This window comes from Vibrio sp. 14N.309.X.WAT.E.F5 (genome assembly GCF_030397615.1).
Taxonomy (GTDB): Bacteria; Pseudomonadota; Gammaproteobacteria; order Enterobacterales; family Vibrionaceae; genus Vibrio; species Vibrio lentus.
In genome coordinates, this window is the sequence record NZ_JAPNXR010000024.1 from 1 (window position 1) to 91,114 (window position 91,114).

99 protein-coding genes are annotated in these 91,114 nt (G+C 43.8%); 80 read left to right on the forward strand and 19 right to left on the reverse strand.

Annotated elements, in window-relative coordinates:
- Positions 1-753: 753 nt before the first annotated feature.
- The 4 genes from nirB (at position 754) to cobA (ending at position 5,644) form a co-directional block, all read left to right on the forward strand.
- Positions 754-3,312 (forward strand): nitrite reductase large subunit NirB, encoded by a 2,559-nt coding sequence (gene nirB / locus OW495_RS19995; RefSeq protein ID WP_076670776.1) that lies wholly within the window; start codon positions 754-756, stop codon positions 3,310-3,312.
- Positions 3,313-3,327: 15 nt separating this feature from the next.
- Positions 3,328-3,651, forward strand: coding sequence for a nitrite reductase small subunit NirD (gene nirD / locus OW495_RS20000; RefSeq protein WP_004731122.1), 324 nt, complete (start codon positions 3,328-3,330; stop codon positions 3,649-3,651).
- 123 nt (positions 3,652-3,774) lie between these two features.
- Complete coding sequence (locus OW495_RS20005; protein ID WP_017109568.1) at positions 3,775-4,590, forward strand: formate/nitrite transporter family protein; 816 nt, start codon at positions 3,775-3,777, stop codon at positions 4,588-4,590.
- Between the two features lie 277 nt (positions 4,591-4,867).
- Entirely contained in the window at positions 4,868-5,644 is a 777-nt protein-coding gene (gene cobA / locus OW495_RS20010; protein ID WP_004731126.1) for a uroporphyrinogen-III C-methyltransferase, read from the forward strand.
- Between the two features lie 68 nt (positions 5,645-5,712).
- On the opposite strand, the gene OW495_RS20015 is transcribed toward cobA, so the two are convergent.
- Positions 5,713-6,264: a DUF4174 domain-containing protein gene (locus OW495_RS20015; RefSeq protein ID WP_102513883.1), complete on the reverse strand. Its 552-nt coding sequence runs from the start codon at positions 6,262-6,264 to the stop codon at positions 5,713-5,715.
- 155 nt (positions 6,265-6,419) lie between these two features.
- Between OW495_RS20015 and OW495_RS20020 the strand changes: the two genes are divergently transcribed.
- From OW495_RS20020 to OW495_RS20030, 3 genes are all read left to right on the forward strand, one after another.
- Positions 6,420-6,893 carry an NYN domain-containing protein gene (locus OW495_RS20020; RefSeq protein ID WP_102513884.1) on the forward strand — a complete coding sequence of 158 codons (474 nt, stop codon included), beginning with the start codon at positions 6,420-6,422 and terminating at the stop codon, positions 6,891-6,893.
- Positions 6,894-6,973: 80 nt separating this feature from the next.
- Complete coding sequence (locus OW495_RS20025; protein WP_017104767.1) at positions 6,974-7,639, forward strand: response regulator transcription factor; 666 nt, start codon at positions 6,974-6,976, stop codon at positions 7,637-7,639.
- Complete coding sequence (locus tag OW495_RS20030) at positions 7,636-9,021, forward strand: sensor histidine kinase (RefSeq protein ID WP_102513885.1); 1,386 nt, start codon at positions 7,636-7,638, stop codon at positions 9,019-9,021. Before OW495_RS20025 ends, OW495_RS20030 begins: the two co-directional genes overlap by 4 nt.
- Positions 9,022-9,237: 216 nt before the next feature.
- Here OW495_RS20030 and OW495_RS20035 read toward each other — a convergent pair whose 3' ends face one another.
- A complete protein-coding gene (locus tag OW495_RS20035) occupies positions 9,238-10,542 on the reverse strand; it encodes a dicarboxylate/amino acid:cation symporter (protein WP_009845411.1) in 1,305 nt (434 codons plus the stop codon).
- 555 nt (positions 10,543-11,097) lie between these two features.
- Between OW495_RS20035 and OW495_RS20040 the strand changes: the two genes are divergently transcribed.
- From OW495_RS20040 to OW495_RS20070, 7 genes are all read left to right on the forward strand, one after another.
- On the forward strand, positions 11,098-13,194 hold the full coding sequence (locus tag OW495_RS20040; RefSeq protein ID WP_102513886.1) for a TonB-dependent siderophore receptor: 2,097 nt from the start codon (positions 11,098-11,100) through the stop codon (positions 13,192-13,194).
- A gap of 178 nt (positions 13,195-13,372) precedes the next feature.
- Entirely contained in the window at positions 13,373-14,140 is a 768-nt protein-coding gene (locus OW495_RS20045) for a DUF3450 domain-containing protein (RefSeq protein ID WP_102513887.1), read from the forward strand.
- Positions 14,140-15,516: a MotA/TolQ/ExbB proton channel family protein gene (locus OW495_RS20050; RefSeq protein ID WP_102513888.1), complete on the forward strand. Its 1,377-nt coding sequence runs from the start codon at positions 14,140-14,142 to the stop codon at positions 15,514-15,516. The genes OW495_RS20045 and OW495_RS20050 overlap by 1 nt, the downstream gene beginning before the upstream one ends.
- Positions 15,516-16,076 carry a MotA/TolQ/ExbB proton channel family protein gene (locus OW495_RS20055; protein WP_010429842.1) on the forward strand — a complete coding sequence of 187 codons (561 nt, stop codon included), beginning with the start codon at positions 15,516-15,518 and terminating at the stop codon, positions 16,074-16,076. Before OW495_RS20050 ends, OW495_RS20055 begins: the two co-directional genes overlap by 1 nt.
- On the forward strand, positions 16,073-16,477 hold the full coding sequence (locus OW495_RS20060; RefSeq protein WP_102513889.1) for a biopolymer transporter ExbD: 405 nt from the start codon (positions 16,073-16,075) through the stop codon (positions 16,475-16,477). Before OW495_RS20055 ends, OW495_RS20060 begins: the two co-directional genes overlap by 4 nt.
- 19 nt (positions 16,478-16,496) lie before the next feature.
- On the forward strand, positions 16,497-17,117 hold the full coding sequence (locus tag OW495_RS20065) for an energy transducer TonB (protein WP_065105808.1): 621 nt from the start codon (positions 16,497-16,499) through the stop codon (positions 17,115-17,117).
- Positions 17,114-18,292 carry a BTAD domain-containing putative transcriptional regulator gene (locus OW495_RS20070; protein ID WP_065105807.1) on the forward strand — a complete coding sequence of 393 codons (1,179 nt, stop codon included), beginning with the start codon at positions 17,114-17,116 and terminating at the stop codon, positions 18,290-18,292. The genes OW495_RS20065 and OW495_RS20070 overlap by 4 nt, the downstream gene beginning before the upstream one ends.
- Positions 18,293-18,442: 150 nt before the next feature.
- Here OW495_RS20070 and OW495_RS20075 read toward each other — a convergent pair whose 3' ends face one another.
- Positions 18,443-18,766 (reverse strand): hypothetical protein, encoded by a 324-nt coding sequence (locus tag OW495_RS20075; RefSeq protein WP_065105806.1) that lies wholly within the window; start codon positions 18,764-18,766, stop codon positions 18,443-18,445.
- Between the two features lie 416 nt (positions 18,767-19,182).
- Here OW495_RS20075 and OW495_RS20080 point away from each other — a divergent pair, with 416 nt between their 5' ends.
- From OW495_RS20080 to OW495_RS20120, 9 genes are all read left to right on the forward strand, one after another.
- Positions 19,183-19,812: a PepSY-associated TM helix domain-containing protein gene (locus OW495_RS20080; protein WP_065105805.1), complete on the forward strand. Its 630-nt coding sequence runs from the start codon at positions 19,183-19,185 to the stop codon at positions 19,810-19,812.
- Between the two features lie 84 nt (positions 19,813-19,896).
- Entirely contained in the window at positions 19,897-20,415 is a 519-nt protein-coding gene (locus tag OW495_RS20085) for a DUF2271 domain-containing protein (protein ID WP_017104776.1), read from the forward strand.
- A gap of 118 nt (positions 20,416-20,533) precedes the next feature.
- Positions 20,534-21,370, forward strand: a complete 837-nt coding sequence (locus OW495_RS20090) for a DUF4198 domain-containing protein (RefSeq protein ID WP_017104777.1) — start codon at positions 20,534-20,536, stop codon at positions 21,368-21,370.
- A 116-nt stretch (positions 21,371-21,486) separates the two neighbouring features.
- The gene (locus tag OW495_RS20095; protein WP_102513890.1) at positions 21,487-21,822 is read left to right on the forward strand and encodes a hypothetical protein; all 336 of its coding nucleotides are present in this window, start codon (positions 21,487-21,489) and stop codon (positions 21,820-21,822) included.
- Positions 21,819-22,415 carry a hypothetical protein gene (locus tag OW495_RS20100; protein ID WP_102513891.1) on the forward strand — a complete coding sequence of 199 codons (597 nt, stop codon included), beginning with the start codon at positions 21,819-21,821 and terminating at the stop codon, positions 22,413-22,415. The genes OW495_RS20095 and OW495_RS20100 overlap by 4 nt, the downstream gene beginning before the upstream one ends.
- Positions 22,416-22,460: 45 nt before the next feature.
- Complete coding sequence (locus OW495_RS20105) at positions 22,461-23,396, forward strand: zinc ABC transporter substrate-binding protein (protein ID WP_065682499.1); 936 nt, start codon at positions 22,461-22,463, stop codon at positions 23,394-23,396.
- The gene (locus OW495_RS20110; RefSeq protein WP_102513892.1) at positions 23,396-24,130 is read left to right on the forward strand and encodes a metal ABC transporter ATP-binding protein; all 735 of its coding nucleotides are present in this window, start codon (positions 23,396-23,398) and stop codon (positions 24,128-24,130) included. The genes OW495_RS20105 and OW495_RS20110 overlap by 1 nt, the downstream gene beginning before the upstream one ends.
- Positions 24,130-25,005 (forward strand): metal ABC transporter permease, encoded by an 876-nt coding sequence (locus tag OW495_RS20115; RefSeq protein WP_065206162.1) that lies wholly within the window; start codon positions 24,130-24,132, stop codon positions 25,003-25,005. The genes OW495_RS20110 and OW495_RS20115 overlap by 1 nt, the downstream gene beginning before the upstream one ends.
- Positions 25,006-25,007: 2 nt before the next feature.
- Complete coding sequence (locus OW495_RS20120) at positions 25,008-25,931, forward strand: ABC transporter substrate-binding protein (RefSeq protein ID WP_102513893.1); 924 nt, start codon at positions 25,008-25,010, stop codon at positions 25,929-25,931.
- A 127-nt stretch (positions 25,932-26,058) separates the two neighbouring features.
- Here the strand turns inward: OW495_RS20120 and OW495_RS20125 are convergent, their stop codons facing one another.
- On the reverse strand, positions 26,059-26,289 hold the full coding sequence (locus OW495_RS20125) for a DUF2986 domain-containing protein (RefSeq protein ID WP_065105800.1): 231 nt from the start codon (positions 26,287-26,289) through the stop codon (positions 26,059-26,061).
- 97 nt (positions 26,290-26,386) lie between these two features.
- Here OW495_RS20125 and OW495_RS20130 point away from each other — a divergent pair, with 97 nt between their 5' ends.
- The gene (locus OW495_RS20130) at positions 26,387-26,902 is read left to right on the forward strand and encodes a GNAT family N-acetyltransferase (RefSeq protein WP_102513894.1); all 516 of its coding nucleotides are present in this window, start codon (positions 26,387-26,389) and stop codon (positions 26,900-26,902) included.
- A 2-nt stretch (positions 26,903-26,904) separates the two neighbouring features.
- Positions 26,905-27,300 carry a nitrous oxide-stimulated promoter family protein gene (locus OW495_RS20135; RefSeq protein WP_289887961.1) on the forward strand — a complete coding sequence of 132 codons (396 nt, stop codon included), beginning with the start codon at positions 26,905-26,907 and terminating at the stop codon, positions 27,298-27,300.
- A 96-nt stretch (positions 27,301-27,396) separates the two neighbouring features.
- Here the strand turns inward: OW495_RS20135 and OW495_RS20140 are convergent, their stop codons facing one another.
- Complete coding sequence (locus OW495_RS20140; protein ID WP_102513896.1) at positions 27,397-28,794, reverse strand: MATE family efflux transporter; 1,398 nt, start codon at positions 28,792-28,794, stop codon at positions 27,397-27,399.
- 50 nt (positions 28,795-28,844) lie between these two features.
- On the opposite strand from OW495_RS20140, the gene OW495_RS20145 reads away from it, so the two are divergent.
- The 3 genes from OW495_RS20145 to OW495_RS20155 all read left to right on the forward strand — a co-directional run bounded on the left by OW495_RS20145 (position 28,845) and on the right by OW495_RS20155 (position 30,746).
- Entirely contained in the window at positions 28,845-29,738 is an 894-nt protein-coding gene (locus tag OW495_RS20145) for an AraC family transcriptional regulator (RefSeq protein WP_102513897.1), read from the forward strand.
- 172 nt (positions 29,739-29,910) lie between these two features.
- On the forward strand, positions 29,911-30,255 hold the full coding sequence (locus OW495_RS20150; protein WP_017109588.1) for a winged helix-turn-helix domain-containing protein: 345 nt from the start codon (positions 29,911-29,913) through the stop codon (positions 30,253-30,255).
- Between the two features lie 155 nt (positions 30,256-30,410).
- Complete coding sequence (locus tag OW495_RS20155; protein WP_017109589.1) at positions 30,411-30,746, forward strand: helix-turn-helix domain-containing protein; 336 nt, start codon at positions 30,411-30,413, stop codon at positions 30,744-30,746.
- Positions 30,747-30,972: 226 nt separating this feature from the next.
- On the opposite strand, the gene OW495_RS20160 is transcribed toward OW495_RS20155, so the two are convergent.
- Entirely contained in the window at positions 30,973-32,124 is a 1,152-nt protein-coding gene (locus OW495_RS20160; protein WP_102513898.1) for an MFS transporter, read from the reverse strand.
- Between the two features lie 270 nt (positions 32,125-32,394).
- Positions 32,395-33,420 carry an AraC family transcriptional regulator gene (locus OW495_RS20165; protein WP_102445850.1) on the reverse strand — a complete coding sequence of 342 codons (1,026 nt, stop codon included), beginning with the start codon at positions 33,418-33,420 and terminating at the stop codon, positions 32,395-32,397.
- A 390-nt stretch (positions 33,421-33,810) separates the two neighbouring features.
- Here OW495_RS20165 and OW495_RS20170 point away from each other — a divergent pair, with 390 nt between their 5' ends.
- Both OW495_RS20170 and OW495_RS20175 read left to right on the forward strand, forming a co-directional pair.
- Positions 33,811-35,394: a long-chain fatty acid--CoA ligase gene (locus tag OW495_RS20170; RefSeq protein ID WP_102513899.1), complete on the forward strand. Its 1,584-nt coding sequence runs from the start codon at positions 33,811-33,813 to the stop codon at positions 35,392-35,394.
- Entirely contained in the window at positions 35,387-37,048 is a 1,662-nt protein-coding gene (locus OW495_RS20175; protein ID WP_076670826.1) for a GMC family oxidoreductase N-terminal domain-containing protein, read from the forward strand. The genes OW495_RS20170 and OW495_RS20175 overlap by 8 nt, the downstream gene beginning before the upstream one ends.
- Before the next feature lie 131 nt (positions 37,049-37,179).
- Here the strand turns inward: OW495_RS20175 and trxC are convergent, their stop codons facing one another.
- Positions 37,180-37,614, reverse strand: coding sequence for a thioredoxin TrxC (gene trxC, locus OW495_RS20180; protein ID WP_102513900.1), 435 nt, complete (start codon positions 37,612-37,614; stop codon positions 37,180-37,182).
- A 122-nt stretch (positions 37,615-37,736) separates the two neighbouring features.
- Here trxC and OW495_RS20185 point away from each other — a divergent pair, with 122 nt between their 5' ends.
- From OW495_RS20185 to OW495_RS20205, 5 genes are all read left to right on the forward strand, one after another.
- The gene (locus tag OW495_RS20185; protein WP_102513901.1) at positions 37,737-38,834 is read left to right on the forward strand and encodes a ketoacyl-ACP synthase III; all 1,098 of its coding nucleotides are present in this window, start codon (positions 37,737-37,739) and stop codon (positions 38,832-38,834) included.
- A gap of 32 nt (positions 38,835-38,866) precedes the next feature.
- The gene (locus OW495_RS20190) at positions 38,867-39,331 is read left to right on the forward strand and encodes a GNAT family N-acetyltransferase (protein ID WP_102513902.1); all 465 of its coding nucleotides are present in this window, start codon (positions 38,867-38,869) and stop codon (positions 39,329-39,331) included.
- Positions 39,332-39,430: 99 nt separating this feature from the next.
- Positions 39,431-40,663: a glycosyltransferase gene (locus OW495_RS20195; RefSeq protein WP_102513903.1), complete on the forward strand. Its 1,233-nt coding sequence runs from the start codon at positions 39,431-39,433 to the stop codon at positions 40,661-40,663.
- Between the two features lie 248 nt (positions 40,664-40,911).
- Complete coding sequence (locus OW495_RS20200; protein WP_102312021.1) at positions 40,912-41,388, forward strand: YeeE/YedE family protein; 477 nt, start codon at positions 40,912-40,914, stop codon at positions 41,386-41,388.
- On the forward strand, positions 41,388-41,819 hold the full coding sequence (locus OW495_RS20205; protein ID WP_102312020.1) for a YeeE/YedE family protein: 432 nt from the start codon (positions 41,388-41,390) through the stop codon (positions 41,817-41,819). The genes OW495_RS20200 and OW495_RS20205 overlap by 1 nt, the downstream gene beginning before the upstream one ends.
- A gap of 113 nt (positions 41,820-41,932) precedes the next feature.
- Here the strand turns inward: OW495_RS20205 and OW495_RS20210 are convergent, their stop codons facing one another.
- Entirely contained in the window at positions 41,933-42,808 is an 876-nt protein-coding gene (locus OW495_RS20210; protein ID WP_289887967.1) for an endonuclease/exonuclease/phosphatase family protein, read from the reverse strand.
- Between the two features lie 303 nt (positions 42,809-43,111).
- On the opposite strand from OW495_RS20210, the gene nrdD reads away from it, so the two are divergent.
- Positions 43,112-45,232, forward strand: a complete 2,121-nt coding sequence (gene nrdD, locus OW495_RS20215) for an anaerobic ribonucleoside-triphosphate reductase (RefSeq protein ID WP_048613547.1) — start codon at positions 43,112-43,114, stop codon at positions 45,230-45,232.
- A gap of 125 nt (positions 45,233-45,357) precedes the next feature.
- Positions 45,358-45,828 (forward strand): anaerobic ribonucleoside-triphosphate reductase-activating protein, encoded by a 471-nt coding sequence (gene nrdG, locus OW495_RS20220; protein ID WP_017090409.1) that lies wholly within the window; start codon positions 45,358-45,360, stop codon positions 45,826-45,828.
- A gap of 165 nt (positions 45,829-45,993) precedes the next feature.
- On the opposite strand, the gene OW495_RS20225 is transcribed toward nrdG, so the two are convergent.
- Entirely contained in the window at positions 45,994-47,379 is a 1,386-nt protein-coding gene (locus OW495_RS20225; protein WP_102513905.1) for an MATE family efflux transporter, read from the reverse strand.
- A 132-nt stretch (positions 47,380-47,511) separates the two neighbouring features.
- On the opposite strand from OW495_RS20225, the gene OW495_RS20230 reads away from it, so the two are divergent.
- The 4 genes from OW495_RS20230 to OW495_RS20245 all read left to right on the forward strand — a co-directional run bounded on the left by OW495_RS20230 (position 47,512) and on the right by OW495_RS20245 (position 52,358).
- On the forward strand, positions 47,512-48,348 hold the full coding sequence (locus tag OW495_RS20230; RefSeq protein WP_102513906.1) for an AraC family transcriptional regulator: 837 nt from the start codon (positions 47,512-47,514) through the stop codon (positions 48,346-48,348).
- Between the two features lie 211 nt (positions 48,349-48,559).
- Positions 48,560-49,744 (forward strand): amino acid aminotransferase, encoded by a 1,185-nt coding sequence (locus tag OW495_RS20235; protein WP_102344218.1) that lies wholly within the window; start codon positions 48,560-48,562, stop codon positions 49,742-49,744.
- Between the two features lie 12 nt (positions 49,745-49,756).
- Entirely contained in the window at positions 49,757-50,431 is a 675-nt protein-coding gene (locus OW495_RS20240) for a RimK/LysX family protein (protein WP_102326678.1), read from the forward strand.
- A 319-nt stretch (positions 50,432-50,750) separates the two neighbouring features.
- Complete coding sequence (locus OW495_RS20245; protein WP_076670851.1) at positions 50,751-52,358, forward strand: ABC-F family ATPase; 1,608 nt, start codon at positions 50,751-50,753, stop codon at positions 52,356-52,358.
- 149 nt (positions 52,359-52,507) lie between these two features.
- Here the strand turns inward: OW495_RS20245 and OW495_RS20250 are convergent, their stop codons facing one another.
- Positions 52,508-53,032: a hypothetical protein gene (locus OW495_RS20250; protein WP_017109605.1), complete on the reverse strand. Its 525-nt coding sequence runs from the start codon at positions 53,030-53,032 to the stop codon at positions 52,508-52,510.
- A 111-nt stretch (positions 53,033-53,143) separates the two neighbouring features.
- Positions 53,144-53,545: a NirD/YgiW/YdeI family stress tolerance protein gene (locus OW495_RS20255; protein ID WP_102268148.1), complete on the reverse strand. Its 402-nt coding sequence runs from the start codon at positions 53,543-53,545 to the stop codon at positions 53,144-53,146.
- A gap of 285 nt (positions 53,546-53,830) precedes the next feature.
- Here OW495_RS20255 and OW495_RS20260 point away from each other — a divergent pair, with 285 nt between their 5' ends.
- From OW495_RS20260 to modC, 4 genes are read left to right on the forward strand one after another with little or no spacing between them, the layout of a single operon-like run.
- On the forward strand, positions 53,831-55,303 hold the full coding sequence (locus OW495_RS20260; RefSeq protein WP_102513907.1) for a cobyric acid synthase: 1,473 nt from the start codon (positions 53,831-53,833) through the stop codon (positions 55,301-55,303).
- Between the two features lie 50 nt (positions 55,304-55,353).
- Complete coding sequence (gene modA / locus OW495_RS20265; protein WP_289887980.1) at positions 55,354-56,112, forward strand: molybdate ABC transporter substrate-binding protein; 759 nt, start codon at positions 55,354-55,356, stop codon at positions 56,110-56,112.
- A complete protein-coding gene (gene modB / locus OW495_RS20270; protein ID WP_017109609.1) occupies positions 56,113-56,811 on the forward strand; it encodes a molybdate ABC transporter permease subunit in 699 nt (232 codons plus the stop codon).
- Positions 56,808-57,914, forward strand: a complete 1,107-nt coding sequence (modC, locus tag OW495_RS20275; protein ID WP_102326682.1) for a molybdenum ABC transporter ATP-binding protein ModC — start codon at positions 56,808-56,810, stop codon at positions 57,912-57,914. The genes modB and modC overlap by 4 nt, the downstream gene beginning before the upstream one ends.
- Before the next feature lie 440 nt (positions 57,915-58,354).
- On the opposite strand, the gene OW495_RS20280 is transcribed toward modC, so the two are convergent.
- Complete coding sequence (locus OW495_RS20280; RefSeq protein ID WP_004731036.1) at positions 58,355-58,792, reverse strand: DUF3069 domain-containing protein; 438 nt, start codon at positions 58,790-58,792, stop codon at positions 58,355-58,357.
- Between the two features lie 152 nt (positions 58,793-58,944).
- On the opposite strand from OW495_RS20280, the gene OW495_RS20285 reads away from it, so the two are divergent.
- Together OW495_RS20285 and OW495_RS20290 are read left to right on the forward strand one after the other, a co-directional pair.
- Complete coding sequence (locus tag OW495_RS20285; protein ID WP_102513908.1) at positions 58,945-59,895, forward strand: diguanylate cyclase; 951 nt, start codon at positions 58,945-58,947, stop codon at positions 59,893-59,895.
- 78 nt (positions 59,896-59,973) lie between these two features.
- Positions 59,974-60,984: a Solitary outer membrane autotransporter beta-barrel domain gene (locus tag OW495_RS20290; RefSeq protein ID WP_065113012.1), complete on the forward strand. Its 1,011-nt coding sequence runs from the start codon at positions 59,974-59,976 to the stop codon at positions 60,982-60,984.
- 171 nt (positions 60,985-61,155) lie between these two features.
- Here the strand turns inward: OW495_RS20290 and OW495_RS20295 are convergent, their stop codons facing one another.
- Complete coding sequence (locus OW495_RS20295) at positions 61,156-62,397, reverse strand: GGDEF domain-containing protein (protein ID WP_102487201.1); 1,242 nt, start codon at positions 62,395-62,397, stop codon at positions 61,156-61,158.
- A gap of 339 nt (positions 62,398-62,736) precedes the next feature.
- On the opposite strand from OW495_RS20295, the gene OW495_RS20300 reads away from it, so the two are divergent.
- From OW495_RS20300 to OW495_RS20340, 9 genes are all read left to right on the forward strand, one after another.
- The gene (locus tag OW495_RS20300) at positions 62,737-63,105 is read left to right on the forward strand and encodes a late competence development ComFB family protein (protein WP_065105775.1); all 369 of its coding nucleotides are present in this window, start codon (positions 62,737-62,739) and stop codon (positions 63,103-63,105) included.
- Positions 63,106-63,144: 39 nt separating this feature from the next.
- Complete coding sequence (locus OW495_RS20305; protein ID WP_017107026.1) at positions 63,145-63,426, forward strand: HlyU family transcriptional regulator; 282 nt, start codon at positions 63,145-63,147, stop codon at positions 63,424-63,426.
- A 299-nt stretch (positions 63,427-63,725) separates the two neighbouring features.
- Positions 63,726-65,273 (forward strand): Re/Si-specific NAD(P)(+) transhydrogenase subunit alpha, encoded by a 1,548-nt coding sequence (gene pntA / locus OW495_RS20310; RefSeq protein ID WP_102339623.1) that lies wholly within the window; start codon positions 63,726-63,728, stop codon positions 65,271-65,273.
- A gap of 10 nt (positions 65,274-65,283) precedes the next feature.
- A complete protein-coding gene (gene pntB / locus OW495_RS20315) occupies positions 65,284-66,663 on the forward strand; it encodes a Re/Si-specific NAD(P)(+) transhydrogenase subunit beta (protein WP_102513909.1) in 1,380 nt (459 codons plus the stop codon).
- 289 nt (positions 66,664-66,952) lie between these two features.
- Positions 66,953-68,404 carry a sensor histidine kinase VxrA gene (gene vxrA, locus OW495_RS20320; protein ID WP_029223373.1) on the forward strand — a complete coding sequence of 484 codons (1,452 nt, stop codon included), beginning with the start codon at positions 66,953-66,955 and terminating at the stop codon, positions 68,402-68,404.
- Entirely contained in the window at positions 68,379-69,038 is a 660-nt protein-coding gene (vxrB, locus tag OW495_RS20325; RefSeq protein WP_017107022.1) for a response regulator transcription factor VxrB, read from the forward strand. The genes vxrA and vxrB overlap by 26 nt, the downstream gene beginning before the upstream one ends.
- The gene (locus OW495_RS20330; RefSeq protein ID WP_017109617.1) at positions 69,038-69,925 is read left to right on the forward strand and encodes a DUF2861 family protein; all 888 of its coding nucleotides are present in this window, start codon (positions 69,038-69,040) and stop codon (positions 69,923-69,925) included. Before vxrB ends, OW495_RS20330 begins: the two co-directional genes overlap by 1 nt.
- Positions 69,926-69,975: 50 nt before the next feature.
- The gene (locus OW495_RS20335) at positions 69,976-71,118 is read left to right on the forward strand and encodes a conjugal transfer protein TraF (RefSeq protein ID WP_102513910.1); all 1,143 of its coding nucleotides are present in this window, start codon (positions 69,976-69,978) and stop codon (positions 71,116-71,118) included.
- A gap of 41 nt (positions 71,119-71,159) precedes the next feature.
- Positions 71,160-71,312: a YoaH family protein gene (locus OW495_RS20340; protein WP_004731009.1), complete on the forward strand. Its 153-nt coding sequence runs from the start codon at positions 71,160-71,162 to the stop codon at positions 71,310-71,312.
- Between the two features lie 797 nt (positions 71,313-72,109).
- Here the strand turns inward: OW495_RS20340 and OW495_RS20345 are convergent.
- A complete protein-coding gene (locus OW495_RS20345) occupies positions 72,110-73,417 on the reverse strand; it encodes a GGDEF domain-containing protein (RefSeq protein ID WP_289887991.1) in 1,308 nt (435 codons plus the stop codon).
- Between the two features lie 513 nt (positions 73,418-73,930).
- Between OW495_RS20345 and OW495_RS20350 the strand changes: the two genes are divergently transcribed.
- The gene (locus OW495_RS20350) at positions 73,931-74,824 is read left to right on the forward strand and encodes a hypothetical protein (RefSeq protein WP_289887993.1); all 894 of its coding nucleotides are present in this window, start codon (positions 73,931-73,933) and stop codon (positions 74,822-74,824) included.
- A 631-nt stretch (positions 74,825-75,455) separates the two neighbouring features.
- Here OW495_RS20350 and OW495_RS23895 read toward each other — a convergent pair.
- Both OW495_RS23895 and OW495_RS20355 read right to left on the reverse strand, forming a co-directional pair.
- On the reverse strand, positions 75,456-75,650 hold the full coding sequence (locus tag OW495_RS23895; RefSeq protein ID WP_102513914.1) for a superinfection immunity protein: 195 nt from the start codon (positions 75,648-75,650) through the stop codon (positions 75,456-75,458).
- A 10-nt stretch (positions 75,651-75,660) separates the two neighbouring features.
- Positions 75,661-75,951: a hypothetical protein gene (locus OW495_RS20355; protein WP_289887995.1), complete on the reverse strand. Its 291-nt coding sequence runs from the start codon at positions 75,949-75,951 to the stop codon at positions 75,661-75,663.
- Positions 75,952-76,357: 406 nt separating this feature from the next.
- Between OW495_RS20355 and OW495_RS20360 the strand changes: the two genes are divergently transcribed.
- Positions 76,358-76,657 (forward strand): hypothetical protein, encoded by a 300-nt coding sequence (locus tag OW495_RS20360; protein WP_289887996.1) that lies wholly within the window; start codon positions 76,358-76,360, stop codon positions 76,655-76,657.
- A 632-nt stretch (positions 76,658-77,289) separates the two neighbouring features.
- On the opposite strand, the gene OW495_RS20365 is transcribed toward OW495_RS20360, so the two are convergent.
- On the reverse strand, positions 77,290-77,562 hold the full coding sequence (locus tag OW495_RS20365) for a hypothetical protein (RefSeq protein WP_048613574.1): 273 nt from the start codon (positions 77,560-77,562) through the stop codon (positions 77,290-77,292).
- Between the two features lie 130 nt (positions 77,563-77,692).
- Here OW495_RS20365 and OW495_RS20370 point away from each other — a divergent pair, with 130 nt between their 5' ends.
- From OW495_RS20370 to OW495_RS20475, 22 genes are all read left to right on the forward strand, one after another.
- The gene (locus OW495_RS20370) at positions 77,693-77,854 is read left to right on the forward strand and encodes a hypothetical protein (RefSeq protein ID WP_193840767.1); all 162 of its coding nucleotides are present in this window, start codon (positions 77,693-77,695) and stop codon (positions 77,852-77,854) included.
- A 16-nt stretch (positions 77,855-77,870) separates the two neighbouring features.
- Positions 77,871-78,467: a hypothetical protein gene (locus OW495_RS20375; protein WP_289887997.1), complete on the forward strand. Its 597-nt coding sequence runs from the start codon at positions 77,871-77,873 to the stop codon at positions 78,465-78,467.
- A gap of 529 nt (positions 78,468-78,996) precedes the next feature.
- Positions 78,997-79,236, forward strand: coding sequence for a hypothetical protein (locus OW495_RS20380; RefSeq protein ID WP_048612119.1), 240 nt, complete (start codon positions 78,997-78,999; stop codon positions 79,234-79,236).
- Entirely contained in the window at positions 79,226-79,699 is a 474-nt protein-coding gene (locus OW495_RS20385) for a hypothetical protein (RefSeq protein WP_289888000.1), read from the forward strand. The genes OW495_RS20380 and OW495_RS20385 overlap by 11 nt, the downstream gene beginning before the upstream one ends.
- A complete protein-coding gene (locus OW495_RS20390) occupies positions 79,689-80,183 on the forward strand; it encodes a hypothetical protein (protein ID WP_289888002.1) in 495 nt (164 codons plus the stop codon). Before OW495_RS20385 ends, OW495_RS20390 begins: the two co-directional genes overlap by 11 nt.
- A 103-nt stretch (positions 80,184-80,286) precedes the next feature.
- The gene (locus OW495_RS20395; protein ID WP_289888004.1) at positions 80,287-80,871 is read left to right on the forward strand and encodes a hypothetical protein; all 585 of its coding nucleotides are present in this window, start codon (positions 80,287-80,289) and stop codon (positions 80,869-80,871) included.
- Between the two features lie 105 nt (positions 80,872-80,976).
- Complete coding sequence (locus tag OW495_RS20400; RefSeq protein ID WP_016787086.1) at positions 80,977-81,108, forward strand: hypothetical protein; 132 nt, start codon at positions 80,977-80,979, stop codon at positions 81,106-81,108.
- 11 nt (positions 81,109-81,119) lie between these two features.
- On the forward strand, positions 81,120-81,941 hold the full coding sequence (locus tag OW495_RS20405; protein ID WP_048613583.1) for a major capsid protein P2: 822 nt from the start codon (positions 81,120-81,122) through the stop codon (positions 81,939-81,941).
- Between the two features lie 9 nt (positions 81,942-81,950).
- Positions 81,951-82,220, forward strand: a complete 270-nt coding sequence (locus tag OW495_RS20410; protein WP_048613585.1) for a hypothetical protein — start codon at positions 81,951-81,953, stop codon at positions 82,218-82,220.
- A 10-nt stretch (positions 82,221-82,230) separates the two neighbouring features.
- The gene (locus OW495_RS20415; RefSeq protein ID WP_202910160.1) at positions 82,231-82,368 is read left to right on the forward strand and encodes a hypothetical protein; all 138 of its coding nucleotides are present in this window, start codon (positions 82,231-82,233) and stop codon (positions 82,366-82,368) included.
- On the forward strand, positions 82,368-82,574 hold the full coding sequence (locus OW495_RS20420) for a hypothetical protein (protein WP_248339104.1): 207 nt from the start codon (positions 82,368-82,370) through the stop codon (positions 82,572-82,574). Before OW495_RS20415 ends, OW495_RS20420 begins: the two co-directional genes overlap by 1 nt.
- Entirely contained in the window at positions 82,555-83,499 is a 945-nt protein-coding gene (locus OW495_RS20425) for a hypothetical protein (RefSeq protein WP_289888017.1), read from the forward strand. The genes OW495_RS20420 and OW495_RS20425 overlap by 20 nt, the downstream gene beginning before the upstream one ends.
- A complete protein-coding gene (locus tag OW495_RS20430; protein WP_289888018.1) occupies positions 83,496-84,314 on the forward strand; it encodes a hypothetical protein in 819 nt (272 codons plus the stop codon). Before OW495_RS20425 ends, OW495_RS20430 begins: the two co-directional genes overlap by 4 nt.
- The gene (locus OW495_RS20435) at positions 84,311-84,751 is read left to right on the forward strand and encodes a hypothetical protein (RefSeq protein ID WP_289888019.1); all 441 of its coding nucleotides are present in this window, start codon (positions 84,311-84,313) and stop codon (positions 84,749-84,751) included. Before OW495_RS20430 ends, OW495_RS20435 begins: the two co-directional genes overlap by 4 nt.
- Positions 84,748-85,227 (forward strand): M15 family metallopeptidase, encoded by a 480-nt coding sequence (locus OW495_RS20440; RefSeq protein ID WP_289888021.1) that lies wholly within the window; start codon positions 84,748-84,750, stop codon positions 85,225-85,227. Before OW495_RS20435 ends, OW495_RS20440 begins: the two co-directional genes overlap by 4 nt.
- A complete protein-coding gene (locus tag OW495_RS20445) occupies positions 85,224-85,634 on the forward strand; it encodes a hypothetical protein (RefSeq protein WP_289888024.1) in 411 nt (136 codons plus the stop codon). The genes OW495_RS20440 and OW495_RS20445 overlap by 4 nt, the downstream gene beginning before the upstream one ends.
- Positions 85,619-85,789, forward strand: a complete 171-nt coding sequence (locus OW495_RS20450) for a hypothetical protein (protein WP_155413483.1) — start codon at positions 85,619-85,621, stop codon at positions 85,787-85,789. The genes OW495_RS20445 and OW495_RS20450 overlap by 16 nt, the downstream gene beginning before the upstream one ends.
- A 336-nt stretch (positions 85,790-86,125) precedes the next feature.
- The gene (locus OW495_RS20455) at positions 86,126-86,671 is read left to right on the forward strand and encodes a hypothetical protein (protein WP_289888030.1); all 546 of its coding nucleotides are present in this window, start codon (positions 86,126-86,128) and stop codon (positions 86,669-86,671) included.
- A 20-nt stretch (positions 86,672-86,691) separates the two neighbouring features.
- Positions 86,692-86,970 (forward strand): hypothetical protein, encoded by a 279-nt coding sequence (locus OW495_RS20460; protein WP_017069894.1) that lies wholly within the window; start codon positions 86,692-86,694, stop codon positions 86,968-86,970.
- 80 nt (positions 86,971-87,050) lie between these two features.
- Positions 87,051-88,121, forward strand: a complete 1,071-nt coding sequence (locus tag OW495_RS20465) for a hypothetical protein (RefSeq protein WP_289888035.1) — start codon at positions 87,051-87,053, stop codon at positions 88,119-88,121.
- Between the two features lie 96 nt (positions 88,122-88,217).
- Positions 88,218-89,393 carry an AAA family ATPase gene (locus tag OW495_RS20470; RefSeq protein ID WP_289888036.1) on the forward strand — a complete coding sequence of 392 codons (1,176 nt, stop codon included), beginning with the start codon at positions 88,218-88,220 and terminating at the stop codon, positions 89,391-89,393.
- Positions 89,386-90,132, forward strand: coding sequence for an HNH endonuclease (locus OW495_RS20475; protein WP_289888037.1), 747 nt, complete (start codon positions 89,386-89,388; stop codon positions 90,130-90,132). Before OW495_RS20470 ends, OW495_RS20475 begins: the two co-directional genes overlap by 8 nt.
- A 235-nt stretch (positions 90,133-90,367) precedes the next feature.
- Here OW495_RS20475 and OW495_RS20480 read toward each other — a convergent pair whose 3' ends face one another.
- The gene (locus OW495_RS20480; RefSeq protein WP_017107010.1) at positions 90,368-90,790 is read right to left on the reverse strand and encodes a phage protein; all 423 of its coding nucleotides are present in this window, start codon (positions 90,788-90,790) and stop codon (positions 90,368-90,370) included.
- Between the last annotated feature and the right edge of the window lie 324 nt (positions 90,791-91,114).

The following is a 91,114-nucleotide window of genomic DNA, read 5'->3' on the forward strand; positions in this document are numbered from 1 at the left end:
TATGCAGCGGATTGCAAATCCGTGGACCTCGGTTCGACTCCGGGAGGCGCCTCCACTATTCAAAGTTGAAAGGCCAGCAGAAATGCTGGCCTTTTTGCTATCTGAAATTCCATATCCTCACGATTCCTCGAAACTGCTGACGTTTACTATCTGTTATTGCACTTTAAGTTCCTTAATTCCTTAATTCCTTAATTCCTTAATTCTGAATAGGTCTAGTGGCTTCGTGACTCTCTTAGCCATTTAAATACTTTAAATATGTGGCCGGAGTAGGGCTGGTTTTGAGATAAAACTTAAATCAAGCTTTTCCATTTACGTGTCTGCCAAACTAACTGTTAATCGGGTGTGGTGTTTGTGAATAAAATAGACAGTTCGACGAGTATGCCGACTGAGGTTTTAGACATTAAGTTCTTCACATTTATACATAGTTACTCATGAACCTGTAACGCTTTCATGAGTTCTTACACTTCTCACGCCTTTAAATGAAAATGATTGTCATTTACTTACGTTATTGCTAACCTATTGTGAAAGTTTACAACCTACTTCCTAATGCGTTGAAGTGTATATAAAACCCCGCTAAACCCTACCAAACCTACGGTTATTCGTTTGCTTTGACTGATAATTAAGCAGATCTACCTCTTTTGTTCTACCCCTTTTGGGTAGTTCGATTTCGTAATTGATTTACATCATATTTTCATTTTCTTTCATAATTCATTATTCGTGTAGTTAAGAAATATATAACCTTCAGGAATTCTTATGAGCAAGATGAAGCTAGTCGTAATCGGTAACGGGATGGTAGGCCATCGCTATATCGAAGATTTAGTCGAGAAGACAGATGTCGCTAACATGGACATCACGGTGTTCTGTGAAGAGCCTCGCGTAGCCTATGATCGTGTACACCTTTCTTCTTATTTTTCACACCATACTGCGGACGAGCTTTCTTTAGTTAAAGAAGGCTTCTACGAGAAACACGGCATCAACATGCTGATCGGCGAACGTGCAATTAACGTTAACCGTGAGAAAAAGACTGTTTACTCAAGCACAGGTCGTGAAATTCAATACGACAAGCTTGTTCTTGCAACCGGTTCTTTCCCATTCGTTCCGCCAATCAAAGGTCACGAAGGTAAAGACTGTTTCGTTTACCGCACAATCGAAGATTTGAAAGCGATTGAAGCAACCGCTAAGAACTCAAAATCTGGTGTTGTTGTTGGTGGTGGTCTACTTGGCCTTGAAGCGGCAGGTGCACTTAAAGCACTTGGTGTAACCACACATGTTGTTGAGTTCGCTCCTAAGCTAATGGCTGAGCAACTTGACCAAGCGGGCGGTAACCAACTTCGTCAAAAAATCGAACGTATGGGCGTAAACGTTCATACAAGCAAAAACACGCTAGAAATTGCTCCTGAAGGCACTGAAGCTCGTAACGTGATGCGTTTTGCAGACGGAACTGAGCTAGAAACTGATTTCATCGTATTCTCTGCTGGTATTCGCCCACAAGACAAACTTGCTCGTCAAATGGGCCTAGGTATTGCACCTCGTGGCGGCATTGAGATTAACGATCACTGTCAAACGACAGACAAAGATGTTTACGCAATCGGTGAGTGTGCGTCTTGGAACCAAACGTTCTACGGCCTTGTTGCTCCTGGTTACAAAATGGCGACCGTTGCTGTTGACCACGTTGTTGGTAACGAAAGCACATTTGAAGGTGCCGACATGTCAGCGAAGCTGAAGCTTCTTGGCGTGAAAGTAGGTTCTATCGGTGATGCAAACGGTCGTACACCGGGTTGTAAGAGCTACGTTTACCAAAACGAAGAGTCTGAAGTTTACAAACGCATCATCGTTTCTGAAGATAACAAGAAGTTGCTTGGCGCCGTAATGGTCGGTGACACATCTGATTATGGCGATCTTCTACAGCTAATGCTGAATGAAATCGAGCTACCAGAACACCCAGATGCATTGATTCTTCCTGCTCACGCGGGTGCAGAGAAGCCAACACTTGGCGCGGATTCTTTACCGGAAACTGCCGTTATCTGTTCTTGTTTCGATGTAACGAAAGGCAAGATCGCTCAAGCGGTTGCTGAAGGTCACCACACCATTGGTGATATCAAAGCAGTCACTGGCGCAGGCACAGGTTGTGGTGGTTGTATCCCTCTTGTGACTTCAGTGCTAAACGCTGAACTTGCTAAAGCAGGCGTGGAAGTGAAGAACGACGTTTGTGAGCACTTTGCTTACTCTCGCCAAGAGCTTTTCCACCTAATTCGCATCGAAGAAATCAAAACATTCGATGAGCTACTAGAGAAATACGGTAAAGGCTACGGCTGTGAAGTATGTAAACCTCTAGCGGGTTCTATTCTTGCTTCTTGCTGGGGTGAACACATCCTTAAGCCTGAACTAGTGAAACTGCACGATACCAACGATAACTTTCTAGGTAACATTCAAAAAGACGGTACTTACTCGGTTATTCCTCGTATGGCGGGTGGTGAAGTAACACCTCAAGCACTTAGTGTTCTTGCGGATGTGGCGGCTGAATACAACCTGTACACCAAAATCACGGGTGCACAACGTATCGGTCTGTTTGGTGCTCAGAAAGATGACCTACCAGCAATCTGGAAGAAGTTAATCGCAGCAGGTTACGAAACGGGCCAAGCTTACGCAAAAGCACTTCGTATGGCTAAGACATGTGTTGGTTCAACTTGGTGTCGTTACGGTGTTCAAGATTCAGTTGGCCTAGGCGTGATGATCGAGAACCGTTACAAAGGCATCCGTACTCCTCATAAAATGAAGTTTGGTGTGTCGGGCTGTACTCGTGAGTGTGCTGAAGCTCAAGGTAAAGATTTAGGTATTATCGCGACTGACGCGGGTTGGAACATGTACGTGTGTGGTAACGGTGGTATGAAGCCTCGTCACGCAGACCTACTGGCAAGCGATCTAGACCAAGAAACACTGTTGAAATACATCGACCGTTTCATGATGTTCTACATCCGCACGGCTGCGCCACTGCAACGTACTTCGGTATGGATGGACAACCTAGAAGGTGGTGTTGACTACCTACGTGAAGTGATTGTTGATAACAAACTTGGCATCAACGACCAGCTTGAAGCTGACGTGGCTGGTCTAGTGGGTAACTTCGCTTGTGAGTGGACTGACACTATCAACGACGAAGCTCAACTTAAGCGCTTCTCACACTTCATCAATGCTGATGACCGTGATGAAAACGTTGTGTTTGTTGACGATGGCCGTGAACAACACCGCCCAGCAACATTCACAGAGAAACACCCGGAAGCGAAGGGCGACATCCTTCACGTTGAACTGGTTTAATTGGGAGACGACATCATGGCATTTACCAAAGTTTGTAAGATCGAAGATATTATTCCAGGTACCGGTGTTTGTGCATTGGTTGGTGGTGAGCAAGTTGCTATTTTCCGCCCAACTAAAGCCGAAGAAGTGTTCGCTATTAGTAATACTGACCCGTTTTTCCAATCAAACGTTTTATCTCGCGGTTTAACGGTTGAGCACAAAGGTGAGCTTTGGGTGGCGAGCCCACTTAAGAAGCAACGCTTTAACCTAGCAACAGGTGTCTGCATGGAAGACGAGAACTTCAGCGTGAAAGCGTATAAAGCTCGTATTACTAAAGGTGCTGTTGAAATCTCAGCATAATCGAATACGTAACAAGATTTGATAGTTCAAGGGTTCTAGTTCCCGACATTGCCTTAGTTCGGCAGCTAGAGCCTTTTCCTATCCAATTTTAACTTTTAATTTTAACTTTTTAAGGACAACCTTATGTCTCCTGATTTTAAACCAGCTGAATTCGTTCAAACGATGATCGATGTGGGTGAAGCGAAAACGAAAACAAGTACTCGCGATCTTCTTATTCGAAGCACAATGGCAGGCATCATTCTTTCTCTTGCTGTTGTTGTGGCAATTACGACTATCGTGCAAACAGGCATTGGTATTGTTGGCGCGCTTGTGTTCCCTGTGGGCTTCGTCATTCTAAGTGTTATGGGCTACGACCTAGTAACGGGTGTATTTGGCCTTGCTCCTTTAGCGAAATTCGATAACCGCCCAGGTGTGACTTGGGGTCGTGTTTTACGTTGTTGGGGTATTGTTGGCCTTGGTAACCTCATCGGTTCTCTAATCGTTGCGGTATTGGTTGCTATCTCATTAACGGGTAACTTCTCTTTAGATCCAAACGCAGTAGCACAAAAGTTCATTGCGGTTTCTACAGCTCGTAGCCTAGGTTTTGAAAACATGGGTATGGACGGATGGATCACGTGTTTCGTACGCGGTATCTTCTGTAACCTAATGGTATGTCTAGGCGTGATTGGTAACATGACAGCACGTACTGTGTCTGGTCGTGTAGCAATGATGTGGTTCCCAATCTTCATCTTCTTCGCACTAGTATTCGAGCATACAGTAGTAAACATGTTCCTATTCCCACTGGGTATGATTTTAGGCGCTGATTTCGGTATCGCGACATGGTTGAACTTCAACCTTATCCCTACAATCCTTGGTAACATCGTTGGTGGTTTGTTCTTAACATGTGTTCCTTTGTTCCTAACACACGCAAGAACAGCTCCTTCTCTAGGTGCTAAGTAATTCTGAATACGGTGAAACGTAATTTAGTATGAGATTAAGAGCCCCAACAACATGTTTGGGGCTTTTTTAGTTCGAAAACCCTTATATCATTGCGCAAATTACTCGCAATAGACTGTTTTGTTATAATTACTTCTATCTTCGTTAGTATTTAGACTGAATATTTAACTCAACACCTGATAGTCTAAGGGTTAAGGATTTGGATAAGTCATCATGAATACAGTGACTTATCACATAGATTGAAGCTTGAGATAAAACAAGCAAACCTTCGGAGCACAGCATGTCAGAAGTATCGTCATCGAATGTTAAAGAAGTAACCAAAGGATTGGTTTCATTAGTAGGAGCGGGCCCTGGAGACCCAGACTTACTTACCCTAAAAGCAGCACGTGTTATTCAACAGGCTGATGTGGTCGTTTATGACCGCTTAGTATCTAAAGATATTTTGGCAATGGCTAACGCCGATGCAGAAATGCTGTATGTGGGGAAAAAGCTCGACCATCACTGTGTACCACAAGATCAGATCAACCAACTGCTCGTGACTAAAGCGCAAGAAAATAAGCATGTTGTTCGTCTTAAAGGTGGTGATTCGTTTATCTTTGGTCGTGGTGGCGAAGAGTGTGAAACTCTGGCTGAAAATGGTGTGAAGTTCGAAGTTGTACCCGGCATCACTGCAGCGGCGGGCGCGACGGCTTACGCGGGCATTCCGCTAACACATAGAGATCACGCACAAAGCGTTCAATTCATTACTGGCCACCTTAAGAAAGATGGTGAAGATATTGATTGGCGTTCGCTTGCTCAGCACAACCACACGATTGTGTTCTACATGGGTCTGAAAGAGAGCCCGAACATTCAGAAAAATTTGCTTGATAACGGTATGCGAGCAGACATGCCGGTTGCAATTATTGAAAATGGTACGCGCCAAGAACAGAAAGTGTTCCGTGGTGGTTTGAGTGACTTAGCTAACCTTGCGAGTGTCGCAAAAAGCCCCGCGCTTATCGTTGTTGGAAGTGTTGCTCAGCTCCATGAAAAACTGGCTTGGTTTAACAAGCAAGCTTAAGTGATTGATGATCAAGCTTAGCTTGTTAGCTTGGTTGATGGTTAACCAAAGGCTTAGCTGACTAAGAATCAAATACTGCAGCGGCTGCCTTGTCGCTGCATTTCTTGTTTACGCATCGGCATCTCATCAATCAGGTTAGTGATCAGGTTCCAATCGGTTTTTCCGCTCCATCTGTGCTTCTCTTGTCCGTCTTTACCTATTAAAACAGCGGTATGCGACCCTTTTTCTATCTGATAGATGCTCGTTACTGCCTCTAGATTAAACTCCTCGTCAAGCCATATCGGTACGGTGTAGCCACTTTCTGCTATTACCATCACGACCACATCACGTTCGTCCAATTGACAGTTGTTTATCAGTACTTCATTGAGAAAAGCTTTAACGACAGAGTCTTCCGTTGGCGCGAAATAGATCACACTGCGATGAGGGAGTAATTTGGAATGGGAATAAGCTGGGTAGGCGTGTAACGAGTTGACTGACAGAATCATAAACATAACCGCGCTTGTTACTAGAGATTTCAGTGATTTGGATAATGCTTTGGCTAACGCTGCACAGCAACGTGGCAACACTGAGCCGTTGCTGTCGCTGCGAAGACATGATCTGATTATTTGTCGGTACTGCATGTTCCACCTTCCTTGATAAACTCAAACAAGCTCTGAATTAAACTAATAACAACTACGTTAAGCATAGCTAATGAGTTCATTTTTATTAAAGAAAGCGGCTCGCATTTTAGAGTTGAATAGAATAGGGTATACGGAAAATCTAAAGGTATGAATTTATGGAAAACATAGCAATTTTGGTCGACGTTCAGAACGTTTACTATACAACGCGTGACAGATACCGTTCTAACTTCGACTATAACCAGTTTTGGTATGTTGCCACGGAAGGGCGTAACGTGGTTGAAGCCAATGCTTACGCGATCTCTAGCCATGATCCAAAACAGCGTCAATTCCACCACATCCTTCGTGGTGTTGGCTTTAACGTAAAGTTAAAACCGTTTATTCAGCGTCGTGATGGGAGCGCAAAGGGGGATTGGGATGTCGGTATCGCGTTAGATGCGATAGAACTTGCTGAGACAGTTGATACCATTGTTTTAGTCTCTGGTGACGGGGATTTCGAAATCCTTGTTGAGCGAATCAAAGAACGATTTGGTAAGCCAGTCGAAGTGTATGGTGTACCGGGGTTAACTGCTCAAAATCTTATCGATTCTGCCTCAAAATTTGTACCGATTGAAAAAGATTTCTTACTATAGGGTAAATCTCGCATTTTATAATTGAAATCAATAATAACGATAATTAAAATGCAAACTATTATTATTTATCGGTTTGTATGATGTCGCGCGTTTTAGTTGTTGATGATGATATTCAGTTATGTGAATTGTTGGGTGAAGTCTTAGAAAATGAAGGGTATCACGTTGATACCGTTCATTGTGGCGAGTCTGCGCTTGAGTTCATTCAGTCTCACCCTGTTGATTTAGTGTTACTCGATGTAATGCTACCTAACCTAAGCGGTATTCAAGTTGCTAGGCGAATTTGTCAGCGCTTTGCTACCCCCATTCTTATGCTAACTGCTCTTAACGACGATGCCTCGATGCTCGACGGATATCAAGCGGGAGCCGACCAATACATCGCCAAACCTTTCAATGTTCCTGAACTGCTGACCCGCATTAAGGTGATCTTGCGCCGAGTTGGCTTTGAGCGTCAGAGACAGTCTTTAGCTTCATCTAACCATGGTTTGTGTGAACAACTTTCTCGTTTACCACTAACCGGCACTGAAAAAGATCTGCTTGATTACTTGGTCAAAAATGACGGTATCGTCGTATCGAAATCTGACCTTCAAATCCATGTGCTTAAGAAAGAGCTTTGTCCTTTCGATCGTAATTTAGATATGCATATCAGTAATATACGTCGAAAATTGGTTCAGGCCGGTTTGTCAAAGCAACATATCAAAACTGTTCGGGGTAAAGGCTATAGTTACCTAGAGTCGGTAGGGGTATGAGTAAAAAATTTCTGCGTTGCCCTGATTTTATTGCCAAGCGTAAGGATGGCTTAACGTTTCAATTATTCAGCTATCTGACGGTGATCCTAGTAAGCATCTTGATCCTTCAAGGTGTGGCGGAACGAGCGCTGATGAAAGCCTTATTGAAGGTACCTGAATCGGTAAAGTCTGAGATGCTCGACCTTGCTTATCAAGCCAATGTGCTGATTGAGGAAGGGGACATGGATGAGTTAGCCGACTGGGGTAATGCTCAAGGTTACTATCTGTTTGTTATCGATGAGAATAATCGACCCATTACTCATCGACATATGCACCCGCACTTTGAATTCAAATTGAAGTACTTGCGAACCTTGGATCATCAGTTGAGCGATCGCGTCAGTAAGCCTATCTTCGGTTTGCCACTGAATAATGGCAACACGTTAGTCATTCAACTACCGCACCAGTTTCATCCGGCTAAATCCTTTGCGCCATATTCCTACATGCTGAAAGCCGTGATTGCATTGGTCGTACTGTCGCTGTTCTCCATTATTATGGCAAAAAGCCTGCAGCAACCTCTGGATCGTTTAAGGGAGGCGAGTCGAAGATTAGCGCAAGGGGATTTCTCGGTGAGTGTTGTGTCTGAGCTTGATTCAACCACGCGTGAATTCAACGAACTTGCCCATGATTTTGATCATATGACTCGTGAGATTAAGTCACTGGCAGAAAAGCAGCGCCGTTTGATTCGTGATGTGTCCCATGAGCTACGAACGCCATTGGCAAGGCAAAATCTCGCCTTACATCTTTTGCGCAGCAAGGTCGATGATAAGAGCATTAGCTTGCTTGAGCGAATGGAAAGCGAAACTGAAGAGATGAATAAGCTGGTGGGGGAAATCCTTGAATTCAGCCGCCTTGAAACGTCTCGTTATGACTCCAAGTTAAGCTTGATGCATCTTGAGCATTACTGTTCGATGCTCATCGCACAGATGCAAAACGACTTGAAGCCGAATCAAACCTTAGTGGGCGATTTAGAGACGCCGACATCAATGGTTCATGTTGATGAGAGGTTGCTTCTCAGAGTGATTGGTAATTTGGTCGGTAACGCAATTAAATACGCTGGTGAGAATGCTCATGTTGTCGTGACGACTTACGAATTGTTAACCGACAAACGTTACAGTGTCATATCTGTAGAAGATGACGGTGATGGCATTCCTGATAATAAGATTGCAGGTATATTCGACCCGTTTACTCGCATAGAGTCAGCGCGCGATAAACAGTCTGGTGGTTACGGGTTAGGCCTCGCGATTGTTAAAGAAGCGATGGGTGTGATGAATGGGCAGGTTACTGCTGAGAATAGAGACGGTGGGGGGCTTAGAGTGAACCTTATGTTCCCAATCGTCGATTAGCTTTCTGTTTTTATCTGTCGTGTGCGCTATAGATAACGATGACTGAAAGCGTGCTGAGAAACATTGCTTAGAAATATAACTAGGAAATATAGCTTAGATACATAGCCCAATAAAAAACGCCACTGCAGATACAGTGGCGTTTTTGTTTACACGCTTTTCATTATCAGCTAAGGCATAGCCATTAATTACGCCTCAGCTTGAAGATAAGAAGCTAGATTATGCCTGTTGGCGTGCTAGCTTAACTTCTTCTTCTTTCTCACCAGCTGCTGGGTCATTGAAGCGAGACTCATCAAGAGAACCTTCAGACTTAGCGACGATGATAGTTACGGCACTATCACCTGTGATGTTTACAGCGGTACGAATCATATCAAGAAGGCGGTCAACACCCATGATTAGAGCAATACCTTCAAGCGGTAGACCAACTTGGTTCAATACCATCGCTAGCATAACAAGACCAACACCAGGAACACCTGCAGTACCAACAGACGCCAATGTCGCTGTTAGGATAACCATTAGGTAATCACCCATAGTCAGGTCGATGTTGTAAGCTTGTGCGATAAACGCAGTTGCAACACCTTGCATGATAGCTGTGCCATCCATGTTCACTGTTGCACCTAGTGGTACTGTGAATGAAGCGACTTTGTTGTCTACGCCCATGCGGTTTTTGGCTGTTTCCATTGTCACTGGAATCGTTGCGTTCGAAGAGGCAGTTGAAAACGCAAACATGATTGCATCTTCCATCTTACGTAAGAACGTAATCGGGCTTAGGCCTGTGAATCCTTTGAGCATCGCACTGTAGGTAACCAAACCGTGTAGAAGTAGGGTACCTGCAAGCACTAAGAAGTATTCTGCTAGGTTCCAAATTGCGCTTAAACCAAGGCCAGAGAACAGCTTCGCCATCAAGAAGAACACACCGTAAGGTGCAAGGTTCATCAGAAGAGCGACAAGCTTCATGATCACTTCGTTCAAGTCAGAGAAAACCGCGGCGATACGCTCCCCAGGTTTACCCGCTGCACTGATTGCAATACCAAACAACACAGCAAATACGATAACTTGCAGCGTTTTACCCTCGGCCATCGCCTGAATAGGGTTGGTTGGGAACATGTCGATGATTACTTGGCCCAAAGAAGGGGCATCAGCTGATTTGAAAGAGCTCGCAGCAGTAAGATCCGCACCAGCTCCAGGTTGGAACAGGTTACCGATAGTAAGTGCTAGAGTGATAGCAACGGCTGTAGTACCGATATAAAGTGCAAGCGTTTTGCCACCCATACGGCCAAGAGTTGATAAATCTTTAAGAGAGCTTGTACCGCACACTAGTGAAACGAAGACTAGAGGTACAACAAGCATTTTTAAACTGGCGACAAAAATCTGTCCGCCTACTTCAAAGAGTCCGTTAACGATGTAGTTGTTAACAAATCCGCTGTCTGCAAAAAGGGATTGAATGGCAAATCCCGTTAATATGCCCACGACCATACCGAGGATAACTCGACCAGTTAGAGACATAGGTTTCTTGGTATTCATTTAGAACACTCCTTATTATTTATAACTTTGATACCTTTTCAAAGTGAGCAGGAGATTAGCAGTCGGTTGTTCAAATCGAAAAACAAAAAATGAGTTTGAAATTATAGATGTGATCACAATCACTGATAATTGTGTAAATTAAACAAATCAAAACAAAATAATTCACCATTCATTTACATTTATCGAGGGTTTTATACATAAAACCGTCATTTCAAAGGTAGTAAATAAGACAAGACAATTTTCTTATCGATCGTCATATCTTAAATAGACCAAGCAAATAACGGTGTTTCATAATATTCGAGGATAACTGCGAGGTTTTTTATTCAAACGAGCTGTAAATATCTGTATCGAATTGGATTTGTGGAATCTGTTAAAACCACTAGATAAGCGCCTTTACAAAGCTTTACGAATGCAAAGAATGTAAATTTAATGCAAATGGTAATAGTTATCACTTATATTCACTCCCGAAATGATTAGTGGTACCGGAAACGGTTCAACGAGTACATCGAATAAATAAAAAGTGCTCGAATAAAAGAATAAAGCGGAGTAAAGGACATGTTTTCAAAGAGCCCATTGGCTTTAGTGATCGGCGCAGTATTAGCTTCACCAGCAGTATTGGCAGAAACAGTAAAAACAGACGAGCACATGGTTGTTGAAGGTCGCGACTACGGTTATAAAGCCGACACGAACACAACAGCAATGCGCATGGAGGCGACTCAATTAGAGACTCCGGGACAAGTTTCAGTAATCGATGAGCAAATCATCGATGAACAGCGTGCTACAACGCTAGGTGACGTTCTTAAGAATGACGCGAGTATAAGTGCTGGTGGTACAAGTCGTAACCGTGAGCGTTTTTCTCTTCGTGGTTTTTCAGTACAGAGCTCTTCGGGCTTTCTTAAAAATGGCCAGCAGCATTGGTCTCACTACCGTCAACCAATCGAACTTCTAGAGCGTGTTGAAGTACTTAAAGGGCCATCAGGTCTACTTTACGGTATTTCTGCGCCAGGTGGTTTGATCAACATGGTAAGCAAGAAGCCAACTTACGATACACAAGTAAGTCTTAGCCAAGACATCGGCTCTAATGATCACACTCGTACTACTCTAGATGTGAGCGGCGCATTAAACGATGCTGAAACTTTACGCGGCCGCGCTATTCTATCTAAAGAAAGTTACGGTTCTTGGAGAACATACGGTGACGGTACTGAACCACAAACAGAACGTTTTGTGGGCGGTGTATTCGTTGATTATGATGTAACTGAAGACGTCACGGTTTCTGTTCATTACGATAAAACTAACGACGAAGGCAGTGTGGATTCTGGTGCCCTATACACTCTAGACGGTAACCGAGTTGGTAGCGACAAGCACATCTGGGATGCACAATGGTCACAGATTGAAAACGATGTTGAGAATGTAGGTTTTGATATTGCCGCTAACCTGACTGACACATGGTCTTTAAAAACAGGTTTCAACTACCAAGATTTCGAACGTATTGATATGGAAAGCTATCCGAGCTTTTCAAATATGAATCCTGATGGTTCGGGTACCGTGACTCAAGGCGGTAACTACCGTCATGACAAATGGCGTTTCAGAACGGCTTACGTAGATCTAACAACAACCGCTGATCTTGCTGGCACAGAGCACCAACTATTATTCGGCGCTAACTGGTTAGGCTACAGCTATTATCGTGGTATGGATCGCTTCAGCAGCGGTGAATACGCACCAGATGCAACGGTACCAGCACCGTCAGTGGGTCCAACATCGTTAGGTAAGATGAGCACTTACGATACATGGGGCTTCTACATTCAAGACTTGATTACTATTAATGACGAATGGCAAGTTCTTGCGGGCGCTCGTTTCGACCGTAAAGTAAGTGATGGCGTTGCAGAAGAAAACGTAGCACCTAAGCTTGGCGTGATTTACCACCCGGCATCAAACGGTAGCATTTACGCTTCTTACTCTGAAAGCTTTGAACCACAAGGTGTTGTCTCTAGCGGTAGCCGTAATTACACGAACGATGGCGAACTTCTTGATGCTGCGACAGGTGTATCTTACGAAGTCGGTACTAAGTGGGAACTGATGGACGAGCGTCTATTCGTTTCAGGTGCGGTATTTGATATTACCCAAGAAAACATCTCGATGGATGTAGAAGACACTTCATCAGGTGATTGGACGAAAACACAAGGTGGCGAACAAGTTCACCGTGGTGCTGAGTTAGCCGCGCAAGGCTTTATCTCTGAAAAATTCTCTATGTCTGGTTCTGCAATGTACTTAGATGCTGAAATCACTAACCACGAAACATACGAAGGTAACCGTCCAGTCGACGTACCTGAGTTTGCAGCAAGCGTTTGGTCTACTTACGCAGCAACCAACGAAGTTGATGTAAACCTAGGTCTTATCTACGAAGGTTCTCGTTACGGTGATAGCGCGAACACATTCAAGAAAGACGGCTACGCTCGTGTAGATATGGGTGCTGCATACACACTTAAGTACGACGACTCTCTTGATTTCGTAGCGCGTCTAACAGTTGAGAATGTACTGGATAAAGAATACCTAGCGGGTGGCGGTTCAACTTCTTCAAAACATCAATTTGCAGAAGACGTAGTCATTGGCGAAGGTCGTAACTACATGGCGACTTTGCAGGTAAAATACTAATTTGTTAGTAGGGTACTATTACTAGCATAAATACTAAGGGGAAAGTTTCGGCTTTCCCCTTTCGTGATTCTGCTATTTAGTAAAATATCCCTAGTAATGTGAGTGACTTTTAATGATAATGAGACTGCTTATCAATAAAATTCATTTGACCTTCTTCTTATAGTAAATGACTACAATTATGAATCTTTTAAAAACTAGCCTAGCACTTGCGATCAGTTTGGTTGCAACGTCTTCGATGGCAAACAGCTTGGATCAAGCTCAATCAATTCAAAACAAGACCAATAACGCGTCGGCTTCGAGCCAAAAGGTTATTGATAAAAGCTCACAAGCGACTTTAATGCTGCAAGCTGAGATTGAGCGTCTGCAAGAAGAAGTTAAAAACCTAGAAATCTATCATGACCATCTTGCCGCATTAGTAGAAAGCCAAGATAAAGAGTCTGAAAGCTACCTAGCGCAAATCGACGAAATTAAACTGACACGTCAAGGCGTTGTGCCTTTGATGTATAAAATGATCGATGGCCTTCAAGAAACCATTGAAAACGATCTTCCGTTCAAAAGGCAGAGTCGCCTGAGTCGCGTAGAAAAGTTGAGAGCGATGATGACGCGCGCTGATGTCAGTGATGCTGAAAAATATCGACGAATCCTAGAGGCGTATCAAATTGAAGTTGATTACGGTATCAAGCTCAGTTCTTACGCTAGCCGTGTCGAGATAAGTAAAGACAAAGTACTTGAAGTTGACGTTTTACATCTTGGACGTATTTCATTGGTCGCTCGTAACTTAAACGGCACTCAATATTGGTCTTGGGATCAAAATAGTTCGCAATGGCAAGAACTTGATTCTTCGATGAAATCTGAGCTTGATAAAGCCTTCGATATTGCTAATAAGCAAGCGTCACCTAGTTTGATTACTTTACCTGTTTCTTTAACTGTTGCGGAGGTTAAGTAATGAACTTAAAGCCATTATCAGCATTGCTTTGTATTACTTCAATTTCATTTTCTGCTTTCTCAGCTTCTGATACGACTGCTCAGTTAGTTAACAAGGCTAAATCAGAGAATCGCACTCAAGCTTCCCACAATGTTGTCCGTGAAGCGGATTTCAAAAAGACAGAACAAGAGCTGAAAGCGATCAAAGCACAGCTTGATGCGAAACGTACATCGGTTCAAAACGCGACAGATGTTCTTACTCAAACCTTTAGTGATAATGAAAATAAGCTGGCGCGTTTAGAAGAAAAACTGCGCTTAGAGACAGGCAGTTTAGGTGAGTTGTTTGGCGTTGTTAGACAAAATGCGAAAGAACTCGATCATGAAATATCTGACACCGTCACTAATGTCGATCGAGCTGCTTACACTGAAACTGTTTATGACATCGTTGACGCTAAATCGTTGCCATCGATGCCTCAATTAACAGGCCTTTGGCTAAGCATGATGGAGCAAATCCAAGCAAGCTCAGAGATAAGCAAATCGACCGTTTCTCTTGTTAATAATGAGGGAGTAACTGAAAGCGCGGAGGTTTATCGCCTAGGCTCTATTGGTTTGGTTGCAGAACCAGGTTACGTATGGTGGGATTCCAAGCACCAAGATGCGATTGTTTATCTAAAACAGCCATCAAATGGTCCAACACTGGAATCGCTTTCTTCACTTGCGAATGGCGAAGTATCTAATGTTATTGTCGATCCTTCTCGTGGATTCATGCTTGAACAACTAGCGCTAACCCCAAGCCTAGCTGACCGCCTTCAAGCGGGTGGTGTGGTTGGTAAAGTGATTCTTGGATTATTGGCTATTGGCCTAATCATCGCATTGGTTCGTGGTATTTCTCTTGCTATCGCTCGTCAGAAGATTCGCGCACAACTTAAGAACCCTGAACAACCGGGTAATAACCCGCTTGGTCGTGTTCTTGCAGTTTACAACAAAGAGCAAAACCAAACGGTTGAAGCACTGGAGCTGCGTCTTTTAGAAGCCGTCGTTGATGAACAGACTCATTTAGAGAAAGGTTTATCGATGCTAAAACTTCTAGCAGCACTCGCACCAATGTTGGGTCTTTTAGGTACAGTAACCGGCATGATCGAAACATTCCAAGTGATCACACAGTTTGGTAATGGTGACCCTAAAGTGATGGCTGGTGGTATTTCGATGGCGCTTGTAACAACGGTACTTGGCCTAGTTGCTGCAATGCCATTGCTATTGGCACATAACATTCTTAGCACTCAGTCAGAGAACATTCGTAATATTCTTGAGAAGCAGGGTATTGGCCTTGTTGCTGAGCAGGCAGAAAAAACAGTTGAATCAAAAGCTGTCGTTTCACCAGTTGGGACTGCTGCGTAATGGATATTTTGTCGGGTTCTCTATTACCAGCGAGTTGGTTAACGAGTGACTGGCTGCTGTCTTTATCAAGCTTTATGGAGCAGGGCGGTTTCGTCCTGTGGTGGCTAGCGGCTGTTGTCCTAGTGTATTGGGTGCTTGTGGTAGAACGCGTGCTTTATCTTGCGTTCTATTTTCCAAAGCAACGCCAAGCTTGGATTGCAAAGTGGCATGAAAGAGAAGATCACTCTTCTTGGCATGCTAAAGCCATTCGTGAAGGTTGGTTAGGCCAAGCGAGTATCTTACTTAACCAAAACTTGAATTTTATTAAGCTGTTAGTCGCTATTTGTCCGATGTTGGGCTTGTTAGGCACCGTAACCGGTATGATCTCTGTTTTTGATGTCATGGCGACTCAAGGAAGCAGCGACCCTAAATTGATGGCTTCAGGTATCTCGTTGGCAACGCTGCCAACCATGGCGGGTATGGTTGCGGCACTAGCGGGCATGTTTGTTCACGCTCGCTTAGCGAAAGTGTGTAACCGCTTAGAATTGAAATTAGAAAAATCTTTAAGGAGTCAACGATGAGACTCGGTCGACGTCATTCTAAAAACGAAGAGGCTCAAATAGACCTTACTTCGATGCTTGATATTGTATTTATCATGCTTATTTTCTTTATTGTGACCAGTTCATTTGTTCGTGAATCAGGGGTTGAAGTCAATCGCCCACAAGCTTCTAACGTAGTAAGCCAAAAGGATGCGGGCATCTTTGTGGCGATTACTTCTGCGAATGACATTTTCATTGATAAGCGTGTTGTTGATGTTGAACGTGTTCAAGCGACATTAGAACATTTATTGCTAGAACAACCTGATGCTTCTTTGGTTATTCAAGCGGATGAGCACGCTTACAACGGTACGGTTGTTAAAGTGATGGACGCCGCTAAAGGTGCCGGTGTTAAAAACATTGTGCTTGCTGCTGAAAAGCGATGATCTTGGAGGATCTTCATAAATGATTCGCCTATTTCTTGCTTTACCGCTAGCGGGGGCATTGGGTCTAGCGCTGTTTTCTTTCATGGCTTGGATGGTTGATAATGGCCACCAGCGTTCACCAGACAACAGTGAGACGTTAAGTTTCAACATGGTGATGGTTGAAGCTGAACAAGAAGTCCAGAGAAGACAACGCGCAGTTCCTGAACAGCCAGAAATGCCAGAACCACCACCAGAAGCACAAACGTCTCAGTCACAAGCTGAAGTCACGCCTCTGAATTCGATGTCTTCACTGCCGTCATTGGATTTGAATACATCGGTTGATGGCCTAGCGATTAACGCACCGACATTCTCTGATTTTGGATCAAACCAACAGGCAATGCCTCTGTATCGAGTTGAACCTCGTTACCCAGCAAAAGCGCTTAAGCGTGGCGCTGAAGGCCATGTGATTATGTCTTTTACCATCGATGAAACGGGGCGCCCGGTTGACATTCAAGTCACTGACGCAAACCCACGTCGTATGTTTGAACGTGAAGCGATGAGAGCACTTAAAAAATGGAAGTATCAACCGAAAGTCGTCGATGGAAAAGCGATAGCTCAGGTTGGTCAAACCGTGAAACTAGAGTTTAAGTTGGCAAAATGATGAAACAGATATGGATATTAGTGGGCTTGTTGTTAATGCCCCTTACAACACAAGCAAAAGAGCTAACTCAATATACTGCTATTCGTGTTCAAAAGGCGCACAAGCTTGCTCAAGATGAACAGGTTAAGCAGGCGATTGACGTACTTGCAGGCTTGGAGCTTTCTAAAGGCTACGATAAAGCGTACGTAGCTCGCATGCTTGGTGTGTTTTACTGGCAAGATGGTAAAACCGACACGGCAATTAAGCAGCTTACTTATGCGGTCGACAGTAATTTACTGGTGGATGAACAGGCTTGGGTAACGAAACGCATGCTTGCTGATCTATTACTAAACGATCAGCAGTTTAAAAAAGCGCTTCCGCACTATTACGAGTTAGTAAAAACTGCGCCAGAAAAGGAAAAGAAAGACACGCTTTGGATGCGAATTGCACAAGCTGAATATCAAATTGAAAACTGGTCAAAAGTACTGGTGGCCATTGGTAATCGCGACAAGTTCAATTCAAAACAAGAGCTATCACCTTTATCGCTAAAATTGGGTGCTCAGCTACAGTTAAAGCAGTGGAAACAGTCTATTCCGACACTGGAAAGCCTGATTGAACTTCAACCAGAGAAAGATAACTGGTGGCGTCAACTGGTTGGTATTCAGCTAAGATTAGAACGTAATCGTGATGCATTGAACACGTTAGCGCTGGCTGATCTACAAGGTGTTGAGCTGAAAAACTCAGATCGACGCTTGTTAGCACAGCTTTACGCGAAACGCGGCATTCCAGAACGCGCAGCACAAGAAATTAGCAAGCTAGATGATGCGAGCAGCGACGTTCAACTTCTAGCAGAGCAAGCAACCTACTGGCAGCTAGCGAAAGAGTGGGACAATGCGATTGAAGTGTGGACGTTAGCGTCTAAAAAAGACACTCAATATCATTGGAATGTGGCTCAACTATTGGTTCAGCAAGGTTACTACGACCGAGCGCTGGTTGTTTTAGACAAAGTGAAAGACAAAAACAAACAGGCTGACGTTGCATTAGCAAAAGTGCGCTCATGGTATAAGTTAAAGAACCTAGACAACGCGCTTGCTCAAGCTAAGCGTGCTAACAACATTGAACCCTCCTCTGAAGCGAAAGGTTGGATTAAGTATCTGACTCAGCTAAGAACTGTGAGTGATAACGGAAACGTCTAACTGCTCATAGCAAACAGAAGACAAGAAGCTGCACATAAGAAATACGAAAAGCAAAGGGTGTCATTTGATGGTTCAAATGACACCCTTTTTCAATTTGTCTCATAATTTAGTCGGCTAGAGTCCATCTAGTTTTATTGTAGTGTTGATCGATTACGGATCGCACATCGCCCCACTAGACGTTGCACTTTTAATTATTCCATTGCTGTCAGCGATCCAGTTAATAGTGCAATCACGAGAAGGGTTTTTAAAAGCGTACAGAGTGCTACCATCCTCTAATGTTTTTTGAGTCTCTTTCCATGCAAACGTTCGTGATTCCCAAAAGCTGATAGGCCGTGAGCGTTCGGTTAGGTAGCGTTCTTGTACTTCGGCTATGTCTGAACCTATGTACTTCTGGATATGTTCTTCCGTGCTGGCCACTTGGCTACTGCACGCTGTTATTAGCACAGCAAAAACCAAAACAACAATAATACGCATGTCAAAATCCCTTTAAGCTTATTTAGCTCTCTTTCGTCGGTTGTTGATTCTACTTGTTGGCAACGTACATCCACTGACGAATTTATTGTTTGTTGATCTTTAAAGTGAACCAATCGCCGAATAGTCCCAATTCTCAATCGTTAAAGCCACTATTGCTACCTTAAACTAATCTCAATCAAGCATGTTGAGATTGAGATTTTTTGAGGCTTGAGCTTGTTATCAGTTAGCTCAAATACAACTTATCGATTGCCTCTAATACAAGTTAGCAAGAATATGCAAACAGTTCGATTAATTCCCATGTAATGTTATGTAAATTTCCTTACGCTGCTCGGCAAACGTAAACAATGTAAATTGAATGCCAATACGAATGATTATCAACTAAATTGTCGCCATAAAATTTATAGGTATTGGTTTGTATGTCGTTAAAAAGTAGGGCGGTTCAATCATGGGCTCGTCGACTTCATGTTTATATTTCAATGGCGCTTCTGTTCGTTGTTCTTTTCTTCTCAGTGACAGGTATCACCCTTAATCGACCTGAGTTATTTGAATCAACACAACCCAATATCCAACGGTCTACGTTAACGCTTCCTACAAGTTTATTTTCAATCCAAGACGGGCGATTAAAAGCCGATGAAAAGGCCTTTGAAACGTTTCTGTTTGAAGAAGCCAACCTATCTGGCGTTCCTTCAGGTTTAGACATCTACGCAGAGATTGAAGGCGGTGAGTTACTCATCGGTGAAGTGTCTATGGACTTCAAAGGACCAGGCTACAACGCTTCTGTGTTCGTTGACGTGACGTCTGAAATGGTGGAAGTCGAAACCACCAATTACGGCGTTATCGCACTGTTGAACGACCTACACAAAGGGCGTAATAGCGGTGAAGTTTGGAAATGGTTTATCGATATCACTGCGCTACTGATGATCTTCTTTGTGCTTACTGGCGTGTGCTTACTGTTACCTAAGAAAAAAACGCTCAATACCTCCATTAAATGGACGGTATTTGGGTCTGCAATCTCACTTGCTATCTATTTTGTCGCCGTACCTTAACCCTCCATTAGGTTGATGAGTCTGCTTGATGAATCAGCTTGAAGAGCGAACTAAAGGTTAAACGGATTTAAAAGGTTGTTAAACATGAAAAAAATGAACTGGAGCAAGGCGCTTCTTGCTTTATCTCTTTTGCCAAGCCTAGGTATGGCACAAGCGATCCCTGATACGGCAAAACTTGATGTGAACTTTAAGCTTCCAAAGATTGATACCTCTATGTACGCGCGTCCTTATGTGGCGGTGTGGGTAGAGAACAGCGAACGAAAGTCAGTGAAAACCATTGAGCTGTGGGTCGGTAAAGATGAATGGCTTAAAGATTTACGTAGCTGGTGGAGAAAAGTGGGACGTTACGACCGTGAACTCGTTGACGCTGTGACATCCGCAACGCGCCCAGCTGGCCAGTACCGTTTCGTTTGGGATGGTAAGAGCGATGATGGTCAAACTCTAGAACAGGGCGAGTACACGGTTCATATCGAAGTGGTTCGCGAACACGGTGGCCGTAATTACCTTCGTCAAAAAGTATCACTAACGGATACAAATGCTTCCTATGAGCTAAAGGCAACGGAAGAGACGGGTGAAATCACTCTGAACTACATCGCTAAATAGTAAGTGCGAATAGTAACTAGTAAGTACGAACTAAAACCAAGCTGAACAGAATAGACAGTGGTCATCGTAGGCTCAGATAGAGCGACACGGCTAACAATTATAAATAATGGAATTGAACATGATGAAACAGACAAAAATTAAGGCACTTGCACTAGCAGGTGTTATGGCGTTCGGACTAGCAGCAACGACTACAGCGCAAGCTCACCCGCGTTGGATCCTGCCGTCTCATTTTACCGTGTCTAAAGAAGGTGGTGACTGGCTAACGTTCGACGTGACTGCGTCTCATGGTACGTTCGTTTTCGATAAGCCAGCAGGCAGTGAAAACGCTCATGTCATCATGCCAGACGGTCGCAGCGAGCGTCCTAACTTTGTTATTCGTGGTAAACGTCGTTCAATCTTTGATTTCTACTTCGAAGAAGAAGGTACGCACAAAGTTGCGATAAACAATGAGCCTTCTTACTACACGCAATACAAAGCGGGTCGTCGTGACACAGTGAAATGGGTCAAAGCAAACAAAGCGGAACGTGATTCAGTTCTTCCTGAAAAATCGCGTGACGTGGTAACACAAATCAGTTTCACCCGTGCAGAAAGCTACATCACAGTGGGTAAGCCATCGGATTCAGTATTTAAGATTGAAGGCAAGCTACTTGAAATGAAGCCAGTCACGCACCCTTCAGACATCATTGAAGGTGAACCGGTGACTTTCCAATTCTTCTACAACGGTGAAATCCAGAAAGACGTGAAAGCGGAGATCACTCGTGAAGGCACACTTTACCGTAACCACCAAGAGCAGATTGATGTTGTGAGTGACGAGAACGGTGAAATTACCTTCACTCCAGACGTAGCGGGTCGTTACGTAATGAAAGCGAACTACAAAGGTGAGTTGATTGACAACCCGCTGGCTGACAAAGCAAGCGCGAACGTTCACCTAACGTTCGAAGCACTGCTTCAATAATCTGTGATATCAGGGCTCGATCCCTGATTAAGCAACCAAAAATCTTAAGGGCTCATTTGAGCCCTTTATCGCTCAGTTTACTTCTGAGAATTTGCACTGTGGCTAGGGTACGAACCATGACAATAAAAACAAAACTAAAATCGATAATGACTCCATGCTTGGCACTGGGACTTGGTTTCGCTGCATTACCTGCGCAAGCACACTTTCCACTGATGAGTTGCTGGTTTGAAGGCAAAACCGTGGCCTGTGAAGCGGGTTATTCTGATGGCAGTAAAGCGATTGATTACGCGGTTGAGATGTACGATTACGAAGACAACTTGATTGCAAAAGAGATGACGGATAAGCGTTCTATCGTCGAATTCCCAAATCCTGACACTGAGTTTTACCTTGTATTCGATTCAGGCCACGAGTTTCCTGTTGAAGTCGACGTTGTTGAGATCAGCGAAAAATGATGATTCAAGGCGTACGTGCTGATACGGGTGGCAGAGAAGGTAAATGGGTAGGGCTGATCATTGTATTCATCCTGAGCTTTGCCACGCTCGCGATCCCATTTCATCAGGCAGAATCCCACGTGAAAGCGGTACTTGATCATCAAATTCTGGTGACCGATGTTGAACAAGAAAACTTGGCGATGCTATCAGAGCTACGTTTGGCGCATGAAGAGATTCGCGACCTGCGTATGGACTCAGACGGCGAATGGCCAAGTGTTATGTCACTTAAAGATGAATGGGTCGCGCCTTTTGTTGAAGACCAGAGTTGGAAGCGCAAAGGTTCTCATACTTGGTTATTGGACGAGCGTGGTTACTACTTTTCTACGCCAAGTGAACACGCTACATCAAGCGAATATGCTGCACAAAGCGAACATGGCTTTGCAGACTCGTTTATTTTAAACGCGAACAGTGTCTCTCCTGAAATCTGGATCTACTTCGGTGGTGTAGCAAAACAGCCTACTCGATTTGATGAAAATACACTGGAATCAGCAGGTTGGAAATTGGTGGTGAATGAGTCAGAAGTTGCTGATCAGCATGATGCTTCTTCTCATTAAACAATCCGGTTTACAAAAATGCTCACTAATAATAAGAGATTTACTATGCGAATTATGACTCTATTGATGTCGTTATTGGCGGTGTTAATGACACCCAATGCATTGGCAAAAGAATACAAGATCGATAGCGACAAGCTGACGATTGGCATAACCCTTCAGCCTTATTACAGCTACGTAAAAGCGGTGGTCGGTGACAAAGTGAACATCCTTCCATTGGTTGATGCTGGCTTTAATCCGCATAACTACTTGCCACAACCGAATGATTTAAAGCGATTGAGCCAGATGGATGCGATCGTGGTAAACGGTATTGGTCACGATGACTTCGCGCTTAAGGTGATTTCAGCCGCGCAACGTGATGACTTAGTGGTTATCGAAGCAAACAAAGAAGTGCCTTTGCTTCCTGCATTAGGCCAGTCTGTTGGTCAAGGTGCTGTGAACCCGCATACGTTTGTTGGGCTCTCGACAACGATTCAAAAGGTTTACACTATCGCGAGCGAAGTCTCTAAGCTCGACCCTGACAATGCGGCGTTTTATCGTAAGAACGCGCGTAAATACGCCAAGCAATTTCGCTTTATGAAGCGCGATGCGATGTTGTCATTAGGCGAACTCGATACATCAGGCATGAAGGTTGCTACCACCCACAATGCGTATGGTTACATCCTTCAAGAGTTTGGTGTAGATGTGGCGGCGGTAATTGAGCCGGCACACGGTGTTGAACCAAGTGCTAGCCAACTGCAAGAGACGATCGAAAAGATCCGCGCGTCGGGTATTGATGTTCTGTTCTATGAGCTCAACATGCCAAACCGTTTTGTTGACACCATTGAAGCGGAAACGGGCGTTCAGCTTTACCGTTTCTCTCATATGACGCACGGCGAATATGAAGACGACAAAGTCGCAGTTGAAATGAAGAAGAACCTAGAGACGTTAATCGAAGCAATGAAGTTTGCGGCGGCGAACCAAGCTAAAAGCGGGAACGCATAATGCTAGGTCCATCAATTTCAATCAATCAACTTGGTCTGCAATACGACAACAACGTCATTCTTGACGATATCTCATTAGAACTTAAAGCAGGTCAGTGCCATGTGATCATGGGGCCAAACGGCGGAGGTAAAACCTCTTTGCTGCGTTCTGTTCTTGGTTTGACGCCTTTCTCTGGGCAAATCAATATTCATTGGCCAGAAAAGCCGAGTATTGGTTACGTACCTCAAAAAGCGACCTTCGAATCGAGCTTACCCCTGACGGTAATGGATTTCGTACTGCTTAACCAAACTCGAATTCCGCTATTTTGGCGTCGTAAGTCTAAGCAGTTGGATCTCGCATTAGCGCAATTGGAGCGTGTGGGAATGGCGACTCGTAGCGACCGCCGTATGGGTCAGTTATCGGGTGGCGAGCAGCAACGTGTGTTGTTTGCACAAGCGCTATTGGATAACCCAAGTTTGTTGGTGTTGGATGAACCTACGACTGGCATGGATGAGCAGGGCGTTCGTTATCTTGAATCTCTGATTCGTGAATGTGTTGATGAAGGTCGTACGATTCTTGCCGTTCACCACGATGTAACCGCAGTACGTCGCCTTGAAGCGAATGTACATGTTGTGAATCGATTCTTAGTTGATAGTGGCCCACATGAACAAGTGCTGCACCCAAGCAAAATTGAGAGCCTGTTCCAGCACTACAGCAGTGGCTCTGCCATGACCAAATCGAAGGAGGTTGCGTAATGGATTGGTTACGACAACTTGCCATTAGTGGTGTGGAAGCGGGCTGGTTATCAGACAGTTTCATGTATGCCTTTATGGTGAATGCTCTTGTTGCAGCGTTATTGCTTGGTCCTCTGTTAGGTGGCCTTGGTACTTTGGTGATTGCCAAGCGTTTGGCTTTCTTCTCAGAAGCCGTTGGTCACGCAGCATTAACCGGCATCGCTATCGGTGTTTTGCTTGGCGAGCCACCAGAAAACCCAATTATTGGTCTGTTTAGCTTCTGTATGATCTTCGCGCTGTTGCTTCACTTTGTAAGAAATAGAACCAACGTACCATACGATACCTTAGTCGGTGTGTTTCTAGCGCTAGCGTTGGCAGTAGGTGCGGCGTTATTGATGTACGTTGCTCGTAAGATCAACATCCACATGCTTGAAAACGTATTGTTTGGCTCGATTCTTACCGTAACAGACCAAGACTTAGCGATTCTTGCAGGCAGCTGCGCGATCATCATCTTGCTCTTGATACCGACGTTCAACCGCATTCTCTTGACTTGTATCAGCCCTGATATTGCCAAGGTTCGTGGTTACAACACCAGTTTCTACGACTACCTGTTTGTCATGATGATCACTCTAGTGACAATTGCAGCCGTAAAGATCGTGGGCGCGGTTTTAGTGGGTGCGTTATTGCTGATTCCAGGTGCGACCGCTCGATTGCTGACTAAACGCATGGGCAGCTTTGTTTTACTGTCTGCGTTACTGGCAACCATCGCGTGTTTGGTGGGAACGGTATTACCGATGGAACTTAAACTTCCAGTGCCATCAGGCGCTTCAATCATCATCGTTTCTGCAACGTTTTTCCTAGCAGCAACGCTATACCGAATTGTAAGAAAGGCATAATCATGACCTCTTTAATGAATCGTATTTCAAGTTCAGTGAAGGCAACGACTCAAGCTGGCGCACTAAGTAGCCTATTGTTGGCTGGCTCAATGGTGTCTATCAGCGCTAATGCCGAGGATATCCTCACCAGTACGCCTGTGACTTATGCCTTGGCGACAGAGCTAACCAAAGGCACCGACATTACGACCGAATACCTACCACCAAAACGCTACGGCATTGATCGTTTGCCTAACTGGTTTGGTACTAAGGGCTCAAGTAAGGTGCTTAAGTCAGGTGAAAAGGCGACCGTTGCAGTAACACTGTCATCGATCTGGCAAGCTGACCCTACGTTTGTATACGCAAGGCAGGGCAACATCCGTTTGGTAGAGGTGGATGCGGCTCAAGCGATTACTCCACGCGCACAAGGTGTCGCTGCGCTGACGTTATCGAGTGGTGATGTGTCTAAGTTCGCGTGGTTAAACCCAACTAACTTAACGCGCATGGCGGCAATTGTGGCTGACGACTTTAAGTTATTGTGGCCAACGCAAGCAGAGACGATTGATAGCAACCTACAACGTGTGATGTTGGATGTTCGTGAACTGATCAACAAGCAGCAAGCAGTATTGCTAGATAACGACGTAGATTCAGTATTGCTGCTTTCAGAAAGCTTGGAAGATTTCGCCTCTGGTAGTCAGCTGTTTGTTGAAGAGCGTATGTTTAAAGCAGAACTGGAATGGACAGAGGAAGATAAAGCGAAGCTTAAAGCGATGTTTTCAGAGGACGACGCGCTATGGTTAGTCACAGCGAAAAAGCCTACGACTTTGATTAAGTCACTGGTGCCTAATGAGCGGATTCTTGTTGTTGACTCGGTAGACCGTTGGGGAAGAGCAGGGATTAATGCAAAAGCGCCGTTCGCACGTTGGGAAGTTAAACCATTCAAAGGTTAATTGAATAGCTAAGTCGCTAGGTTAATAAGGTAGGATCAAAAAAGCAGCCCAAATAGAGGCTGCTTTTTTCGTTCTTGTCTAATGGCTTTGTTCGGAGAGCTAGACAAGAGTACTGCGAGTTTACGATTTACTCTGCAGCTTTTGTCTCTTCAGTTTCGATACCAGCTTCTTCAGATTCAGTAGTTACTTCTACAGATCCTTCTGCTTGTTCTAGAGCGGCTTTCGCTTGCTCTTCAGCTTCCATTTTTGCGCGATCAGCTTTAGAAATATAGCGAGGCTTGTTGCTACCATGCAGTTTAGAATTCGCCTGTTTCTGTCTTTTCTTTAGAATTTGATTGATTTTTTTCTTACGGTTCATTGCTGCATAGCCTTGTATTTAGTTTATGCGGTGGAGGATAATCATTTTAGATCTAGAACTCAATATTTACATGGTATTCAGCAAGGAAAATATCACTATGCAGGCAGTCGAGACCGCTCGTTTACGATTAAGAATGATCACACCTCAAGATGCGGCGTTTATCCAGCGATTATATAGCTCAGAAGATTTCCTGCGTTACATCGGAGACAAGGAGAACACTGATACTGACAAGGCTGTTGAATACATCGAAAACAACATTCTCAAAATGCATCAAGAGAAAGGTGTGTGCTTATTGGTGGTTGAAATTAAAGATTCCTCAACGCCAATTGGAGTATGCGGATTAATCAAACGAGATAACTTAGAGTCTCATGACATCGGCTATGGTTTTGTCCCTGAAGTCTATGGCCAAGGTTTTGCATTGGAAGCGGCACAAGCGATAATGGAACAAGCTAAGCATAATGCTGATATCGATCATTTAGTTGCCATCACAACCTCTGATAACATTCGAAGTATCGCACTACTGACTAAGTTAGGTTTCGTGTTCGAACGAGTTGAAGAGACGATTAATGAAAGCGTCAATCTCAACCTGTACGGTCTCTCATTAGGTAATTAATCATGTTCCAACATAACAACATTCTACAAGGCGAACTCACAACGGAGTACAAAACCGTTATTGCGATGGTGCACATCTACTGTAAAGATCACCACGGTGCGGTTCGTCAGAATAACGCGTTATGTGAAGAGTGTGAGCAACTGTTGCGTTATGCAGAGACACGACTTGATAGATGCCCTTATGGCGAAGCAAAGCCGACCTGTAATAAGTGTCCGATTCATTGCTATAAACCTGACCCGAAAGAGCAGATGCGTTTAGTGATGCGCTATGCAGGGCCAAGAATGCTACTTAAGCATCCGATTTTAGCGATCAGGCATTTGATTCATGAGAAACGGAAAGTGCCAGAGAAGCCACTGCCGAATGTGTCTAATCGACATATCCGAATGAACAAGAAGTAACTGGCGCTTTAAATCAGTTACTGACGAAACGAAAAAAGGTCTGATTTCTCAGACCTTTTGATTTTATATCGATGTCTTAACCTAGAACGTAAGAGATTACGCCGCTTGAGGCTCTTCGTAGGTAACCGTCAGGTTATTGATCCAGCGTCGGCTCAAGTATCGGTGTGAACAGATGGCCAGTTTCACCGCTTCTTCTACCAACATCAGACCATAGATGTATTTGAAATCCCATCCAGCGACAAATGCGCCGTAAACACACACTGGAATGCCAACCATCCACATAGCGATGAAATCCATGCGTAGGCAGAATGCATTGTCACCACCAGCACGAATAATTCCGTTGATGATTACCATGTTTAGCATGCGAATTACGACAGCAAAGCACATGATCATCATTGCTGGCGCGGCGAGTGGGTATAGTTTCTCGTTTGTTAAGTTAAGCCAACTCAATACGTGCTCTTTGCCTAGGAAGAGGAGAAGGCCGACAACTGCACCAAATCCAATTACTGCCTTTATGAACGTTAGGCCCATGCTCATCGCGTCATCAAATTCATCACGGCCCAGCGAATGGCCAAGCAATACTGAACACGCTACCGAAATACCAAAAAATATTGAGTAACACAGCGATTCGAACGGCGCGAGCATCGAGAAAACCGCCAGCTCTGTTGTGCCCATGTGACCGAAGATCATTTGGTATGCCATAGTACCCATTGCCCACAACACGGCATTCATGGTTAGCGGCAATGCAATACGTCGGTAAGACAGCCACAGTGACGGACGATGTGGTGAGCTTGGAGTGGTTAACAGCCAATGTTTACGCATACGCATGTAGCTATACATCAAGCCCACTTGAATCAATCGCGCTAAGGTTGTCGCCAATGCCGCACCCGCAACGCCCATTGCTGGAATGCCGAAAACTCCTTTAATTAGAATGAAGTTAAGTGCAATGTTGAGTGCAATGGTAACACCACCTAACAATAGTGGTGTTACAGTGTCACCTGATGAGCGCATACTTGCTTCTACCACGACCACAATATGAGTCAGCAGCAGAACAGGGAAGCCATACCAAAGGTAAGTTGCACCAAGTTCAATGACAGTTTGATCGCTGGTTTGCAACATCATTAAAAACTGGGATCCAAGAGTGATGATTGCAGTGACAGGCAGCAGAATTTTTAATCCAAATACCATTGCGATAGATGACACGGTACGCGCACTTTTTCGGTCATTCTTTCCCCAGTATTGAGCGACTAATGTTCCGTTTGCTGAGGCCAACCCTGCCATAATCATAATAGCAACGAAGTGCCATTTTGATGCAATTCCCACAGCCGCCGCTGCTTCCATGCCAAAATCACTGACCATTAATACGTCAGCAAGGGCAAGAATAGCAACCAGCGCACTTTGCAAAGCAACAGGTAAACCAAGCTTAACGATACGAGGTAAGATACTCTCTGGCTTGTTATTCATAGATGAGTTAGGGTTGATGTTAGTTGTCATAAGCTCTCCGATTTATGGCAGAACTATAGTGATTTGAGCGAAGTAACAACATGTTTAAAAAACAACAAAACCTGTGCGAATCCGTCATTGAGACTATGAAGCCTAAATCAACTTGGCATGATGATGTTTTTCTCGCGGAACATTGCAAAGAACGTTTTTTGACCGTTGAAGATATCCCAGAAATGAAAAGCTGTGGTGTTTACATGGGTGGCATGGCGAAGTTATATGACGCGTATTGGGTTGAACGTGAATCCGTAAACGTTCATACGCTAATTTTTACTCAAGAAGGGGGCGGAATCCTAACCACCGCAACCTCAGTACAAGCGATTACGCCATACACGCTGGTGGTTCTTCCTGCGGAAACCCCATTTCGCTTTGAACTAGATCCTCAATACAACTATTGGAAAATGGCGTGGATGCTGACGCCCGATACCCCGCAATGGCAGCATATTGCGAGTTTAGGTCAGAACATTGTGCCTTTTGGACAGTGTGAACAGATCTGGTCGCTGATGAATTTGGTTCACTTTGAAATTGGTGGCCGTGCAAGTTACAGAAAACTGCTCATGAGCGAGATCATTCGAACCTTAACGGGCTTTGAGCCCAAATCGACTAGCACCACGGCACGTGTTCAGGCGTTATACAACGAAATCGAGAGCAGTCTGCATTTAGCGTGGACAGTATCTGGTATGGCCGAGCGTGTGTTTATTAGTGAAGAGCAGTTAAATCGAGTAACGAAGTCGCTGTTCAATGTTTCTCCGCGCAGCAAATTGATTCAGTTGAGGATGGACAAAGCGACCAGTTTGTTGAAGCAGCAAGATTGGTCGGTGTCGATGATAGCCAATCGTCTAGGCTATAAAGACCCATATAATTTCTCACATCGCTTTAAAAAGCATTTTGGTTTATCGCCAAGTCAATATCGAAAGAGTCATCGGGTCTCAGGCTAAACAGTGGGACTGTTGAAGCATCAAATCTATACATAATATAAAACAGTGTTCATTTACAACATCTAATAACGGCGCAATGCAGTAAATTTACTGTATTGTTCGCCGCTGACGTTATGTACTTTCCTCCTACTTTTATGACCATGGTTAAGGCTTACAAAATTAGAGGTTAGTGATGCCACAAGATGCGACAGAGATACTCGACTTTGAATCAGACAGAAAAATCGTAATTAATATGAGAGAATTCCATACGAAAACGAAACTTGTCCGAAAAGCTGGCTGTGGTTCGATTGTCGGGACGTTATCCGAGCCTCATCGTAAGGTACTTTTTTATCTTTACGAGAATAAAGGTGAGGTGATCAGCAAGGATATTTTGAAGCGTGTTGGCTGGGCTGGCAAGTCTGTCACTTCGGCTTCTGTGCTTGTGGCTATTTATGAAATACGCGGAATGATAGACTGTAAATTCATCTACACCATACCTAATGAAGGTTATATGTTAGAGACTGACTCCTGCTGTTGATAATCTGTTCATATTCTAATAATAAAAATTTAATCTCTTTACCGTATACGCCACTTTCATTATCTTCGATTTTAAACGTCCATTTATAAGTGACGTTATTAAACACATCTCTTAATGAAGTTGTGTCGTTGGTTGCTCTGTTAGGGAATATGAATATGGATACTTACCCAGTAATTGAAGGTAATAAAGTTGAAAGCAATGCGGTATTGGAGGTAAACGGTAAGGTTATTGAGCTAAATACGAAGCTCATACGAAACGTTGACAATGGTTATGTGCTTGGAACGATGCCATTAGCGTACAGAAAAATCATTTTATTTATGAATCGGCATCGCGGACAGTTATTCAGTGTTCGTCAGCTTAAGAATATCGGTTGGGAAAGTGAGAAAGTCACAAATTCATCGGTAATTGTCGCTATTTCTGAGATACGCTCAATTTTAGGTGATGGTTTGATCTTAACGATCACTGGTGAAGGTTACGTTTTCCAGCCTTAAATAGCATTTGCTTCAGCAGCGTTTTCGTCATTAACATAGTTTTGATAAATCGAACGATTTCAATATATTGAGCGTTAGTCCCCCCTACGTATCAAAAAGGGCGCTTCCTTCAGGCTAATAGCCTTTAGTGAAGAGCCCCAATAATATCGACTCGTTTAGAATGGTCAGAACTGTTTAACCAATTATCTACCATTTACTCCCTGCGATTTACTCATTACCTGCTATATCACTCGCCAGCAATCTGTAGAGGAGAGCGCTTTAGGCTTGCGATTAACATGTAAATCGTTGTCGCTAGCAGAGACGCAAACAGGTAAGTAAATAGTCCTGCTTGAGAGTCCATAAAGCTATCTGCAACTAATGGCCCTGCGACTGAACCGATGCTGTAACACAACAGCATAACCTGAGTCACTGACACTAGATAGCTTGGGTCTAAGTTACGACAACCTAAGTTAATCGCAATTGGGTAAAGTGCGAATGTTGCCATGCCCAGTACGAATAGGCTCATGCCTAGTACGTAGAAATCATGGTTTATCGTTAGTACACCAATGCTTGCAACCCCTAGTAGGCTGAACAGAGCCATTAATAACACTTGTCCTATGTGGTGAGATAACCATGTCACCATCGGCTGAACAGCCATACCACCCACAATTACTAAGGCCATCAAACCACCAATATCTTGGTGTGCGATGTTGCGCTGAGCCAGTTCTACAGGCATCAAGCCATAAATAGAACCAAGTGTTAGCCCCGATACAATACAACCAATTAGTGCGCTGTGGCTCAGTTTGCTGATTTGCTTCAGTGATAGAGACTTAGCATCGTGAATTTGTGGTGCTGTCGCTTGTCCGTACATCAACACAATGATCGCACCAAACAACAAGGTGAACATTGCAATGAAAGGCACGCCGCCTGTAATACCAAGGTATCCAATGCCAAGTTGACCAACGGCAGAACCGCCGTATAGCGAACACATGTAAACCCCTAAACGTTTCGCACGCTGAGATTCATCACCGCTCATTAGCCAAGATTCTACAATCACGAAGATACCAGCAACAGCCACACCAGCCACAAAGCGAGCTAATAGCCATACCGCTTGGTGTGGGATCAATGGCAATACAAGGATCGTTGCAATGAAGACACTCAATGCGATGACGAACGCGTCTTTGTGACCAACGCGAGCGATCGCACGCTCAATCAATAACGTACCCGCTAAAAGACCTGCATAAAAGGCACTCGCCAACCAACTCGATAGATTACTGTCTAAGCCATACTCAGACAGCATTAATGGTAATGAACTCATTAAGTAGCCTGAAGCGATCGCGTAAAAAGACAATGCAATAACAGGAACAGTTATGCGAGTTGTTGGTTGGATGTTGTCCAATGCAGGAGCCTCTAAATAGTGAAAGAAACGATGAATTTTCCGCGACTATGGGGGAGAAACTGGATTGGGTAAAACGAATAAAAATGGTCGTGAAGATAAAAGAAATTTATCGTGTTTGTTGGCTAAAATACCGTTGTGATATTTCATGTTTTCGCGATATTTTCTGCGGTTAAATAGCCGATAAAGCGTTGTTCAAACGACTATTTAATTTGAAAGAGGGAGAGAGATTCGTTGTATTCACCAGATTTTAATTTAGGGCGTCTAATCGTGTTAGACCACTTCTTTTCGGTATTGTCTGGGCGAGCTTCCACTCCACTTGCGAAAGGCATGTCGAAAGTTAGCGCTGTCTGAAAACCCAACGCGCTCAGATATTTCTTCAATGCTCATTTGAGTTGAAGAAAGGTAGTGTCGAGAAAGGTGAAAACGAACGTGGTCAAGTATCTTCTGGTAACTCGTATCGACGGCTTTGAGGTGCCGGCGCAGCGTTCGAGAAGACATCCCCAATTCTGATGAAATAGATTCTATCGAAGGGTAACATCCAGGTCTCTCTAGCAGCATTTGAGAGACTTTTTCTTTTAGGCTGGTGGACGCACTGACTTTTGCCAACATGTCGTCACACGATTTCAGACACATCTGCAGTGTGATGGTATTGGCGGTAGGAAGAGGCGAGTACAAACTTGTTGCATCAAACTGCCATTCAAGGCGATCACTATTGAATTCAACGGGGCAACGGAAAATCTCTGTGTAGAGGTCGCCGTATTCTGGCTTCGGGTAAGGGAAGCGGATCACTTGGGATGGGAATGGCTGTTGCAGTACTTCTTCACACAGGCTTTGAATTGCGGTGAACCAATATTCGCAACAAAATGGCAGCAGCGAGTCCAAGTCGATCAGTTGCTCGGCTCTAAAGTATCCAACGTTATCTTCTACTGACATCGTTTTTCTAAGTACAGGGCCAGCAAGCTGCAGATATTTAAATCCAATCAGCAAAGCATCTAACAGCGTTTCACTACTGAATACTGCATAACCTAGAACACCAAAGTCGCTAAACCGTGCTTGTTGGCCGACTCTTAACCCTAAACCGCCTTCATCAGTATTCGCCAATGCGTTACTGAAAACCGCCAACTTTTGCGCCAAGGTAATGTGGGTGTCTGGCGTGTTGAGCTGCAGAGCATCAATGTTACTGCCTTCCAATAATGCTTCGATATTGAGGGCGGGTGACATATAGCGATGCAGTAACTGAAGATCAAGAATGCCGAATGCTTGCATATCGGGTTCATAGACTGCGGTGTATTCCATAGGATGCCTCTTGTTGAATATTGCCATCTTAACCGAACTCTTAACATTTTCGCTTGTCGCCTGTTCTCACTTTCCCAAGCTTGTTCAAATTTTTGCTTTGTGTGTGCAAGGTTTTACAAGGCTTGATAGAGCGGTGTCCGAATATCACCGGTTTTTGTCTTTTTGAAACCTGTTCGAAATGTTATTAAAATGTTGTAATTTGATGGATTGCATATTGGAACGTCTCAAACATTTTGCTCAATAACTACTATTTTGCTCAATAAATATTCTTACCTACATGACACGCCAATGTGCAGGCTTTGATAGCAATAAAGACAACACTTATTACAACGATTAAAACGTCTACGGTGACTGTGATTAACAGGTCTAAGCCGAATAAGGAGATCATGGATGCACAATCTTGCTGTTAACTTGGAGCGCAGCGCTTCGCTTTTTCCAACTAAAGCCGCTCTGCGTATGGGATCGGATGAAGTCAGCTTTTCTCACTTAGAACAACTTTCTGGAAACGTGGCCGCGAATCTAAAAAGACTCGGGTTAAAGAAGGGAGATAAGGTCGCGTTGTCGTGTCCGAACATCACATATTTTCCAATCGCTTATTACGGGATTCTAAAAGCGGGCTGTGTGGTGGTGCCTTTGAATGTGTTATTCAAGGCCAGAGAGATCGCTTATCACCTCAATGATTCAGATGCGAAAGCTTATTTATGCTTTGAGGGCAGTGAAGAGCTGCCAATTGGACGCTATGGATTACAAGGCTTCGAGCAGGCAAATCAGTGTGAACATTTTATTGAGATGCCAATCCCAACAAGCTCAGGAACTCCTTCAGAAGCACATCAGCAACATGAATCGATTACCGACTGGATGGCACAACCTTTGGCTTCGTTTGAGTCTGTGGCGTGCAATGGTGATGATACAGCTGTAATTCTGTATACCTCAGGTACTACAGGTCAGCCAAAAGGCGCCGAGCTTTCACACACCAACATGCAAACCAATGCGATGTCGTCACAATATTTGATGAGATTGGAATACAGCGATACGACAATGGCCACGCTCCCTTTATTCCACAGTTTCGGCCAGACCGTCATGATGAACGCGAGTGTGTTAACGGGTTCAACCATGGTATTGATTCCGCGTTTTGAGCCATCGTTTGTGATTGAGCAGATTATTAGCCACAAAGTCAGTGTGTTTGCGGGCGTACCTACTATGTATATCGCGTTGTTGCGAGCAGGAGAAGAGTCGTTAGAGCGCTCTGAACAAGTCAAACACAGCTTAAGGCTTGGCGTGTCTGGCGGTGCCTCTATGCCGCTTGAGGTTATTCGTCAATTTGAATCTCGATTCGAACTTCCAGTATTGGAAGGTTATGGGCTGTCTGAAACTGCGCCAGTTGCTACCTTTAACCATATTGATGGTGATCGCTTGTCGGGCAGTGTTGGTCAACCCTTGTGTGGTCACCTTATTAAGATTACAGACATTCAAGGTAACTCAGTCGCCATGGGTGAATTGGGCGAAGTTTGCATCAAAAGTCCAAGTGTCATGAAAGGCTACTATCAAAGACCAGAAGCCACGGCGGAAGCCATTAGAGATGGTTGGTTCCTAACCGGAGATATCGGACGCACCGATGAGCACGGCAACTTGTTCATTGTTGACCGAGTCAAAGACATGATTATCCGTGGTGGTTACAACGTGTATCCGCGCGAAGTTGAAGAAGTTTTGATGTGCCATCCTGATATCGAAATGGTCGCCGTTGTGGGTGAGCATCATGATCGCCTAGGTGAAGAGATTCATGCGCATGTGGTGCTTCATGAACATACACAATGTGATAGCGAAGCACTGATAGCTTGGTGTCGTGAACAATTAGCCGACTACAAATACCCTCGCAAGGTGTTCATTCGTAAAGCGCTACCAATGACGGCGACAGGCAAAATTTTGAAACGAGAATTACACCCACTAGAAATAGCGGAGATGACCAATGGATAGTTATGATTTTATTATTGTTGGCGGTGGTTCTGCGGGTTGTGTCATGGCTTCGCGGTTGTCGGAAGATTCGAATGTCACTGTTTGCTTGTTAGAAGCGGGCGGTAAAGACACGAGCCCATTCATTCATACACCGGTCGGCGTGGTGGCAATGATGCCAACCAAACTGAATAATTGGGCTTTTGAAACCGTTGAACAACCGGGTTTGAACGGCCGCAAAGGGTACCAACCGAGAGGTAAGACACTTGGCGGCTCTAGTTCTATCAATGCCATGATGTACGCTCGTGGGCACCGTTACGACTACGACACATGGGCAAGCTTGGGTAACACCGAGTGGAATTATGAATCGTGTCTGCCTTACTTTAAGAAAGCAGAAAATAACGAAGTCCACCAAGATGAGTATCACGGCCAAGGTGGTCCATTGAATGTGGCTAACCTTCGATCGCCAAGCCCGATGTTGGAACGTTACTTAACGGCGTGTGAGTCGATAGGGGTTCCTCGTAATGAAGACATCAATGGTGCGGCACAATTTGGGGCGATGCCGACTCAGGTGACTCAAATTAATGGCGAACGATGCAGTGCTGCCAAGGCTTATTTAACGCCAAACCTTGCTAGACCAAACCTCACTGTCGTGACCAAGGCAACTTCGCATAAGGTCTTGTTTGAAGGCAAGAAGGCGGTTGGCGTTGAATATGGTTCTAACGGCAAGCGTTACCAGATCCGATGCAACAAAGAAGTGATTCTATCCGCTGGCGCCTTTGGTTCCCCCCAACTGCTGTTATTGTCGGGTGTCGGCGCTAAAGGTGAATTGGAGGCGCATGGTATTGAACAGGTTCATGAGTTGCCTGGAGTGGGTAAGAACCTTCAAGACCATATCGACTTAGTACATTCGTACAAATGTAGTGAAAAACGTGAAACTTTCGGTATCTCGTTGCAAATGGCCTCTGAAATGACCAAAGCCTTACCGCTCTGGCACAAAGAGCGTCGTGGCAAGATGACCAGTAATTTTGCAGAAGGGATAGGCTTTCTCTGTTCAGAAGATCATATCGCCGTGCCGGATTTAGAGTTTGTATTTGTCGTCGCTGTGGTTGATGACCATGCCCGAAAAATACATACCAGTCATGGGTTTACCTCCCACGTCACCTTGCTACGACCGAAAAGCATAGGCACCGTAACGCTCAATAGTAGTGATCCTTATGATCCGCCTAAGATCGACCCTGCGTTTTTCAGTCATCCAGAAGACATGGAGATTATGATTAAGGGCTGGAAGAAACAGTATCAAATGCTAGAGAGCTCGGCGTTTGATGATATCCGTGGCAATGCTTTTTACCCAGTCGACGCAAGTGACGATAAGGCTATCGAGCAAGATATTCGTAACCGTGCGGATACCCAGTATCACCCAGTGGGAACCTGCAAAATGGGAGCTAATGATGACTCGTTGGCCGTGGTAGATAAAGACCTTAAAGTCTATGGGTTGAATAACTTAAGAGTCATTGATGCTTCTGTGATGCCGACATTAGTGGGAGCGAATACCAATGCGCCAACCATTATGATTGCCGAAAAAGTTGCAGATCAGATCAAAGATCAATACGGATTTAGCAAACAACAAGCTAAGCAACAAACCAATGAACAGGCAGAAGACGAGATGGTTGTATAATTAAGAGAAACAGAGATAACTGATTGATTTACAGTAGGTTAGGGAGTCTTATTTTGGTAAGGCTCTCTAACCTATTTTTTTGTACGCTTCTTCAAGCACCAGCTAAATCAAAAGCGATATAAAATACGGGTCTATTTGGTCAGAGCTTGATTAAGCCATTGATCAAATTGGCCTTTTGGTAACGCACCGTTAATCGTATCGACACGTTTGCCATCTTTAAACACCATCACCGTCGGAATACTTCTGATTTGGTACATCGCGGCAAGCTGTTGCTGAGCTTCAGTATCAACCTTAACGAATCGAACATCTCCAGAACGCTCTTTTGCAACGTCGCTGAACACGGGTGCGAAGCCCACGCACGGGTTACACCATGTTGCCCAGAAATCGACAACCACAGGCTGTGAACTGTTCAAGATAGATTGGAAATTAAGTGACGTTCCCTCGATAGGAGCACCATCGAGCAATGCTGTTTTGCATTTACCGCAGGTTGGGCTTTCTGAAATTCTTTCTGAAGGAACTCGGTTTACGCCATTACAAGAAGGGCAACATGTGTTGAATGTAGACATAACTTTCTCTTTTTATTGTAACTCCGTGTCTAACGCGATTTACGAATCACGCACGGAGCGCTTATACTGTTTAAAACTAGAGTACGATACTTAAATAAAAACAAACAATAAACAGGTAAATGATGACAAAATTTTACGCCGACATTACTGGCTGGGGAAAGTGTCTGCCACCAGCCGTGCTGTCCAATGATGATCTAAGCACTTTCATTGATACGTCTGACGAGTGGATTCGAACTCGAACTGGTATCGAAAACCGTCGTATCAGTCATGTAAATACCTCTGAACTTGCGACTGTTGCAGCGAAGCATGCAATGGCGTGTGCTGGCCTAACTGCTGAAGATATCGATCTTGTTATCATCGCGACGTGCAGCCCAGACTCACTGATCCCAAACACTGCGTCTAAGGTTCAACAGAACCTAGGCATTAAGAGTGCAGCGGCTTTCGACCTTAATGCAGCGTGTACTGGCTTCATTTACGGTGTTGAAACGGCGACTCGACTGATTCAAGCGGGTAACTACCGCAACGCTATCGTTGTGGGCGCAGAACGTCTGTCATTCTTCATTGATTGGACCAAGCGTGATACCGCGGTTCTTTTCGGTGATGGCGCTGGCGCTGTGGTTCTATCTCGCACCGAAGAACAAGTTGGCTTACAAGAAGCTCAGATCGGTTGTGACGCCGAAGGCCGCGATATTCTAGCGGTACCAAAATTCGGTACATCTATGGATCGCTTTGCTGCTGACAACGGTTATTGGGACTTTGACTTCGTTGGTAAAGAGATCTTCAAACGTGCAGTGAAAGGCATGGGTGCAGCGGCACACACAGTATTGAGCCGCACTGGTATCTCAACCGACAACATTGACGTTGTGATTCCGCACCAAGCGAACATCCGAATCATTCAAACTCTCTGTGATATGGCGGGTATCGATCGCGAGAAAGCGTTTGTTAACATCCAAAATTACGGCAACACATCCGCTGCGACTGTACCAATCGCATTGTGTGAATCGCTAGAGCAAGGTTTCGTTAAGCCTAACGACAATATTCTTGTTGCAGCGTTTGGTGCGGGTTTGACGTGGGGTGCTGGCCATATTAAATGGGGTAGCCGTGTTGAGCCGCTAGGTCAATCAGATGCTAAGCTTCCAGAAGCCGACAAATCTGCTTTAGAGCTTCTAGAAAGAGCCATTTTACACTGTAAAACACACCCGAATTCAGCGAGCGAATAACGTTGATGGGTACAGTCGTCAAAGTACGTCTTATGACGAAAGCCGACCTCGATGGGGCGGCTTTAGTTCACCAATCTACTTTTGTTCGACAGCAAAACTCAAAAATTTGGTTACAATGTAACTTAAACGCTTCACCACGCTTTCTTAACTTTGTTGCTGAAAGCGATGGCGAAATTGTCGGCTACATTATTTGGGTTCAAAAGAGTGGGTTTAGACCTGAGGCTGTTTTGGAGCTAGAGCAACTTGCCGTGTTACCAAGCGCGCAGGGGCAAGGATTGGGTAAAACGCTGATTCTAGATTCCCTGCCGCAGGTAAAACAGCATTTGGCGGATCAAGGCTCGACGCTCAAACACGTGCTAGTGACCACCAGAGCAGACAACTTTGCACAAAAGCTTTATCAATCTACGTTGGGTGCAGAAGTCGAAACCACGATTTCAAACCTGTACTCAGCTGATGAAGTGCTTATGATAGCTCGCAATGTAGGTGAGCGAATCTGATCGCTGAGTTTTTAGAACTCATTATAATCAGCGGTATAAATCGACTTACGTTTAATTAGGGACTTCTACAGTCCCTTTTGTTATTTCTTAGGAAGTGTTTTGAAGAAAGTTTTAGTAATTGGCTACGTTTGGCCAGAACCGAATTCATCGGCGGCGGGCAGCCATATGATGTCTCTTTTACGCCTGTTCAAGAGACAAGGTTGGTCCGTTGAATTTGCAACGCCAGCTCAAGAAACCGAGCACATGATCGATCTCTCTGAAGAGGGCATCACAAGCCAATCCATACAGTTAAATTGCGATAGCTTTGACCAGTATATCGAAGAGCTGCAACCCGATGTCGTGATGTTTGACCGTTTCATGATGGAAGAGCAGTTTGGTTGGCGTGTTGAGAAAGTATGCCCGAATGCATTTAAGTTACTGGATACGGAAGACTTACAGTTTTTACGCAATGCTCGACATGAAGCTGTTAAGAAAGAGACAGAGTTAACGAAAGAACACCTCTACAGTGATTTAGCGAAACGTGAAATTGCAGCGATTCTGCGCTGTGATCTTTCGTTGATCATCTCAAGCTACGAGATGGAATTGCTCCAATCTGAGTTCAATATCGATCCAAAGTTACTACATCATCTCCCGTTCATGGTTGACCTCAATACGCTGCCTGAAAGCACGAAAAGCTTTGAAGAACGTAAGCATTTCATGACGATAGGTAATTTTAGACACGCACCGAACTGGGATGCGGTGCTTCAGTTACAAAAGGTTTGGCCGAAGATTCGCAAGCAGTTACCTGACACTGAACTTCATATTTACGGATCTTACCCACCGCCGAAAGCAACGGCTTTGCACAACCCTAAGACCGGTTTCCATATAAAAGGTTGGGCTAAAGACGCTCAAGAAGTGATGGAGCAAGCTCGTGTGTGTGTTGCACCGCTACGATTTGGCGCGGGCATTAAAGGTAAGTTGCTTGATGCGATGAAGCTTCAAACTCCAAACGTGACCAATGAAATTGGTAGTGAAGGCATGTTGCCGCAAGGTGATTTGCAATGGCCGGGCGCGGTTGCAGACGATATTGACGAGTTTGTTGAACAAGCTGTTGCTCTTTATAACGATGAAGAGAAGTGGCTCAAGGCTCAAAGTCAGTGTCATTCAATTCTTGAAGCGCACTATGAACAGAATCAACTGGGCGACACATTGATTGAGCGATTAACTGCGTTAGAGTCTGATCTTGAATCTCATCGACTGGATAACTTCTTTGGTTCGATGCTTAAGCACCACAGCATGGCGAGCACTAAGTACATGTCGCAGTGGATAGCTGAAAAGAACAAGACTAAGTAACAGACACAATAAACTGAATCAAATAATAAGCCCTTAGGTTAACGCCTAGGGGCTTTTTTCATGTAGGACGCTTATTAATTCCAGACTTACAAACCGAAACATACTAGCAATACATTAGCATTGACTAATTTATATTTATTAGTAAACTCTAATCTATGTTTATTAGTAAAGCCTAATTTAAAGTTGCGACGAGTTAAATTTAAGCAGTAACGAGTTAGATTCGAGTTGTTAGATAGGAGAGGTCGGTGATGAGTTTAATACCTTGGGATGCATTGTTCGGTGGCATGTTGTTAGGCGCGTCGGCAATTATTCTTATGTTAGGAATAGGGCGAGTAGCAGGAATCAGCGGTATTGTTAGCCGACTATTGCCATTAGGCTCGGACAATAATGCAAGTAAGGCTTCTCAAGCAGTTTCGGACTGCAACATTGAGAGGACCGAAAAGTACTGGCGCATTGCCTTTGTTGTGGGAATGGTCGTAAGTGGTTGGCTATTGATTCCGACGGGCTACCAACTTCCACAGTTGGAAGAGATGGAGATCGCTTTGGTGATTATTGCTGGCCTCTTGGTGGGCTTCGGTACCAAAACAGCGAACGGTTGTACCAGCGGCCATGGCATTGTTGGAATGGCACGCCTGTCTAAACGATCTATTGTTGCTACCTGTGTGTTTATGGGTGTGGCAATTGTAACCGTGTTTATCAAGAACCAGATTGGTTTGGGGGCATAATGAAAAACGCTTTATTTACTATCGTTATCGGCTTGGTCGCAGGTATTCTGTTTGGGTCAGGAATGATCATTTCAGGCATGGTTGATCCTGAGAAGGTACTCGGCTTCTTAGACATTACCGGTAACTGGGACATGAGTTTGGCATTCGTCATGGGCGGCGCGCTGTTGGTCTTCGCTCCGTTTTATCATCTGGTCATTAAAAAGCGTGCTAAAGCGATCAATGGCGAGTCGTTAGATAGCCGTAACAATTCACTAATCGACAGAAAGCTGATTCTAGGTTCAACTGCCTTTGGTTTAGGTTGGGGAATTGCAGGCTTTTGCCCTGGCCCTGCGGTAACCAGCCTAAGTGGCGGCAACCCGACGGTATGGGTGTTTATGGTTAGCATGCTGGTGGGAATGTGGCTGGCAGGTCGAACGAATAAAACTTGCTAGCAGTGCGTCTATCGCTTATCAGATAGACTTGATATGAACATTTGAGAGGTTGACTCGCTTTTAGCAAAAAAGCCAGTCAGCCTCTTTCTATATCTACCGTTATCTAAAATCTACTATTTAATAGTCGTTGAAACTGGGCAATGGTCACTGAGTTTGTAGTCCAACACATCTTGCGTTTCAAAGACCTTTTGCTTAGCAGGAGAAGCATTTAGCGACTTGCTCACTACAATATGGTCTATTACAGAACGGAACTGGTGCGTGCGGTGGTTATTACGATTTGAGCGAACCTTACAATCTGCTCGAGTTTTTCTTGTTGCCAATTGAGCATCGGTGTTTTGCGTCATATCTTTCCACATCCAATCTCTTGTATAGGAGAGGTTGTGGTTAAAGTCGCCCAGAATCGCGTAGTCTTCGCCTTTACGTTCTCTTTGCTGTATCCACTTATTCAGTTGTTGAGCTTGGTCTTTGAGCCTTGAACAGTCGCGGTTAGACTTATACGCGCCGCTGCAACCCGCCTTTAAATGCACTGACAACATGTGAATTGGCTTTGTATCTGTTTCTACAACCATATAGCTAGCAAACCTAAGCTTGCTGTTGGCACTCGTTTCCAGAGGAAAGTCAGCGTAGTCAGTGAGAGCGATTCCCTTACGCACCGCGAAGCCCGTATATTGGTTCACTTCTTTGAATTGTCGGTTACTGTTTTTTGGCAATGAACGATCAGACATCAATATTTCATATTGATCACCCGCGATGCGCTGAATGGCATTTACGTCATCGACTTCTTGAAAAGCAACCACATCCGCATCTAAGGATTGGAAATACTGTTCGAGTTTATCGAAATCCGCTTGATCACGTTGGGCAGAAAACTTATTCACAGCCACATTGGTTGATAACCATTCGATATTCCAACTGGATATGGTCAAAGGTTCAGCAAATGCGTGGCTACTGAGTAAGCAACCTAGCATTACCCACTTTTGAAGTCGTTTCATTCCAAATATCCCTAATTTTGTCGTCCAATATAGTTGAGCCGTTATCCTACAACACTTACCAAAAATTCAACTCTTTTTAGCAGTTTTTTTATTGTTACATTGTTTCTTTTCGACTTGAGAACTCACGTAATAATATTGGATTTATCTTGTTCAGCGTGCGCGTTTTATTGATCCAAATCAATACTCAAAGTTGGTGGTTCTCGTTAAATACGCCACAATATCTAGTGTTAGTTAAACGATAAATCGCTCTATATAGTGTGTTTGTGGATAAGTCTGTGAATACCTCAAGAGTAAGGAGAAGTGGTGAAATCAATCGTAATCAAGCGTGATGGCTCAAGAGCTCCATTCAGTAGAGATCGCATCCAAGCTGCAGTGGAAGCAGCATCAGACAAAGCCGATAAGGAAATTGCTATTTATGCTCTGAATGTGGCATTAGCAGTTGAGTTGAAGCTCGAAGACTACGATGAAGTTCATATCTCTGAAATTCAAACCATGGTCGAGAACGAGCTAATGCAGGGACCTTATAAGTCTTTGGCTCGTGCTTACATTGAATATCGTCATGACCGCGACATCGCACGTGAAAAGCAAAGCGCTTTAACGCGTGAAATTGAAGGTTTGATCGAAGAAAGCAATGTTGATCTGATCAATGAGAATGCCAACAAAGACGGTAAAGTTATCCCAACTCAGCGTGATTTACTGGCGGGTATCGTGGCTAAACACTATGCTAAAACTCACATTTTGCCGCGTGACATCGTACAAGCTCACGAGTGTGGTGACATTCATTACCACGATCTAGACTACGCACCGTTCTTCCCAATGTTTAACTGTATGCTTATCGACTTGAAAGGCATGTTAACGCATGGCTTCAAGATGGGTAACGCCGAAATCGACACACCTAAGTCTATTTCTACGGCGACAGCGGTAACCGCGCAGATCATCGCACAAGTGGCAAGCCACATTTACGGCGGCACAACGATTAACCGTATCGATGAGGTTCTAGAACCTTACGTTATGGCGAGCTATGAGAAGCACTTATCGCTAGCAAAAGAGTGGGACATTCATAGCCCAGAAGCTTTCGCTATCTCTCGTACCGAGAAAGAGTGTTACGACGCGTTCCAATCTCTGGAATACGAAGTAAACACACTTCACACCGCTAATGGTCAAACACCATTCGTCACGTTTGGTTTTGGTCTTGGCGAAAGCTGGGGTTCGAAACTTATCCAGCAATCTATCTTGAAGAACCGTATTGCAGGTTTGGGTAAGAACCGCAAAACAGCGGTATTCCCTAAACTGGTATTTGCAATCAAAGATGGCTTGAACCACCAGAAGCAAGATCCAAACTACGACATCAAGCAATTAGCGCTTGAGTGTGCGTCTAAGCGTATGTACCCAGATATTCTTAACTACGACAAGGTCGTAGAAGTGACAGGGTCATTTAAAACGCCGATGGGTTGCCGTAGCTTCTTGAATACTTACGAAGAAAACGGTGAGTTGATTCATGAAGGACGTAACAACTTAGGTGTAGTTAGCTTGAACTTGCCACGTATCGCGATTAACGCAAAACAAGATATGACTAAGTTCTACGAGCTGCTTGATGAAAAACTGAAGCTGGCTCGTCGTGCTCTAGAAACTCGTATTTCTCGTCTAGAAAACGTGAAAGCGCGTGTTGCGCCAATCCTATACATGGAAGGCGCTTGTGGCGTTCGTTTGAAAGCAGACGATTCTATTGCCGATATCTTCAAGAATGGCCGTGCATCTGTTTCTCTTGGTTACATTGGTATCCATGAAGCGATGACAGCACTTTACGGCACAGACGTTCACCTGTACGACGATGGCGAAATGCGTGCTAAAGCGCTTGAGCTGGTGGAGTACATGAAGCGTGAAGTGGAATCTTGGACGAAAGAGACAGGTTACGCGTTCAGCCTATACGGCACACCGAGTGAAAACCTATGTAGCCGCTTCTGCAGCATCGACACCAAAGAGTTTGGTGTGATTGATGGCGTAACAGACCGTGGTTACTACACCAACAGCTTCCACTTAGACGTACAGAAGAAAGTGAACCCATACGATAAGATCGATTTCGAGATGCCTTATCCAGAAATCTCTAGCGGTGGTTTCATCTGTTACGGCGAATTCCCGAACATGCAGAAGAACATCGAAGCGCTAGAAAACGTATGGGATTACAGCTACACACGTGTTCCTTACTACGGCACCAACACGCCTATTGATGAGTGTTACGAATGTGGTTACAACGGTGAGTTCGACTGTACGAGTAAAGGCTTTACATGCCCTAAGTGTGGCAACCATGACTCAACCAAAGTGTCGGTAACGCGCCGCGTTTGTGGTTACCTTGGTAGCCCTGATGCACGACCATTTAACTTCGGCAAACAAGAAGAAGTTAAACGCCGCGTGAAGCACCTTTAGTCAGGCCTAAGAGCATTAGAAATAAGATTGGTATCGGCGTTATGTCGATACCAATTCTTTTGTTTCAGTTCTTGCAGCATTTCGCTTCAAACTATTAAGCAATAACGAGTTTTCAATACTGCCTTATGAATTATCATCAATATCACCCAATCGACGTTGTAAACGGCCCAGGAACACGCTGCACTTTGTTTGTGTCGGGTTGTGTGCACCAGTGTCGTGGGTGTTATAACCAGTCGACGCAACGATTGGACTCTGGGCATTTGTTTACTCAAGAACTGCAAGACCAAATTATTGCTGATCTCAATGATCCGCGGATAAAGCGTCGTGGCTTATCGCTTTCTGGTGGTGATCCAATGCATCCAGCAAATGTGTCTGAAGTGCTTAAGCTCGTTCAGCGTGTAAAAGCGGAGTGCGAAGGCAAAGACATCTGGATGTGGACGGGTTACGAGCTAGACGAACTTGACGAGAAACAGAAGCAAGTGCTTGAATACGTAGATACTTTGATTGACGGTCGCTTTGAGCAAGATAAAGCGGACCCAATGTTGGATTGGCGTGGTAGTTCAAACCAAATCATCCATCGATTTACTGACTTATAGCTTTACTGACTTATAAGATTTGTTCTGATTCAGGACTCTCGTAACAACAATACACTCGCAAATAGAAAAAAGGGCTTCATCATTAGCGTAATGCTACAAATCAGCCCTTGGGTGTGAGTTCTTTTTAATCTATCGCCTGCACGTCAGTGTCGGTTTGGCGCCTGTTTAAATAGGAATGTGCTCAGGCTCGTCGATTAGGTTGTTTATCCATTTCTTGGATTGAATCCTCTTACTGGTTAGAACGATCTTGGCTAGCTCTTCCAGCAGCACAATCATCAAAACCCATTCTAGCGGCCAACCCAACACCAACGCAGTAAAGTAGGCGAGGGGAATACCGATTGCCCATTGGCCAAACAGGTCGATGAAGATGCTGTAGTTGATGTCGCCACCACTTTTTAAAACGCCTCCAATCCCAACCATGTTGAAAACTCTTAGTATCATGCCGAGTGCCATTACTAAGGTAACGTTAACTGCCGTATCTTTGAGTTCTAAGTGAGTAAGACCGATCATGTATACGATTGCGGGCTTAGCAAACCAGCACAACAAGGCTAACAGAGCCGCAAGCCCACAGCTGACCAATACATACCCCCAAGCGGTATTCTCAACACGTTGATAGTTCTTCGCGCCGATCTCGTTACCTAGAATGATTGAAGCCGCGACGGCAAATCCCATGAACGCCGAGATTAAGATGCTTTCAACAGGCGATAACAGTGAAATGATCGCAAGTTCTCCAACCCCCATTTGTCCAACGATCACGTTATAAATCAGTATTCCACCCGCCCAGGCCGTATCATGAACCAACATAGGTATAGCTATCGTGAAGTACTTCTTTCTGTGCTTCGGTAATATCGCATCTCGCCAATTGCTTAATGTCGGAAATAGGTGGGCGTAGTGTCTCTTTGCCATAGCAAGCAGGGCAACCGTTTGAAAGAATCTAGACACCGTGGTACCAATTGCCGCGCCAACCACCCCTAGTTCTGGAAATCCAAACAAGCCGAAGATCAATAGGGCATTGAGGATCGCATTGATGATGATTGCCCAGATACTGATTTTGGTGGGCAGCTTGGCTTCGCCGACCGATCGCAGTGCGCTTTCTAGTGGCACTACTATCGCGGTACCAATAAGGCTAGCTCCTGTTATCCAAAGGTAATCCGTTGCCAATCGGATGTAATCAGGGTCTGAGGCCACCACAGACACTACTGATTCAGGAACCAATGTATAGATGAACACAAAGGGGATGATGGCAAAGATCGACAGTGCCCATGATTGCGCTAGTGTACGTCGAATTCCGTTGAAATCACCGGCGCCAAAATATTGCGAAGCTAGCACGCTCACAGCTCCGCTGATCCCCGATACCATTATCAAGTTGAAGAAGAAGATACGATTGCCAACACCAACAGCGGCGGTTGCAGAATCACCAAGCTGATTGACCATAAAAATATCGACTACGCCTAGCAATGAAAACAACATGGTTTGCAGTGAGACAGGTAAACCAATGTGTAATAGTTTTTGCCAAAACTCTTTGTCTAAATGACGATATGTCGAGAGCATCGCATTTCCCCTCTAATGAATATGCGAGAAGTTTATCGGCATTTGTTTTGCCTGTATTGTTCCTGTTCATCACAAACTTTTGCCAAACTATCCAGTTTGGTGGTTTCGCAACTTATACGAGCTAGCAATTGAATGATTGAGAAACAAGAACGGTACGAGATCTCCGAAAAGACGCACCAAGAGTTTGTCGATCAAAGCCATGTCTTGGCATTTGAAGAGCTCGGTATCGTTCAATGTGGGACGGCGTCGTGTCGAGACTTCTTTTCTGTCTATCGTAAGAACCAACAGAAACACATGCTGTTGTATACCGTGAGAGGCAAAGGATGGTTAGAAAGTGGGGCGTGTCGTTACATTCTAGAACCGGGTTCGTGCATTACTGTTCCTGCAGGCATAGAGAATGGCTTTGGTATTGAAGAAGAAACATGGCAGATCGCATGGATCTTTCTCTCGCCTAATAAACAATGGGAAAATGTCGTCAGTGATGAGGTGAGTTATACGCTGTCTCCGGCAGCAGAAGTCGTCTCGTCGTGCATTCATACTCTATTGAGAAGTATTGCCTTGCCCATCGATTTGGGAGGTGCGATTGCGATTCACAGCGTAGCCCAAATTGAATTCATGATTAATGCGCCGGTTCCGCAGCAGCAATCACGAAATTTGATTCGCTTAAGGCGCGTATTCGACAATGTACAAAAGCAGCTTCATAAGGAGTGGAACGTGCATGAGTTGGCAAACCTGTTTCCGTGTTCAGAGCCACACTTCCATCGCTTGTGCCAACGTTATTATTCACACAGCCCTATGACTCATATCATGCGTATGAGAATGGAGTACGCGGCGCGTTTGCTCAGGTCGAGTGATTGGTCGATTCAACATATCGGTGAGATAGTTGGGTATCCCAATGCAGCTAACTTCAGTACCCGATTTAAGGCTTGGTCGGGAATGACACCAAGGCAATTCAAACAGAGTGTTTGATCGATGTAGCTGTGGGACGTTAAACAATAAAGCTTATATATTGAGTAATTGGCTCTTAACTGTTCGAAATTTAAACTATATCTTCGCTTAAAATGACCAATCTCTGATTACTTCTGGTAACTAAGCTCTTCTATTAAAAAATGTTTCTGATTTTAGTGCGAAAATGTTAACGTGAAATCCATTACTTGAATTTCAAAGGGTTGTGACTTTCATGTTTTCACATCTACCAAAACCAACTTTAGATCCAATTTTATCTCTTTCTGTCGCTTACCGTGGCGATCCTCGTACTGACAAAGTCGATTTAGGCATTGGCGTTTACAAAAACGACCAAGGCGAAACACCTATCATGAAAGCCGTTTCTATGGCTCAAGATATTGTTGTCGAGACTCAGAAAACCAAAGCTTACGTTGGCCTAGCAGGCTGTGAAGAGTTTAACCAGAGCATGGTTGATCTTTTGCTTAAAGGGACTTCTGCAATGGATCGTGTAGCCGCGATTCAAACACCGGGTGCAAGTGGTGCACTTCGTATGTTGGGCGACTTGATGAAAGTTTCTCAACCAGACACCACAGTTTGGATTTCAAACCCAAGCTACGTTAACCATAAACCGGTGATGGAAGCGGCAGGCTTAAAAGTTCGATACTACAATTACTTCAGTCCTGAAACGAAGCAAGTTGATGTTGCAAGAATGATGGAAGACCTATCAACAGCGGGTCCATCAGACGTAGTACTACTTCACGGATGCTGCCATAACCCAACGGGTGCTGATATCAATTTTGAAGCGTGGCAGGAAATTACTAAGTTATCGCAAAAGAATGGTTTCTTACCATTCGTTGACATCGCCTACCAAGGCTTTGGCGATGGCCTAGAAGAAGACGCGAAAGGTCTTCAACACATGGCTAACAACGTTGAAGAAATGCTGATCACAACGTCTTGCTCGAAGAACTTCGGTTTGTATCGTGAAAGAACGGGTGCGGCGATCGTTATCGGCAAAAACAGCGAACACGTTGGCAACGCGAGAGGCAAACTTCTTACGCTGGCTCGTTCAACTTACACTATGCCGCCAGATCACGGTGCTGCTCTGGTCAAAACAATTCTTCAGAATCAAGAGCTAACGAAGATTTGGAAGCAAGAGTTGAGTGAAATGCAGCAACGTTTGTTAAATCTGCGCCAAAGTTTATGTGATGAATTGCGAAATACTTACAACACGTCACACTTTGACTTCATTGAAAGCCATAAAGGCATGTTTAGTGTACTAGGCTTTAAAGAAACTCAAATGAATCAATTACGTGAAGAATATGGTGTCTATGGTGTTGGTGATGGACGCATCAATATTGCAGGCCTTTCCGAATCTCATATTCCTTACGTAGCAAAGGCGATAGCCAACGTATCAAAATAAAAAGGTGACTGAATGTACAATTGGAAAGCGATTATAACCCTGATGTTAAGTGGTGGCCTGTTTGCTTGTTCGACGACGACTCAAGTTCCTGTCGAGCCAGAGCAAAAGCCGCAAATCGAACAACCTGTAGTTGACGATTCTTCAAAGGGTGAGACTGAAGCAACGGAACCTACAGAAAAGCCTGAAGAAGTAAAACCAGTAGAACCTGAAGTAAAGCCTGCACCTGTTGAAAAGCCAGTTGAGAAGGCTAGAAAAACAAGTGATGGTAAATTGATCCTTGGTGAAGAAGAGTGGGTGTTTGTACCTGGTCTTAAAGAAGCATTTAAAGCTCGTGTTGATACCGGTGCGACAACTTCATCAATCAGTGCCGTCGATATTGTCGATTTTGAACGTGACGGTAAAGATTGGGTTAAATTTAAGATTGAACATGATGGCATCACAACGGAAGAGGTAAGCTTACCTGTAGAGCGTTGGGTGAAGATCAAACAATCAAGTGCTGAAGGCACACAACGACGCGCTGTTGTTGTCGCTTCAATTCAAATCGGCGACCTAAAAGACAAGACTGAGTTTACGTTAGCAGACCGAACGCATCTTTCTTTTCCACTTCTGCTGGGTCGAAGCTTCTTTAGAGATGTTGCGGTAGTAGATGTAAGCCAAAAATACGTTCAAAAGAAAATTACTAAATAACGGTTCATCTTGTCACCTCCTCATCAAGCCTTTTGGTCTTGAAGAGAGGTAGCTTTAACAGAACACTTTAGTATCGATAAATAGAATCCCTGTCAGTTCAACTGGTGGGGATTTTTCTATTTACACGTTAATAACGTATGAAAAGCATCTAAATGGTCTATGTTTACCATTCGTTTACTGTTTAGCCTCGACAACGTGATCGAGATCTCTATATAATCCGCGCTTCGATTTTTGTTTAATCCATACTTTCGTACTTCTTATTTAGGTTATTGAAATAGTCTAATAATTATCTGTCAGTACACGCTTAGGAATTAGTTCTTTGATATCTACCGCGAACATCACAATGCAATTTGGCGCAGAGCCGCTGTTTGAAAACATCTCGGCTAAATTTGGTAACGGCAACCGCTACGGTTTGATCGGCGCCAATGGTTGCGGCAAATCAACGTTCATGAAAATCCTAAGTGGTGCATTAACGCCAAGCTCGGGCAACGTTTCTATCACCCCGGGAGAAAAGCTGGGTGTGCTAAGCCAAGATCAGTTCGCATTCGAACAGTACAGCGTTATCGACGTTGTGATCATGGGTGACAGAAAGCTGTGGGAAGTAAAACAAGAACGTGACCGCATTTACTCTTTGCCAGAAATGAGCGAAGACGATGGTATGAAAGTCGCTGAGCTTGAAAGCGAATTCGCGGAAATGGATGGCTACACAGCAGAAAGCCGTGCAGGTGACATCCTGATCCAAGCGGGTATCGAAGAAGAGTTTCACTTCGGCCTGATGCAACAAGTTGCTCCGGGTTGGAAACTGCGTGTGCTATTGGCACAGGCACTGTTCGCAAACCCAGATATCTTGCTTCTTGATGAACCGACCAACAACTTGGACATTCACACGATTAACTGGCTTGCTGAAGAGCTAAACCAGCGTAAATGTACAATGATCATCATTTCGCACGATAGACACTTCCTGAACTCTGTATGTACGCACATGGCGGATATCGACTACGGCGAGTTACGTGTTTACCCAGGTAACTACGAGTACTTCCTAGAAGCTTCTGGTTTGATTCGTGACCAACTTCTAGCGAGCAATGCTAAGAAAGCGGCTGAGATCAGCGAACTGCAAGACTTCGTAAACCGTTTTGGTGCGAATGCATCTAAAGCGAAACAAGCAAGTTCTCGCGCTAAGAAAATGGATAAGATCACGCTTGATGAAGTCAAATCATCGAGCCGTATGAGCCCATCAATTGATTTTGGTGAAGGCAAGAAACTACACCGTCAAGCGCTTGAACTTAAAGAGCTTGGTCATGGCTTCGATGGCGAAACATTGTTTGCTGGTGGCAACTTGCTACTTGAAGCGGGTACACGTCTTGCCGTTATCGGTGAGAACGGTGTGGGTAAAACCACGCTGCTACGCTGTCTAGTTCAAGAACTAGAGCAAAATGAAGGTATCGTTAAATGGTCTGAAAACGCATCTGTAGGCTACTGCCCACAAGATAGCACAACAGACTTCGACAACGATTTGAGCATCTTCGATTGGATCTCACAATGGCGCACGGCGAAGCACGATGACCTAATGGTACGTGGCATTCTAGGTCGCCTATTGTTTACTGCTGATGATGCAAATAAGAAAGCACGTAACTGTTCTGGTGGTGAGAAAAACCGTCTGTTATTCGGCAAGTTAATGATGCAAGACATCAACGTACTTGTTATGGACGAACCAACGAACCACATGGACATGGAAGCAATCCAAGCTCTTAATGATGCGTTGAAGGTTTACACTGGCACGCTTATCTTCGTAAGCCATGACCGTGAGTTTGTTTCTTCACTAGCAAATCACATCATCGATGTGAAAGACCAACAGCTAGTAAGCTTCCAAGGTACTTATGAAGAGTACCTAGACCACCAGAAAAAGATGCTGATGGTTAATTTATAAGTAAGTCGCTGGCTTAGAGCGTGAACGACTTAAAGCCAGCGAAACTAATAAACAAAAAAGCCCCGAACATTAATGTGTTCGGGGCTTTTTCTATTTAACTCATGTCGCTATTTATTACTCAGTAACCAAACTTAGATACAAAATCTAGATTAGAAACCGAATCGAGCCGACATTAAGATTTGGTGGCCGTATGTGCCGTTGTTTCTCATATCAAGGCCTACAGAAAGTTGATCCGTAGAGTGGAAACGTGCACCAACACCAACAATTGAATGAGTATCGTCGTTGTCGATCAGTTGGCCAAGGCGTGCGTTAACTTCAACGTTTGCCATTAACCAAGCTCTCAAGCCAATATTGACTTCAGTTTTGATATGGTTGTCGTCATTACGTTCAATGTTGTGCAGTAGCATTTGACCCGTAACGTCAGCAAATTGACTAATTGGACCGTTAAATCCCATACCTACAGCCGCATCCCAATCACTTTCAAATTCAGAATCGATGCGTGCAACGAAGTGTGAGTTCTGAGTGAACATTGTCGTGACTTCACCACCGAAAGTACTAGGGCTCGTACCCATGCGCAGCTCGAATGTGTTGTAGTTAAAGTTGTTTGCAGACGCAGAGAATGAACACAGTGCAGCTAACCCCAGAAGGACAGTCTTGTTTGTGCGACCTAGCATGGTGACTCCATATAAATTGTATTTTTCGGCAGTATATACAAAAAAGCCTGCAATATGCAGGCCAATTTATTGAAGTTCGTTATTTAAAGCGAGATGTTGGAGTTTTGGAGCTTACAACACTTGTATATGGTCAACTTCGATCTCTGGTGTTTTGCCACCTTCGTACTCACCGAAGATACGTACTTTAGTATCAGCAGTAAGCGGTTGTGCTAGGTGGATATCGTCATCTAGCTCAATTTGAATTTCGCTCTGTCCGTCAGAGAAGATAAACGTGTCATTTTTAAGTTGACGAACAATCTTGCCGTCTACAATCGCGTCCTGCTCTGAGAACATGCTTGTATCTGCAAGCAGTGTTGCGACAGAAACGGTTTCAATTGGTCCTGTGTAAGCAATAGGGCTCTCGTGCTTGCTGTTGTTGGCGTGATTGGAGTTATTGTTGTTGTGGTCACCAGCCATTGCGAAAGTAGGAGCAAGAATAATAGTGGTTGCGATAGCTAATACAGTTTTTTTCATGATGAATTCCTTAATGTTGTTTTTAGTAGAAATGTTGTTCTGAATTTGAAACATTTCTTTTCGTTAGTAAGTTTTTCGTTGATACGCTTATTTTGTTTGTAAGCTTCGTTTCGATGGAGCTATTAAACAACACTAGGGTTGAATCCAGAGTGAGTAAGGTATTCATTTTCCATTCATTTTATTGAGCATCTACTCGGCAATGACGTTAAGATGGAGGCAGAGAAATATTGCCCACAGCTATAAATTGAATATTAAGAAACTAAAATATTAAGGATTGAAGTACAGATGCGAGCACCATTAAGCGCCCTTATGGTTCAAGGGACAACGTCAGATGCCGGGAAAAGTGTTTTGGTGGCAGGTTTATGCCGTGTATTGGCCAGAAAAGGCATTAAAGTGGCACCCTTTAAGCCACAAAACATGGCTTTAAACAGTGCAGTGACAAAAGATGGTGGCGAAATTGGTCGCGCGCAAGCGGTTCAGGCGCAAGCTTGTAATATTGAGCCGTCTGTTCACATGAACCCTGTATTGTTGAAGCCGAACTCAGACACGGGCGCTCAAGTCATCCTTCAAGGCCGTGCGCTGAGCAATATGGAAGCAACTGGCTACCATGATTATAAGAAAGTCGCGATGAATACGGTGATTGATTCCTTCGACCGACTTTCTGCAGAATATGAAAGTGTCATGATTGAAGGTGCGGGTAGCCCAGCTGAAATTAATCTGCGTGAAAACGATATCGCGAACATGGGCTTTGCTGAAAAGGCAGACATCCCTGTGATCATCGTTGCTGATATTGACCGCGGCGGTGTTTTTGCACACCTCTACGGCACATTAGCTTTATTATCTGAATCTGAACAAGCGCGCGTAAAAGGTTTTGTGATTAATCGTTTTAGAGGCGATATCGCGCTGCTTCAATCTGGCCTTGATTGGCTAGAAGAGAAAACCGGCAAGCCAGTGATTGGTGTGTTGCCATATCTGCATGGTTTCAACCTTGAAGCGGAAGATGCCATTACTTCAGCCCAAGAGTCTGACGGAGAAGCTAAACTAAAGGTCGTGGTGCCAGTGTTAACACGAATTAGCAACCATACAGACTTTGATGCGCTAAGGCTCAATCCTTCCATTGATTTACGTTACGTAGGAAAAGGCGAGCGTGTAAACAACGCGGATTTGATTATCTTGCCGGGCACAAAATCAGTAAGAGCCGATTTGGATTACTTAAAAGAGCAAGGCTGGGACAAAGATATTCAGCGCCACCTACGTTTAGGCGGCAAGGTGATGGGTATTTGTGGTGGTTACCAGATGCTAGGAAAGATCATCCACGATCCGGATGGAGTTGAGGGTGAACCCGGCAGCAGTGAAGGGTTAGGGTATCTCGATACTGAAACGACTTTAACGCAACAGAAAACCTTAACTAACGTGCGCGGTACCATGACGCTGGATGGAAAATCAGCACAAGTAAAAGGTTATGAAATTCACGTAGGTAGGACTGATGTCAATGAAACAGCCTTACCGGTTCAGTTAGAATCAGGCTGCCTTGATGGCGCTGTGAATCAAGAAAACTCGATTTTTGGTACTTACCTGCATGGCGTATTCGATAACAGTGATGCGTTATCGCTTATTTGCGAATGGGCTGGAGCTAATGATGTTACCGCGATTGACCACGAACAGCTGAAAGAGTTGGGTATTAATCGAATCGCTGACGCCATCGAAGAGCACTTAAATCTTGATTTGCTTTGGCCTGAGCTTAAAGCTCGGTTTTGAACTAGAAATATCGGTTAAGAAATCAAACGAACAATAGATAAGTGAGAACAATGAAAAAGCTAGTCACCCTTGTCACCTTAGCATTAACGACTTCGTTGAGTTCGACTCATCTTTTGGCGGCAGAAAATCTACGAGTTTATGCCGCATCATCTATGACTAACGCGGTTAATTTGTTGATAGAAGAGTTTGAGAAAGAACATTCAGTCGATATTGTTCCCGTTTATGCCAGCACATCGTCATTGGTAAGACAGATTGAAAGAGGAGCACCTGCGGACATTTTTATTTCAGCAAATGAAAAGTGGATGACGCATTTAGTCGACCGAAAATATGTTTCTAGTGACAATGTCACAAATTTGTGTGAAAACGAACTTGTGTTGATTTCTCCGAAAGAGACGTCGGTATCATTGGAACTATCAAAGGGAGACCAATGGTCTAAATTGCTGACTAATGAACGACTTGCGGTCGGTAATACGATGTCGGTGCCAGCAGGTATCTACGCTAAAGAAGCGTTAGAAGCTCTGGGTGTTTGGGATAATGTGAGCACTCGATTGGCACCAAGTAACAATGTTCGTATGGCATTGGCCTTGGTGGAACGTAGTGAAGCGAAGCTCGGCATTGTCTACAAGACCGACGCGTTATTATCGAAAGAAGTGGATGTCGTCGCGACGTTTCCTTCAAATCTCCACACACCAATACGTTACCCTGTAGCTAAATTGAACGACAAATTAACCACGAATGACTTCTATACTTTTCTAAACGATGAAAAGGCAAAGGACATTCTGAACAGTTTTGGTTTTGAAGCGCATTAAATGATGTTTTTATCTGAGTACGAATACCAAGCCTTAATGCTGAGCTTAAAAGTTGCTGGGTTTGCTATCTTATGGCTTATTCCCATCGGCATAGGCTTAGCGTGGCTGCTTGCAAAGAAACAGTTTGTTGGCAAAAGCATAGTCGAGAGCATTGTGCACCTGCCTTTGGTGCTGCCTCCCGTGGTCATCGGTTATTTGTTGCTGGTGATGATGGGTAGACAAGGCGTCATTGGCTCATGGCTTAATGAGGTGTTTGGTATCGTATTCAGCTTTAGCTGGAAGGGCGCGGCACTTGCGTGTGTTGTTGTCGCGTTACCATTGATGGTTCGTTCTATCCGCCTGAGCTTAGAAACTGTCGATAGTAAACTTGAAGAGGCCGCTGCCACATTGGGCGCTTCACCGATTCGTGTGTTCTTCACTATTACATTACCTCTGATGATCCCTGGGATCATTACCGGCACCATGCTTTCATTCGCAAGAAGCTTGGGTGAGTTTGGCGCGACAATCAGCTTCGTTTCCAATATTCCCGGTGAAACTCAAACCATCCCACTGGCCATGTATACCTTTATTGAAACCCCTGGCGCTGAAATGGAAGCGGCGCGGTTGTGTGTCATTTCAATTGTTATAGCGCTTGGTTCATTGATGCTTTCTGAATGGCTCAATAAGAAGTCTGCACAGCGACTAGGAGGCAATGCATGAGTGCTTTGATCCTCCAATACCAGCAACAGTTGGGTGAAACCTTCTTTGATATCGACCTAGAACTCCCAAGTACCGGTATTACTGCGATCTTTGGTCGTTCTGGCGCAGGTAAAACATCGCTTATCAATGCGATTAGTGGTCTTAAACAACCAGATAAGGGCTTGATCAGCGTATCGGGAACCACCTTGTTTGATAGTGATAAGGGCATTAACTTGCCGACTCACAAACGTAATGTCGGCTATGTGTTTCAAGAGTCGCGATTGTTTCCGCACATGAAGGTGTCAGGCAATCTTAAATATGGCATCAAAGACTTTGATAAAACGCATTTCGATCAGATTGTCTCCTTGTTATCTCTCGGTTTATTGCTAGACCGTTACCCAGCGCGTTTGTCGGGTGGTGAGAAACAACGAGTGGCGATTGGACGTGCTTTATTGTCTAAGCCGAGCATTTTGTTGATGGATGAACCTTTAGCGTCTCTCGACTTGCCTCGTAAGCGTGAAGTCATGCCGTTTTTGGAGAACTTATCTGAAACCGTTCAGATTCCGATCATTTACGTGACGCACAGCCTTAACGAGATTCTACGCTTGGCCAATCATCTTGTGATCATCGAGCAAGGCAAAGTCATTTCGTCGGGTGTAACTGAGGAAGTGTGGGCTTCAAGAGCCATGCAGCCGTGGCAATCATTCTCAGAACAAAGCTCATTGTTTGAAGGGACGTTGGCTGAGCACAATGACGATTATGCGTTATCTCGTTTGAAGCTTGGTAAATCGACATCGTTGTGGGTTCAGAAGGTGTCTAGCGACATTGGGGCTGCAGTACGGTTACAAGTTAGGGCAAATGATGTCTCTATCACGCTAGAACAGCCGCAAGGCACTTCGATACGTAATATCCTTCCTGTGACGATTAAAAGCGTAGAGACGCACCAGCAAGGCTCAAATAAGCAGAGTGTTGCGGTAGAGTTGGAGCTAGAGCCTGGTTGTTACCTGTGGGCAACCATTACCTTGTGGGCGTTGGACGAGTTGAGTTTAGAAATCGGCCAGCAAGTTTACGCTCAAATTAAAGGTGTAAGTGTTGCTCAACGAGATATTGCCGTTACGCACTGATTAAGATGCGGCCATTGAGGCAATGAGTGAGATAGGCTCGCCCATTGTCTTTTCTATGTTTAAAGCTTTTTAGCGCTGTTTACTGTTAGTCAGCGATATGAATGTTGATCTTGATTCCATGAATGGATACATGCGTCATTTTTATACGGTATAACTGCCAGTTTTGCGTCACACTGTATGAGTGCTAAGGCATATTGTTTGCTCTAACTCTAAGAGTGAGAAGAGCTGCAATGACAAATTCTGCATCAGCACAAGAACACGACGAACGACGAAATTAAGCAACGAACAGACAAAGCGGCTAATAGAAAAAACGATTAGCGGACAAATAAACTAGCAGACAAAGCAGCAGGCACAAAAAAGCCGCATGTTTGAAGTAACATACGGCTTAATCATTAAGTTTTCATTAAGCACTCAACCTAAATTTAGGTGAGATGAATGGCTTATCGGATGAAAACTTCTTTAAAATCACGCTTCAAGATAGCATCACGGCGTGCTTTCTTGATTTGCTTAGCCATGTCTTTTACACAGTTGTGTAAAATTTGGTCAAGCAGTTGAGCTCGGTACTCTTCTTTTTCTTCATCAGACATGCCTTCTGGAAGTTTAAGAGTAGGGAACTCTTCCATCATGTTAACGCCAGCGAAAGCTTGGCTAACAGAGATTAGAGCGTGGAATTGCTCAAAGTTGTCCAAAACATTTTGTGCGCTTGCTGGAAGGCTGCTCCAAGTTTCACGCACTGCTTCTTCAGACACCTCGTGAATAGAAGTAACCATGTTGTGCATCTCTTTAGGCACTTCATCAAATTCGATAACTTGGCGAAGCTCTGGTGAGATAGTGGTTAAATCGATTTCTTGTACTTCGTTGTTTGTAGCGTCTGACATAGTATTTCTCTTTAAAAAGAAACAATGCTAAAAAGATCTGTAAAAAAGTCAATATAATATAGAGATTAGGGCATGAATTAAGCCCAAAATTGAGCTACTTTCAATATTCAACGCTAGATAAAGGTGATGTGATGATAGAAAAGGGATCTTCGATGCGCATATTGCTTGTTGATGATGTTCAACTAGACAGGATGCAACTTGCTATTCGACTTAAGCAATTGGGACATATTGTGGAAGCGGTAGGTAGCGGTAAAGAAGCTCTAAACATCTATTCTGATTTTGATCCTGAACTCGTATTACTTGATATCAGCATGCCAGACATGGATGGTTTTGAGGTCGCTAACGAGGTTCGTAGACAATTCCCCGAATGGGTTCCCATCATATTTCTGAGTGGTCATGAAGAACCTGAAATGATCGCGAAGGCGATTGATGCAGGTGGTGATGATTACCTCATCAAGCCGGTTAACAAAGTGGTGCTGAATTCAAAACTGATCGCGATGCAGCGTATTGCGCATATGAGGCGAGAGTTAAAACAAAGCACCGCCAAACTTGAAGAATTGAACATACTACTGCAACAGCAAGCTAATGAAGATGGCTTAACAAAATTGTATAACCGTCGATATATGGATACTAAGCTTGAAGAGAGCATTGCGTGGCACGGACGACGTAATATACCCATGACCGTGATACTTCTAGATGTAGACTTTTTTAAGCCTTACAACGATAATTACGGACATATTCAAGGGGATAAGTGCCTACAAGGGCTTGCCAATACCTTGAAACAGCTGTTTGTTCGATCTGGAGAGTTTGTTGGCCGTTATGGCGGTGAAGAGTTTGTTCTGGTCTTAAGTGACACGGATAGCGCAGCGGCTAAATTACATGCGACTCGAATAAAAGAAGCATTGCATGACATGAACTATGCCCACGACCACTCAAACGTATCAGATAGAGTGACAGCGTCACAAGGTGTGCTCTCATTCGTGCCTGCAGGCGGAGAATCGACCGCTTCAATTTATGAAAAAGTCGACCAAGCGCTTTATCAAGCAAAACAAAGTGGTAGAAATACCTTTATACAGCGCAGTATTTTGGAGCTTGCAGGCTAGTTGGCGAGCTCTTCCGGATATTTGAATTTATACTTCTATTAGCGTTTGAGCTTGGAAGTACTTTAAGTGATAAGAGAAATGCCATATTCAAAGTCATTTTCTATGGCTAATACATGTTGGACACTGATTGTCCCTGTATTCTACTTTGCGGTTCCTACCAATGTTCAAGCGAACCAGTTGTCTGATCTTGTCCGTAAGGATATAGAGCAGAACTTTGCAACCAGTGTACTTCTTAACGACACTGATGTTTTTACCTTTGGTATCAACAACTTTGACCCTAATAAAGTGTTTCGTTTAGACAATGAAGACATTGGTTCGAATGATTCCGTAAGTCGTCGGAAAAACATAACCTCGCTTAGCCTTCCTTATACATTTGAGCTACCAGCTTATATCGAAGATAACCATCAAGAGGTGACGCTGCGCTTATCAGCATTACGCACTGAGAAAGACGTTCAATACGCATCAGAAACTGTGTCTGATTTTCAGAAAGAGACTGTGATATCGGGCTATGTTGAGTTTGCAAACGTGTCTCAGTTGGATGAGTACTGGAGTTTTCATTCAGCGATTGGTAACCATATCTCTTACTATCGGAATGATTTTGAGTATCGTGCGAACATACTTAAACCTGTTGCCGAACAGCTTGATGGGTTGTATCTCAATACTGACGCTTGGGCTTACATCATAGAGCCCAAGATTAAATTGATCTATGAAGACAAGAATAACTGGGGTAAATACAAACTCAGTACCAGTTGGCATTATTTTAATGGTGTGGGTTGGGGAGAAGCCAATAACGGTAACATTGGCCACCCAGAAGGTTGGTATATCGCCAATGAAGCAAAGATCTTTTATGATTTAGTACGTTGGGACAAAAACATCACATCGATGTACTCCAGTATCAGACGAATTGATATTGGGGGTGATACTGTAGCGCCTATGGGGACAACGTCATATTACGAGGGCAGCGTAGGCTGGTTACTTAACCCAAACCTGTTTAACGACTGGGTCGATAATGTGGGCATTGGGTTTACGATCAATTACGGTAGCAGCTTGAAAGGCGGGAGCTTGGTTATCTTCTTTAACCAAGACTAAGCTTCAACCAAGGTTTAGCTTCTATTTGGATATAAGATCTCTTCTAATGACTTGTTTTTCGCTATAGCGGCTAAAGCTCCTACTAAGATACAACGCTTCTTTCAGAGGCTCGTTTGTCGCTACAGCGATTAAGTTTCTAACTATAGCTCTTAAAGCTTCTAGCTATATCGCCTAGGTGTGAACGCACAGTTTATTTCGGCCAGTTTCTTTCGCTTTGTAAAGTGCATTATCAGCAAGCTTCAACACTTCTTCGGGCTGTTTGGTGGTTGTACTGTCAGACAGGCCAATACTCACCGTGACATTAACTACTTTAGTCGGCTTGCCATTCTTGCCGCGCTTTTGCATGCCCACTTCATGATCATCAGGGCGGTCGTGAGTATTACGAATGATCATATCGTAATTCTGGATCTCAGAAATTAGAACTTGAAGATGCTCTTTGACTTGCTCAGTGTTCTTACCTTTGAAAATGATCGTGAACTCTTCACCACCATAACGATAAGCTTTAGCGCCACCTGTAGTTTCTCTTAATATACGCGCTACTAGCTTTAACACATCGTCGCCAATGTCATGGCCATAGGTATCATTGAATTTTTTGAAGTGATCGATATCGACCATGGCCATCGAATATTTACGGCCTAGGTGCTTCATATCGACTTCTAATGCATGTCTGCCTGGGATGTTAGTCAGTTGGTCATTAAACGCCATATCGTGGCTAGCGGACATTACATAGACGATAATCAATATGCCTGACAAAGAGAACATGGTGCTTGAGATGTATTGGATATCAAAGAATATGAAGGTACTCGAAGACAACAAAATCGCGCTGTAAACAACGACATCGATAGAGCGGTTATAAACCAAAACCAGAATCGACGTTAGGCCCAGTAAACAAAGGCTATAGAGCACCAGAATAAAAGGCAATTTAGAAAAGTCTCTAACGGTAAAGAGAATGCCTTCACTCCATGATTCAAAACCTCCGGCATGGAAGTGAGACACAATCAGTTGCGCCCAAACCATGAATAGCACCACAACCAAGGCGTAAAGGAACATGGACTTTGAGTTAACCCCGTTATCGGGGAAGGCATACACCAATAAGCAAGTAACCGGCACTAAAGCAGCCAGAAGAGACAGCTCCAATAATGTGGTTCCAGTGTTTAATGGGGTTTGTAAGCGGACTTGGATAATAAAATAGGCAACGAGCATGGTGAGAGACACCATAGCCATACGACCTTGCCTGAATGTGTGACACAGCAAAACGGCAACGCTCAATAAAATATACGGAAGGTTGCTAGCAAACCCTAAGTTTGAATCGGTCACGAGAATGACGTTGTTCATACCTACGAGTAACATTGCTAATAGAAGTAAGGGAAAGCAAAATCGAAACATGCTCGACGTTACAAAAGAAGATGCCATTTATGTGGTGAGCCTAAGTGTACTGATGATCTTATAATTTAATTTTATACGTAGGATACGGTTAAACAAGCGATTGCCAAGCTTTTTGCGTAAATCAGAGCAAAAACATAGTCATAGGTCGCTATTGGTGCAACTCTTTTTATATGTATTTGAGTTGCTATTAACCATAGAACGAACTACATAGTATATATGAGAAATTAATTAGTCGTTATAGTTACTTAACATGCAGTTAGTAAATCTGTAGTAATGAGTAGGGTATAGTAAGGTAACAATATGTAGGTCGTTGCCAAATTAGGCTAGAACACGATCTGTCGTGATAGCTACAAATGGAGGTGTAGTATGCAAATCAGTGTGGATGTACACAATTATATGGAAACGCTTGTTGGTCATGTACTGGCTACCGAGGAGTATGTGTCGAGTTATACAAGCGAGCAACTTGCCGATCTTGCTTGTCTTGCGTTGGGCCAACTGAAACCTATCTATATCCGTTTTGATATTGATTTTCTTTCGGCATTACCGGAAGACAAATTGGTGCTCTATAAAAGAAATAGTGAGATCGCAGTCAAAAACGCAGAAAGCATGATTATTGAGGATCGAAGACGAGATCGAACGGACAATGTGCCCGTTATATTTAGTCAACACAATTTTGACGATGACGTAGAATTGCAATGGTATGAAAAGCCATTGTTGAACACTAAACAGTCGTGATAGTTTAGTGTCAGTACGGTCATTTAAGGAGTAAAAAACGTGGGATTCTTTTCTAGATTATTTGGTGGCAAAGAAAAAACCGAACAAAAAGTAGAGATTGAGCCAGTGGAATACAAAGGCTTCAATATCTATCAAGACGCCATTGCAGAATCTGGTCAGTACCGTGTGGCTGGTCGTATCGAGAAAGAAATCGACGGTGAAATTAAAACTCATCGCTTTATTCGTTCTGATGTTGTTTCAAACAAACAAGACGCCGATGAATTGATGCTTAAAAAATCGCAAATGTTCATCGACCAAATGGGCGACAGTATATTTAGCTAACCAATTAGGGTTAGAGTTGATGTTGGTCATAATTTGGAGAGCTTTCAGTGTATATGCTGAAAGCTCTTTTTAGTTTTAGGGATAAAGAACAGCTAGTAGGTTGTTATTAAAAGGATTATTGGGAAGTGGTTTGACCTCTTTATTCGAGAGGCCCGTCATTTATCTAAATTAAGTGCTCAAAATCCATCCAAATCGTTATAAGTAATAACTTTTCCTGTTCTTTGAACAAAACGCTTGAAGTATTAGTTGTCGTTAGATACAAACGAATAAGTCATTGTGCCAATAGTCAAGGAATCGCTATGCAAATTGGTGTACCAAGAGAAACACTCGCAGGTGAAACGCGAGTCGCTGCATCGCCGAAATCGGTAGAACAGCTTCTAAAATTAGGATTTGAAGTTTGTGTTGAATCACAAGCAGGTGCGTTAGCAAGTTTTGATGATACAGCTTATGAACAAGCTGGAGCAAAAGTTGTAACCGCAGATGAAGCTTGGAAATCCGATATTATCTTTAAAGTTAACGCTCCCATCGTTGACGAGTCTAAAAATGAAATTGAGTTACTTAAAGATGGCGCAACACTGGTCAGCTTTATTTGGCCTGCCCAAAACCCAGAATTAATGGAACAGCTTTCTAGCCGTAATATTAATGTGATGGCAATGGACTCGGTACCACGTATTTCTAGAGCTCAAGCTTTGGATGCATTGAGCTCTATGGCAAACATTGCGGGTTACCGTGCTGTTGTTGAAGCCGCTCATGAGTTTGGTCGTTTCTTTACGGGTCAAATTACGGCTGCAGGTAAGGTTCCGCCAGCGAAAGTATTGGTTGCAGGTGCGGGTGTTGCTGGCCTTGCGGCTATCGGCGCTGCGGGTAGCTTAGGTGCGATTGTTCGTTCTTTCGATGTTCGTCCTGAAGTAAAAGAGCAAGTCGAGTCTATGGGCGCTGAATTCTTGGAAGTCGATTTCAAGGAAGATACCAGCGCTGGTGATGGCTACGCAAAAGAGATGTCTGACGCGTTCAACAAGAAAGCAGAAGAGCTTTACGCGGCTCAAGCGAAAGACGTTGATATCATCATTACGACGGCACTGATTCCAGGGCGTCCGGCGCCTAAGCTGATCACAAAAGAAATGGTTGATAGCATGAGCGCGGGTAGCGTGATTGTGGACCTTGCAGCGGCCAATGGTGGTAACTGTGAATATACCGTTGCTGATAAAGTGATTACGACCGCGAATGGTGTCAAAGTTGTGGGTTACACCGACATGGTAGGTCGCTTGCCGACTCAGTCGTCTCAACTGTACGCAACTAACTTGGTCAACCTACTGAAACTACTTTGCAAAGAGAAAGACGGCAATATCGACATCGACTTTGAAGATGTTGTGATTCGTGGTGTTACCGTGGTTAAAGAGGGTGAAGTCACTTGGCCAGCTCCACCAATTCAAGTTTCAGCGCAACCTCAACAAGCGAAACCTCAAGCTGTTAAGCCACAACCAAAAGTTCAAGAACCTGTTTCTCCTGTTAAGAAAGCGGCGGGTATGGCAGTGGCGGTTGGTGCCTTTGCTTGGATAGCTTCGGTTGCGCCTGCTGCGTTCTTATCTCACTTTACCGTTTTTGTTCTCGCTTGTGTGGTGGGTTATTACGTAGTTTGGAATGTCAGCCATTCTCTACATACACCTCTGATGTCAGTAACAAACGCAATCTCAGGGATCATTGTTGTGGGCGCGTTGTTGCAAATAGGACAAGGAAGTGGCGTTGTCACGTTCTTATCATTTATTGCCGTATTAATTGCAAGTATCAATATCTTTGGTGGCTTTACCGTGACCAAACGTATGCTTGAAATGTTCCGTAAAGACTAAGGAGTAGCAGATGTCTGAAGGATTAGTACAAGCAGCTTATATCATCGCTGCTGTATTCTTTATTATGAGCTTAGCCGGACTATCGAAACAGGAATCTGCTCGCGCAGGTAACTATTACGGTATCACTGGTATGGCAATCGCATTGATCGCAACGATCTTTGGCCCTCACTCTGCAGGTATTGTGTGGATCATCATTGCTATGGTGATCGGTGGTGGTATTGGTATCCACTACGCGAAGAAAGTAGAAATGACAGAGATGCCTGAGCTGGTGGCAATTTTGCACAGCTTCGTAGGTATGGCTGCCGTACTTGTTGGTTACAACAGCTACATTGACGCACCAGAAGCGGCAACGCATGCAGAACACGTTATCCATCTTGTTGAAGTTTTCCTTGGCGTGTTTATCGGTGCGGTTACGTTCACTGGCTCTATTGTTGCGTTTGGTAAGCTTCGTGGCACGATTTCATCGTCTGCATTGAACATCCCTCATAAGCACAAGTGGAACTTAGCGGCTATCGTTGTTTCTACATTGCTAATGATTATGTTCGTTAAAGCTGATGGCAGCATGTTTGCTCTTATACTGATGACGCTTATTGCATTTGCTTTCGGTTACCACTTGGTGGCATCGATTGGTGGTGCAGATATGCCAGTGGTTGTTTCAATGCTGAACTCTTACTCTGGTTGGGCAGCAGCGGCAGCAGGTTTCATGCTTGCAAACGACCTGTTGATCGTAACCGGTGCATTGGTTGGTTCGTCAGGTGCGATTCTGTCTTACATCATGTGTAAGGCAATGAACCGCTCGTTCATTAGTGTTATTGCTGGTGGATTTGGCCAAGAAGTGGTTGTGTCTGATGGTGATGAAGAGCAGGGTGAACACCGCGAAACATCAGCTGAAGATGTGGCTGACATGTTGAAAAACTCTAAGTCAGTCATCATCACTCCAGGATACGGCATGGCAGTAGCTCAAGCTCAATATCCAGTGCATGAAATCACTGAGAAGCTAAGAGCTCAAGGCATTAACGTTCGATTTGGTATCCACCCTGTTGCTGGTCGATTACCGGGTCACATGAACGTACTGCTTGCTGAAGCGAAAGTGCCTTATGATGTCGTTCTTGAAATGGACGAAATCAATGATGACTTCAATGAGACAGATACTGTATTGGTTATTGGTGCGAACGACACTGTGAACCCTGCGGCATTGGAAGATCCAAACAGCCCAATCGCTGGCATGCCAGTACTTGAAGTTTGGAACGCTCAAAACGTTATCGTGTTCAAACGTTCTATGAATACAGGTTATGCTGGTGTGCAAAACCCATTGTTCTTTAAAGAGAATACTCAGATGTTGTTCGGTGATGCGAAGAAAAGCTGCTTAAGCATTCTAGAACATCTATAAACCGCAAATATTCTGCAGTAAAACTAAGGAGCTCATATGAGCTCCTTTTTTTGATTCTAGTGAAGTAGGCTGTTTAGAATCTTAGAACTTATTGTGCGTGTAGGTGCATTTCTTATATTAGCAATAAGAGCAGGGCATTCACGGGTAAATTGATTAGCGAAGCTGTTGATTAAGACGCGTAATCGTTTTCTCTTTAAATACACACCACTTTTCATGCGGTTAAAAATTTATCTTTGATAACGAATGGTATATATTTGATTGATCTGTATGAATTTGCGCTTGGTTTGTGATCATCAAAAGAATATATACTCTGTTCATCGCTTCGTTTGTCGTTTCAGCAAATGCGTTTGCTGATTCTTTGCCTGAGCGTATCGATCACTTTACTAAGTTGTTTGATCATCAAACGGCTATTGAGTCATATGATATCCGATTGCTTCAGGCGGATTACCCAACTCGTTTGATTATGCCGTCTTCTATGCTGCCGCAAACAGCAGAGTACCCATTAAAAGATATTCAACGCCTTTACCAGTTATCTAAGACGTGTAGCGGGAAACTACCACTTAGCCCTTTAATTACTGAGCCTTTGGTATTTACTCGGGCAATGTGTAAAGGAACCAAGCTTTCTGACCGTTGGTTTAGTCGTAGCGGGCTTATCCACCCAGGTGGTGGTTCTTATGCCGCGCGTTACGTTGAAAAGTACCCTGATAAGTTCGATTCCTTAAAGCGCTTTATGCATATTCAAGAGCGCCCAAACGTTGAACATGATGAACTGCTATCTCGCTTGCAGGATATGGACAGCGAAGCGATTACGGCACTGTTGGCTGGTGCGAGCATGTTTGTCGAACTTGATGAAATGTGGGTTAAACGCGGCGACAGGTACTATTTATACAAAGAACCGGTTTGGTCTGAAAACGCAACACAAGCGGGTTTATCACTCAGTTTATCTTCCGAAGGTAACAGCTGTTTCGTCCAACGCGGTAACGTGTGTTGGGAGATAGAAGATCACTCGGAACTTTTGCAAGTCGCGATGTTCATACTGGTGTTTGCCAATATCATGCTTGTGGTGGGTTGGGCGATATATCGTTGGAACAGCAAGAAGCAAGAGATGAAAAGTCGAATGCTTGTCCTTCAGATTTTAACGCACGAACTCAGAACACCGATCGCGAGTTTATCTTTAACAGTTGAAGGCTTTAGACGTGAATTCGAACACTTGCCAGAAACGGTATATGATGAATTCCGTCGACTTTGTGAAGACACACGTCGTTTAAGGCAGTTAGCCGAAGCGAGTAAAGATTACCTACAGTCGGATAATCAACCACTGGCTACTGAGTGGGTGCCGAGTGTACAAGAATGGCTTGAGTATAAAGTCGAAGAAGATTTTGCTCCGGGTATCGAACTCCGAGTAAACAAAGACATTGCTGCAAAATTGAACGTATATTGGTTAGGTACGTGTATCGATAACCTGATCAGAAACGCCGTGAAATACGGTGTAGCTCCAGTGATACTAGAACTGAATACTTCTGACAAGAAGCTGACATTCAAAGTTATAGATAATGGAGACTTGTCCCGTAAAGATTGGGGGCAACTAAGAAAGCCATTTGTAAGTAAAAGTGGACTAGGTTTAGGTCTGACGATAGTGGAATCTATGGTCGGAAAAATGGGCGGTCACATGACGCTGATAGGCCCCCCAACAACATTTATTTTGGAGATACCTTGTGAAACAGACATTGCTTCTCGTTGAAGATGATAAGAATTTAGCTGACGGTTTATTAGTTAGCCTTGAGCAAGCTGGATATGAATGTTTGCATGCAGAGTTAATCTCTGAAGTTGAAGGCTACTGGGAGCAAGCGGATCTAGTGATTCTAGATCGCCAACTACCAGACGGTGACTCAGTAGATTCACTACCAGCTTGGAAGAAGAAGAAAGACATTCCTGTTATTTTGCTGACGGCACTTGTGACAGTAAAAGACAAAGTCGCGGGCCTAGATTCAGGTGCAAACGACTACCTAACGAAGCCTTTCGCAGAAGCGGAACTGTTCGCTCGAATCCGTGCGCAGTTACGTCTGCCAGATGCTGAAGAGCAAGATGCATCAAAAGTGATGGCTCAGAACCTTGTTATCGACAAAGCTACTCGCGAAGTGTTTTTTAACGAGCTTGAAGTCACGCTAACTCGTACTGAATTTGATCTACTCTTGTTCTTGGCAAGCAACTTGGGTCGCGTATTCACACGTGACGAACTGCTTGACCACGTATGGGGTTACAACCATTTCCCAACAACACGTACCGTAGATACACACGTTCTTCAACTAAGACAGAAACTGCCAGGTCTTGAGATCGAAACGCTTCGTGGCGTTGGTTATAAGATGAAAGCGTAATGAAAAAAGCCTTACTTCCACTATTAGCGTTAGCAAGTGTCGTTAGCCCGGCACAAGCGGCCGATTGGTTTAAGAATAGTGATACTCTGACCCAAGTGCACAAACATCTACTGGATAACGACTTGTCCCAGATGTTTGATTCATTGGTGGAAGTTTGGCAAATTAATTCTTCTCAAGTAAGAGAAGATCACCTCAATGAATTATTTGACCAAGCGTTAAATAAGGATTGTGGAAAAACCCTCACCAAAAAGACTTTGCCGGAATGGATTAATTCGCTGGTCGTCAAAAGACACACCATTCAAAGCCCTGGACGAGATACATTTAGAGTTGTGATCGAAGTTGAGTCCGAAGAGAGCATCCAAGACATCACCTTCGAGAAATGGGTTGATAAAGTCGTCTCATCAGATAGCGAACTCACGAAAGATAAAGAAGTCGTGAATAACGCTTCAGTCATTCTTTATAAGCAACGCTACAACTTGCCTTCTCAATTGGACTCTGGTTTATACCGTTTAAATGTGAAAACTGAAGGCGGCGTAGCTTGGAGTACTTGGATCATTCTTGGTGAAATTACGATGCGACAACAAGTACGTTGGGCATCTAAAGACACCTGGAGAATCGACAAAAAAGAGCTTCTTAACCCATATTGTCCGTTACCAAAGTTAGACGTTGGTTTGTACGATTATATCGACGAACACTATGAGCAGGTATGGGGCAAAAGCTACGAGTCAGATTATCCCATCAGTTTAAGTGCTGAAGAAGTTCCTAATGATCGCTACGTTTTGGCCGTTTCGATGATACATTCGCGCTGGCAAGGTGACATAGCGATAGAACAAGCACAAACTATCAGTAAAACTTATGATATTTCTAGCGAAGAAGAGTTAAAGTAATTTAAAATTGTGCCGTTAACTATGTAAGGGATCTAACAAAGATAAACGGCATGAAAAAAACTACTAAACTACTCGCAACGTCAATTGCATTCGCCAGTCTTCCTCTTTCAGCAGCAAACTACGCCATTGAAGCGCGTGGTGATGCGATGGGTGGTGTTGGCGTTGTTTCTGCAAACTTCTTAACCGCTCCATTCTATAACCCAGCATTGGTTGCTATTTATCGTCGTAACGATGATATGGGAATGATCACGCCAAGTTTTGGTGGTAGCTATAACGACCCAGACGACATGAAATCGAACATCGATAGTGTCGTTGACGCGACAACTCCTGGCGAGATAGATGCTGCTTTAAAAAAACTTGATGGCAACCAAGCCAACGTTGAACTTGGTGGTGTTGTCGCATTCGCCTTACCTAATCAATTTATTGCGGCCAACCTTTTCGCAAAAGCCTACACAGAGTCATTTGCTACTCCTGATGTTCATACTCAAGGAACAGATCAACAACAGTTGGAGTTATCTACAGTAGAGGCCGTATCGATCGGTGTTACTGAAGTTGGCCTTTCGTTAGCTAAATACCAAACCTTTATGGGGCAACATATCTCATTCGGTGTTACACCTAAGATCCAGCGCATTTACACATACAACTACGTTGCCTCTGTTAATGATTACGATTTGTCTGATGTAAGAGAAAATGGTGACGGCGAAACAGCTTTTAATATAGATGCTGGCGCACTTTGGTTCTTCGGGCCATTTCGAGTAGGTGTTGCTGCAACCAACTTGATCTCTCGAGATATTGAAACTAAAGATACTACTAAGTTACTAACAAGCGGCTCTCAAAGTAACCTTGTTGGCGGTAAATACACTTACCAACTTGAGCCGGTTTACACCGTTGGTGCAGGTATCGTGTCTGACTATTTTACGTTGAGTGTCGATTACGATTTGAATGAGACTGAAAAGTTTACTTCATTCGAAGATAACGAACAGATGATTCGTGTTGGTACCGAAGTCGATCTTCTACGTCAGCTTAAGTTAAGGGGAGGGTACTACAAGAACCTGGCTTACTCTGATTCGGAAGGAACAGTCACAGCTGGTATTGGTATTTCGCCACTCAACTTGTTCCAGTTAGATCTAAGTGCTAACTACACGAACGAAAATGCAATGGGTGCTTCAATCAATTTCCTTGCTAGTTACTAACAGTCCTTATATAGTTCTGCTCCTAAATAAAGGAGCAGAGCATGCTAAACGACTTACCAACCCTTTCTCACGAAGAACAACAGAAAGCTGTTGAACGAATTCAAGAAATGATGACTCAGGGCATCAGCACAGCACAAGCTATCAAAATCGTTGCTGAGCAAATTCGTGAAGAAATGAGTAATAAAGAAGAGTAGGGCATCAGCCCTTCTTTTTTAACACCATAGTGCACTATAACTAAATATATTGCCCTCTAGTATATTATCTCGTGCATACCCACTCCTTAGTTACCCTAAATTCCGACCTCATCAAAACCCTTAATTTGAGCTTATTCAGTAAGTTACAGCGGAGTAATCCACTTTATGGATTTTTCTCGGTTCCTATTTGTAATTAAATTACAGCAAGATTTGAAAGTAAAACAATTGCCATTTTGGGTGTCAGTATTTATGTCACCATGCCTAAGTGATTCAATATGTGGCGTTTTTTAAGGCTAGTGACGTTGTGACTTCTGTTTTTAACGGATACGAGTGCATGAATGTGTTCAGAAGCAGACAAATGAGGATTTCATCTAAAAACAGTGCGAGATAAGTGACGACGGTAATGTTCAAAACCGATACCACGAGTGACTTACCACCGCTTAGAGCAGGCTTTACTCGCCATATTATGTGAACTTAAGAACAAGTGCTTAGGAGAAGCTTAGAGGCGTAAGGAAGAGCTGTTTATAGAGCGATTCAGGTACGATACGTATCAACATGAGAATGCCATTGATGACGTTATTGCAGGTGGTGTTGTTACAGGTGATGAGAACGCGCTTATAGGCATACGAATCGATTAGAATTCTGAGGAGACAACAAAGCTTATGAGCTTATTTAGTCAGTGGTTAAAAATCTAACGGCTGCTTAATAGGAGAGTTGATATCGACAGGGTATTGATTGCCTGTTGATTGAATATGGTAGAGAGTTGAATGCGTAACTGCAATCCAGTCTAGCGAGCCTTAATAAAATGTAGCGACTTGGTTTCGTCCGTTGTCTTTCGCTTGGTAGAGTGCTTTGTCTGCCCGTTTGATGGCAGCACGTATCGATTCATGCTCCTTAAGCTGCGTTACTCCGGTCGAAACCGTTACTTTAAGCGCTTTAGGCCAAGGGCTTTGGTCCATTGCTACGTAAAAATCATCGATAGATCCGTTACACTGTAGCGCAGTTTGTTCTAGGCAAACGAGTAGAAACTCCTCACCACCCCAGCGATAAAGCAAGTACTGCTCACCAAGGCTCTCGTTTGCCGTTGCGACAAACTGAATAAGTACTTTGTCACCCACTTCATGGCCATGTTGATCATTGATCTGCTTAAAATGGTCTAAATCAAACAGCGCGATGTGAATGGTTTTTCCTTGTTGCACCAGCCATTCGAAATCATAGAAGGTATCTAAAGCCTCGGTTCGGTTCCTACATCCGGTCAACGGATCGGTTGTGGCCTTTACCTTTAGCTCTTCAATTTCTTGGGTTAAATAGCGTTGTTGCTCTGCTGCGAGCGTCTTGCTTCGCTGTGCGATATGTAATGCGCAACCTATATAATAGATGGCATACGTCACCCATAATCCAACCAAAAGCTCACCTAACAAAGCTTTACTGATGATTTTACCGTGGAAAACAATGCTCGAGATCTTAAGTGAGTGATGCCCATCAAGCGTGCTGGCACCAAGCCCAAGTTCAACTGACACCGCGTTTGTAATGTCTACCGCGCTATCAGAAACAGGGCGGTTATAATGATCAATCCACCAGAAAGGGACATTGAAGTAGCCCAAATCAATGTGGCTTGCATCTGGTAACGAGAAGTCTAAGCGATTGAACTTGTTCGACATAGCATCGCCTTTCACGCTGTAATTTTTGTCGTAATTACGAATGTAGAAGCGAAACCTTGGGTCTTCTTGGCCTTGGTAATCCATATTAATGGTGACCGAATCGAACGTAGAGAGATCGAGCCCTTTACCTTGTGTCGATATAACGAATTCAATTTCACAGAAGGGCAAGCTATAGGTTCGCTCAAAGTCACACTGTAACTCAATTCCATCTTCTGTCTTATGTAATAAGCCTACGGTGCCACCGTCGTGGTCTCTGTCTGTGTTAACGCGTGTAGGGTATTTGTCTGGTGTAATAACGTAGCTCTTATTCATGAGCGTATTAAATGAGATCAACGACACTAGTGTGATTGCTAGGCAAAAAATCGAAAGGAATATGTTGAGTTTTCGGAATGCTTTGTCGCTCATGATACTAACCCGTACACGTGATTCGAATGTAATGCGCAATGCCTTAGAGTTGGCGCAATCGAAGATTAGAGTATTAGCATTGATAAAATAGCTATACCTAAAACTGACCCAGAATTGACGGTTATACAGGAAAGCGCACCATTAGACCAAATTCAAGTTTAAAAATTGAACGCAGCCCCTTGATTCTGAATGTTATTTACTCAACAAGTGCGGTTTTTACGGGGTTAATAATTTAACTGTATATTTATACAGTTATGTTGCTATGGCTGGATGTTGGCAAAAAAAGTGCAAAGTGTACGTGTTTTTTTGTCTGGCTCTAATGCGTTGCATGGCATTCGACTCCATCACCGTTAGATTTTGGAATTCACTTTTGTTGCAGTGTCACTTTATATGAGTTAACACCTAGCTTACTGCACTGTGAATCTAAAGGCGAACTCATTGATTGAACTCGTCTTTTTTCATGATTAAATCATATTACTAATAAATATGACTCTAAACGCTATGCATTTTAATGTATTCTTCAGTGTCCACTAGTTCTACGAGTATTGTTAAGTGAAAGAAGCTATTAATTACGATGATGGTCTTTCAAGAATCAGGGTTAAGCATCTAAATGAACGGGAGAATGTACATGAAATTCTCTTAGCTGCAGCTTATTACAATAAAGCTGTAGAAGGGTTTCAGAAAATGTTGGTTAAGTCTGTTTATCCAGAAGCTGAAATTAAGTTCTGTTACGATAAAGCCGAAAATGCGTCTCTTGGGATAGCAAAGCGCATCAAGCGCATGATAAAAGGGCACTTAGCAGATGCTTCGAGTAAAGAATGTGATAAGTTAATTTCGGTAGAAAACGAAGCTCTTCAACTTTTACATACGGTCTCTGAAGAACAGATGAGTAAGAAGGATAAGCTCTTTGATATGTGTGTATCTTTAGGCGAAGTACTGCAGGAAAAGTTTGACCTTGATGAGCCTCCATTTATTGAACCTTTAGCTTTGCTTGAAGTGTTACACGATTTGACCACTGCAAATAAAAATCTTCTCGAAAAAGAGTCTGCAGAAGTGATAAATGGTAGTGACAATGTTGTATCGATTAATTCTAAGTTTGAATGCTCACTTAAGAAGAAAGATATTAAGAAAACGATAATTAAGCAATTTAAAGGTCAGGATACTCTAAGAGTTGTTGCTCCTATAAACGAAGGCGATAGAAAGTGGGTAGTGAAAAGTACGATCACTCACGACGAATACTCTATTAGTTCATTTGAAGGAGAGGCGGCTATTTGGAAGGACGAATACATGAGAGGGGTTCACCGTGGGATTACATGTAGAGACATATTTATTGTATACGTAAGTTACAACAAATATTACCCATCTAAGGGAAAACCGACAATCAAAGACGTATCAAGGGCCAAAGTTAATTATGACGAACCAACAGAGCAACAAAGCCTGCTTTGAGCCTAGGTATCGGCCTATAATCAATTCGTATGTATTTATGCTAATACCATTTATCATATTGTTGTTTGTAAAGCTCAAAGATGTGGGTGTACCACAAGCTTTATTTGATATGTGGCTTATAGCTGACTGGTCATTGATTAGTTTTGTAATCCTATCTCAATCATTGAGTGCATATCTAACAATTTCAGGTGAATCAAAGTTTCAAGCAAAAGATCCTCACTATTTGGCTAGCGTGTTTATCAAATACATCGTTTTCGGAATTATTCCCTCAACAATGTGTATATGGGAAATTAATACGAACAACGACCCATCAATTTGGATATACGGGTTACAAGCTTTTGTATTTTGTTACTCAAGCTATCGCTATTTCATTGATAGCCTGAATCTTCAAAAAATTCAGTTCGTAATAAATAATACCTAGTGCAAGCGTAGTATGAGCAGCAGACTACGAAATCGTATAAGCAATCTTTAGCGGATTGCTTTAAGGCGATTCACCATGAGTAAAAATGTTGATGGCTTTTCGGTAGGAGTAACAAGAAACTCGGTAGCGTGTATGAAATCTGAAAAGTAAACCGCAATAATGCTAACAAGAGTTACGCACAACGTTGCAAACAAGTATACAAAACAGGCACTATAGTCGCTCAGTATTCATCAAGCTCCAAATTAACGCGATTAACCAACCATTACCAAAGAAAAGACTACCAACGATGTTAAGAACGGTAATTGCCGTCTTATGTGGATGGTCTTTTCCTCGGGCTATAATTGTCGGTAAAAGAAACAAATATATAGCGACACCTGCAAATACTAGGAAAAATATACTTTCCATACTGTGTACCTCAGTCGTTATTCATCGTTAGATCTGAAATGTAATAGTAGTCTTCTGCGATCACTTCAATTAGAGAACCTAAGTGTTCCTTAATACTTTGATTTAGTTGTTCTTCGGAACCAGCTATTGCCACTGCAAGTACATATGGAACAGTGTTATTGCTGTCCCAATTGATAGAGGGGGCTATCTTAATCGACATCATGCCATAGTGGATTTTCAATGTGTCGTTGTACTTATACAAGTCTATGCTGACATCCATATAGTTATGGTTTTGGTGTTCAATATTATCTTTGAGCTTCAAGTCTTTCACAAAATTTCTGAATCTTAGCTTAACGTACCTTTGTAGCTCGTTTTCTGAAATGAACCTTGCTGCGTTATCATTTATGTATGTATTAAACAAATGTTCGTCATAGTGTGGGAGCCAACCATAACGGCTTTCGTCAAGTTGCTCAAAAACATGTGTAGGGCGTTCAATTACTGATGCTAGTGAGCACGACGAAAAAGCTAATAGTAATATAAGTAATCTGTGCATTTGTTGACCAAAACCATTTATTAAGGTCGCGTACGATAAGCTTTCTTTTAAGTGACAACAAGTAGGAAAACCTGACAATAAGCCTCGGTTATTTCTTAGCATATTGAACCAATTTGGAAAAATTCAGTGGCTAACTGGTATGTCAGTTGTCCATCCCGTTTTAAAATGTCCTCATTTGTCCCAAATAGAAATGTCACGTTGCTACATCTTTATACTGGTGACTTTGAATGGTTCGGTGAGCACTTGGTTGAGCCACATTATCAAAGAAGTCACCAAACGCATGAGAGATCTATCTGACCGCGTTTGGTACTACAAACCAAACAAAATGAAAGCGTTTACCTGTAAAGGCATGTTGATTAAGGTAGGGCGTGCGAGCCGATTCAAACCCTACCATTTAACAATTTACACAGACTGCAGAGTTACTTCGTCAACGAATGACCAAATCCAAGACGTTACTCTATGTGACGACCGATAACGCCGTCAGCTCGAAGTGGATGCCGTGGGAATGTGGGTATTTGTGAGTTTCGGTAAAGTGACTTAACCCATGTGAACATGGCTGTTCGTGACATTACGTAGATCTGAGGAACACACGTAGTAATCCAATAATCTAACCAACAAATACAAACTTAGAGCGAGCTGTAAGTTGGGTTTAAAAACTCAGCATAAAAACTTACAGACGAGTTCGTGTGAGAAAAATTAACTGGTTTAGTGGATAGCCCAAAACAGAATTCAACGTGTGGAGTTAATAAGAAACGCGGTCGCGTGTGTGAAATCTGAAAAGCAAACAGCAACAATGCCAACAAGATTTACGCACAGCGCTGCTAAGAGTTAGTACAAACAGATAAACATACAGTTGCAAGTTGGACGAAGCGAAACAAAGTTTTCTAGTCGACAAAGTTTGTAGCACGACGATTGAACCATGAATGATGTAGTTAATGGCCACACATATAAGGTTAAAAGAGTTTTAATAGAATACTGGTGGGCTCACATAGCTTAAGATGCCAGATTTAATAAGGGTTTAAGGGGAAATAATGAGATTGCTATCTTTGGAATTAACCATGCACCACTGCGTATTATGTACGTGGGGGTAAAGGAACGAGCCCCAATTTAGTCGGGCCCGTTTTCCTCTAACACTCTAATAACTCTCTCATTTTTCTGTTTGTTAGGCAGAAGGCCAAACACCACATTCTGATCCGTTTCGCCTAACATATCACCGATCTCGAACGCGACGTCCCAATCCATGCCAGAGATGCCTCTTCGCCAGTTGTAGAGCCGTTTGTCACTTACTTTGAGTTTTCTTGCTAATTGATACTCTGAAGGTAGGTGATACTTGGCTTTTACTCTATCTAAAAGTGCATTTGTATAGTTAATAGCGTGCATATGATTTCCCGTCCTTTGAAGCGATTAAAAGATAGAATCCTCCGAATTACCATCCCTGACAGGCATTTCCAGTAGGTAAAAATTCGGATAGGGTGAACTTGATCGGGGTAGATATACGCTAGAAGGACGTATGAAAAATCATGAACCAGACGTGGATGAAACACTAAATGCTGCAGAGCAAGCCGTCAAAAATGGCAAGCTGAGATCGAGTGTCAGATTGTTGATTGTCTCACTGAGACAGATCTTAGAACGCCAAAAATTGGCGGTCAAAAATCGTAGCAAGGGAGCTTAATAGGCTTTGATTTGTTATGAACCAACTTTCCCCAAAGAAAACCTCTCAACGTAAACGAAATGCCCGTCCTCTAGCGGCGCTGAATCGTGGCCGTTGGATTAAACTGCTCGATAACCCATCTCAATACGATTATTTGTTGTCTCCATCCGGCAAGTCCACACAACGCCAATATCTAACTGATGTCGCGCGCGTCATGGATTACCTTGTCAGCGAACTGGAGTTTCGAACCAGTAAAGTCGGTGTGGTGACCGCGAATGGTTTCTTATTGCGTACATGGGCGAATGTCGCGAGGGGAACCGGATTACCTGAATGGCGCGTTAAACAATGCGCGAAGTATGCAAAAGATCGAGGGTGGATCACGTCGAAACAGCCTCGCGAAAACATTAATGGGGATTGGTATGGACTGGCGTCGATAAAGCGTATAACAGACAAATATTTCCGCGATATCGGTTTGAACTTAGCGTATTTGAATGCGAAGCAAGCCGCGACCAAAAACCTTAAGAAACTCTCGGTTTCAACTGGCGTTCACCTTCGTTACTTACTTACGCCCATCACGTTACTACGCAAGTTTGCCCGTCGAGCGACTCAAACTAATACCGTTACTTTCCCTTAAAAGTACATAGGCCAAACTGCGCCTCGATCCGTCTAAACCCTCGTATTTGACCTGTTTTCGCCAATATAGTCCTCAGAATGACCGAGTTTGAGCCAGTGGATCTCGAGTTGTGGATAAGCACGTCAGTAACACATGTATGGCCGTCATAACTACTCCATGACGTTATCCCACAAGATCCCAACGCATAGTCTAAAGACTAGTGATCTATCTAAAGATAGATATAAGGGAGAGTTACTGTTACCCCGTGAAACACGGGGATAACTTCGATAATGATGGCGCTCTACGTGCTCGCAAGCGAGCTGGAGCTTAATAGGTGCTAGACCTTGGGCAGCAAGGCGATAAACACGGTAAACGTTGAACAGTCACCAGCTTTGAGTCGCTGCGCGACGGCTTAGCAGGAAAAGAAGGCGGGATTGAATTTGGATTTTGATAACCAAAACCTATTAGATTTTATAATTTGATTGCTATAATCTATTAGTTAACGTCGAGAGACAGGGACAACCAACGTCGTGAGACAGAGGAAAAAACAATGAATCACCACCAACAGACTTACCATCAATTGGTTAGGGAACTGGAGAGCGTGCAACAGACGCTCACTCAGTCGGTACCGGACTGGGACAGTATCCCAGCTTTGAAAAAGCCCATAGCCGCTATCCAAGCGGCGCAAGAAGCCAGTCATCATATCGCTACGTCGACCCAATTACTCAAAGCACTCATGGAGAACTTCCACCTTAGATTGTGTGAGTTGGAGGCGAACCATGGCCAGTAAGAATCCAATCAAAGGCTACATTGCGTGCCCAACACACGGGTGCGGTGAAGTGTGCACGATACATGCCGTTGGCGAGCACAAAATCCTCGAAGGAGGCGACCCGCCTAAAAACAAGCGCCGGCTCGGCCAGCTTTATACGATATGCCCACGTTGCAAAACCAATCAAAGTGCAGGTAAACCGTTTCAAGACTGGTTAACAAACCACATGGTTTCCAGTCCAGAAAAAGCCATCACTGGTTATGCATCCAGTGGTGGTGATAAGTATAACCCAACGCCATCATCGAAAACCAACGAAACCAAGTCGGATAAGGCTTCTTGCGAGATTGAACCGTCAGAAATCGTAGCCACCGAAACCACAAACCTTCGGTTAGGTTGGTCGTTATTGGCATTAATTGGAACGTGCTGCCTGTTGTGGATCGCGTTATCGACCAGCAAAAAGTCAGGAATCAGCCATGAACATTGAAACGACAACCACCCATGATGACAACGTCTTGGATGAACGTGATCAACAAGCCTTAGAGGCGGTGAATGCGTTGAGACAAGAACGAGAGCAAACGGAACAATCAGAAGATCCTCAAGAGCCAGAATCAATATCTGAAGGGATCAGCTTCGGTGAAGAAGACGCGCGCATGATGTTGTCGTACGGCTTGGGCATGGTGGAAATGACCGTCGCCAGTGTGTTCGATGTGCCATTTGAAATTGAAACCCAAGCCGGTAATCAGTGGTTAGACGCCGCTTCGCCAATGCTCCAAAAATACGGCCCCGTAGGATTGAAATGGTTCGGGCAATATCAAGGTGAATTCATCTTTGCCATGGCTTCAATGACCTTGATCGGCGGATGTGCCAAACAAGTGCGTCAATTGAAGCAAGCGCAAATGGAGGCAACCGAGCCCGAAACGCCACAGGAGGCTGATGGTGAAGCTGCCCAATCCAGTGAACAAGAATAACGCCCACAATGCCGAGCATGTTTGTTATATGGGGACGACGGGCAGTTGTAAAACCACGGCCATTCGCCGGCTTAACTTCATTGAGCGCCAGTCTCAAGTGGTAATGTTTGATCCCTACAGTGAGCATCTTGAGGCACCACTTAAAGGTGGTCGCGTGCAAGCGTGTTACAGCTTTGACGAGTTCTATCATAAAGCGTGGTTTGCTCGTAAAAAAAAGGCCGCGTTTCGTTTGGCGTTGGTTGAACAAGATCGGACGCGAGAGAACCTTGAGCAGTTCGCTAATATGGTGTGGTCATTGGGTAATGGCCACCATCCTAAAAAGCTGCATTGCGTGATTGAAGAGTTAGCCAAGTTCACGCATTCACCGTCCAAACTCGATGGCATTGCTGGCGAGTTATGGACCGGTGGACGCGGGTTTGGTTTGGTTATGCATGCGACGTTTCAACGTGGCCAAGAAGTGCCAAAGACCGTGCTTGATGAATCCAAGTATGTGTATGTGGGTGCGGTCAGTTCAAGGCGCAACGCTAAGTACATCTCCGAGTATTTCGACATACCAATCGACGCCATTCTTGCGCTGCAGAGTTGCGTTGACCGTGAGCATTTAGGGCGTAAAAAGTTCGCCGATTACATCCTCAAATCCCCGGGTTTAGGGAAATGGCAGCAAGGTAAAATCTACCCAAACCGATAAAGGTAACCTAATAGGTTAAACCCTTTACCTAACAGGCTTTAGGGACTGGCGATTCTGATATGAAAGAGCCACGTTAACAGCATCAATCATTCCAAAGGAACTCCCATGAGATTGAATGTGAAAAACGTGGCGATTGTCGCCGGAATTGCGGCGGTAACGACGGGTGCAATCGTCTTTGCCGTGAATAATAAAGTCGGTGGCCTAGATAAGTTGCTCGGCCGTTCTGGCTGGTTCTAAAGGGGATCACGATGTCAGTCAAACCAATCAAACTCAATTCGATGGTTGGCGCGTCGTGGGGACAAAAAGGCACATTGCCTATCCCTAATGGCCCGACATACCACGAACTTATCCTCGAAACCAACGCGAGCGCGGCGGATATGTTACGCATCGCGATCACGCTTAATGCTGAAGAGATCTATGTCCTGAGTGGCGAAGAGCTGTTGATGCTAGAGCGTTATAAGCGACGTGATGCCATTGCGGGGCATTTTGTTATCCCGTTCAGTGACATTGTGGCGCGTACTAAAAACGGAGTGCGTTACACCGGTTTAGTGACGGAACTTGGCGATAACATTCACCTCGATATTCAGTTCAAGAGCAAAGCGGCCAACGCGACGCCGTTGTCCATTCAAGTTCATGCATGGGTGAGTAATTCTCAAGCCATGCGAGTGTTGGTGCCCATGATCAAACGCGAAACCATGCCAGCCAATGCTCAAGGTGAGAACGAGTTCACCAACTTGGTAACGAGTCCACTTATCAGTATTAGGCGCATGCACTTTATGCACGACAACATCAGCAAGCTTGAAATAGAGCGTGATTTTGTCAAAGAGTACGAAGCCAACACCTTTATTTCAGAGGCTAATGCCAAGCGGAATCAGCGTACGCCACAAGATGGTTATTTCCATTTTGACCCAATTGTTCGCGGGTTCTCTATTGATGAGTTGTTTCCAACGCAGCACAGCTCAAACCTCAAGTTTTCTGTCACGACAACGGATGTCCCTGGGTCGATACCTATCTTAGTGGAATCGGTAAAAGTCACACGTCCTGAAGTGCTGCAAAGTGGTACGGGATAAGGAACGGCGATGAAAAGCTTCTTTGATGATCTCTTAGAGTTTGGGTCGGGTGCTTTGGATTCCGTGGGGGAAAACGCATCGTGGCTTTTTCCGAGTAATGACCAATCAACTAACCCAGATAAGACTCAACAACCGAATCATCCTGTCGTCGATGACAGAGGCAATGCCGTGACCACACCTCTGGGGCAACGTCAGGCTGATCAAACCTTGCTGTATGTCGGTGGCGGAATTGGTTTGGTGGTGGTGCTGTTATTGGGCGTACTCGCGTTTCGAAAATAGGGAGAAGGTCATGCCATTAGTGTTTTGGGTATTAGGCGGCGTAGGCGCGGGCAGTCTTATCGGGATCAGCGCGAGCAAAGGAATAACCAAAGTGTTGTTTGTGGTGCTCATCATTGCCTCATGGATTTGGTTTAAAGGAGGGCAATGATGCTCGGATCATTAACATCACTAACGGGTGGTGGCGGCTTGCAAGGTGGTATGGCAGGGCCTGCGACTTCTGGAACGGCAGGTAACACCACGAACAACAGTGGATTCGAAGGCGGGCACATCAGCATAGGTGAATCCAAAGGAATGCCGTGGTGGTTCATTGTGTTGATGGCGCTATTTGCGTTGTATGCGCTGTCGAAACGCTAGCCTACAACCCACGTCATGGTCGTCCGTTCAGCAACGGTTAAAACCGGTACTTAGAGACTACTACGAACAAGCACAAACTGAGGTAGCACAAGGCTTAGAGGCAACGTATCAAATAAGTGACACTGTCATGTTGTTGCGTGGTGAGCAGCTAAAAAACAACACCAAAGAGTTGGTTGTTGTGGGATTGGCGGGAGAAATGGCCACCGGCACGTTGGCCGCCGTTGAGCATGCTAAAAAGCATGGCTTTGATTCGGTACGAGCGCATTTTTATCGTGATGGTGCCGAGCGATTCATTGCAAGACGTTTGAAATTACCGGTTCACGAAATTGAACGTCGCGGTGATGAACGGGTTTTACAAATAAGGTTAGCGGATATGGGTGGAAGAAGTTCTTCAAAAAGTCGTCAAAGCAACACCACAACGACCACGAATACCAGCAGCAGTGCAGCGGTGGGTCGCGATAATACCGGCGTGATGCTGTCGGGCGTCAGTGACTCGGACATCAATTTGACCATGACCGATCATGGCGCAATGGCCATTGCTGGACGGACCGCAGAAGAAGCGTTTGATTTTGGTACCCAAGCCTTGAGAGTCAATGAATCGGTTGTTGGAGATTCACTGAACATGGTCGATAACTCGCTGCGCGTGGTCGACAACACCGTTGACGAAGCGTTTGGGTTTGGGACTTCCGCGCTTGAAGAACAATCCGAAGTGAGCCAATACGCGATTGATTCAATCAAGTCGATGGCAGGCCAACAAACGGAAACGACCAAAGCGGCGATTGCTTTGGCCGATGGTGCTAAATCTCGAGAGCAAACCGGCACCTCTGAATCGGACAATTCAATGTTGAAGAAACTGTCTCTCACAATGGGGATCATCGGCACCATTATCACGATCGGTGTTTTGATGGCAGGGCGTTCATCATGAAACAGACTCACACACTAAGGCCTAATCAAACGTTGACGTTTAACACGGGTCAGTCCGGTAAGTACCTTATATTACGCGACACTACGCACTCGTTACTGCTGCAGGGCGATACCATGCGTCCAGTTGAGATCTTTGGTGGTGACACCGTTGATGTGTCAGCGCTAGATGAACTCGAATTACACAATCATCAGCCCGTAGATGTGACCTTTGAATACCAAGTGTCGGATTTACTGATCATGACCAAGGCTCAGAAAATCAGCGTTAACAATGCGCTGTTAGTCAGTGAAATTGAAAAGCCAATAAACGTTAGAAAACTGCTCGATCCGGTTAAGGTTAGTGACATTGTAACCCCACTAAAAGTATCTGAAATACAAACACCTACTACGATTAGTCAGGTTCAAACGCCGATCAATGTCAATCGAGTGACCGAGCCGGTTACCGTCGACCAAATCACACAGCCGTTGACCGTTGAACGTATTCAACAACCGGTGAATGTTGAGGTCGGGAATGCGTCGCTAAACGTGCAAGCGACCATCACCAATAGTGAACTGAAGGTCACGTCGGATCCTGAGCGGGTGACGTTTGCGAAAATCGGCAATGGAACCCTGCAATTAACGGGGCGAACTCAGACCATCCGAGGAAAAACCACAAGACAGATCCTCATTTTACAAGCGGCTTCGACCAACAAAGCGTCGGTCATGGTTCAAGAGTTTTTGGAGTTACGCCCGGGCGGGCATTTGATGCTCAACACTAACCAAGCCGTGAGCTTGAAAGGCACTGCGAGCGACCGCCTTAAAGTAGGAGAAGCGCTATGATGTTGTCATTAACCAATCCTGAGCTTACGAGCGCTAATGATAGTTTGTTGAACGTGGAAGCAGAGCACGACAATCAGATGAAATTCATTTTCGGCTCAAATCGAAAGGCGTCGTTCCCACTTTCTAACCATGTTGAATTGCTCGATTTGACCCTTAGGCGCTTTAAGCAATCGCAAGCAACGCCGCATAGCCAGAGCAGTAGTTCCTCTCGGATTTTGGCGAAACCTGGCATTGTCTATATCAGATTTCTCAGGGCCAACAAAACGCAAGTGTCTTCCCGTCTCCTGTATCTGTATTTTGCCTCGAATTCCCTTTATGGCTATCCATTGTTTCTTATAAAACCGAAAGCCGCGGCCAAACTTGAAATTACCGTCTCCAACGTTGACGCCAGCGTTACGCTGCATTCGAGACTCCTAGTGAAATCGGAGGACGAATGAGATGGATACTGTTACTCGCCAGTGGCTTACTGGCTGGAGTGTACCTTATGAATAAGAAAACCATCGATGAGTCGGTTAACAACTTTGTGTTGTCTGCTCGCAGTGAAGCTCGAATGCTTGGTGTTCATGGTGATTTGAAGAAAGTTGTCCGTAGAGCCTTGCAGATCTCACCATACGATTTCGGTATCACCGAAGGACTTCGCACCGCCAAGCGGCAATACAAGCTCTATCAACAAGGCTTGAGCCAACTAGACGGCCACAAACGTCCAAGTCGTCATCAATCCGGCCATGCGATTGATTTCGTGGCTTACGATGAAAACAACAAGGTGACATGGGACTTTAAGTATTACGAAGCGATCAGCAAAGCCTTTAAACAAGCGGCTAGGGAGCTCGAAGTCTCAATCATTTGGGGTGGAGACTGGAAAAGTCTTAGAGATGGTCCACACGTTGAATTGAATCGTTTGGTGTACCCATGATTGGCGCGTTATTGAATCTGGTGACTGGTGGTGTAGCCGCGTATAAGCAGCTTAATCAAAACAAAGCTGAGGCGTTAAAGCGTAAAGACGAACTCGAAAATGAGAAGCATCAGGCGAGGGTGCGGCGATTACAAAATGGCGAAGAGCAGGCCAGTAACCTTGATGAAATCAGCATTCGAGATAGGGGATTTAAGGATGAATTTATCCTGTTAGTCGTCTTCGTGCCACTCATCTTGTCCTTCATTCCCAATTACGCGCCATATGTCGAGCAAGGATTCGATGCACTGCAGAACATCCCTAACCCTTATTGGTTTGTTGTCGGTGCCGTTGTAATTGATACGCTAGGCATGCGCGCCATGGTGCGATACCTATTGGAATACTACGTATCTCGATGGAAAACGAAGTGATGGCGTTTCTTGATGCGTTAATCATTGCACTGATTACAGGTGGAGTCTCAAGCCTTGGCACGATTGCGGCTTTGAAAACGGATATCAACTGGATAAAACGAGTGCAGCAAGACCAAGAGCAACGGATACGAAAATTGGAGGATCCCAATGGCTAAGAAATAGACTAAGTAACGAGATTATGGAGAGCTACACAACCAGAACAGGTGAGTGGTCAAAGCGAACATCTTGCGGAAACACTAAAAACCTCTCACCACTATAAAAGTGGCGCTTTTGGTTAACAATTTATAATTGCCTGTAATTCTATAATCTAGCTTTACCATTAATGATTTAAATCACTGTTATTGTTAGGGTTATTTGCTATAATGCTTTCGTTTAAATCAGATAAATTAGAAAATCCTGAATTTTATCTGTTTCATAACTGCTATAGCTAATATCAAGCTTTCATCATAATAATCATAACGATATTGAATGATGCACTATGTGGAGAAAATGTGAGGGATATAGTCAATAAATTGCGTGATGCTCGTGAAAAGACTGAGCTAACCCTGATTAAAAGTGAATTGCTAAAAGAGCAACACAGATTAGAGAAGTTGCGCGATGACTTAGAAGAAAGAGAAGAAAGCATCGATGAGTATGCCAAATATGAGGCGCGTGATGTTGAATATCATAGTCAAGGGTATGCAGCCTTCTTCAATACAAGAATGGAAAAGGACAAAAGTATATTGACGTTATCTGTTGTTGGTATCGGTTACCTTGCGACATTTGCCAAGTTAGGTGACGATAAACTGATTGGACTTGAATTTTTCCTTTTTTGTATTGCGAGCCTTTCATTTCTCACTTCCATTGTTGTTGTAATACATATATTTAAAATCAATGCTGATTACATTACAGCGATATTGGGTCAAAATCCTCAAGTTCAACAAAAGGCTAAGTATCTTGGTCGACGTCTCAAGTGCGCAGATAGAATCGTCTTTTGGTCATTCATTCTAGGCCTAGTAAGCACGATTATTATGGGCTACATAGCTTCGAATATTTAGATGATGCATGAGTAACAAAAATGGTTGTTGTGAACTTAAAGAAGAGTTTTTCTGGTGCAACTGATCTAAACCCCAACACACCCCAATCAATCCTCAACAAAAAAATGAGAGTAAAAAGCGTGACCAAACCAACTAATAAACCACAAACATCTGTATTTCAATCGGAGAAAGAAAATCAATTAGAACAAATACTTAAAGGTACTGGTGGTACAGTTAAGAGTAGTGTCGAAGGGATTCAGGATTTACGTCCAGTACCGCCATCACGTCCAAGTAAGAAAAGCCGCCAACAAGGTTCTTAAGATCAGCACCAACGCTTACCACTTTTGGTCGGCGTTGTTTTTTTGTGTAAGAGGGATGAGGTGTTGTCTAATGGAGTTTTATGAACCAGTTTTTTGAAAGTGAAACGACTCAGCGAGTAATTGCGAAGTTCATTAATAGAATTGATGGATTAACTTATGAGTCAGATTTCGAAAGTACTCGTAGCAAACACTTACTTGTTGTCTGTAAGTCTATAAAAAATAACCCAGAGTCATGGGATCAGCGTTGCCAAATAAATATTGGTTGGATTAGTGAGCATTTAATTCATTTTTTCGAAGATAGAACTACTAACTTGGATAAAGACGATTTAGATAGCGCAATGGGCTTACTATTCAGGTTTCTTCTAGAATTTCATTTATCCACACCAAATGACATTCATAGGGATTTGGAGAAGGCTAGGCGTTTCTGCACTGAAAATTCAGCAAGCTTTACCGAAGAGGGGCAATCAGACATTCATTTTGCAGTTAGTGAAATGCCGATTGCTATCTTGAAGGAAATCGCCAACAGTCCAGCCGTCGAAAGTGTGCGAAAATTACACCAGGCCAAATCAAGTTTCGAAGAGACCAAAAATTCATGGGACAAAGAATTAACTGAAAGGGAAGAACGGGCATTAAACTTAAAGCAGTCTCTCGATACGTATAAAGATGCTTTTAATTTTGTTGGGTTGAGTGATGGGTTTAGTAAACTAGCGGAACAAAAGCAAAAGGAAATTAAAAGCGTTCTGCAATGGCTCAGAATAGTGTCTATCTTAATCTTATTGCCTCTTGTATTAGAAGTGTCATACGTGCTCTTGAACATTGATAAAGGTGCTGAGCTAACAAGGGGGATGATGTTGGTAGCTTTACCTACCGCCTCCCTGATTGTTATTTTGGTATATTATTTCCGAGTTCTTTTGAGTAATTACAAATCCTTACAATCTCAGCTACTTCAAATAGATCTTAGGATGACTCTCTGCCGCTTTATACATAACTATGCTGAGTATGCCGGCGATATGAAGAAGCAGGATCAAGGGTCTTTAGATAAATTTGAAAGTATAATTTTTTCAGGTATTGCTTCTAATGCTGAAAACATACCATCTACTTTTGATGGTGTTGAGCAACTGAGTAAGCTAATAAAGTCCGTCAAACAATAAAGATATAGTAAAGCAATTAGCGGTTTACGGGGTCAGTTTAGTTACTTGACTCTATGCTATTTTCAGTGCTTTGAGGATGAAGCTTTAGGAATATATATGTGGATTAAAGAAATAGACATAATAGGTGTCGGTGGAATACAAGAGCTTCAGTTGGCTCTAGATCCTAAGATGAACTTGATATGTGGACCAAATGGGATCGGAAAGACTACGATCCTTGAATCGGTTGCTCATACTTTTTCAAGTGGGAGAACAAATGTACTGAAACGAAATGCAAAATCTGGGAAAAGCCATATTCGAGCAAAAGTTGACATAAATGGCATGACAAGAATATCCAACATCGAATTTTCAGAGTTTGTTCCGAGTCAGCAGGCCCAAATAAATGGACTTAATGATCTTTCGACAAAGCTGCTCTCACTAAAAATTAACAGAACTTTCGAGCATCGAGCTCTTCCGGCTGTTGGAAAGGATACTGCAAAGCCAAATGGTAGCGCATGGAATGAAGCTAGAGCGGGCATTGATTTGAATGACGTAAAAAACTGGTTTGTTAATCGCTATCTCTATTCTCCACATAACACATTGACTGAAACTCAAATCGCTAACTATGAATTGGCGAGGGACAGCTTTTCTGCATTAAATGAAAAATTCACATTTAGTCGAGTTGACGCTTCATCAAATGAGATTTTGGTAAATACTCCGACTGGAGAGATCTACTATGAGTATCTGTCTTCAGGTTTCAAATCATGCATTTCGATTATATTTGGGATAATAAAGGAAATTGAGTTCAGATTTGTTGACCCTCAAGTTAAGGCAAGAGATTTCGATGGAATTGTCTTGATTGATGAAGTTGAACTTCATTTACACCCTGAGTGGCAGACGATAATCACGTCAGTCCTTACTGAGATATTCCCAAACACTCAGTTTATCTGTACGACTCATAGTCCGCATATAATTCAATCGGCACAGCCAAATCAAATAATTGCAATTGAAAGCCTTGATGGTAAAGCGACACAGCGTTCTTTACCAAGTTCAGAGCATGGATTCAAAGGTTGGACTATAGAAGAAGTGCTAATGGATGTCATGGGAATGTATGATTTGAGAACTGATGCCTTTACTGAATCCATCAATAGGTTTGAATCTGCGATAGAAGAGGAAAACTATCATGCTGCTTTATCTGCATACAATGCTCTAGATTCGATGCTTCACCCAAATAATCATATGAAAAAGATGCTGAAATTCCAGCTTGCTTCTATTCAAGGGGCTGCAATTGATTAAGCTGAATAAGCCAGTGGCTCCTGATTATCTTGATGATGAGACTGTGGTTCGTCTTACGGAGTCATTCAAAGTTACCGGAAAAAATGTATGGAATCATGATGATATTAAAAGTGCATTGCTTCTAAGTAGCTCTAGTAAATGCGCATATTGTGAATGCAAGCTAAATGCAGAGAGTAATTATATGGAGGTAGAGCACTTTGAAGACAAAAGCTCAAATCCAGACAAAGTTGTTCTTTGGGATAATCTGTTACCTTCATGTAAAAGGTGTAATGGAGCAAAAGGGACTCACAATGTATCGCTTGAGCCTATAGTCAACCCTTTTGTAAACGAGCCCAAATCTCACTTGGGGTTTAAATTGTATAGATTAACTAATAAGACTAATGTTGGTAAAAATACAATTGACGCACTAAACCTAAATCATTCTGAGCGAGCTGTGATTAAACGCTTCGAAATCGGCGAGCAAGTTTTATCATCTATAAACGACGCTCATGATAGGTACCATGCTTGGTCAGTCGGTGGACAAACAACACGTTCAAAAAACATACTTGTTGGTGGCGTTGAAGGCTTACTTCTAGAGTGTCAACCATGCTCCTCATATTCCGCCACTACTGCAACTGTTTTACACAATGAGTTACGTTATGTTCAATTGGTCGAACTGCTTAAAATTGAAGGACTTTGGAACGACGTTCTTAATGAACTACATCATGTTTCATTAGGTCTAGTGTTGGAATGCTCTTAATCGAGCACTGACGACTCGAGAGGTAAATACTCTGGACCTCGAGCTTAAAAAATCAAAAAAGTAGTTCAGAATAGTTAACAGATAGACTTGCGCAAACCTGGAGCCTAAAAATGGAATGGAATAGGAGAGACATACCTTTTTCTCGGCATCTTATAATAGGGATTCATTAGCAGCATGACTTGGAATTTTTGGTCTTATTATGCTGATGATAATTCCCTAAGGTCTGCGTGAAGTATTACTTGAATTTGGTCGGCACCCAAGGTTTCGCTGGCATACGGCGACCGCCACGAAATGGCAAAGGATGCTCTTTAGGTGGGTAAAACTTTGGGGAATCAATTCGGCCGTGGCGTTCAACGAGCTGACGATGCTCGTCGCGCCAATACGCAAAACTGAGCAATTCTTTCGGATTAAACTCGCGTCGTTCAGGCGTGATCAAGGTGGCACGGTCAAAGTGAACCCTAAATCCATTCCAACGATGGTCTAAAGGCAAATAACCGCGAGCGTGGATGTTCATCAATTTTTCGGCCATCGGGTTCACAGGGACTTCACCTGAGAGCCAACGTTGGACCGTGATCGGTTGAACGTGAAAAAAGGCCGCGGCGTCGTGGATATCATCAAAGTGATGATGCACGAGATCCGCAAAGTGTGGCGTGAGCATGTGATCTCCTTCAAAAATTAAGACAAGCGTGCAAAGTTTTTTTCCTCCTCATAAAGTGTGTTTGTAGTAGAAAGTCTCTGGAAACGTCGACACGTCAGCGTAAAAATCAGAGACACGAAAACAAAGTATAGCCAACAATATCAAACTCAACGCGCATAAATGTGCAGACAAAATCCATAAAACCAACGACATTAAGGACTTAATTCAGCGTTGTGTGCAAAATCTTCAAGGACTAAGGTACTGAATAGTCTCAGATTTCAATGTACACCACTGCGTATTATGTCTGCTTATGTTCAATCGTGCATATCTCCTTGAATCAGTGCA

Excerpts from the sequence above, each read along its gene's own strand:
- OW495_RS20210 (WP_289887967.1), bottom strand. The coding sequence starts at position 42,808 with ATGAAACGACTTCAAAAGTGGGTAATGCTAGGTTGCTTACTCAGTAGC.
- OW495_RS20375 (WP_289887997.1), top strand. The coding sequence starts at position 77,871 with ATGAACCAACTTTCCCCAAAGAAAACCTCTCAACGTAAACGAAATGCC.
- OW495_RS20030 (WP_102513885.1), top strand. The coding sequence starts at position 7,636 with ATGAGTAAAAAATTTCTGCGTTGCCCTGATTTTATTGCCAAGCGTAAG.
- nirB (WP_076670776.1), top strand. The coding sequence starts at position 754 with ATGAGCAAGATGAAGCTAGTCGTAATCGGTAACGGGATGGTAGGCCAT.
- OW495_RS20125 (WP_065105800.1), bottom strand. The coding sequence starts at position 26,289 with ATGAACCGTAAGAAAAAAATCAATCAAATTCTAAAGAAAAGACAGAAA.
- OW495_RS20395 (WP_289888004.1), top strand. The coding sequence starts at position 80,287 with ATGTTTGATCCCTACAGTGAGCATCTTGAGGCACCACTTAAAGGTGGT.
- OW495_RS20300 (WP_065105775.1), top strand. The coding sequence starts at position 62,737 with ATGCAAATCAGTGTGGATGTACACAATTATATGGAAACGCTTGTTGGT.
- OW495_RS20235 (WP_102344218.1), top strand. The coding sequence starts at position 48,560 with ATGTTTTCACATCTACCAAAACCAACTTTAGATCCAATTTTATCTCTT.
- OW495_RS20150 (WP_017109588.1), top strand. The coding sequence starts at position 29,911 with ATGCCACAAGATGCGACAGAGATACTCGACTTTGAATCAGACAGAAAA.
- OW495_RS20020 (WP_102513884.1), top strand. The coding sequence starts at position 6,420 with ATGGAAAACATAGCAATTTTGGTCGACGTTCAGAACGTTTACTATACA.
- OW495_RS20165 (WP_102445850.1), bottom strand. The coding sequence starts at position 33,420 with ATGGAATACACCGCAGTCTATGAACCCGATATGCAAGCATTCGGCATT.
- OW495_RS20415 (WP_202910160.1), top strand. The coding sequence starts at position 82,231 with ATGCCATTAGTGTTTTGGGTATTAGGCGGCGTAGGCGCGGGCAGTCTT.
- OW495_RS20120 (WP_102513893.1), top strand. The coding sequence starts at position 25,008 with ATGACCTCTTTAATGAATCGTATTTCAAGTTCAGTGAAGGCAACGACT.
- nrdG (WP_017090409.1), top strand. The coding sequence starts at position 45,358 with ATGAATTATCATCAATATCACCCAATCGACGTTGTAAACGGCCCAGGA.
- OW495_RS20130 (WP_102513894.1), top strand. The coding sequence starts at position 26,387 with ATGCAGGCAGTCGAGACCGCTCGTTTACGATTAAGAATGATCACACCT.
- OW495_RS20080 (WP_065105805.1), top strand. The coding sequence starts at position 19,183 with ATGTCGTTAAAAAGTAGGGCGGTTCAATCATGGGCTCGTCGACTTCAT.
- OW495_RS20340 (WP_004731009.1), top strand. The coding sequence starts at position 71,160 with ATGCTAAACGACTTACCAACCCTTTCTCACGAAGAACAACAGAAAGCT.
- OW495_RS20390 (WP_289888002.1), top strand. The coding sequence starts at position 79,689 with ATGAACATTGAAACGACAACCACCCATGATGACAACGTCTTGGATGAA.
- OW495_RS20335 (WP_102513910.1), top strand. The coding sequence starts at position 69,976 with ATGAAAAAAACTACTAAACTACTCGCAACGTCAATTGCATTCGCCAGT.
- modB (WP_017109609.1), top strand. The coding sequence starts at position 56,113 with ATGATGTTTTTATCTGAGTACGAATACCAAGCCTTAATGCTGAGCTTA.
- OW495_RS20290 (WP_065113012.1), top strand. The coding sequence starts at position 59,974 with ATGCCATATTCAAAGTCATTTTCTATGGCTAATACATGTTGGACACTG.
- OW495_RS20205 (WP_102312020.1), top strand. The coding sequence starts at position 41,388 with ATGAAAAACGCTTTATTTACTATCGTTATCGGCTTGGTCGCAGGTATT.
- OW495_RS20225 (WP_102513905.1), bottom strand. The coding sequence starts at position 47,379 with ATGCTCTCGACATATCGTCATTTAGACAAAGAGTTTTGGCAAAAACTA.
- OW495_RS20135 (WP_289887961.1), top strand. The coding sequence starts at position 26,905 with ATGTTCCAACATAACAACATTCTACAAGGCGAACTCACAACGGAGTAC.
- OW495_RS20090 (WP_017104777.1), top strand. The coding sequence starts at position 20,534 with ATGATGAAACAGACAAAAATTAAGGCACTTGCACTAGCAGGTGTTATG.
- OW495_RS20440 (WP_289888021.1), top strand. The coding sequence starts at position 84,748 with ATGAGATGGATACTGTTACTCGCCAGTGGCTTACTGGCTGGAGTGTAC.
- modA (WP_289887980.1), top strand. The coding sequence starts at position 55,354 with ATGAAAAAGCTAGTCACCCTTGTCACCTTAGCATTAACGACTTCGTTG.
- pntA (WP_102339623.1), top strand. The coding sequence starts at position 63,726 with ATGCAAATTGGTGTACCAAGAGAAACACTCGCAGGTGAAACGCGAGTC.
- OW495_RS20435 (WP_289888019.1), top strand. The coding sequence starts at position 84,311 with ATGATGTTGTCATTAACCAATCCTGAGCTTACGAGCGCTAATGATAGT.
- OW495_RS20405 (WP_048613583.1), top strand. The coding sequence starts at position 81,120 with ATGTCAGTCAAACCAATCAAACTCAATTCGATGGTTGGCGCGTCGTGG.
- OW495_RS20095 (WP_102513890.1), top strand. The coding sequence starts at position 21,487 with ATGACAATAAAAACAAAACTAAAATCGATAATGACTCCATGCTTGGCA.
- OW495_RS20420 (WP_248339104.1), top strand. The coding sequence starts at position 82,368 with ATGCTCGGATCATTAACATCACTAACGGGTGGTGGCGGCTTGCAAGGT.
- OW495_RS20280 (WP_004731036.1), bottom strand. The coding sequence starts at position 58,792 with ATGTCAGACGCTACAAACAACGAAGTACAAGAAATCGATTTAACCACT.
- OW495_RS20385 (WP_289888000.1), top strand. The coding sequence starts at position 79,226 with ATGGCCAGTAAGAATCCAATCAAAGGCTACATTGCGTGCCCAACACAC.
- nirD (WP_004731122.1), top strand. The coding sequence starts at position 3,328 with ATGGCATTTACCAAAGTTTGTAAGATCGAAGATATTATTCCAGGTACC.
- OW495_RS20255 (WP_102268148.1), bottom strand. The coding sequence starts at position 53,545 with ATGAAAAAAACTGTATTAGCTATCGCAACCACTATTATTCTTGCTCCT.
- cobA (WP_004731126.1), top strand. The coding sequence starts at position 4,868 with ATGTCAGAAGTATCGTCATCGAATGTTAAAGAAGTAACCAAAGGATTG.
- OW495_RS20445 (WP_289888024.1), top strand. The coding sequence starts at position 85,224 with ATGATTGGCGCGTTATTGAATCTGGTGACTGGTGGTGTAGCCGCGTAT.
- OW495_RS20330 (WP_017109617.1), top strand. The coding sequence starts at position 69,038 with ATGAAAAAAGCCTTACTTCCACTATTAGCGTTAGCAAGTGTCGTTAGC.
- OW495_RS20140 (WP_102513896.1), bottom strand. The coding sequence starts at position 28,794 with ATGACAACTAACATCAACCCTAACTCATCTATGAATAACAAGCCAGAG.
- OW495_RS20155 (WP_017109589.1), top strand. The coding sequence starts at position 30,411 with ATGGATACTTACCCAGTAATTGAAGGTAATAAAGTTGAAAGCAATGCG.
- OW495_RS20295 (WP_102487201.1), bottom strand. The coding sequence starts at position 62,397 with ATGGCATCTTCTTTTGTAACGTCGAGCATGTTTCGATTTTGCTTTCCC.
- OW495_RS20035 (WP_009845411.1), bottom strand. The coding sequence starts at position 10,542 with ATGAATACCAAGAAACCTATGTCTCTAACTGGTCGAGTTATCCTCGGT.
- pntB (WP_102513909.1), top strand. The coding sequence starts at position 65,284 with ATGTCTGAAGGATTAGTACAAGCAGCTTATATCATCGCTGCTGTATTC.
- OW495_RS20400 (WP_016787086.1), top strand. The coding sequence starts at position 80,977 with ATGAGATTGAATGTGAAAAACGTGGCGATTGTCGCCGGAATTGCGGCG.
- OW495_RS20065 (WP_065105808.1), top strand. The coding sequence starts at position 16,497 with ATGATTCGCCTATTTCTTGCTTTACCGCTAGCGGGGGCATTGGGTCTA.
- OW495_RS20365 (WP_048613574.1), bottom strand. The coding sequence starts at position 77,562 with ATGCACGCTATTAACTATACAAATGCACTTTTAGATAGAGTAAAAGCC.
- OW495_RS20055 (WP_010429842.1), top strand. The coding sequence starts at position 15,516 with ATGGATATTTTGTCGGGTTCTCTATTACCAGCGAGTTGGTTAACGAGT.
- OW495_RS20410 (WP_048613585.1), top strand. The coding sequence starts at position 81,951 with ATGAAAAGCTTCTTTGATGATCTCTTAGAGTTTGGGTCGGGTGCTTTG.
- OW495_RS20175 (WP_076670826.1), top strand. The coding sequence starts at position 35,387 with ATGGATAGTTATGATTTTATTATTGTTGGCGGTGGTTCTGCGGGTTGT.
- OW495_RS20480 (WP_017107010.1), bottom strand. The coding sequence starts at position 90,790 with ATGCTCACGCCACACTTTGCGGATCTCGTGCATCATCACTTTGATGAT.
- OW495_RS23895 (WP_102513914.1), bottom strand. The coding sequence starts at position 75,650 with ATGGAAAGTATATTTTTCCTAGTATTTGCAGGTGTCGCTATATATTTG.
- OW495_RS20015 (WP_102513883.1), bottom strand. The coding sequence starts at position 6,264 with ATGCAGTACCGACAAATAATCAGATCATGTCTTCGCAGCGACAGCAAC.
- OW495_RS20005 (WP_017109568.1), top strand. The coding sequence starts at position 3,775 with ATGTCTCCTGATTTTAAACCAGCTGAATTCGTTCAAACGATGATCGAT.
- OW495_RS20460 (WP_017069894.1), top strand. The coding sequence starts at position 86,692 with ATGGTTGTTGTGAACTTAAAGAAGAGTTTTTCTGGTGCAACTGATCTA.
- OW495_RS20070 (WP_065105807.1), top strand. The coding sequence starts at position 17,114 with ATGATGAAACAGATATGGATATTAGTGGGCTTGTTGTTAATGCCCCTT.
- OW495_RS20465 (WP_289888035.1), top strand. The coding sequence starts at position 87,051 with ATGAACCAGTTTTTTGAAAGTGAAACGACTCAGCGAGTAATTGCGAAG.
- OW495_RS20370 (WP_193840767.1), top strand. The coding sequence starts at position 77,693 with ATGAAAAATCATGAACCAGACGTGGATGAAACACTAAATGCTGCAGAG.
- OW495_RS20145 (WP_102513897.1), top strand. The coding sequence starts at position 28,845 with ATGTTTAAAAAACAACAAAACCTGTGCGAATCCGTCATTGAGACTATG.
- OW495_RS20105 (WP_065682499.1), top strand. The coding sequence starts at position 22,461 with ATGCGAATTATGACTCTATTGATGTCGTTATTGGCGGTGTTAATGACA.
- OW495_RS20025 (WP_017104767.1), top strand. The coding sequence starts at position 6,974 with ATGTCGCGCGTTTTAGTTGTTGATGATGATATTCAGTTATGTGAATTG.
- OW495_RS20425 (WP_289888017.1), top strand. The coding sequence starts at position 82,555 with ATGCGCTGTCGAAACGCTAGCCTACAACCCACGTCATGGTCGTCCGTT.
- OW495_RS20250 (WP_017109605.1), bottom strand. The coding sequence starts at position 53,032 with ATGCTAGGTCGCACAAACAAGACTGTCCTTCTGGGGTTAGCTGCACTG.
- OW495_RS20450 (WP_155413483.1), top strand. The coding sequence starts at position 85,619 with ATGGAAAACGAAGTGATGGCGTTTCTTGATGCGTTAATCATTGCACTG.
- OW495_RS20190 (WP_102513902.1), top strand. The coding sequence starts at position 38,867 with ATGACGAAAGCCGACCTCGATGGGGCGGCTTTAGTTCACCAATCTACT.
- OW495_RS20285 (WP_102513908.1), top strand. The coding sequence starts at position 58,945 with ATGCGCATATTGCTTGTTGATGATGTTCAACTAGACAGGATGCAACTT.
- OW495_RS20040 (WP_102513886.1), top strand. The coding sequence starts at position 11,098 with ATGTTTTCAAAGAGCCCATTGGCTTTAGTGATCGGCGCAGTATTAGCT.
- modC (WP_102326682.1), top strand. The coding sequence starts at position 56,808 with ATGAGTGCTTTGATCCTCCAATACCAGCAACAGTTGGGTGAAACCTTC.
- OW495_RS20110 (WP_102513892.1), top strand. The coding sequence starts at position 23,396 with ATGCTAGGTCCATCAATTTCAATCAATCAACTTGGTCTGCAATACGAC.
- OW495_RS20170 (WP_102513899.1), top strand. The coding sequence starts at position 33,811 with ATGCACAATCTTGCTGTTAACTTGGAGCGCAGCGCTTCGCTTTTTCCA.
- OW495_RS20230 (WP_102513906.1), top strand. The coding sequence starts at position 47,512 with ATGATTGAGAAACAAGAACGGTACGAGATCTCCGAAAAGACGCACCAA.
- OW495_RS20380 (WP_048612119.1), top strand. The coding sequence starts at position 78,997 with ATGAATCACCACCAACAGACTTACCATCAATTGGTTAGGGAACTGGAG.
- OW495_RS20470 (WP_289888036.1), top strand. The coding sequence starts at position 88,218 with ATGTGGATTAAAGAAATAGACATAATAGGTGTCGGTGGAATACAAGAG.
- trxC (WP_102513900.1), bottom strand. The coding sequence starts at position 37,614 with ATGTCTACATTCAACACATGTTGCCCTTCTTGTAATGGCGTAAACCGA.
- OW495_RS20240 (WP_102326678.1), top strand. The coding sequence starts at position 49,757 with ATGTACAATTGGAAAGCGATTATAACCCTGATGTTAAGTGGTGGCCTG.
- OW495_RS20200 (WP_102312021.1), top strand. The coding sequence starts at position 40,912 with ATGAGTTTAATACCTTGGGATGCATTGTTCGGTGGCATGTTGTTAGGC.
- OW495_RS20060 (WP_102513889.1), top strand. The coding sequence starts at position 16,073 with ATGAGACTCGGTCGACGTCATTCTAAAAACGAAGAGGCTCAAATAGAC.
- OW495_RS20045 (WP_102513887.1), top strand. The coding sequence starts at position 13,373 with ATGAATCTTTTAAAAACTAGCCTAGCACTTGCGATCAGTTTGGTTGCA.
- OW495_RS20115 (WP_065206162.1), top strand. The coding sequence starts at position 24,130 with ATGGATTGGTTACGACAACTTGCCATTAGTGGTGTGGAAGCGGGCTGG.
- OW495_RS20185 (WP_102513901.1), top strand. The coding sequence starts at position 37,737 with ATGACAAAATTTTACGCCGACATTACTGGCTGGGGAAAGTGTCTGCCA.
- OW495_RS20430 (WP_289888018.1), top strand. The coding sequence starts at position 83,496 with ATGAAACAGACTCACACACTAAGGCCTAATCAAACGTTGACGTTTAAC.
- OW495_RS20260 (WP_102513907.1), top strand. The coding sequence starts at position 53,831 with ATGCGAGCACCATTAAGCGCCCTTATGGTTCAAGGGACAACGTCAGAT.
- OW495_RS20075 (WP_065105806.1), bottom strand. The coding sequence starts at position 18,766 with ATGCGTATTATTGTTGTTTTGGTTTTTGCTGTGCTAATAACAGCGTGC.
- OW495_RS20050 (WP_102513888.1), top strand. The coding sequence starts at position 14,140 with ATGAACTTAAAGCCATTATCAGCATTGCTTTGTATTACTTCAATTTCA.
- OW495_RS20100 (WP_102513891.1), top strand. The coding sequence starts at position 21,819 with ATGATGATTCAAGGCGTACGTGCTGATACGGGTGGCAGAGAAGGTAAA.
- OW495_RS20085 (WP_017104776.1), top strand. The coding sequence starts at position 19,897 with ATGAAAAAAATGAACTGGAGCAAGGCGCTTCTTGCTTTATCTCTTTTG.